The following is an 82,219-nucleotide window of genomic DNA, read 5'->3' on the forward strand; positions in this document are numbered from 1 at the left end:
AATCAAAGAAATTTAATAAAAAACACTTCGATTAATTCTAATGTTTTTTATTATGAATTTTATGTGTTTAATACTAATTTTAATAAAATGTATTATACCGAAAATATTATTAAGGATAGTGTTGTAGAAAATGACTACTCTTTTGCAGAGGATTACCTAAAATTTAAAGTTTATAAAAATAAAGAGTTGTTTAGCGATGGTATTTTGTATTACAAAAACTTTGAAAACTCTGGAGTAAAAAAATTTATTTACTATGATCCGAACAAAGCAAAGTTTGAACTTACACAATTAGAGCCTGATACAATTGCGACCCTAGAATTTATGACATTTGAAGAGTTGTTAGAAACAGATAAGCTATTAAATAAAGATATTTTAAAATTAAAAAATATATCTATGAATGAAAAGAAAAAGTTAATTGAGGCACATAATATGAAGAAATTTGAAAGTTGAACTTATAACAGTATTTAAATCAATACAATATAGCTCTTTTATAAATAAAAAATGATCATGAGGAGTGAATTATATTGGTATTGAAATTTTCTTCTCCCTCTGGGAGAAGGCTAAGATGAGGGAAATTTTATGTTGATCTATAGTTTTAAAAGGACTGATGAAAGAAGTCTATTGTAATGATTTTAAATCGCAACGAGAAATAGAGATTATAAATTAAGGGTTTAATAATGATTTTAAAATTTTCTATAGTTTTTATAGGATTAATGGCAATGACTTCATGCTTAAATATATCTTCGCAGAATTATGAAACAAAAGTAGACATTACCTTTGATAAATCTATAGATAATAAAGGCTTAAAGGTTATGATAAATCCGTATGGCTATCTTTTGGATGGACATGAATTAAAAAAATATATAGGAAAAACTAGCAATTATACTGTTTTATTTAAAGAAGGGAGTATGCAAAGTTATAAAAAAGAAAATATAAACACTTTTAGTGATTATTATATCTATGCAAAATATAATAATCAGTACGCAAAAATGAAATATACCAATGGTCTAGTTATGGGTGATAATAAAACTGATATAAAAATATTTATAAATATGTCTGAAAATATTGCATATTTATCTTCGAGTGAAAATTCTTCTAGCGTTGAAACTATCCATCAAAATGCTTTTAAAGATAAAGAAAAATTTAGTCAGGATGATATGAATATGTTAAAAAATCTAGATGATTTAAATTAACATAACAACGAAAAGTTTTAAGTTGAATAGTTAAGAAAACAGCAGTTTTGCACCAATTAGTGAATGAGAAATTTCATAGATAATAATTTATTTAATGACTTTGCTTCTTCAATTAAAGAAGCTGGGTCAATCGAACGTAAAGAGCTTTAAGCAAGTCTAATTACTTATCTTGCAGACGAGAGGTTTGTTATTTCAATGGATGATGACGTTGCCCATGACGAATAGCTTTGCTCCAGTTAGTAATTTCAGGAATATCAGAAAGATCTATGTGTTTGTCAGAGATTTTACCTCTCACTACTAAACATTGGATTTCTGCTTCAAGTTTGTCTTTGAACTTTTCATTAAATTCTTCTTTTGTATATCTAACCACGCTCATATTTTCTTCTCACCGTTTTAGTGGCATCTTTGGCTCTGAGTAAACGAATGATTTCGGTGTGATCTTCTAATTTAATACTCTAGCAACTAACAAACCATAAATCATATTTATGGTTTGCCAAATCTCTTTTCCACTAACAAACCCTTATAAAACATTTTTTAATTAAGACTTATCAGAAAATTAAAGGTATTACCCTTTAATTTTCTGATATTAACCAAGATTGAGTTATAAGGCGTGATCAATCTTTATAGATGACGCAAACTATAACGCAATGTTGTTTATAGGATCAAAGTAGGTTGACTTGTTGTAGGATCCTTACTATAACTTATTTATAATAATTTTAGCGATACTACAATAATGGAAAATAAATCAATCACATATAAAACTTTATGGGTCTTTGCACTCATTCTAAGTTTAGGATTCATTATTTCGGCAAGTGTCATGGGCTATGCACTTAAGCAGTTTAATGGTGAAAAAAATTCAATAGTGGTCAAAGGGTTGGCTGAAAAACCTATACAAGCGGATCTAGCGCGCTGGGAGATTCATCTGCAAACTAGTCGTGCTTCAGACAGTGTTTCAGCCGCCTATCAATTGTTAGATCAAGAAATAAAAGCACTACAAGATTTCTTTATTGAGCATGGATTTAAAGCAACAGAAATGAAACTGGGTAATAAAAGCTCTCAACCCTATTATGAAGAAGTGAATCAAGGCGAGGGAAAATTTACCCGCGAGTTTAGAGGCTATACTGCGATGCAATCACTAGTGATAAATAGTCGTGATATTCAAAAGATTGAGAAAGCCGCAAAAGATGCGTATTTATTAGATGAAAAAGGCATCTCCATCGAGCAAAAACCGCAGTATTTGGTGTCGAATCTAGAAGAAATAAAAATGTCATTGATCGCCAATGCAACTAAAAATGCGCATAGCCGTGCCAATGAGTTTGCAAAAGTGGGTGGGGTAAAAGTCGGTGCGATGCGTTCTGCAAGCCAGGGTGCGTTTTATATTTTACCTGAAAGTGGTTCTGATGATGACAGTGATTATGGCGGTGCTTATGACAAAGCCACCATTAATAAAATTGCGCGGGTTGTCGTGACCATCAATTATGCGATTGATTGATACAGCATTTAAATTGATAAAAGTGCAGTGCTAAAAAATGGGAGCTAGACTCCCATTTTTTTATATTCTTAAATCGCAAAATCAATCACAGCACGAATCACACCTAAACTTAGACCAATAAATGCACCGACCACAACACCATTAACACGGATCATATGTAAATCACCGCCTACCTCATTTTCAATCTTGGCGATCATTTCGGTAGAGTCCCATTCATGGATACGTTGACTGATAAACTTAATCACTTTCTCACTATATTGGTCACTTAAATTGATGGCAATTCCGCTGATTCGATCATTCAGCAATTCACGTACAGACTGATTTTGCATCAAGTTTTCACCGAGCTGCTGAATGGCGATACGTAAATTCATGGCAATACCCGAGTCTGCTTTAAGCAAGTCAGATTTAACCGCATCACATAAAATCACCACAGCACCAGTAATAAAGTTGAGTACTGGTTCGCTGTCTAACAGGGCATTCTTGGTTTCATTTAAGCTTATGCTGGCATGACTATTGTTATCCGCCAATTGCAACATAAGCTCATGTGCAGCTTCTTCAATTTTTTGACGAATAGGATGCTCCTGATCAGCAAGCATGGATTCCACTTTTTCAATCACTGAATCAATGGTCCGTTGCTCAACATCAATCCCAATCCAGCTGGCACCTTTGGCAAGGCGTGAAACACCAAGCTCTTTAAACATAGTTTGGGTAATTTCACGGGTTTTTTCAGGATGGGTCATCATCCATTCATGGGCAATATCCAGTCCACGTTGTAATACATCTTGATGGAAATCATTTTCTAAAACTGCACGCAGCATTTCACTTGCCAATTGGTTCATTCGAGTATTTCGAACCCATTGCACACTGTTGTTTTGAATAAAGCGTCCAATTTGGTCTTGCCCGACAAATTCGAAAATTTTTGGAACCGTTTGCTGAATCACATCCACCACTTGACCGTTATTTTTAGGATTGGCCAGCCATTGACCGACAGCAAAACTAAGATCAATACTTTTTAAACTACGTTCAACAATTTGTGGAGATAGAAAATTTTCTTGGACAAATTTACCCATTGATTCCGCAATACGTGCTTTATTACGTGGAATGATTTCGGTGTGATCTTTTAGAAATTTAGGAATGGGGATTTTCCCAAAGGGATTACGAAACAACACGGTAATCGCATACCAATCGGCTAAGCCACCGACCACGCCAGCTTCAGCACCCAGCATGAGAATATGAATAAACCAAGCATACTCAGGCATCAGTTTGGCGGAAATGATCAAAGCAAACCATGCGACAACAGCCACCACCAATGCGATGGTCGCAAAGCGTTTGCTTCGATCTAAGTTTGGAATTTCATTGAGAACTTCACTTTGTTCAATTCCGCTCATTCATTTTCCTAAATAGATTTCTGCATTTTTATTTCGTTGATGTTACCGCATCAGGCTGTGGTTGCAGTACTTGTCCTGTCGGACTAACACCATATTTTTGTCCTAAAGATTGCAAAATCAGACGAGCGTCAAATGCATCATTTGGCGATGACTTTTTATCTTTATAACATTCTATCGTATAGGAAATTTGCACAGGGTCAATGGTCACCACTTGTGGCATATCATAAAATGGGTCATTCCAGAACACAGGATGGCGACGATAGCCCCAACCATATGGATAGTAGTTTGATGATGGGTAAACTACCGCTTTACGAGGTGGTTGCTGAGTGCGATTACTTGGGTCATCTAAAACCTTGAAGTAAGTAAACCCATTTAAAAGCGTTGTTTGTGCGGCTTTAACAAGGTTAATTTCTTCAGCTGTTCCAAAACTCATATTGCTATTGCCTTGGAAGCTGATGCGATAGCTATGATCGTTAAGTGGAACCGTAGTGTATTGCCCAAGTTGGTCAAAGGTACGTGGTTTGCTTGGTGTTGTCGCACAACCTGTGATGGTGAGCGCCGCTGCAATAGTTAGACCAATGAGTACTTTGTTCATGTGTCTCTCCTTTCCATTCTTCTGGATGGAATTTAATGAATTTATAATCCTCAGTATATTGTTCTAAATTGATGGACTGACAATGAATTTCAAGAAGAATTTTGTTAATTCAAAATGATACTCAACAAGATAAATGACTGTTCACGTAAAATTTAAACAATAAGCCCTATATTATGCGTATTTGATCCATGATAAAAAAATAAAGACTGTTGAGAGTGAAGGCTGTTGAGAGAGGGTTAAATGAGTATTCAAATTAAAGGTTATATTGCAACAAGTGCAGATGGCTATATCGCAACACCAGATGGTTCTGTAGCCTTTTTAGCGCCATTTCAAAGTATTGACTGTGGATATGATGATTTTATCCAAGATATCGATATCGTGATTATGGGGCGTAAAACCTATGAAGTGATTTGTTCTTTTGCTGAGGCGTGGCCCTATCCAAACCAGAAAGGATTTATCGTCACTTCTAATCCTGATTTAGCTTTAACTCATGCCTCGCTTTCGCGGTGGAACTTAGCTGTGGATGAACTTGTTGAGCACCTCAAACAGAATTATAACGGCAATGTCTGGATTGTCGGTGGAACGCAATTGCAGAATACTTTTATTGAACAGAAGCTGCTCAATACCTTAGAGGTTTTTATCATGCCTGTTCTTCTTGGAAAGGGCATACCACTCTTTCCAAGTTTTGACTCGCATGAACAGCAGTTAAAGTCCATACATGCTGAAATGATTGAAAATACCATTATTAAACACAGCTATGTTTTCTAACGCTTGCTGCTGCTGATGAATCAGCATGCTTTGATGCGCGGGTCAAACAGCTTATGCAAAATGTTTCTGCATAAGCTGTTTAGATAAAAATAAATAGGATTAAAAATGACTATTTGGTTGTTTTAAAAATTCAATTTCTTCTGCCGTTGAGCTTCGCCCTAAAATTTGATTACGGTGAGGATAACGCCCAAAACGATCAATAATCACTTTATGCTTTTTCTCAAAATCTAAATTGAGAGGATTGCCCAACTCTTCAAAAAGCTGTAAAGCTTGGATATGGATAATTTTTGATTCACTATGCATAAATGGCATATACAGGAATGAACGCTGTTCGGGGCTTAATTGTTGATCTAAATTTAGCTGAATTGCTTCTTGTGCTAGCGCAAGTGCCAAGGCATCTTGTGCAAAAGATTCAGCATGATCTCGATACAAATTACGCGAGAATTGATCTAAAACAATAATTTCAGCCAAGCGACCTTCTGCTGTGGCACGCCAAGTCCATAGCTCACAATGTTTGGCTTGATCCAAGGTATGTGCAAATCTTTGGTGCAAAGTTTGATCGAATGCGTCACTTTTTGCGAACCAAAATGGTTGAGTTTCTTCACTAAACCAAAAATCGATAATTTCTTGATAATTCATAGTAGTTACAATTCTTTAGTGGTAATTTTTCTATAAAATCACAAATTTTAGATGTCTTGTAGAGGTAGTTTGTGTTAAAAACTTTTCCGAAATAAAGTGAATAATTCATTTAAAACAACGATGCTTATACGTGTATATCGATAAATAACGTTATACTGCGCGCATCAAAACATTTTATTTTAAAAAATTCTTTAAGATAAGCGAGTAAGTATGAGTCAACCCGAAACGATTTCCCAATCTTTAGTACCAAATTGGGTGGATTCTACCTTATTCAGAGGCATGTTACGTGGCATCGAACGTGAAAGCCTGCGTATGCAAAGTAATGGCTTTTTATCACAGGCTGATCATCCTCAGTCTTTAGGCTCAGCCCTAACACATCCGCATATCACCACAGATTATTCAGAAGCTTTGATGGAGTTTATTACACCTCCCAAAGAAAGCATTCCTGAAGCATTAAGCTTTTTAACCGATGTACATGCTGTTGTGCATCGTCATTTAGAAAATGATGAAAAGCTATGGACTTTGTCCATGCCATGTATGCTGGATGACAAAGAAGAAAATATCCGTTTGGCGCAATATGGCACATCCAATATTGGTCAATTCAAAACCTTATATCGTCATGGTCTCGGCATTCGTTATGGGCGCCGTATGCAGACGATTTCGGGTGTGCATTATAATGTGTCTTTCCCAGATGCGTTATTTGAACAATTACAACAACACGAAAGCAATGAAGCGCTTAAAGCATTAAGCCTGCAAGATTATCGCAGTCATCGTTATCTTGGATTAATCCGTAACTTTATTCGTTTAACTCCTCTCGTGATGTATTTGGTAGGTGCCAGCCCTTCAGTCTGTAAATGCTTTATGACAGGGCGTGAGCATCAATTGTTGCCTTTAATCAAAGGCACATTATTTCTACCTTATGCCACAGCATTGCGTATGGGGCGTTTTGGTTATCAAAATTCTGCACAAAAACAATTGGGTATTCATTACAATAATTTAGAAAGTTATGTGGCTGAATTACAAAAAGCAGTCAATTCACCTTATGCACAGTTTAGTCATTTAGGTTTAAACGATGCCAATGGTCAGCCGATTCAAATTAATGATCACGTCTTACAAATTGAAAATGAATACTACAGCTTAGTCCGTCCAAAACAAGTGCCACAAGCAGGGGAAACGCCTTCTCAGGCCTTGTCAAATCGTGGGATTGGCTATGTTGAGTTACGCGCGGTAGATGTAAATCCATACAGTGCGATTGGCATCGATGAGGATACAGCAGGCTTCTTGGAAGTGGTTGCGTTGTATTGCTTGCTTAAAGAAAGCCCAGATTTATGGGATGAAGAACAAGATATTATTGAGCAAAATCAGGCTGAAGTGGTCAATCGTGGTCGTGCGCCAAATGCGAAAATCATTGAAGCGGGTGTTGAATATCCATTACTTGAGTGGATTCAACAGCATGTCACCGCCATGCAACCACTTGCAGATCTACTCAACCAATCCTATGCAACAGATTTATATCGTCAAGCATTGACGGTGATGCAAACACGTATTGATGATGTGGATGAAACACTATCAGCGCATGTGATTGCCGATACTGTAGAGCAAGGTGGTACATGGAATTTTGGTGGCTATATGGCCAATCAACATATCCAAAGTTACGAACAACATGTATTAAGTCCGGAAACTTTAGCGTATTTTGAGGGGCTTACTCGAACATCTCTCGCAGAACAACAGCAACTTGAACAAAATACAAGTATAAGTTTCGAGGATTATCTGAGTAAATTTAGATAAAGCATTAATTAGATAATGAGGAAGTTCCATGCAATGGCGTAGTTATCGCTTCGTAAGTGGTCTTTTATTTTTGGCAAGTGTGATTGGTATGTCGTTTGCGCTCTATTTAGAGCATGTACAAGGGCTTGAGCCATGTCCACTGTGCGTATTTCAACGTATTGGATTGATTGGTCTAGGGCTAATTTCATTGATTGCCTTTTTGCATAACCCAAAAACAAATGTATTTAAGCGCATTTATAGCGTTTTGGGTTTAGCTGCGATTTCTTGGTCAGTTGGTGTTGCTGCTCGTCATGTGTGGCTACAGAACCTACCCAAAGATCAGGTCCCAAGTTGTGGACCCGGTCTGGACTATTGGGTCAACACTTTGCCTTTAAAGGCTGTGTTTGAAAATGTGCTTAAGGGTTCTGGCGAATGTGCCATGGTTGATTGGACTTTCTTAGGACAGTCTTTACCTGTTTGGTCATTACTGTTTTTCAGTGTATTGGCATTGATCAGTCTGTGGCAGTTGTTTAGAAAGTACTAATTTAAAAACATTAAGAGCCAGTCTAAACTGGCTCTTTTTTCATATAAACTTCAATTATTTATAAATCAAGCAAAATCATGAATCATAAAATAAATTTAGCCGGGATCGGCATACTGGTCTGCTTGGCTACAACACAAGTCTCTGCAAAACCAGCCAACAATGTGGTCAGTAAAGATGTGTCTTGTCAGTTTAAATCTAAGTTTGATGACACTATTCCAGCCGATGTTTCCTATATCAAATTGGGCGCTCAGCCATTTAAAAAATTTATTGTCGATCCAGATTATTTTTCAAGTCGAATTGAAGACTGTCAGTTACATGGCGGCAGATACTACGTATTGTCTGTGTCGCAGAGCCATCCTGCTAGAACGCTTGCCCAGTCGCTGATTGAGGTGACGCAATTTGATTTAACAGGCAAAAAGCTCAGCCAAAAATTTTATAATAAAGCTTGGACTTGTGAATTAAAACAAGGCTTTATTGTAAAAAATCAACGCTTATTGATCGATACCCAATGTGCAGAAAAATCAAACTTTGATGAATATGGTGAGATGATTGATCCTCAGCAGAACAAGTCTTATCAAATTGAAGTGAAATAGCAGAAAAAAGTGGATTGAAGATCAGCTTTTTTGCAATTAAGTTTCAACAATCCCTTGCATACTTTCTAATTTAATCAAATATTTGCGAATTTGTTCTTCTGCCAATTCATCATGGTGCGGATAAAACCATTTGGCAATCTGTTCCGAAACCAAAGGATGATATTGAATCTCAAGATGGTTTAAGCCATAAAACACAGCTTTATGCGATTCAGGTAATTTCAACTGGAAACGTGGGTTCGGGTGTTCACCCAAGGCACTTTTAACACTGACCAGATAGTCGCCAATCACTTTTAAGGTGCGGTTTTTGCGGTTTTCAAACTCCAAGGTACCTGCAATTAAAAAGGTATTGATATGCGACGGTAGCGGAGCTGGTTTACGGTTGTCATCCATCAAACCAATACGGGCATTGTTATGCTCCCAATCATCATCTCGAACACTTCCATAACGCAAGTCTAAGATGCCATTACTGCGGATATTGACGATATGGCTGATCATTTTAACAATCGGGAAATTACCCACTTTCTCTTGCATGGCAAATCCGAAACGTTCTAATAGCGCACCATGATGCGGAGAACCAATACAAACCAGATTCTCAACCATGTGGAACCACTGATGCATGTTTTGTTTACCATAGAACAGCGCACTGCGAGAAACCAAGCCACCCATACTGTGCCCAATTAAATCAATGCTGGTAATGCGAGGGTTACGTTTGATTAAATCTTCTAAAAGATTTGCCAATGAACGTCCATTGGCTGAAATTCTGCGTCCCGTATTGTAGTGAAAATACAACATGGTGTTGTGGTCACGTTGCGCCAAGAGTTTCTCACCAATACCGCCATTGTTACGATTGGTCCAGTCTTGATAATTCATACATAAACCGTGAGAGAAAATCACCACACGGCCAGCCAAATCACCTTGCTGTAATGAACCATAATGATCATAGAGCACAGGTGACAGTGCGAGCGGATTATGGGTTGCCAATAAATAATCACCCAACACCCCATTTAAAACACTGACCAAAAAAGTCATATGAGAGGTCAATGGCTTATCATGTAAATTTGGAAAACGTTCAATGGTTTTACGTAAAATTGGGGCAATCAGGTGGCTACCATAATTTTGCAATGCGTGATAACCAAATTGATAGAATTTATCGACAATTGGACGGGATTGGAATCGTTTGGCTTTTTGTTTACTTAAGCCAAAAATACTCAGCAACATTTCACGTTGAATCGACTGGATAAAGTCTTGAACCATGCCACTGAGTGGTGTACTCACTAACTGCGCTAAACCTTCTAATACATCGGCCTGACTTGGAGGCGAACGATCCCACTTACAATAGGTTTCGTGTAAAGGGGTTAAGCTTGGCATTGTTATTTCCTCATCCATATTGATCTGGAACAAAGACTTTATTTTTGCTGTAGATCAATGTATAAATCCCTAGGCAATCATCTTATCTTGTTCATCCTGAACGCTATTTAAAATACCGATAATTGCGATTAAGTTTTAGTTTTTTGTCGGACAATATCCCGACATATACAAATTAAAACAATAATGTGATTTGAATCACATTAAAAATTAAAACATTGGTGGTAAAAAAGCAAACTATTTTCAATGAATATTATTTATTTACATGGTTTTAAAAGTAGTCCTTTATCAATAAAAGGGCAACAATTAGATGATTATTGTCGATGCTATTCATCGTATAGTGTGCATTTGCCTGATTTAAACCAGCATCCGCAACTGGTTTTAGATCAAATTTCAGCGCTCATTGAAAAATTGCCTGATGTTGCACTGGTGGGGAGTAGCTTTGGTGGCTTTTATGCGACACAATTGGTCGCAAAATATGGTGTGCCTGCTGTTTTAATTAATCCAGCTATGCGACCATGGCAATTGTTCAGTAACTTATTTGGAATTGAACAGATTCCCTATAAGATCAATGAACAATGGACTTTAGATCGTTTACAACTTGACTACTTGGAAGCGATTGCCGTGCCATTTGTACAAGATGCAGACAAAATACTGGTCTTATTGCAACAAGGTGATGAAGTTTTAGATTATCGTGACGCTGAACGGTATTATAGTGCAGCTCCACACACATCATTGATCATGACAGAAATGCACGGTAATCATGCGATGGAAGATTTTGCAGATAAAATACCCATGATTCTGGAATTTTTATCATACTCCGTAAAATAAAAGGAAAAAACTCAACGTGTCTCAATATACGGCCCAATCACTTGAAGTATTATCTGGTCTAGATCCTGTACGTCGTCGTCCAGGTATGTATACCGATACCACTCGTCCAAACCATTTGGCGCAAGAAGTAATTGATAATGCTGTCGATGAGGCACTTGCAGGACATGCCAATAAAATTACTGTCACAGTATATAAAGATGGTTCGTTGTCGGTCGAAGACAATGGGCGTGGTATGCCAGTCGATATTCATCCTGAATACGGACAAAGCGGGATTGAAATTATCCTAACGAAACTACATGCAGGCGGTAAATTTAGCACCGATAACTATCAGTTTTCGGGTGGTTTGCATGGTGTTGGGATTTCCGTGGTCAATGCCTTGTCCGATCGTGTTGAAGTTGAAGTTCAACGCCACGGCAATCTTTATAAAATGGCGTTTGAACATGGTGAACCTGTTGCGCCTTTAGAGGTTTTGGAAGGCAAAGCGCCAAAACGTGCTACGGGGACAACAGTACATTTTTGGCCAGAAGCGAAATATTTTGACTCTCCTAAATTTGCTTTAAAAGCGTTAAAACATAATCTCAAAGCCAAAGCTGTATTGGCTGCTGGTCTACAAATTAATTATATTGACCAGATTAATGACGAAAAAATTGAATGGCAGTTTGAAAATGGTCTCGTTGACTATTTGATGGATGAATTACAAGATCGCGAAATCATTCCAGACCCTGCCTTTGTTGCAACGGGTGAAGCTGAACGTGCCAGTGCTGAGTTTGCAATTTGCTGGAATGCTGAGGGTGGCGAACAAATTCAGGAAAGTTATGTGAATTTGATCCCGACAGCACAAGGGGGAACCCATGTAAACGGGTTACGCTCAGGTGTTACCGATGCTATGCGTGAGTTTTGTGAGTTACGTAACTTGTTGCCACGTAATCTCAAATTGTCTGCTGAAGATGTTTGGGACGGGGTCAATTATATTCTGTCGCTTAAATTCCAAGAACCACAATTCTCAGGACAAACCAAAGAACGTCTTTCAAGCCGAGAAGCGTCTAACATTGTTTTAAATATTGCCAAAGATGCTTTTGCACTCTGGCTAAATCAAAACTCTGAAGTGGCCATGCAATTGGCTGAGATTGTGATTGCGAAAGCGGGTCGCCGTTTAAAAGCAGCCAAAAAAGTTGAACGTAAAAAGATTGTTGCCGGCCCTACCTTGCCCGGAAAACTATCAGATTGTGTGGGTCATACCCTTGAAGAATCAGAACTGTTTATTGTCGAAGGTGACTCTGCGGGTGGTTCAGCAAAACAAGCCCGTGATAAAAACTTCCAAGCGATCATGCCGATTCGTGGGAAAATTTTAAATACTTGGGAAGTTTCTTCTGACGAGGTGTTGGCCTCTCAAGAAGTGCATAATATTGCGATTGCAATCGGTGTAGATCCGGGCAGTGATGATCTTTCCGAATTACGTTATGGCAAAATTTGTATTCTTGCCGATGCCGATTCAGATGGTTTACATATCGCGACCTTGCTTTGTGCACTCTTCGTCAAGCATTTCCCTGCAATGGTCGATGCTGGGCACCTATATGTTGCAATGCCACCATTGTTCCGTATCGATGATGCCAAAGATGTTTATTACGCGCTTGATAACGAAGAGTTAGAAGCTATCTTAAAGAGAGTTAAATCTAAAAACCCGCAAATTACGCGATTTAAAGGTTTGGGTGAAATGAACGCCAGTCAATTGCGTGAAACCACCTTAGATCCAAATACGCGCCGTTTGGTGCAGTTGGATTTGGACGACACGCATCACACAACAGGCTTACTGGACAAATTACTTGCTAAAAAAAGGTCAGGTGATCGTAAAGACTGGTTAGAGCAAAAAGGTAATTTAGCTGATTTGAGTGTTTGATTGCTGAACTCATTAATATTTAAAAAATGATGCCTCAGAGCATCATTTTTTTTGATACCTCTGAAACATCGCATTGATGCAAACAGAATTACATTCTTCGTAGTACAAATAATTTCTGCATTATCTTTCTATTTTTTCTCCTATTCTTTTGCCTCTACGCCATACATCTCAGGGATTGGATTATCCCGTCAAAAATCGTTTGGTGCTGTAAAGCAAAATTTATCCCGAAAGCCCTAAAAATTTAATTTTGGGTAAATTTTTTGCACTCTCATCGCTCATTTTAAACAAAAAAAATTGCACTTAATTTGACCAGTGTGGCTTTTAATCTCGCATTTTTACTTGCTAAGTGCTGGCTATATCCAGTGATGGAAAGGCATTTAATGCCTATCAATGTATCTTCAACTTATATAAAAATAATAGCAGCTAATATTTTGATTTTATTATTTTTTATTAGGAAAAATATTCAACGATAAAATCACAAATTCTCCACTTGGCATAAAAATTGAATTAAGCCTGTCAGGTAAAAGCAAAATCGCGCATTCAAAAATGCACCAAAAGGTTTGGAGAGAAAAAGATGATGTTCCAACAAAAAATGTTTTCAAAAACACTTCTCGCTGTGGCAATGATGGGGAGCATTGCGCTGACGGCTTGCTCAAAACCCGCAGATAAAACAGAAGCGAAACCCGCAGCAGAAAATAAATCGGCAACTGCTACAGGCGGTGACACAATTAAAGTGGGCATCTTGCATTCATTGTCTGGAACCATGGCAATCTCTGAAACGTCGCTTAAAGATACGGCACTGATGGCAATCAATGAAATTAATGCCAAAGGTGGGGTGATGGGGAAAAAGCTTGAGCCCGTTGTCGTCGATCCTGCATCAGACTGGCCATTATTTGCTGAAAAAGCCCGCCAGTTAATAACTCAGGATAAAGTCGCTGTCATTTTTGGCTGCTGGACTTCAGTTTCTCGTAAATCAGTGTTACCAGTTGTAGAGGAGCTCAATGGTCTGTTGTTCTATCCAGTGCAATACGAAGGCCAAGAACAGTCTAAAAATATTTTCTATACAGGTGCAGCACCTAACCAACAAGCGATTCCTGCTGTTGAATATTTAATGGGTGAAGAGGGAGGTAAGGCGCAACGTTTTGTCCTATTAGGTACCGACTATGTTTACCCGCGAACCACCAACAAAATTTTACGTGCATTCTTAAAGTCTAAAGGTGTTGCCGATGCAGACATCATGGAAGAATACACACCATTTGGACACAGTAATTATCAAACCATCGTCGGCAATATTAAGAAATTCGCTGCGGGTAAAAAGACCGCGGTTATTTCCACCATCAATGGCGATTCTAACGTACCGTTCTATCGTGAATTGGGTAACCAAGGCATAAAAGCTTCGGATATTCCTGTGATGGCCTTTTCAGTCGGTGAAGAAGAATTACGCGGGATCGACACCAAACCACTGGTCGGGCATTTGGCATCTTGGAACTACTTCATGTCTGTGAAGAATCCAGTGAATACCGAATTCGTCAATAAGATGAAGCAATACGCAGTGGAATATAAGCTACCCAATGCCAGTAAATTGGTGACCAATGACCCAATGGAAGCCACCTACGTTGGCATCAATATGTGGAAACAAGCCGTTGAAAAAGCGGGAACAACGGATGTAGATAAAGTCCGTGAAGCGATGGCGGGTCAAAGCTTTAAAGCACCGTCTGGCTATACCTTAAGTATGGATGCTACTAATCATCACTTGCATAAGCCTGTGATGATTGGACAAATTCGTGGTGATGGGCAATTTGATGTGGTTTACAAGAGCCCTCAACCGATCAAAGCGGAACCATGGAGCCCGTACATTCCTAAATAAAGACTTTACGACCCCAAAAGCCCGCTATATGCATAGTGGGCTTAACTGATGACTCAACTTTAAAGGTCATTGTATTTAAACAAAAATAGGGGGAGTTGCACATGTCACTTAGACTGAAACTCGCAGCACTTTTTTTTACGATCTCTCAATTATTTCTTATTCAACAGATTTTTGCTGAATCTGTGCATAGTGCGCAATCGTCATCCGCTCAGCCAGCGGCAAGTCATGATGACGCCATTCAAAAATTTGTACGTGCAGATTTTGCAAAGCGTCGAGCGATGCTGAATCAATGGCCAGCAAGTATAGACGAGCTTGATAAGCTGGTGGCCTATGTCGAAAACGACGAGCTTTATACCGACAGTTCGGGAAATACCTACATCATGAAAGCTGGCGATAAACTGTTCAGTTATCCAGATGAACAGGCAATTACTGATTGGCCAGGTGATTTAAATCAAGTGACGCTGGTCAACACTTTACATAAAGCTTTGAGCTTTGGTCAGGCGAAGATCAAGTTACAGTCCCCAGATGCATCACAGCGATTGGCTGCGATTGATATTTTGGAAAATAATTTAGATGAACTGGATATTAAGGTCATCAACCAACTTTATCTCAATGAAAAAAATAATAAAGTGAAGGCACGTTTAGCCCAGTTAAAAGCACGAATTGATTTTAATAGTCCAGATACGCTCACCAAAATTCAAGCGGTTAAAACCCTAAAAGATTCTAGTCGTCCTGATGTTTTGGCGATCATCGAACAAGCGCTAACACAGCCAAACTTAAATCCAGAATTAAAGGCTGCATTGGTCAGTGCGCAAAGTAGTATTAAAACCCGCATTCAAGCCAGTGAATGGACAGGGCATGTTTTTTCAGGCCTCAGTACCGCAAGTATTTTATTGCTCGCAGCATTAGGGCTGGCGATTACTTATGGCTTACTCGGTGTGATCAATATGGCACATGGCGAGTTGATCATGATCGGTGCTTATACCACTTATGTGGTGCAAAGTTTCTTTAAAACCCATTTGGGTGCTTATGTCGATTGGTACCTGATTGCAGCAATTCCAGCAGCGTTTTTAGTCAGTGCTTTGATTGGCATGTTGATAGAACGAACCGTGATTCGCCCGTTGTATGGCCGTCAGTTAGAAACCTTGTTGGCGACCTTTGGTGTCAGCCTTATTTTGATGCAATTGGTCCGGATGATTTTTGGTGCGCAGAATGTGGAAGTATCAAATATTTCATGGCTTTCAGGCGGGATTTCGCTTACACCTAGTTTGATGCTGCCCTATAACCGTATCGCGATCATCGTCTTCACCATCGCTGTATTACTTTTACTGGTTTACTTGCTCAATAAAACCCGATTTGGTCTATTCGTCCGTGCAGTCACGCAAAACCGTCAGATGGCACGTGCTGTCGGTATCCGTTCTGCCCGAATCGATATGATGGCCTTTGGTCTGGGTTCAGGACTTGCAGGCTTAGCAGGCTGTGCCTTGGCACAAGTTGGCAATGTCGGGCCTGACCTAGGGCAAAACTATATTATTGATGCTTTCCTTGTGGTTGTAGTCGGTGGTGTTGGTCAGGTTTGGGGTGCTGTGCTTGCCGCATTAGGTTTAGGCGTGAGTGGAACAATTCTCGAAATTGGTATGGGCGCAGTGCTCGCCAAAATTATTCTCTTGGTTCTTGTGATTCTGTTTATTCAAAAACGCCCACAAGGTTTATTCGCTATCAAAGGTCGTTTTGTGGAGTAAGCCTATGAAAATCACATCATTACTTTCAGATAAACCCTATAGTGCAATCGCCATTGCTGTATGTTTCGCTGTGATGCTGATTCTGCCGTGGTTTCATGTGTTACCACAAGATTCAGCCTTACACCTCTCAGCATACTGGGTGACTTTGATTGGTAAAATCATGTGTCTCGCCTTGGTTGCATTGGCTTTGGATCTGGTCTGGGGTTATGCCGGCATTCTAAGTCTGGGGCATGGGTTATATTTTGCTTTGGGTGGTTATGCTTTTGGTATGTACCTGATGCGAGAGTCAGCAGGCGAGCAATTACCTGACTTTATGCGCTTTCTGAGTTGGACTGAGCTGCCTTGGTATTGGGTCGGAACCCAGCATTTCTTATGGGCTTTGGCTTTGGTGATTTTGGTACCAGGCGTGATTGCCTTTATCTTTGGATTCTTTGCCTTCCGTTCCAAAATTAAAGGTGTGTACTTTTCGATTATCACCCAAGCCATGACTTTTGCTGCAGCACTGTTGTTCTTCCGCAATGAAACAGGTTTTGGCGGGAACAATGGCTTTACTGGATTTAAAACTATTCTTGGGATGGATATTACCTCTGCTTCTATGCGAGCAACATTATGTTTCCTTACTGCCTTAGTGTTGTTACTGAGCTTTATCGGCTTACGTAGTTTAATGAATAAGCCTTATGGTCGAGTGTTGGGGGCAATCCGTGATAGTGAAAACCGGTTGCAATATTTAGGCTATCGTACCCTGTGGTACAAACTGTCGGCATGGGTCCTTTCAGCGGTGATTGCCGGAATTGCAGGTGCATTGTATGTCCCACAAGCAGGCATCATTAATCCAAGCGAAATGAATCCTGTGAATTCGATTGAAATGGCGGTTTGGGTTGCAGCAGGTGGTCGTGGCACATTGATTGGCCCAATTCTAGGTGCAGGTCTGATCAATGGAGTTAAAACCTATTTTACCGTTGCATATCCTGAAATATGGTTATTGATCCTTGGTGCATTATTTATCGTTGTAACCATCTTCCTCCCTAAAGGGGTGATTGGATTGCTTGAGCGCTTTAAAAAGGAGGATCACTAATGTCAGAGCTATTGTCAGATTTGGGCTTAAATTCGCAACATGGTGGTCAAATCGGTGAGGGCTATGGTCGTCCTAAAGCTGAAGGTGCCGATTTCAGCCATGGTATTGCACTTTACTTAGAAAAAGTCAGTGTATGGTTTGATTCTTTCCGGGCTTTAAATGATTTGTCTCTTTACATTGAAGAAGGGGAGTTGCGCTGCATTATTGGACCAAATGGTGCGGGAAAAACCACATTGATGGATGTCATCACCGGTAAAACACGCCCTACCGAAGGTTCTGCCTTTTTTGGTCAAAACTATGATCTTGCCAAAATGAGTACTGAACAAATTGCAGAAGCGGGTATCGGTCGTAAGTTTCAAAAACCGACTGTATTTGAAAATTTTACCGTGATGGAAAATCTGCTCCTTGCTGCGCCAAAAAACAAAACCGTGAAAAAAAGTTTTTTTAGCAAGTTAAGTCCCGATGCACAGTTGGCTTTGGATGAATCTTTGCAACAGATTCGTTTACAAGAGTTTATTCAAAAGCCTGCGGGATTGTTATCACATGGACAAAAGCAGTGGCTTGAAATTGGCATGCTGTTGATGCAACGACCTAAACTGATCTTGTTGGATGAGCCTGTAGCGGGAATGACCGATGCTGAAACTGAACGGACAGCAGAGTTATGTTTGGAATTAAAAAAGAATCATACCTTGGTTGTGGTTGAGCACGATATGAGCTTTATCGACACCATTAGTGAGAAAGTTACGGTTCTGGCACAAGGTGCCATTCTAGCCGAAGGAACCTTGGCGGAAGTACAAGCCAATGAAGATGTGATTGAAAAGTATTTAGGACGTTAAGGGGAGCAATATGCTAGAAATAAAAGACGTCAATCAATTTTATGGGGGCAGTCACATTCTCCGTGATGTGACTTTAACTGCGCCGATTGGTGAGTGTTCTGTGGTTTTAGGACGGAATGGTGTGGGTAAAACCACCTTATTAAAATGTTTGATGGGAATTTTACCGATTAAGTCTGGGCAAATCTTATTGGATGGTAAAGACATTGCTAAAATGAGCCCTGAACAGCGTGTACGCGCGGGTTTGGCCTATGTTCCGCAAGGGCGAGATATTTTCTCAACCCTGACTGTAGAGGAAAATATTTTGATCGGCATGGCGAAGTTTTCAGGCGCAAAAACCCGTAAAGTTCCTGAGCATTTATATGAAATTTTTCCTGTCTTAGACGAAATGAAACATCGCCGTGGAGGAGATTTGTCTGGTGGGCAGCAACAGCAATTAGCCATTGCACGTGCTTTAGCATCGGAGCCGAAAGTTTTGATTTTAGATGAGCCGACCGAAGGAATTCAGCCTTCGATTATTAAAGATATTGGTCGAGTGATTCGAAAATTGGCAGATGGTGGCGAAATGGCGATTGTACTTGTAGAGCAATTCTATGATTTTGCCGAGGAGCTGGCCGATAACTATACCGTGATGGCACGTGGTCAAGTGGTTGCACAAGGCATCGGTGAAGAAATGCCTGAAAAGGGGATTCGAGATTTAGTGGCGATTTGATGGTTAATGAGGAATGAAGCTCTCAACTTATAAAATGAATAGTGAGAACTTCATTCTTTTCAACCCTTGTATTCGATTAAGGCTAAACAAATACACATGAAAATAGTCTAGATTTCTGTATTTTCATTCCACAGAAAATAACCACCATATTGGCTTGATCTGAATTCTCCACCCACAGTTTTACCTTGTTCAGTCAAATAATGTTTACCGCCATCGTTTAAAGTTAAAAAACCTTTTGCTACAAGTTTATCTAATAATTCAGGCGTTTTAAGCTTATGTTTAGCAGCAAGTTTTGAGGAAGTTAATTTACTCGAATTCTCTAATAGCTCTTTTGAATTATCTTCCACTTCTTCTGTTTTTACTTCATCAAGAGAAATTCGAACCTCATCGCTAATACGAATGATACGTTGAGCTTCTTCATAGGCATCTTTATAGACGTCAGTATCATCTTCTTTATTGATTAAGATCCCCATTTCATTATTATTTACTTGGCTAAATTCATATAAATTTAAGCTGGAAATAATGCAACTTGTTTCATTTAAATAACATTTAGCATGAAGATTTTTGCAGAAACTTACTCGAACATAATCTAATTTTTGCATCCATTTAATTTCATCAGGATGTAAATCGCTTTTCCCATAAATGATCCGAATATCAATTTTTAAACGATTTTTATCCTCTAATAATTCTTTGATACGGTCATTAAGCCGAAGATAAGGGCTAATTAAAATCAGTCTTTCTTTTGCATTTTTTATCAATTCTTCTAAGAAAAAATTTGTACCGCTCGTATTTAGAAATTTTGCCATTTTTCACCCAATTATTATGTATTAAGTAAAGGATATTAAAGCATATAATGCAACAAACTAAACTATTTTGAATTCCGAATCAAAATTTTATTGAGGCTCAACTTTCTGATAATAGCCTGTTGATGAAACATTCATACCAAAGCCACAATCGGCTTGTTCATTTAATTCTTTCACTTTAATAAAATTGCCTAAAGAGGCGTTATAAGTGAAATTGATGTCAATTTGACAATTTTCAAAACGATAGCTTGCTTTCTTGGCATGAAGTGGCATTTCTGTTTCAAATTCACCAATATTTGGACCATAAATTAGGCTTCGAGCACCCATCCATAGACCAGTGAATTGAATAAGATATTTCTGATCACGTTTTTTAATGGTGATATTGTTCCATTCGCCAAAACCTGCATAACTGGCATATTCTCCTGTTAAGTCATTGTTTGGTTTTGGTGTTACTAACTTTTTTAAATTAAATTGACTGGTTTTTGTGGGTTTAATTTGAAACCACGCTCTTGCCCATAAGGGTTGATTGAGTTTGCTATACGTTAAACCCACATTATTATTGGCAATGTCGATGTCATTATCTGAAACCCGAATATCAGCTTCTTCTTCACCCACAGACTGACAAAAAGCACTCCAAGATGCTTGTCTTTGAAACTGATCAAGCGCTTTTTTATAGTTTTTCTGGTCGTAAAATTTTTGTCCCAATTTACGATATTGACTGAGTTTGGCACAACCCTGTTTTATATTTTGTTCATCGTAGTCAGCAGCATGGCTTGCTGTATTAAGTATCAATGCAAATGGTGCCAATAGACTAATTATCATTTTATTCATCGATATTCGCTCTGAAGTTCAGCAATATTGTTTATGGTTATACAACAGATTTTGAAAAAACGACAAAAAAATTTACGACGGATGCTGTATAAATACTGCTCTATTTTAATCAAAATTTAATTGCATCAACACCAAATCACGCCACTGCCCAAATTTTTGTCCGACTTGTGGCATATAACCTGTTTGTTTAAATCCGAGTTGTTGGTGTAGATAAATCGAACCAGTATTTTCGTGGTCAATTGCAGCAACCATAACGTGGATATTGTGCTGTTGAGCATGTTCAATCAATTTCAGCATTAAGCGTTTGCCGAGCCCTTGTCGAGTAAATTCTGGGTCGATATAAACAGAGTGCTCAACTGTATATAGATAACCGTTGATTGCTCTAAAGCTTGCATAATCGGCATAGCCTGCAATGGCATGAGTCGTTGTTTCTTCAGCAACAAAAAGCGGAAATTGCTGTTGTTGTAATTCTATAAACCACTGTTGGTAATCTGCGAAAGTCTTTAATTGGCTGTTCCATGTTGCTAAACCTGTTGCAATTTCATGATTATAAATACGCATAATCTCAGTTAGGTCAGAAGCTTGAGCAGGGCGGATCTGAAAATTCATGGATACAGGTCAATGGAAAATTGATAGGGGTATTCTAAAAAGAATTATTTTTAAGGGCAATAAAAAAAGCAAAACCAAAGTTTTGCTTTTTGATTAATAGGTTTAGCTCAGTCTTAGAAATGGTACTTGATTAAAGCGCTGACATTATTTTCGTCTTTGCCTGGAACACCGTATTTGTTGTGCCATACAGAGTGTTCAACACCAAGATATAGACGCGTATCTGGAGAAATGTGTTTACCTGCATTCCATTTCCATTGTGTCGTCCAGTTCAACTCGCTTGAGTGAGCAACTTGATCTTTTTCTGCAGTTGACCAATCTAGGAAACCATCTACAAGGAATTCTTCAGATGCAATTTTAAATGGAATTCCGTAAGTAAACGTCAATTGATAGTCATCTTCTTGGATTTCATTATTGGCACGGTAGAAATTTAATTGCGCATATTGAAAATAAGGAATGGCTAAATCAACACCAACACCATATAGGTAGTTGTTCATATCTTTACCACCTTCCCAAGTGGTCGCAATTAATACGTCTTTAATTGGGCCTAATTCAAGTTTTTTCCCAGAAACAGCACCTAGGCTAAGACGTGGAGAAACCTCAAAATAAGTATCCGACTGACCATCACTGTTGGTACGGTCAGCAAAGGCAAAGAAATCACCGTATTTAAGTTTGGCAGCATACTCAAAAGTAATGGTAGATTGTTTCTCATCTGGTGTTAGTTCATAGTTTTCACCATAAAGACCAGTAATACTAAAATCTTGCCAAACAGGCGCAGCTTGAGCCAAAGTTGCAGTTGAAGCGATTGCGCAGATAGCCGCAATTTGTGTAAGTTTCATGAATTCTTCCTTTCCCCCAAGAAAAGCGCTTCAAGAATACAGATTCTTAAATAAAAATAAAGCGAAAATTAGATGGAACGTAAATAAATATGTAAACATCAAGAGGTGAAATGTTTTAAAACGTGAGTCGCATATTTAAAGCAAAGATTTAAAATTTATATCCATTAAAAGCTTAAGAATTAAACATAGCTGATGTTTTTAGTCAGGATTAGTCATTAAAAAATCAATTAAATCATTTAATTATAAAGTAACGTAACAAGATGTCATTTTTCATATTCTTTTCATAAAAAAGTTAAAAATCTACTTGCATATTTTCCAATATGGCCTGATATTGAATGTATAAGAACACCTATCTGCAGATCGTTAAAAGTGTTCATCTTTGCAATAGAGGAGTTACGGTTCCAATTTATTGTAGGTGAAAAGCTGTCTTATACAGCAGGCGCAAAGTGTGCCGAAAATATAAGTTTTGCACTCGTTTTTTGATTAGAAAGAGGATGTTTTTTATGAATATAGAAATCCGTACAGATAAAAATATTAGAAATAGTGATCGTTTAATTACTTACGTACGCGATGAGCTAAATCAAGAATTCCAACGTCATAGCGAACGTATTACCCAGTTTTCAGTTCATATCAGTGATGAGAACGGTGACAAAGGTGGGGCGGATGATATCCAGTGTATGATTGAGGTCAAAGCAGCGGGTTTGAAGCCAGTCGTGGTAAAACATCGAGCGAAAAACATTGATCTTTCATTACACGGTGCGATAGATCGCGTAAAGCGTAGCCTAGAGCACGTATTAGAAAAAATTGAAAATCCACGAGGTGGAAAACTAGAACTTGCTGATGCAGATGAAGCATGATCTGATAAAAAGCCCTTCGGGGCTTTTTTATGGTCTTCAATTTTATGGTTTTAAAACAGTCCTTGATTGTCTTCTTTGTCATAAATGAACAATAAATGCCATTTATAAAATAAAAGCGACACGATTAAAATTTTTCAAAGCTATTTTAAAAATATTCGTCATAATGTTGTATAGGAATAGAATAGTGAGATCAAAATGTTATCAGCACAACAACAAGTCTTTATACAGGCTTTAGAAGATTTAGACCTTGCTCAAGTCAAACGTTTGCTTGCAGATGGATTTGATCCTAACTTTATGGAACCTGAAAAAGGACCAGCTGTTTCAATTTGGTCAGATGGATTGTTTAAATGGTGGGAAAAAATTTGTGATGCCTATGAAGCAGGTCATCCTTTAACGGCAGAACAAAAAGCACAAGATTTACAACCGCATTTAGATATTTTGGATGCTTTAATTAGTGCCAAAGCAAACTTTTATTTGTGGGACACTGAAGAGTGCTATGGTCCACTGTGGGATGCAGCAAGCGCAGCCTGTGTACCTGCAATTCATAAGCTTTTAGATCATAAGGTTGACCCGAACACCAAAGATGAAGAAGGTAAGACCATTTTATCTTCAATCAGTGATTTGTTCTTTGATTGTGAATTTGATCAAATAGATTGGTCTCAGGCTTTACCTGAAGAGAAAGAATCTTTAGAGTTACTACGTAGTCGCGGTGCGAAAATGTCCAAAGAATTATCGTAAATTTTGAGTCTTCATATGGCAATTTTAAATAGAATCACATTAGCCCTTGCTTCGAGTCTAAGTATAAGCGCAATGGCAGCAGAATTTTCTTTTGATCGTCCTGGAACTGGTTTTGGAACAGGAATCACGCCAGTGGGTAAATTGGCTTGGGAGCAAGGTCTACCAAGTGCGACCTATACAGAAACTAAAGTAGATGGCGCAAAAGCAAAAACTGTAACCCTCAATGGCGATATGCTGCTCCGTACCGGTTTAACCTCTAGTATGGAGTTACAGTTAGGCTGGCAGGGTCCAGCTTGGACACAAACCAAGTACAAAGGCATTAAAGAGGATGACTCTGGCTTAGGTGATGTTTCTATTGGGATTAAAAAAGCCATCGACTTAAATGATGATAAATTATCCATGGCGATTTTGGCTCAAGCCTTGATTGCAACGGGCAATGATGGTTTTAGTGAAGAAGATGATATTTATAGCATCGGCACATCATTAGATTATCAGTATAACGATTTGGTCAATACTGGAATCACCATGAACTATGCTGTGCAAGATGGTCATTGGTCAGTGACCGCTGTACCTACTGTCGGTTATAAAATTGCAGGTAATCTTTCAGGGTTCTCTGAGTTTGTCTATTCAAAAACAGAAAGCCAAAACTATAAGTATGGTCTAGGCTCTGGTTTGATCTATGCGGTTAATGAGCGTACCCAACTTGATGGAAGTGTGGGTGTCGATTTGGAAGGGCGAGACCGTAGTTATAAAGCTGGTTTAGGTGTGGCATTCTTATTCTAATCAATTCAGTCTGATACATCGTCAAGGAGTAGTTGATCTACTCCTTGATTTGTTTTTAAAGCGAGCAATTTTCGAAATGCTTTTAGAATAGTCTTATCTTGTGTATGCTGAGTTCAAAATAAGCAATAAACACAGGAGTATTAAAATGTTAGAACTGTTTATTGGTGATAAAAATTACTCGACTTGGTCGATGCGTCCTTGGTTAGTAATTCAGCATTTTAATATTTCATTTACAGAGCACCTAATCCCTTTTGATCACTTTGACCTCGACAGCCAATTTAAACAAAGTATTTTAAAGATAAGCCCAACTGGCAAAGTCCCAGCTTTAGTAGACGATGGCTTTTTAGTTTGGGATTCTTTGGCGATTTGTGAATATCTGGCAGAAAAGTTTCCTGAAAAACAATTGTGGCCTCAAGATGTAAAACAACGTGCACGCGCAAGATCGATGTCCGCTGAAATGCACAGTAGTTTTATGGCTTTGCGTAGTTGTTGTGATATGAATTTAGATGCTGATTTAAAGCATATTGGTGCACAGCTTTGGCAGGAAAATTTAAAACTACAGCAAGATGTAAAACGGATTGAACAATTATGGTCGGAGCGACCACACCCTGACAGTTTTTTATGTGGTGATGAGTTTACTATTGTCGATGCTTTTTATGCGCCAGTTGTGATGCGGTTTATGGGTTATGGCATTGCAGTATCAGCAAACAGTCAACGTTATATCGATAAGATATTAGCCGTCCCTGCTGTACAGCAATGGATAGCAGAAGCGCAAGCAGAATTTCGATTTGTAGCATGTGAAGAGCAATATCGCAGTCAGGTTTAATCTATTGAATACTGCTAAGCTATTTCATTGATTTGAGCGCGGTAGAGCTGTACTTGATTGCGCCCAGACTGTTTGGCCCGATATAGCGCTTTGTCTGCCAGATGAATAATTTTACTAATATTGTCATCGTCACTGGAGGTGGCAATACCAAAACTGGCGGTCAGCTGAACATAATGATGATCAAGGGATTCAAGCACTTGGTTTTGAATCGCCAATCGACAGCGTTCAGCAAGTGCTTGAGCAATGTTTAAAGAGGTTTCAGGTAAGGCAATAATAAATTCTTCACCGCCATAACGAGCCACAATATCCGACTGACGAATGTGAGATGATAATAATTTGGCAACTTGACACAATGCTTCATCACCAAAATGATGTCCATATAAGTCATTGATTTCTTTGAAATGATCAATATCAATCAAGATAATGGCATATTCGGTTTGCTTATTTTGGATATCATCAAGCTTTTCATTAAAAAAACGACGATTATATAAATTGGTCAGTGGGTCAATTTCACTGAGTTTTTTGATTAATGACTCTCTATGTCGCCACTGAGACAGTAAAATCTCACATAAAATCAAACATACAATTAAAATAGGAATAATAAAATATAGCATTGTTCCTACCCAGAACGGGTTATCATGCCGATTATTTTCTAATATATGTGTATTAAAAATTGGGGCATACGGAATGATGCGCCAATAAGTACAAAGCATCATTGAAATATAGAACAGTAGTGCAGTGCTAATTTGCAGATAAATAATTTTTCTATTGAATAAGATTAAACCCACACCAGAAATACAAACAAATGCAAAAACAGTAGCTGGACTATAGATACCAACGAGGAAACCATCAGCAAGCATTAAAAGAATAAAAATACTGATGACAATATGGGGGAGGATAGTGTTCGCCCATTTTTTATTTTGAAAGAAATAACAAAATGCAATCAGAAAAAAAAGCAGTAGGGTTGAGCCAGCATTGACCACAAGTTGTGAACGAATCAAGGAGATATTGACCCATTGCCAAGTTTCTGGATTTAACAGGATAAAAATTTTCCATACGATCCATGATAAATGAAGGGCAACAGTCAGGAACAGAATCAAGATACATTTATGTAAACTGCTCCAATTCATAATGATATTTGAATCTAATTGTTGTTTCAGCTTTTGCCAGTAATGATTAAGTCTTATATTCGATACCTTCATTCATAATTATTCCAGGGTTTTTCAAGCTGTAATTCATTAAGTACTGATTAATAATTTTTTAAATTATAGTGATTAAAATTTATTAAAACAAAGAATTGTTATCATTTATTTGTTAATAAATAGGTATTTTATTATTAATATAAAGTAAATAGTGGTGTAATTAATTTTTAAATATACAGATGTTTTAAGACAAAACACCTGTGCCCGAATAACAAGGTTTACGATTGGTTTTCGCAATATATAATGCTTGATCTGCTTGTTGTAACACTGCATTACTCATGCTGTCATGTTTAGAAACAGATGCACCACAACTTGTTTGAAGTGGGATGACTTTGTTGTTGATCTTTAAATCATAATGATTAATTAAACGTGATAGACGATCTGCGATATGACGTGCTTGATCCTGAGTAACATCACTGAGAATTAAAATAAATTCAGATTCGCTATAGCGGCCAACAAGGTCAGTTTCACGGATATTTTGTAATAACTCTTGGGCTATAGCCGCTAAAGCTTTATGGGCAATTTTTAGATTGTATTTGTTCTTGATTTCACACAAGTTATCAACACTAAGCAAAATGATACCAAAGTTAGAATCAGTCTGAGGATGTAATTCTTTTAAATAGGTATTAATTGCAAACTGATTATAAATACCTGTATGTGGGTCGATTTCCAAACTGTTACTCAGTTGGTTTTTATATATTAATTTGGCAATAAATGAGTGTTTCAATACTTGATTGAATAATGAATGAATTTTACGTCGTTTTTCGGAATAAATTTTATTACGCATAATCTAATCCATCCACACTTGGATTTTTATTGTTGATGCCTAGAATGTAGCAATTTATTGACTTAAACTCAAACTAAAGTTTAAGTAAATACTTGAAGGATATATACATAATTTAAAAAAATGTGATTAATTTTGTAGTATAGGTTAAGAGTCTGTTGAAATTTGAAAAAGCACTAAACATAAATCTGACAAGCAATATAGTTTCAATGAATTGTATGGTTATTATTCTAGTGAATGCTCATTTTTTAAATTGATTATTTTATTTTTAAAGATGAACAACAGTTTGGTTTTTAAAATCATCTGTTGTTCATTATTTGGCCAATATTGGGATCAATCTTTGTCAATTTTATGAGCAAATTCAGCAATATCTGCTAAAGATTGTTTTGCTTCATCAAACCATGGGCTAAACATTTGGAAATTATGCCACATTCCCGTATATAGCTTGTAATTGACTTGGACACCAGCAGCTTTGGCTTTTTCTTCGAAACGTTGCGCATCTGACAAAAGAATTTCTTTAGAACCAATTTGAACCAAGGTTGGAGGCAACCCTGCAAAATCTCCGAAAATAGGCGAAAGTGGGGGTAAAGAACGATCCATGTTTTTCGGTACGTAAAAATCAATACCAGATTCAAGTGCTTCGATTGACAGTAAAGCATCATGCTTCTGATTATAGCGTAAAGACTCGCCTGTTAAGGTCAGGTCTAAGAAGGGTGACATTAGGATTAAAGCGCTAGGGAGTTGTTGCTTATTTTCTTCTTTGATTCGTAATGCGAGTGCCAAAGCCAGATTCGCTCCACAAGAATCACCTGACACAATAATGTCTTTCGCTAGCACGCCTTGATCTAAAAGTTGCTGATAAATATCATAAATCGCATCACTTGCTTCAGGGAATGTACTTTCAGGTGCGAGCGGGTAATCGACATGTAAAACTTGCATTTGTGTACGTGCAGCAACTTCAGATAAAAAAGCCCGATGGGTTTTGATAGAACCGACAAAAAACGCTCCACCATGAATATGAAAAATCATTTGAGTCGCATGCGCTTGCGGTTTAATTTCTTCTGCCCGAATCCCCGCAATGCGCAAAGAACGGATCTGTACATCTTTACGTTGTGGAAAAACACGTGCAAGTTGTTCTATTCCAAAACGTGCAGTTGCCGGGGGAAGATTGAAACGACTTGGAAATTTGAAGCTAGATTTAAGAATAGATTCTGTAAGATATTGTTTCAGAGCTGGGTTAATCTTCATGTTCCTTCCATATTGTTAAACTTTTGACTTTATTTTTGTTGATTTATCAACATTTGTTACAAGGGTACACTATATAGTCACATTCAAGAATTGCTAAATCGACGTAAATTTTTGATACTATAAAGTGTCAATTAGACTAGGGAAAACAAAACAATGAAAAAAATTGTACTTGCATTAGGCTTATTATCAGCAACAGTTCTTGCAAATGCTGCGGATCCACTCAATGGAACAGTTTGGAAAACAATTGATGACACAACGAAACAGCCAAAAGCAATTGTGAAATTCACTGAACAAAAAAATGGAACATTGACGGCAACAATTCAAAGTATTTTAACACCAGGTGAGGAAAATACTTGTACCAAATGTGAAGGCCCTTACCACAATAAATCATTGAAAGGCGTGACGATTGTCAATGGTTTAAAAAATGTCGGTGGTAAAAACTATGACAATGGTACGATTCTAGATCCTAAAAATGGCAAGACCTATAAACTCAAAGGTGAACTTGCTGGTAATCAGTTAAAGTTACGTGGTTATATGGGTATTTCTGCTTTAGGTCGCAACCAAACTTGGGTGCGTGCAAACTAAGCAGATTGATTCACTGCAACAAAAAGCCTGATCTATTGATCAGGCTTTTTGTTGCTCGATTATTTTTATGTTGTAAGTTTTAAAGCTTTAATTTTATCTTCATCAAAACCAATTACATATTGGCCATTTTGATCAATCACAGGGCGTTTGATTAAACTGGTGTGTGTGGTAAGCGCTTGAATCAGTGCTTGTTCACTCGACAAAGCCAGTTGCTGTTCTTGTTCACTGAGTTTTTTCCACGTTGTGCCTTTTTTATTGAGCACAAGATCTTGCCCAATATGATCGAGCCATTGTTTAACCGTCTCTGCATCTATGCCTTGTTTTTTATAATCATGAAATTCATAACTCAAGCCAAGTTCAGTCAGTAAATCAAAAGCTTTTTTCATGGAGTTACAATTTTTGATTCCATAAATTTTCAACATGTCTTAACCTAATATTCAATTGTTTGATTTGACAGAAAGAGTAGCAAAATTGCCAATATGTACAGTATAAGAATAGATAAAATATTTTAAAAGGCATGATTGCTGTCATCAGAATTTAACAATTTGCGCTTAATATTTTATTGAAGCGAGCAGCAGACTGGCTGACTAAATGATTTAAAAATAAAAAATGAAACTAAAAAAAATTGAAATTAAAAAAAGAGAAAACCCGCATCTAATCATCCTGATTATGCGGGTCTCATTACAACGTCCAATGTCACATCCTTGAAAAATAAATATTCAAAATACTTATTTCCTTTTCTTCCTACGGCGTCCTATCCTTTTGCTGTCATCCTGACAATGTCCCTGTGCCGTGCGTGTATAATGCGCTTGTTGATATGAAGAAAATATAAGATAACACGACAAAATTTGTAAGTTATTGCCTTGTAATCAGTGAACACTTGTTCACAAAAATGCTCAATTTTTATTTAAAAATTGAGCATAGGGCTGTTTAAATTTGATAATCAATAATCACAGGGGCATGGTCGCTATACCATTCATCTTTATAGACCCAAGCATTGACTGTGCGATCTTTCCAGTCTGGTGAGCATGCTTGATAATCAATACGCCAACCAACATTTTTCGCACGTGCTTGTCCACGATTCGACCACCAAGAATACAGTTCTGCTTCTTTACGGACTTCACGAAATGTATCGACATAGCCCAGTTCGTCATAAATATGATCTAACCAAGCACGTTCATGTGGTAAGCAACCTGATGATTTTTGGTTACCTGACCAGTTTTTAATATCGATTCGTTTATGCACGATGTTGTAATCGCCACATACAATGATTGACTTATCTTCATCACGCCATTGTTTTAAAATTTTTCGATATTCTTCTAAGAAGTGATCTTTACGAGCTTGTGCTTCATCACCTGATGAACCTGAAGGTAAATACAGCGAGCAGATGTGCACAGGTTTGGCTAAACCGACATCAAATTCCGCGCTAATAAAACGACCTTGGCTATCGGCAAGTTCAAAACCCAAACCATTCTGGATCGATTTAAACGGCAAGCGACTGTAAATTGCTGTACCTGCATAGCCTGATTTTTCCGCAGGAAACAGATGGGTAAACCAACCTTCGGGTTTAAATTTATCGGTCCATTGTTCATGCGTAATACGGCTTTCTTGGATACAGATCACGTCTGCATCTGACTTTTCCATCCATTCAAGTAGGCCTTTAGTGACGGATGAACGTAAGCCATTTACGTTAATTGAGACAACTCTTAAAATTTTTTGATCACTTGGATAGCTACTCTTTGGTATCATGCGCAGTCATAACCTCAATGTATGAATTTTGGAGCACCTCATGTCAACGCCAGCTCAGTTTAACCCGCAAGCTTTTATCGAACTCGCATTATCACGTGGTGTGCTTAAATTTGGTGAGTTTACTTTAAAATCAGGCCGTGTGAGCCCTTATTTTTTTAATGCAGGTTTACTCAACGATGGTGAAGCATTATCGCTTTTAGCTCAAGGTTATGCAGATAAATTAACACAATGTAACAACGTTGAAGTGATCTTTGGACCTGCATATAAAGGAATTCCTTTTGTTGCAGCAACAGCTGTGGCTTTGTCACAAGTACATGGTGTAAGTGTGCCTTGGGGCTTTAACCGTAAAGAAGCCAAAGACCATGGTGAAGGCGGTGTATTGGTTGGTGCTTCAGTAGAAGGTAAAAAAGTCTGGATTATTGATGACGTGATTACAGCGGGTACCGCAATTCGTGAAGTTGTCACAATTCTTAAAAATGCAGGTGCGACAATTGCAGGCGTATTGGTTGCACTAGATCGTCAAGAAAAAGGGCAAGGTCAATTGTCTGCCATCCAAGAAGTTCAACAAGAACTTGAGATTCCAGTACATGCTTTAATTAGCATGAAAGACTTAATGGATTATCTAGATGCTAAAGGCGAGCAAGATGCTTTAGCAAAAATGGAAGCTTACCGTGTGAAATATGGTATATAAGTTAAAAAAAAGGATAAGATAAGGAGCATAAGCTCCTTATTTTTATGGACTATAAAGGATTAGGTGCCATTTTTAATGTTCATTCTATTGATAATCGTCGTAGTTGCTGTACTTGGCATTATGTTGGTCAAACATATCGACCAACGACGTTGGCAACGTTACCAATTTGAGCGGGATATGTTTTTTCGGCAATATCCATTTCAATGGAAAGGTTTAGAACAGTTTGAGCTGGTTTTAAATATCAACGTGCACGCCCAGAAAAAATTAATCAATGAATTGATGTTAAGAGCATCTGAGAACAGTTATATCAAGAAATCACGTATTCAACGTGAACCTGAATGTTCGAGACAACAATACTCAATTAAAGTCATGATTCAAGATTTAACCATTGGGCACTTAGAAAAGAAATATGCAGACTTATTGGGAGAAAGTCTAGATCAAACCGATTTTGAAATTGGTCGCCCGATCGAGCTAGATGCTGAAATCATTGTGTTTGAAAAAGATGATATCGAGTTGGGTTGTCGTGTCAAACTGGCTTTACCGCGTGATCCACGGACTGCACATCAATACCTGATAGAAAATAGCCAACAACAATTTCAAGAAAAATAAGCTTAATCAGCATGCGAATTGAGCAAGTAGATACTTTGCTCAATCTGTTCTTGGTCTTGCAAGGTGCGGACAATTCGATGGGTTTTAGAATCTTCAACAATAAATTTGAGTGTATATTCCTTTAAATGCTGCTGAGCGACCAAGGTGGCGACCAGTTGGTCATGTTGTCTGAAAATTTGAATTTGTAGTGCCTGATCTAAACAATTTTGAAACTGTAAGTCCTTATAGCCATACACCACAGTTGCATCACTGCCTAAAGGGGTAAAGCGCTCATGTTCCTGATAAATATCAATCGAATGTGAATGTCGTTCTGTGATGGTTAAACCCGCTTTTAACGCATTGATATAGAGCAAGCAAGAAATTTGACAAATCCCACCACCCAGATCTTCTGAAATTTTTCCATTGACCAGATTACGCCCTGTTTTAAAGCCATTGTTTAACGTCGGGGCTGTTACCAAATGCCAAAATGAAAAGATTTGATTTGGCTCAATGACCAAACCGTTTATGCTCTGAATCGCAAGATCAATGTTATGGGTTTTATTTTCAAAATAATGATTTATCTTGATGCTTTGTTGGGTTGAAATTTGCTGGTCTGATTGCCACAGTGTTTGATGTTTTAAGGCAAACTGTAGCTTCGAGAAAAGGTGTTCACGACAATACCTGCGTAATAACTGATAAAGCAGTTTCCATGATTTGGGTAAATATTGCCGCATATTCCACCTGCTTATTCTAATTGTTTACTGACGGTTGTTTTTCTAAAACGACAACCAAGTATGATGCATATTCTTTTAAAAATGAACGGCACATCAAGCTGTCTAGGCTTCTAAACAGTGGGCGTAAAATCGTTGGAATACGATGGATAGGGAAAAATAAAAAGCCCTGACTTTCAACCAGCTTCCATTGAGGGCCAAGCAGCTTTTCAATCTCTGCCAATGTCATTTGATGAGCAGCATGCCAGCTTTGTTGTTGATGCTTTACAGCTTGTCGACGTTTGGCAGAGGGGAAATCAAAAATAAGCTTGCCATTGGTTTTTAATTTTTGCTGCGCCTCATTCAGAAACTGTTCTGTGGTTGTATGGTCTTGATGCATGATCACATGAAAGCTATAAATGACATCGAGCTGATGGTTTTCGATTGGAATTTCAGTCAGAGAGCCTTCAAGCAAGATTTTATGCGGATATTTTTCTCTAGCGACTTTCAGCATTTCAGGGCTGAAATCTACACCGTAATCGGCATAATCGAGTAAACGACCTGTACCACAACCGATATCCATACAATGTGTAGGTGCTGTTTTACTGAGAATACGCTTGAGAAAAGCACGCTCTTGTTGGTCTAAATATTGCCCATAACTGTTGTTAAAACGGTTGTTATCGTAGTCGTGCGCAAGTTTGTTATAGTAATTTTTAATCTCTGAGTCAGGTTGATTCGACATTGAATAACTCTTTTTATTGACGAATAGAAACTAATTCAACTTATAAACTATTTTGTTGAAGATCACACGTTTTACACGCTAAAAACATGCCTATTTTTTCCTGCCGTCCTTGTTCTGTCAACACCCACGGACGATTCTGCCAAGGCGGAAGATGACGTACATGTTGTTGATGCCCACACGCAAGTTCAGCAACATAATGTTGCTCCTCATCCAAATGAAATCCCACAATGGCTTGTTGCATTTCGATCATCATATTCACAATAATTGCTAAGAGTTTAGCGAAATTTCGAAAAAGTACACCAGATTCTCCGCTATACTGCATTCAATCCAAAATTTTATAAGAGCATCAATATGCGCGTACTTGTTGTGATGGATCCCATCGAAAGTGTAAACCTGAAAAAAGACTCAACAATGGCAATGTTATGGGCGGCTGCACGTCGAGGGCATGAGTTAGGCTATGCATTACAACAAGATTTATATATTGACCAAGGCAAAGCATTTGGTTTGATTTCACCGCTTCAGGTTTTTGAAGATTATGATCACTACTATGAGTTAGGTGAAAAAGCCAAAGAGTCACTTGCGGCCTATGATGTAGTGTTGATGCGTAAAGATCCGCCTTTTGACATGAACTTTGTTTATACCACTTATATTTTGGAACAGGCAGAGCGTGAAGGGGTGTGGATTATTAACAAACCACAAAGTTTGCGTGACTGTAATGAAAAACTATTTGCGACCCAATTTCCAGATCTACAAGTACCCACTTTGGTGACTTCACAGCAAAGTTTGATTCGTGAATTCTTAAAAGAACATGGTGACGTTATTGTTAAGCCACTGGATGGTATGGGTGGAATGGGGATCTTCCGTTTATATCAAGATGGCGTCAATATTGGTTCAACCATTGAAATTTTAACTGAAAATGGCACACAACCGATTATGGCACAACGTTATATCCCTGAAATTGTGGATGGTGATAAACGTATTTTGCTGATTAATGGTGAGCCTGTACCTTATTGCTTGGCTCGTATTCCTCAAAATGGTGAGGTGCGTGGGAATTTGGCAGCAGGCGGTTTGGGTGAAGCTCGTCCATTGACTGAAAATGACAAAGCCATCGCAGCCAAAGTTGGACCATTCTTAAAAGCCAAAGGCTTGGTTTTTGTCGGATTAGATGTGATTGGAAATTATGTCACTGAAATCAATGTCACCAGTCCAACCTGTATTCGTGAAATTGATGATCAATTTGGTACTTCAATTGCAGATGATTTGTTTAATGTACTAGAAGCAGGTCAGTCAGTTTAATTTAAGCTGGGATACTACATTCTAAATCTCAACTAAAAAATAGAGTCGTTCGCGGCTCTATTTTTTTGCTGTCGATTGGCTATAAAAATGATAAATCATCGAGAAATATAAAAAAATAACGTTTAATTCCACTTTTTTTAACGGATTAATGATAAAAGTAGTTTAAACTTTCAAATCAGTAGAAAAAAACAATGAAAGGCTTGGTGAAAAAAAGTAAATAAACTTTTCCCCATAGCGGATTGTGATTACAATTGGTTGTTTAAGATATTCGTTAAATATTTATTTTTGCATTGAAGAATTAGACCGTGACCGAACCCCAGCAAAGCACACCGAAACACATCATGATGATGGCGGCAGGTACAGGTGGACATGTATTCCCTGCACTGGCAGTTGCAAAAGAATTGCAACAACAAGGCAGCCAAGTGTCTTGGTTGGCGACTCCGACAGGTATGGAAAATCGACTTTTAAAACAACATGATATTCCAATCTATCAAATTGATATTCAAGGTGTACGTGGCAATGGTATTGTACGTAAATTAGCTGCACCCTTTAAAATTTTAAAAGCAACCTTGAGCGCAATGCGCTATATGAAACAGCTCAATGTCGATGCAGTGGCTGGTTTTGGGGGGTATGTTGCGGGGCCGGGTGGTTTGGCTGCACGTTTGTTGGGTATTCCTGTGATTATTCATGAACAAAATGCAGTGGCAGGCTTTACCAATACTCAGCTTTCAAGAATTGCTAAAAAAGTCTGCGAAGCATTTCCAGATACTTTTCCGAAAAGTGAAAAAATTGTGACGACAGGTAATCCTGTACGGGCAGAAATTACCGCAATTTATAATCCTTCTTTTCGTTATAAAGAACGCGAAAATGCGGCTGAACCTTTACATATTTTAATTGTCGGTGGTTCTTTGGGTGCGCAAGCCTTGAATGAATGTGTACCTCAAGCCTTAAAACAATTTGATGTTCCATTAAAAGTATTTCATCAGTGTGGGCAAAATAAACAAGAGACCACACAGGCTTTATATGCGGATGCACCTGCAAATATACAGGTTGAGGTTCAGCAATTTATTGAAGATATGGCACTGGCCTATAGCAACGCAGATTTAATTATTTGTCGTGCTGGCGCACTAACAGTCACTGAAGTGGCGACGGCTGGTGTGGCGGCAGTATTTGTGCCATTACCAAGTGCGGTGGATGATCACCAAACTGCCAATGCAAGATTTTTGGAGAAAACAGGTGCTGCGAAAATCTGTCCGCAGCAGAGCATGACTCCAGATTCGTTAAAGGATTTACTAACACCGTTGATGAACCGCCAATTACTGATGGAAATGGCGGTAAAAGCTCGTCAACAAGCTCAACCAGATGCAACACAACGTGTGGTTGGTTTAATTCAAGATTTGTAAGTTAGAGTTGATTATGTCTCCAACAAGCCCTGCTGATAAAGCAAAAAACCTAATTAAAATTCCAGAGATGCGCCGTATTAAACATATCCATTTTGTGGGTATCGGTGGCGCTGGGATGTGCGGTATTGCAGAAGTATTGAAAAACCAAGGCTATAAGGTTTCTGGTTCTGACATTAAGGCATCAAAAACAACGGTTCAACTTGAAGAAAACGGCATTAAAGTTTTTATTGGACATACGGCAGACAATATCAAAGGTGCAAATGTACTGGTTGTTTCTACTGCAATTGACCCTGAAAATTTAGAAGTAAAAGCAGCAATTGAAAATCGTATACCAGTAGTTCGTCGTGCAGAAATGTTGGGTGAATTGATGCGTTATCGTCATGGTATCGCGGTTGCAGGAACCCATGGTAAAACCACCACAACCAGTTTAGTGACCTGCATGTTGGCAGAAGAGAACATGGATCCAACTTATGTGATCGGTGGTCTGTTAAACCGTACCGGTGTTAATGCAGCGTTGGGTGCTAGTCGTTTTATTGTCGCAGAAGCAGACGAATCAGATGCATCATTTTTACATCTAGAGCCTATGGCGGCCATTGTTACCAATATTGATGCAGATCATATGGATACCTATGGCGGTAGTTTTGATGTACTTAAAGACACCTTTATCAAATTCTTACAGAAAATGCCGTTCTATGGCTTGGCTGTAGTTTGTGGTGATGATGCCAATATTCGTGAAATCATGCCACGTATTGGTCGCCCAGTGCTGACCTATGGTTTTAATGAAGACAATGATATTCGAGCAATTGATGTTGAACAAGTTGGTATGCAGTCAAGCTTTACGGTATTGCGTAAAGGTCGTGAACCATTACGTTTAACCATTAATCTTCCGGGTTTGCATAATATTCTAAATGCACTGGCTGCGATTGGTATTGCAACAGATGAAGGTGTTTCTGATGCTGCGATCGCACGTGCCTTAGAAAGCTTTAGTGGTGTAGGTCGCCGTTTCCAAGTTCAAGGTGAGTTTGAGTTGGATGAAGGCACTGTAAAACTTGTAGATGATTATGGGCATCATCCGAAAGAAGTTGAAGCGACCATTAAAGCTGCACGTGCCAGCCATCCAGATCGTCGTTTGGTGATGATGTTCCAGCCACATCGTTATAGTCGTACTCGTGACTGTTTTGATGATTTTGTAGATGTGTTGTCACAAGTCGATCAATTGTTGTTGTTAGAAGTATATTCTGCAGGTGAGAAACCGATTGTTGGTGCAGATAGTCGTTCTTTGGCGCGGAGTATTCGTCTGCGTGGCGAAGTTGAACCGATCTTGATTGACCCAGTGGAAGGCAATTTGCAGAACGCGATACAAAAAGTGTTACAAGCGAATGACTTGTTATTAACACAAGGTGCGGGTAACGTGGGAGCAATTTCTGTAGAATTGGCTCAAAACCAACTGTATTTAAAATAATTGATTTGGCTTTGTTTAAATTTGGATTTGAATAAAGCCTAGAAATTAAATTGACTAACTTATAAGTTTAAGGATTTAAACGTGTCAAATGCTTCTAAATTCGGCAAAGTAGCGGTATTGCTTGGTGGGAAATCTGCTGAGCGTGAGGTGTCATTAGATAGTGGTAAAGCTGTTTTAGAAGCATTATTACGTTCGGGGGTGAATGCTGAAGGCTTCGATCCACAAGAGCGTAGTGTGACGGAACTTGTGGGCTATGATCGCGCATTTATTGTATTGCATGGTCGTGGTGGTGAAGATGGTCAAATCCAAGGCGCGTTAGAATGGATGAATGTACCGTATACAGGTACAGGGGTTCAGGGTTCAGCGATTGGGATGGACAAAGTTAAGACCAAACAAATCTGGCAAGGTTCAGATTTACCGACTGCACCGTATCGTATTATTTCCAAAGATTCTGATTTAACTGAAGTGATTGAAAGCCTTGGCTTACCATTAATCATTAAGCCTGTACATGAAGGTTCTAGTGTTGGTATGAGCAAGGTTGAAAAAGCTGAAGAGCTTGCTGCTGCAATTGAAAAAGCTACAGTACATGATGCTGTGGTGATGGCTGAAAAATGGATCACGGGGCGTGAATACACTATTTCTTTCCTCAATGGTTTGCCATTACCTGTGATTCGTTTGCAACCGCCTGCTGATGTTGCATTCTATGACTATGAGGCAAAATATAACCGTAATGACGTGGAGTATGGTATTCCATGTGGTTTAAGCGAGTCAGAAGAAAAGAACTTACAAGAATTGTGTTTACGTGCTTTCCAAGCAGTCGGTGCCAGTGGTTGGGGACGGATTGATGCGATGTTAGATGAACAAGGTCATTTTTGGTTGTTAGAAGTGAATACAGTGCCTGGCATGACCAGTCACTCACTTGTGCCTAAAGCTGCAAAAGCTGTGGGTTATAGCTTTGATGAATTGTGTGTTGCGATTTTAGCGCAAACGCTCACGGAACAAGCACACTAAGTTTATGGCTCAACTTCCTGCTTCGATGCGTCGCAAACGTGCGGCAATTACATCAATACACGATAAGCCGCCAACACGTCAGGAAAAGCTTCTCAACGTGGGAAGCTGGTTGCTTATGGTCATTGCTATTGCTGTGCTATTTGCAGGAATCTATGGTCTGTATAAGGTGATTACCGATGCTCGGGTGGCCACACTTCAAGTGGTAGGTACCACCTCATCGGTAGAGTCACAAGCGATTACACAACATTTGGCGCCTGTTGTTAAAAATAATTATTTCACCTCGGATTTAGAACAGATTCGAGATAAAGCACTAGAAGTATCATGGGTGGATCGTGTTGTGGTTTCACGGGCATGGCCAAATGGTATTCGCGTGCGGATTATGCCACGTCATGCAATCGCTCGTTGGGGAACTGGGCGATTACTGAGTGATGCTGGAGATGTCTATACAGAAGCGGTGGCGAAGAATTATTCAAACCTGCCATTGCTTCATGGGCCGCTCAGCCAATCCAAAGTGATGATGCGTCGCTATAATGAAATTAATCAATTATTTCACCCAGTCAACTTACGTTTAAAAGAGCTTTATCTCACTGAACGTATGACTTGGTTTATGCAGTTTGATTCGGGACTACGGGTGATCGTAGATCAAGATCAAACCATGAGTAAGCTACAACGTTTAAGTCACTTGGCACAAACTGATTTGAAACCTACTTGGTCGAATATTTCCGCCATTGATTTGCGCTACCGAAATGGTTTGGCAATTCAATGGAGAAATTCTATTTCACCAAAAATTGTGAATGGTCAGTTTGTTGTAACCAGTAATGACATAAGCGTTGCAGGTGGGATGGTTGCACAGCCATAATACGTGGCTTGAAAAAGAGGCATATAGCCAAACATAAACAATGAAGATAATGGTAGCAAAGTGATGAATGAAGCTGTTCCCTCAGTTGTTGCAATTGACATTGGGACACATAAAGTTTCAGTACTGATTGGTAAAGTACATGCCCCTGATAATATTCAGGTTATTGGCATGGCAAGCGCACGCAATAAAGGAATGAATAAAGGCAAAATTGTGAGCCTTGATAAAGTCACAAATGCAATTAAACAAGCCGTTCAAGAAGCTGAAGATATGGCTGAGTGTCGTATTCATTCAGCTTGGGTTTCTATTCCAAGCACCGAATTACAAAGCCATTATGCGATTGGTCGTACGCCGATTTCAAATTCAGAACATACCATTACGACAACTGAAGTGGTGCGTGCATTAGAGCTTGCTAAAGCTAGTCATATGACAGCCGATCATTACTTGGCAAGTGCAGTGCCTTTAGGTTTTGAGCTGGATGATTCAAGTGAGTGGGTACAGAACCCAATCAATTTATCTGCCAATAGTATGACAGCCCATTATCAATTGATGATGATGCCAATCAGTACTATGCAGAACTTGGATCGTGCAATGAAAGGCGCCAATATTTCAGTTGAAAAAATGGTGGTATCTTGTTTAGCAACTGCAGAAGGCAGTTTGCTGAAAGATGAAAAGGAATATGGCGTTTGTTTGCTCGATATTGGTGCTGGAACGACCAATATTGCAGTCTATATTGAAGGGCATTTGGCATTAGCCCATACCATTCAATGTGGTGGTGAAAATGTCACACGTGATATTGCAACAGTGTTGCAAACCACAACCGAAGAAGCTGAACGGATTAAGCTACTGCATGGTTGTGTTGATATTCACCAAGTTAAACCGGATCATATGATTCAGTTTGAGGCAATTGATGGCCCACAAACCATTAGTCGTATTGAGTTGACTGAAATTATTATCGCACGTTATGAAGATATCTTGGGTAAAGTACGATACGAATTAGAACAACGTAGTGCACTACAAAGTTTGTATCATGGTGTCGTACTGACAGGTGATGTTTGCCAGATTGAAGGCATGGTGACATTGGCTCGTCGTATGTTGGGTATCTCTGCACACTTAGGCAATCCACCGTTACAAGTGGTGACCGATGATCAGAATTTACCATCTTTACGTCGTTCAATGTATGCTACAGCAGCAGGGTTACTTTTGTTTAGTCAAAGTGACATGCAAGAGGCGATTGAAGAACCTGAAGTTCAAGGTGGAAGACCATTCTTTGATCGGATTGTGAATGGTTGGAATGCCTTAAATAACAAATTAAAAGGTATTTTTTAGGTGTGGTTTTTTGGGGAATATTGTTAGGAAGTTGTAAGTGTTCTGTCCAATACTTGACAAGCTCTGCAATGAACAGCATCCTAAAAACAATTTTTATTATTGAAGATCAAGGCAGTATACGGGCTTAAGTGACTGCCAAATTATATTAGGAAATCTAAAGGTCATGGCCTCATTTGAATTTTTAGACGATGGACAAACCGATAACAACGGTCAAGCCCGTTTTACTGTGTTTGGTGTTGGTGGCGGCGGTGGTAATGCTGTACAACACATGGTGCAATCTGACATTAAAGGTGTGAAATTTGTTTGTGCAAATACAGACAAGCAAGCCCTTGATCGCATGAATGCCCCTTTTAAAATGCAACTTGGTGAGCAAAGCACACGCGGTTTGGGTGCTGGTGCTAATCCAGATGTAGGTCAAATTGCTGCTGAAGAAAGCCGTGAGCAAATCCGTCAACACCTTGAAGGTGCGGATATGGTATTTGTGACTGCTGGAATGGGCGGTGGTACAGGTACAGGTGCTGCACCAGTTGTTGCTGAGATTGCTCAAGAAATGGGTATTCTTACTGTAGGTGTGGTGACAACGCCATTTAACTTTGAAGGTCGTCGTCGTCAACGTTCGGCTGAAAAAGGGATTGAAGCATTAGAACAACATGTTGATTCTTTAATTATTATACCGAACCAACGTTTACTCAGCGTTTATGGTGACATCTCTATGCAAGATGCTTACCGTAAAGCAGATGACGTGTTGCTGAATGCGGTACGTAGTATTTTTGATCTGGTTGTTCGTCCTGGTCATATTAACCTTGACTTTGCTGACTTGAAAACTGCGATGAGTACACGTGGTTATGCGATGATGGGTGAAGGTAAGAGTAGTGGTCCAGACCGTGCTGAAGAAGCTGCACGTTTGGCGATCCGTAGTCCTTTATTGGATAATGTAAATATCATGAATGCCAAAGGGGTGTTAATTAACATCACTGGCGGTGCTGATGTGACTTTACGTGAAACTGAAGTGATTACAGATGTTGTGAACCAGATTGTTGACCTTGAAGAAGGTGAAGTGTTCTTTGGTACTGTATTTGATCCAGACGCACGTGATGAAATTCGTGTCACTGTGATTGCTACAGGTTTAACACGTAATGCCAGTGATGCAACTGAAGCAAAACGCAGAACCCATATCAGCAATGTTGCGCAATCATATAGCCAGCAAGCTAGCCACAACACTGTGGTTGATGAAGATGACGTTCCAGCGATCAATAAACGTCAAGAAGATGGTGCACCTGCTGCAGCACCAAGTTCAAGCGGTCGTTCTACGCCAATGAGTATTCAAGATTATTTGAAAAATCAACAGCGTAAATGATTGATAATTATTAAAAATAATTAATATCAACGAAAAAGGTAGTGAGATTCATTACCTTTTTTGTTTTTTATCAATGGCTAAATGTGCTAACGTATAGCGGATTTGAGAATGAAGACCGAATTAGCATGTTGAAACAACGTACCCTGAAGCGAGTCGTTAAAGCGAGTGGCATCGGACTACATAGCGGACAAAAAGTCATGATTAACTTTTTACCGCATGTGGCGGACGGGGGTATTGTATTTCGCCGTATTGATTTAAATCCACCTGTCGATCTGCCAGCAGATGCTATGCTGATTCAAGAAGCATTCATGTGTTCCAATTTGGTCAGTCATGAAACCAAGGTTGGAACCATTGAACATGTCACCAGTGCAATCGCTGGCTTGGGTATAGATAACCTGATTATAGAAGTGTCTGCTTCTGAAATACCAATTATGGATGGTAGTGCAGGTCCATTTATATATTTACTCATGCAGGGCGAATTAGTAGAACAAGACGCACCGAAAAAATTTATTCGAATTCTTAAACCTGTTGAAGCACTCATAGAAGATAAGCGTGCAATTTTTACCCCTCACGATGGTTTTCAAATCAATTTTACTATCGACTTTGATCATCCTGCCTTTGCAAAAGAATATCAATCGGCGACCATTGATTTTTCAACAGAAACGTTTGTCTATGAAGTCAGTGGTGCACGTACTTTTGGTTTTATGAAAGACCTCGATTATTTAAAAGCCAATAATCTGGCGTTGGGCGCAAGCTTAGATAATGCTGTCGGTTTAGATGATACTGGCGTGGTCAATGAAGAAGGTCTACGTTTTGCTGATGAGTTTGTTCGGCATAAAATTTTGGATGCAGTCGGTGATTTGTACCTACTTGGGCATCAAATTATTGCCAAATTTGACGGCTATAAATCGGGTCATGCACTGAATAATCAACTTTTACGCAATGTTAAAAGCGATCCAAGCAGCTATGAAATTGTAACATTTGATGACGAGAAGCTGTGCCCAATTCATTTTGTCAACGTGACATAAGTCTTTGTCTTTTAGGCATTGTGTTATAATGTAACAATAAAAAGTGTGATATCTGTCATATTTTAACCAGTTTTAATCTTAATTTAATCTAATTAGGTTACTTTTTATTGCTTGCCAAACGTAGTAAAGCTTGGCTAAGCTTAGGGTCGCTCACAAAACTAGCGGCATTTTGTAACATTTCAGATGTTGCAGGTTGTATGCTTCTTACAGTTTTATGGAGTTGTGGGGGTGTTTCAGTATTGCTGTTTTGAATACGTAAACGAACTTGCAGTTTTTGTAAATCACGAAGTTCGTTGATTTGTGACAATTGAGAAATATACTGTTTTTGAAGATAACCGAGTTGACTAATCATGGCTTGATTTTCACCGGTGATGGTCAAAATACCGTATTGATAACAGACAACTCGCCAATTCTCAGGTTGAGGAAGTAGCGGTTGAATTAATTTAGTAAGTTTTTGCCATTCGGCAACTTGCTTTGTAAGAAACGATAAGTTTCCTGTTTTTAAGTGTTGTCTTGTTGGTTGAAAGACGTTTTTGGGTTCAGACATACATGGTTCCTACATATTTATGTCTTATCTTAAGCGCTCATTTCGATAGATATCAAGGATGAGATCACTCAAGAAACTTGACTAAGAACAGTTAAAGAGGTTTTTATGCACACGCGACGTATTTTATTGGCTTTTACTTTAGCAGCTTCCGCTGCAACCGCTGCATTTGCAGACTTGGTTCAATCACCAGATCGTTTAGAACAATTATCCAAGACTTTATCTCAAGGCTCTTATAATCCAGATGATTTAGATCTTCCTGCTTCAGCAAAGATGAATATTACTTTACGTAGCCAGGATGCACCAATCGAGTTAAACAATGCAAGTATCGCTAAAAAATACGGTTCTAGCGCAAACTCTGCTTCTCGTTACACTGCAAACTCTCCATATTCTTGGTTAGTCACTCATCCGCTTCCAGATATGAAGCGCGTAAGCTCTGATTTTGGTGGCCGTACAATGGGTGGTCGTGCAGAACATCATTCTGGTTTAGACCTTTCAGCACCAAGTGGTACACCAATTTATGCAACAGGTCCTGGTATTGTGACCAAGTCTGGTTGGGGCACTGGTTATGGTCAATATGTAGAAATTAACCATGGTAATGGCTATATCACACGTTATGCGCATGCTTCACGTCTAATTGCCCGTGTAGGTGATCAGGTGAAGGCTGGTGAACATATTGCCAACGTAGGTTGTACAGGTCGTTGCACAGGTCCACATTTGCATTATGAAGTAGTGAAAGATGGTCAACGTAAAAATCCATCTTCTTACTTAGCCATGTTGCCTTAACGCTAAACATTTGATTGTTGAGCTTATGACTGATGCTCTGTATGCATGGTTGAATTCGTAGTCGCGATGAATTAAATAGTGTATTCAGACTATCATCAAATAAAAAATTATTTTGTATAAAAAACCGCCTTTATTGGCGGTTTTTTGTTATTTTAAGTGTTAATTAGTCAACAACTATTTAGTTGCTAAATAATCCTTACAATCTGCATTTGGCTGTAACGATAACTTAACAGGCCCAAAACATGATACATATAATATATAGAAAACTATTCAAGGAGTAAGTGGGAAATGGCGTATTATGGTGATAGCGACGCTCAGGAAACACAAGAATGGCAAGATGCCTTTGATTCAGTGCTCCAGCATATGGGTACGGATCGTGCTGCGTTTTTATTAGAAAAATTATATCAACAAGCAATTTCGAAGCATGTACCTATTCAGCGTCTAAATACCCCTTATTTAAATACCATTCCAGTTGAAGAATCTCCAGCGATGCCAGGCGACCAAGATATGGAGCGTCGTATTCGAGCATTAATTCGTTGGAATGCTTTGGCAATGGTTCTACGTGCCAATAAAACAGGTGATGACTTAGGTGGTCACTTGGCAAGTTTCGCGTCTTCAGCAACCCTATATGATGTCGGTTTTAACCATTTCTTCCGTGCCAATAGCGATAGCTTTGGTGGCGACATGATCTATTACCAAGGTCATTGTGCACCAGGGATTTACGCACGTTCATTTTTAGAAGGTCGTTTGACTGAAGATCAATTGAGTAATTTCCGTCGTGAAGTGGGTGGTCAGGGGCTTTCAAGTTATCCTCATCCTTATTTAATGCCAGATTACTGGCAGTTCCCAACCGTTTCGATGGGCCTTGGTCCAATCATGTCAATTTATCAAGCGCATATTCAAAAGTACTTGATGAATCGTGGTTTGATCAAAGAAGAAAATCGTAAGGTTTGGGCGTATCTTGGCGATGGTGAAATGGATGAGCCAGAAAGCTTAGGTGCAATCTCGCTTGCGGGTCGCGAAAAATTAGACAACTTAATCTGGGTGGTTAACTGTAACTTACAGCGTCTAGATGGTCCTGTACGTGGTAACGGTAAAATCATTCAAGAGCTAGAGTCACTGTTCCGTGGTGCAGGCTGGCGTGTAATTAAAGTGGTTTGGGGTCGTCATTGGGATCCTTTGATCGATAAAGACACTTCAGGTGCTTTAAAAGCCCGTATGGATGAAACGCTAGATGGTGAATACCAACGCTACCAAGTAAAAGGCGGCGCTTATACCCGTGAAAAATTCTTTGGTAAATACCCAGAAGCTGCGGAGTTGGTGAAAGGCTTAAGTGATGAGGATATTGATAATCTGAATCGCGGTGGTCATGACCCATACAAAGTATATGCCGCGTATGCAGCAGCAATGACCAGCAATGGTCAACCGACTGTAATCTTGGCAAAAACAGTGAAAGGTTATGGTTTGTCTGACGAAATTGAAGCCGTCAACAAAACCCACCAAATCAAGAAAATGCAACACGATTCATTGAAATATGTACGTGACCGTTTTAATTTGCCATTCTCTGATGAGCAACTTGAAGAGCTTCCATTCTATCGTCCAGGTGAAAACTCACCTGAATTGAAATATATGAAAGCACGTCGTGAAGCTTTAGGTGGTTATTTACCTGCACGTCGTAAAGACAGTGAAGTATTGGCGATTCCTGAGATTTCAGTATTTGATGGTGTGCTTAAAGGCAGTGGTGGTAAAGAACAATCAACCACGATGGTTATGGTGCGTTTGATTGCTGCATTGTTAAAAGAAAAAGCCATTAAAGACCGTGTTGTACCTATCGTACCTGATGAAGCGCGTACTTTCGGTTTAGAAGGCATGTTCCGTCAGTTGGGTATCTATGCTGCGCATGGACAAAACTATACCCCAGAAGACCAAGAACAGCTCATGAACTATCGTGAAGCAAAAGATGGTCACATGTTGCAAGAAGGGATCAATGAAGCAGGTGCAATGAGCGCTTGGTCAGCATTGGGTACCAGTTATTCAACCAATAACTTACCAATGATTCCGATGTATATGTATTACTCAATGTTTGGTTTCCAACGTATTGGGGATATTGCATGGGCAGCGGGTGATTCTCAGGCACAAGGCTTCTTGTGTGGTGCAACAGCTGGTCGTACAACATTAAATGGTGAAGGTTTACAACACCAAGATGGTCATTCTCATATCTTGGCAGGTACGATTCCAAACTGTGTAGCTTATGATCCTTGCTTTGGTTATGAGTTAGCCGTGATTGTGCATGATGGTTTACAACGTATGTATGTGAATCAGGAACGTGTGTTCTATTACTTGACCCTCATGAATGAAAACTATGACCAACCTGCATTGCCTGAAGGTGCTGAAGAAGGCATCAAACGTGGTATGTACTTGTTCAATAAAGATGAAAAAGCCACAGTTCAGTTATTGGGTTCAGGTGTGATTCTGCGTGAAGTGATTAAAGCTGGGCAAATTTTACGTGATGAATACCAAATCCATTCCAATGTATGGAGCGTAACAAGCTTCAATGAATTGGCACGTGATGGTATGGCTGTTGAAGAATACAATCGCCTACATCCACTTGAAGATGGTAAAGAGTCTTGGGTTTCTCAGCAATTACGTGACACGGATGGTATTGTTGTTTCAGCAACAGATCATATGCGTGCCTATAGCGAACAGATCCGTGCTTACCTTCCAGATAGCCGTCCATATGTAACATTGGGTACAGATGGTTATGGTCGTTCGGATACACGCAGTAATTTGCGTAGTTACTTTGGTGTAGATGCGGCACACATTGTGGTTGCAACATTGAAAAAACTTGCAGATGAAGGTGAAGTTGATCCACGTTTAGTGAAAGATGCAATCTCTTCATTTGAACTTGATGTTGATCGTCCAGTTGCATGGTTACCGCAAGCGCACCCATCTGTACAAGAAGTTGCTGCTTATACTGAAGTGACAGAGGAGAAATAATGATGCAAGTTAAAACTCCTGATATTGGCGTTGATAAGGCCACTGTTGCAGAAATCTTGGTGAAAGTCGGGGATACCATCGCTGTTGATGACAGTATCGTTCTACTTGAGTCAGACAAAGCCTCTGTTGAAGTGCCAAGCACTTCAGCGGGTGTGGTTAAAAGTATTGCTGTTACGGAAGGTGATGAGGTTTCAGAAGGTGCTGTGTTGATCGAAGTTGAATCTGCGGATGCAACAGAGACAGAAGCTTCAGCACAGCCTGCTCAAGAAGCTGCAAAAACTGAACCTGCTGTAGAAACTAAAGCTGAACCTGTGGCCCCTGCTGCACCTTCAGCATCCGCGCCAGCTTCATCTCAAACAGTTGAAGTTCAAGTGCCAGATATTGGTGTTGAAAAAGCTTTGGTCGGTGAAGTTCTGGTTAAAGTGGGAGATGAAATAGCGGTAGATGACAGCATCGTCGTAGTGGAATCGGATAAAGCAACGGTTGAAGTTCCAAGTACAGTTGCTGGCACGGTTGAAAGTGTTGTGGTCAAAGAAGGTGATAATGTTAAAGAAGGTGTGGTACTGATTACAGTGAAAACTGTAGGCGCTGCAACGACTTCGGCGGCAGAACCTACTGAAGCGCCTCAACAAGCGTTAGCAACACCAACTCAAGCTGCGGCACCAGAAGCATCAGCGCCAGCCCAATCGGGTAAAGTTGAAGTTGCTGTTCCTGATCTTGGTGTAGATAAAGCAACAATTTCTGAAATCTTGGTGAGCGTAGGCGATCAAGTTGAAAAAGACCAAAGCCTTTGCGTCGCTGAGTCGGATAAAGCCTCTGTAGAAGTGCCAAGTACGGTTGCAGGTACGGTGACGGCGATCCATGTGGAATTGAATCAGTCTGTGAGTCAGGGCACTGCTTTGGTGACGATTGAAGCACAGGGTCAGACTGCACCAGCACCACAAGAAAAGCCAGCTGCTCAAGCATCACAAGCTGCATCAGCACCAGCCGCGAAAACGACAGCATCAGCGCCAAAAGCTGAAGTGGCCGTTGCTCAAGCGGGTACTGAAAAGTTATCTAAAGCACAACAAGCTGAAAATGCCAAAGTTTATGCTGGTCCAGCCGTGCGTAAGCTTGCGCGTGAACTGGGTGTGGTTTTATCACAAGTCAAGGCCTCTGGTCCTCATGCACGTGTGATGAAAGATGATGTTTTTGCTTTTGTTAAAGCCAAATTGACTGCACCACAAGAAGTAGCTCAAACTGCCGCTGCGCCAGCCGCTTCAGGATTGCCTGCATTACCAGATTTCAGTGCATTTGGTGGTAGTGAAATTGCACCAATGACGCGTTTACAGCAAGTGTCTGTACCGCAATTGTCATTAAATAATTTCATTCCACAAGTGACACAATTTGATTTAGCAGATATTACTGAATTAGAAGCTTGGCGCGGTGAGTTGAAAGGGAAATTTAAGCAAGATGGTATTAGCTTAACGATCCTTGCCTTTATTGCAAAAGCGGTGGCGTTCTTACTTAAAGAAGAGCCTTATTTTGCGGGTCACTTGGCAGATGATCAAAAGTCTGTGCTGTTGCGTAAAGAAATTCATATGGGAATCGCTGTGGCGACACCAGATGGTTTAACTGTTCCAGTATTGCGTAATCCTGATCAAAAATCGATTAAGCAAATTGCCATTGAATTAGGTGAGTTAAGTAAAAAAGCACGTGATAAGAAACTTTCTCCGAAAAACTTACAAGGTGCAAATTTTACCATTACCAGCCTAGGTTCAATTGGTGGTACTGCATTTACGCCATTGGTGAACTGGCCGCAAGTTGCGATCTTGGGTATCTCACCTGCAACGATGCAACCGGTATGGAATGGCTCAGGCTTTGATCCAAAAATGATGTTGCCATTGTCATTGTCTTATGACCATCGTGTGATTAATGGTGCGGATGCTGCGCGATTTACCAATAAATTGACCAAGTTGTTATCAGATATTCGTAACATCTTGCTTTAAGTTCTAAATCATAGAAGACCTCGCTTTAGGCGAGGTTTTTTATATGGATCTAATTTTGTTTTATCAATAATTTTCAAATCTGCTTTAAAGTTATCATTCAATATAGTCAATCTGTCAAAAAACTCAGGCACAAGAATATAATTTCTCTTAATTAATATTTTTTATTAAATCAATTATATGAAAAACAAATTATTTGATTATAAAAAAGCTTGCAATGCCACACCTTACATTCAAAGTTTAAATACCATTGCGTAGGCGATGCTTCACTTTTCGTAGGGGATGCCAAACCTTGCGCTGCAAACAAAGCCGTACTTTGTTTTTGCTCATGGGCGAGGGGTACGTCCTGTACCCCCGCCCAACGGCGACATTCATGTCGCCCCACGATAGGATAACCATCTAGGGTTGAAAATTAGTGAAGAAACGAAATTGAATTCATCCTCTGCGGGCATTAAAAATGCTTCGGCACGATATTTTTTGAAGTTTATCTGAGCTTTAAATTTTTTAATTTTTAAAAATTGAAAATGATTGATAAAGCGTTGTAGAATAGCTGTACTTCATTGGGGAGTAGCCGCTGTTTATCATCTGCGAGATGATAAATGGGTGATGATCAACATAATTACTCAACAGAGTATGGTCATCATAGCAAAGAACCAATTTAGCTGAAGGTGTTTACTCAGCTATCTTTTGTTGGCAAGACCTTTGATTTATCACTCCGCGTTGAATAGGCGACTATTCATATTGGCTAGCAGGAGGGGTAAGTCATCGGTAAATATTGCTAGCCAGAGACTTTGAAATGTTAAATGCCTTCCTCATCTCTTTAGTGGTTGTCGCTTTATCCGAAATGGGCGATAAAACACAACTGCTCGCATTACTTCTTGCTGCACGTTTTCGTAAACCTATTCCTATTTTAATTGCAATTTTATTAGCAACCATCGTCAATCATGGTGTATCGGCAGTGCTTGGTCAGTGGATTACCACGGTCCTTAGCCCGACAGTGTTACTTTGGATTGTGTCACTTGGCTTTATTGGTATGGCCGGGTGGATGTTGATTCCAGATGAATTGGGTGATGAATCTGAAAGTATTAATAAATGGCAAAAATATGGGGTCTTTGGTGCAACCTTTGTATTATTCTTCCTTGCAGAAATTGGGGATAAAACCCAAATCGCCACAGTGGCACTTGCTGCACGCTTTGACAGTATCGGTTGGGTAACCATAGGTACGACATTGGGGATTATGCTGGTCAATGCACCTGCTGTATTTATTGGGAATAAATTGGCAGATAAATTACCTATTGCGTTGATTCATAAAATTGGAGCTGCAATCTTCTTTATTATTGGTGTCGCAGCTTTAGTTCAGCATTACTTTTTTTAAGCGCAATTCTCCAAGCTTATTTAACATCAATAAAGTCATCTATTTTTAAAGCTGAAAACCCAACTTAATGTTGGGTTTTTTATTATTCTGAGAATGATGACACAAATAATCTTTAAACTTAGGTTGTAGATTTATTGTAACTTTGAAGAAAACCTTATATGTTGTATGGGATAACTAAAGATTTATTTTAAAAAAGGTTTTGGGGTTTCTGGTATGGCTTTAGATCGCACCACGTCGCAAGTTTTGTTTGATAATGGCACTCATAAATGTATAAGTTTTACCAGTTTGGTGAAAGGTGAAGGTGTACAAGCCAATCAGTTTCTTATTTTAAATAATGAACGTGCAGCAGTATTAGATCCAGGTGGTGATTTGACCTATGTGCCCCTGACCATGGAGCTTAATAAATACACCCGATTACAAAATTTAGACTATGTCATGGCATCTCACCAAGACCCTGACATCATTACCTCAATGCCACGTTGGTTGGTCTATACCGATGCCAAAGTGGTCGCATCTAAATTATGGGCACGCTTTTTACCTCATTTAAACTCTGCATTTATGAGTGATCGTATGAAAGGGGGCTGGTTAGAACGTCTGATCGAATTGCCAGACCAAGGTGGCTCTATTCCATTGGGAGAAACGCGCATCATCGTGGTTCCTGCGCATTTCTTACATTCCGTTGGAAATTTTCAGTTTTACGATCCAATTTCAAAAATTTTATTCTCAGGTGATATGGGTGCATCGATTGTTGATGATGCCTCGAAACCAATTGAAGATTTTGCAATGCACATTCCAACCATGCATGGTTTTCATCAGCGCTATATGTGTACCAATCGGGTGATCCGTTTATGGGTGAAAATGGTGCGTCAAATGGATATTGAAATGATTGTGCCGCAACATGGTAAGCCGTTTATTGGTAAAGAAATGATTCATCAGTTTTTAGACTGGATCGAAAATTTACAATGTGGTGTCGATTTGATGGATGAGTCTGTGTTTACCTGCCCGCAATAAAAAATTCAAAAAAGATATTGAGTTTGAGTGCGACTTTTTTTAGGATTTTCTTGCCAAAATTTTAAATTGATAACGAGAATCTTAAAAAAATGTTGTCACAAATCTCAGCACAGGATGCGTGCTTAAGTTGCGGGGCGTGTTGCGCCTTTTTCCGAGTCTCATTTTATTGGGCTGAAGGAGAGGCCATGCCGCCAGATTATGTCGAACCTTTGACAGCCGTGTATTCTTGTATGCAGGGCACCAATCAAAAGCAACCGCGTTGTGTGGCATTAAAGGGTGAGATTGGACAGCAAGTCAGCTGTAGTATGTATGAGCAACGGAGTTCTTCATGCAAACAGGTACATGCTGGGGATTCACAATGTGCAAAAGCAAGACAAGGCTATGGTTTAATTCCCCTGATCGAAATAGAAGTCGCTACATCCAGCAATGATGAAGACTTTGATCAGGTGTGTTAACGCTAAAGTGGGAAAATTTAGGATATCAGGCAGAGACTGTAAGTCGACAGTCTACTGTGGTGTTAAATCCACGATAATTTTATATTCAAAGCCCATTTTTATTTCAATAAGATACTGAAAAATAAAGTGTGATTGAGAATAAGATAAATCCGCACAATAAAAAATGAAAATTGAACGGAAATTTGTATATAATAGCTCACGGAAATTACCAGCGAGACTGTTATGTTGACCATCGTTCAAGAAGCGCTAACCTTCGATGATGTCTTATTACTCCCTGCCTATTCTACTATCCTCCCAAAAGATGTCTCTCTAAAGACACGCCTCACACGCGGCATTCAACTGAACATCCCTATGGTTTCAGCAGCAATGGATACTGTGACTGAGTCACGTATGGCGATTGCAATGGCGCAAAACGGTGGTATTGGTATTTTACATAAAAACATGGATATTTCTGCACAAGCTGCAGAAGTTCGCCGTGTAAAAAAATTCGAAGCGGGAATGGTGAAAGATCCAATTACCGTGACACCTGAAACCACGATTCGTGATTTGATGGCAATTACACAAGCCAACAACATCAGTGGTGTACCTGTCGTTAAAGATGGCAAAGTGGTTGGGATTGTAACTGGCCGAGATACTCGTTTTGTAACGAACTTGGAACAACCAGTAAGCAATATCATGACAGGGCAAGATCGTCTTGTGACTGTTCGTGAAAATGAATCGAAAGAAAATATTCAAGCATTATTGCAAAAACACCGTATTGAAAAAGTATTGGTGGTTGATGAAAGCAATGCACTAAAAGGCTTAATTACAGTTACAGATTTCCGTAAAGCGGAATCTTATCCAAATAGCTGTAAAGATGAATTAGGTCGTTTACGTGTTGGTGCTGCAGTGGGTACTGGCGCAGAAACCCCAAGTCGTGTTGAAGCTTTGGTTGAAGCCGGCGTTGATGCGATTGTAGTGGATACGGCGCATGGTCATTCTGCGGGTGTGATCGAGCGTGTACGTTGGGTGAAAGCAAACTTCCCTCAAGTCCAAGTGATTGGCGGTAATATCGCAACGGGTGATGCTGCTTTGGCATTACTTGATGCGGGTGCAGATGCAGTGAAAGTAGGTATTGGTCCTGGTTCAATCTGTACGACACGTATCGTTGCTGGTATTGGTATGCCACAAATCTCTGCAATTGACAGTGTTGCCAATGCATTGAAAGACCAAATTCCATTGATTGCTGATGGTGGTATCCGTTTCTCTGGGGATATGGCCAAAGCAATTGGTGCTGGTGCAAGCACGATTATGGTGGGTTCACTTATGGCGGGTACTGAAGAAGCGCCTGGTGAAGTTGAATTCTTCCAAGGTCGTTATTACAAAGCATACCGTGGTATGGGTTCTTTAGGTGCAATGGCTGGTGCAACGGGTTCTGCCGATCGTTATTTCCAAGACTCGAAAGCAGGCGCTGAAAAATTAGTCCCAGAAGGGATAGAAGGCCGCGTACCGTACAAAGGTCCAATGGGCAATATCGTACATCAAATGATGGGTGGTTTACGTTCATCTATGGGCTATACCGGTTCTGCAACCATTGAAGATTTACGTCAAAATGCAAAATTTGTGAAAATTACCGCTGCAGGTATGCAAGAGTCACATGTGCATGATGTAACGATTACCAAAGAAGCACCGAACTATCGTGTAGGTTAATCTTTTGTAATATTTTGATTGGAAAAAGCCGTCAGTTTATGACGGCTTTTTTATTTTGGTGTAAAGTAGTAAAAGTTAAAAATTGATTGTTATACAACACATAATAAGTGGGTAAAAGATGAGTTATTTTGGAACAGACGGGATTCGTGGAAAATTTGGTGAACTCCCAATTACCCCAGAATTTGCACTTAAACTCGGATTTGCGGCAGGGAAAGTATTAAAGCAAATTAGCCCCAAATCAAAACCAATTGTGGTTTTAGGTAAAGATACCCGTTTATCAGGTTATATTCTTGAAGCAGCTTTACAGGCGGGTCTTAATGCTGCAGGTGTTTATGTACATTTACTTGGACCGCTGCCGACCCCTGCAATTGCCCATTTAACCCGTGCATTGCATGCCAACTTAGGGATCGTGATTTCTGCTTCACATAACCCTTATTTTGATAATGGGATTAAATTCTTCTCAGATGAAGGGAAGAAGCTTCCAGATACGATTCAAGATGCGATTAACCGAGAGCTTGAGAACGATATCATCATTGAAGACACCGCAAACTTAGGTAAGAGTGTGCGTGTTAAAGATGCCAATGGTCGTTATATCGAATTTTGCAAATCGACATTCCCGTATCATTTCAATTTACGCCATTTAAAAATTGTGGTGGATTGTGCCAATGGTGCAGCGTATAGCGTAGGCCCAGCAGTATTTCGTGAATTAGGCGCAAAAGTTATTGCGCTTTATAACGAACCAGATGGTTTAAATATCAATAAGGATTGTGGTTCGACGCATCCTGAAAATTTACAAAAAGCAGTGATTGAGCATCAAGCAGATTTAGGTATTGCTTTTGATGGCGATGCAGATCGTGTGGTTTTGGTTGACCGTTTTGGTAAATTGATTGATGGCGACCATATTCTTTATATTTTAGCAACTCAAGCATCCCAAAAACCGGCGGGTATCGTGGGTACAGTGATGAGTAACATGGCATTAGAGTTAGCACTTGAAAAAGCCAAAGTTCCTTTTGTACGTGCTAAAGTGGGTGATCGCTATGTATTGCAAAATTTAGAAGAAAACAACTGGGTGATTGGTGGCGAACCATCTGGTCATATTTTGACTTTAGACAAGAGCACAACAGGCGATGCAATCATTGCAGCCCTACAAGTGTTAACAGTATTGGTCGAACAGAATAAAGCTTTAGATGAATTGGTTGCAGATTTTAAAACTTTACCCAATGTTTTGGTCAATGTTCGCCTTGAACAAATGTTTGACCCATTCGCAGTGCCAGCATTGGTTGCCGAGTTTGATAAAGTAGAAGCAGCACTTAAAGGACGTGGGCGAATTTTAATTCGTAAGTCAGGGACGGAACCGATCATCCGTGTTATGGTAGAAGGCGATAATCTGCAAGAAGTAACTGATTTGGCAAATCATTTAGCAGATGCTGTTCGTCAAAATGCGGCTTAAAATATTGTATCGTCTGTAGAAGGTTTTGCTTCATGCGTGATGTAATTAAAGACTTAAGTGAGCTTCGTCTTACTTATCAAAAAGGTGAACTACATGAGGAGCAAGTGGATGCTCATCCTCATGCGCAGTTTCTCAATTGGTTTAATTTGGCTTTAGAAGCAAAACTGCATGAACCCTATGCAATGTCGTTGGCAACCGCAAATGCACAAGGGCGTCCACATGTGCGTACTGTGTTATTGCGTGGTGCTACCGAGGCTGGTTATGATTTTTATACCAATTATGACAGTCAAAAAGGCTTAGACTTAGCTGAAAATCCTTATGCAGAATTGCTATTCTATTGGCCTGAGTTAGAACGTCAGGTTCGTGTGGGTGGTCAAGTTCAGAGAATATCTGAACAAGAATCTACTGATTATTATCATAAACGTCCGCGTGATAGCCAAATTGCAGCACATATCAGCACCCCACAAAGTGGCGTGATTGAAAGTCGTGAACATTTACAACAGCGTTTTCAAGCATTGTATGATCAAGTGGCTGAAAAAAATGAATTGGCTAAACCCGAATTTTGGGGAGGCTATCGTTTAGAGCCGACGTATTATGAATTCTGGCAAGGCCGCCCAAATCGCTTACATGATCGCCTAACTTATGAAAAAGTAGGTGGATCTTGGACAATACAACGTTTGATGCCATAAATGCAAAAATTACAAATTAAACAACGACCATTGATCACACGCCCTGAAAACTTTCAGGGCGTGTTACCCTTTATTGCTGAAATTTTAGCCCGTCGTGGTGTGCAATCTGAACAAGAATTAGATTTAAAACTTAAATATTTACTTGCACCAGAAATGAAAGGTTTAGAGCAAGCCATTCAAATTATTGATCAAGCTTTAGATCAAAATAAAAAAATTGTGATTGTCGGTGATTATGATGCAGATGGTGCCACCAGTACCGCACTGATGATGCTGGCTTTACGAGAAATGGGCGCCAATGTTGAATACCTCGTTCCAGATCGCTTTAAATATGGTTATGGCTTAACCCCTAAAATTGCCGATTTGGCTTTTGAAAAATATCAGCCGGATCTATTAATTACGGTCGATAATGGAATTTCCAGTCATGCCGGGGTAGCACAAGCGCAGTCATATGGAATGCAGGTGATTATCACCGATCACCATTTAACGACCAAGGAAACGCCTCAGGCTGAAGCGGTTGTTAACCCAAATCAGTTAGGTTGCCAATTTCCAAGTAAGGCTTTGGCTGGCGTTGGCGTGGCATTTTACCTATTGGCAAAGTTAAGTAGCCATCGGGCAAAACAGGGAAAATCGGCTGCAAAAATGCCGCAATATTTGGATTTGGTTGCTTTGGGTACTTATGCCGATGTTGCTAGCCTCGACCATAACAATCGTATCTTAGTGGATGCAGGGGTTAAACGGATTCAACAGAATCAATGTCGTGCAGGAATTAGTGCCTTATTAGACATTGCAGCGCGTGATCCTGCTGAGTTAAAAGCCTCTGATTTAGGTTTTGTGTTAGGCCCTCGTCTTAATGCTGCAGGGCGTATGGAAACCATGGACATCGGTATTGAATGTCTTTTGGCAACGGATATGCAAACAGCCCACACTTTGGCACGCCAGCTCAATGATTTAAACTTAGAACGCCGTCAAGTTGAGTCGGAGATCAAACAAGAAGCTTTGGCAGCGCTGGAAAATCTACAGCTTGATCAAGATCATTTACCCGCAGCGCTGGTCATGTTTGAAGAGCATTGGCATCAAGGGGTGATTGGTATTGTGGCAGGGCGTTTAAAAGAACAATTTCATCGCCCCAGTATTGTATTTGCGGCGGATAAAGATGGGATTCATATCAAAGGTTCCGCACGTTCGATTGATGGTATTCATATTCGAGACAGTATTGAAAAAGTTGCTGAGCAATATCCTGATTTGATTAGTCATTTTGGTGGGCATGCAGCAGCAGCGGGTTTGACCATTCAAAAGCAACATTTTGAAGAATTTAAACAACGGTTTACTGAGTTGGTTGCTCAATCAGATGATGCACTATTCCAAGCGGTGTTGTGGACGGATGGTGAATTACCTGCTCAGGCATTTCAACTGCAAACTGTAGATACTTTGGCGCAATTGGGACCGTGGGGGCAAAAGTTTCCTGCACCGGTATTTGAAGGGCGTTTTAAAGTCATCGATTATCGTTGGTTAAAAGAAGTGCATCTGAAATTGCGTTTAGCTTTGGAAAATGGCCAACCGATTGATGCGATTGCCTTTAATGTACGCGATAAATTCAATTTTGATCCTATGCAAGATATGGTACGTATTGTTTATGAATTGGATAAAAATCAATTTAATGGCAATGTGAGTTTGCAGTTAAGAATGCTGCATTTAGAACAGTAAATTTAGGCGAAAGAAGCGCTTATATAAGCGCTTTATCTATTTGATACCCACTATAATAGTTAATACATCTCATTTTAGAGCGCATATAGCCTTATCTTACATTCAAAATTTAAATACATTTGTGTAGTTAAGGCCTTTCTCTGTACTGTAAAAAGTAGTGCTTCTAACTAGATTTGCGGATTAAACATCAAAGAAACTTATTTCCCTTCTTTAAGTCATAGATTAATATAGGTTTAACGCTTTTTTATGCCTAAAAGAATCTAGAAAAATGAAAATATGGATTGCAGTGCTTTTTATTCTGATTTCAAATACAGCCTTTGCAAATGTAATTAAATGGAACGAAGATAATATTAATTGGCTGTCTTATGAAAAAGGCTTAAAGATTGCTGAACAAGAGAAGAAACCCATTTTATTGGTGTTTTATGCTAACTGGTGTGGCGCTTCTAAGCGATATGGAAAAGTATTTTATGATGATGAGGTTGTAAATCTTTCGAAAAAATTCATCATGATTAAGGTCGATGTGAATGAGGATGAGGATTTAAGTTTAGAGTATGGTGTGCGCTATATTCCGATGACATTATTTTTGGATAGTAAATCAAATATTCAAACTGATATACGTAGTAGTACTTCAGAGCATCCGTTTAATTTAAATGAAGAAAATCCTAATGAATTACTAAGGTTGATGAAAAAAGTACAATATAAGTTAAATGAAGTCCCGATCAAACCTAAAGTTATTTTAATGAATCATTAATTGCTGATTTATTTAATTAGTGATAAAAAAAAACCGCTTATACAAGAGCGGTTTTTTAAAGTTTACCAATAATTAGAAGCGGTAAGCAGCGCGAAGACCATAGATATTATCGTCATCTTCAAAATCAACAGAACCTTCTAAGCTGATTTGTTGAGTAAAGAATTTTTTTGCACGAATTGTAAAGCTGTCTTCATCAGTACCATCAGTGCGGCTACCTGAATAAGCCAATCCGACACTGAAAGTTTTATCTAGGTATAAATCCGTACCTACGCTGTAAGCATCGGTATCACCAAAGCTTGCACCACCTTCAAAATTCATGTCATAGCGACCCACTTGAGTGACATATTTAGCACGGATAGTTGGATCTATATCATCATTAAAATCATTGTCATAGCCCGCTAAACCAACCGCAATCAAAAGACCTGGGATTGGCAAGTAACCTACTTCAGCAGAGTAAGTTGTTGTGTCTAAATCATCGACATGATCGGCCTTAGCTGTAGAGCGTCCAATAGCAGCACTTGCATAAAAATCGGTATTTGGAACGAAATATTCAATACCAACACCATAAGCTGTTACATCGTAGGCATCATAATCGATATAGCTAATTCCAGCATTTACGTTGCTTGCGCGATCTAGAAAGGCAGCTTCGTTTAATGGGTTATTTTTAACTTGAACAGGGTTAAAATAATATGTTCCATCAATAGCAAAACCAGTAGATGTATCCCCTTTATCTGGATCAACAATACCGAGTGAACCACCGATTTCAGCCTGGTATGCATGTGCAGACCCAAAAGAACTAGCAAGTAATGCAGCAAATAAAGTTTTCTTAAACATTGTGTGACCCTTTTGTTATAAAAATATTAATTTTTTGTTACAAATGGCATTGTATGTAAATTAATCTCTATGTCAAGACTAAAGATCTGAAAATTAAAAGTTTGCTGTCCCAAGATATAAAAACGATGCTTAAAAAATGGGTAACTAAGTCAAGCTTTAAGCAATCCATAACAACAATAAAAATAGCCAATAGATTCGGTTTAAAGGCTTTTAATCGGTCTTTTTTATATCTTAAATTTTTAAGATAGATCGATTTAAAATTATTTAATTGATTATTTATCAAAATATTATAATTGATTTTGTTCTATCGTCTTGCCTTAAGACTTATTAAGATATATCTTAATATGCATAAATTAATCGATTTGAGAAGAATAAAGATGAAATCAGAGCGACATGATCATTCACAAAATGATTTTGAGCATCGTGAACAGCATACCGAACGGGGCTATGGTGGACGACGAGGTCGGTTGTTTGAATCGGGTAAGATGAAGCTTTTGGTTCTACATCTGATACAACAACAGCCAAAGCATGGTTATGAAATCATCAAAGCCATCAGTGATCTGGTCGGTGGAGGCTATACCCCAAGTTCAGGCACAATCTATCCAACCCTGACCTATCTTGAAGAAATTGGTTTTGTGCATGCTGAAAATACAGAAGGTGATCGTAAGCAATATCAGATTACTGATGCTGGAAAATTACATTTAAAAGAGCAGCATGCGCATATCCAACACTTATTAGAGCGTTTGGAAACTCGACGCGAAATTCATGAAAACGACCAATATTTGGATATTCATCGTGCGATGGAAAACTTAAAAACATCATTACGCTTAAAGCTCAAGGGTAAAGATTTTGATGCTGAGCAAGTTAGACAAGTCGCTGAAAAAATTGATCAAGCCGCCGTAGAAATTGGGCGTTTATAACAATGCAATAATAGGGCAATAGAAGGTTTAGGTGAGACATGAGTATTGAGGTACAACAAAAGCTGCGTCATGCAAATTTAAAAGTGACCCAAGCAAGAGTGATTGTATTCAAAGCGCTGTTGGACCAAAAAACACAACTGAGCGCAAAGCAGATTTATCAGCAATTATATGTACAAAATAAGCAGATCAGCTTATCGACCATATATCGAGTGGTGAGCGATTTAGAAAAAGTCGGTCTGATTACTCAAAATTTGCATGGCAGAGATGAAGCCAAATATGCTTTGCCTTATTTATCCGAAGTGGAGTCACTCAATATTCAATGTGCTGACCTAACCCAGATCAATAAAGCGTCTTTAATCGCTTCACTGGAACAGGTTTTTCAAGCGTTTGATATTGATGTTTTGGATATTAAATTTAGTACGACCCTACATTAAACCCAGCCGAATATTTAACAAGTTAGAGAAATCTTATGAAACAACATCAATATTATGTAACTGTTCAACATCTTGCAGATGCACAAGGTCATCCGTCAACCTACAATGAAAATATCGAATTTAACGTGGGCAATCACGATGATATTTTCCAAATCGTAGAGCGCTTAAAAGCTGCTGAGTTTTTTGATGAAGAAACCACTAAAGCGTTTGCGGTAGGATTAAAACTCTTTTTAGAAGTCATGATTACCCACCGTGATCATGTGCTATTTCAAGACTTTGAACCCGCAGTTAAACAATTTATGAAAAACCTAAAGCAGAACGTCAAGAAAAATGCGTGATTTAAAACCAGAGATCAAGATCGAAAATAGACCCGATCAACATAAACCTGCCATGATTTTTGCTGGAATTCCGAAATTACCAGCAAAATATGCGGGCTGGATTATGCCGTTCATACTCTCAGCTTTGATGAGTGCGACCATTTCCATGATTAACTTATGGAAAAATGTGGGGTGGTTCGATGGATTTTTTGCAAAATGGTTTAGCGTCTGGCTATTTTCATGGATGATTGCCTTTCCCACAGTATTAATTTTTTTACCTCTGGTTCGCCGTTTCACAGGCTTATTTGTAGATCTTACGCCACCACCTTCTGCTTAATTCGATCAAGACTTTGAACATGCTATAGGGTGATGACGGGCCTATAAACATTTCAGAGAATATTCAACTTGGTAAAGTATTGCTCCCAGATCTTGTAATCAGAAACTGCATAACAAAAACCAAACTATTATTGTCCTATTCATGGTATTCAGCGTATTAAGATAGCTATAGGTCGATGTATATAAAACCGATAAGCTAAATAAAATGAAATTGTAGATGTTGCAATAACGTCCTGAGCTGATGGACAAATTTAGGATAACAAAATGACCAATACCAACTATACAGAGATTTCTAACTCTGACGATTGTGAAAAATATGTGAATCAGTTTATTCAAGATTTTCCAATCCGTTCAGCAGAAATAGGCAAAGGCACCGTCATTAAGCGTGCATTACCCAGTCGTCAAAAGCGCATGATTGGCGCATGGTGCTTTTTAGATCACGCTGGCCCAGTCGTATTTCCTCAGGGAGATGGATTGGATGTTGGACCGCACCCACATATTGGATTACAAACCTTCACTTGGATGATCGAAGGGACGATGATGCATACAGACAGCATCGGCTCTAAACAATTGATTCGTCCTAAACAAGTGAATCTAATGACTGCTGGTTATGGAATTTCCCATACAGAAGTTGCTCCCGATACTGAAACGAGAATGCATGCTGCACAGCTTTGGATTGCATTGCCTGATGATAAGATCAATATGGCACCCCAGTTTGATCATTATCCAGAATTACCCATCGTAGAGCAGGACCATATTGAATTTACAGTTTTAGTCGGCGAATTCATGAATACCAAATCTCCTGTCAAAGTGCATACGGAATTAGTGGGGATCGATTTTTTTGCAAAAGAATCAACCAAGACACGTATTCCACTGAATCCTCATTTTGAATATGGATTTATGGCATTAGAAGGTGAAGCAACAGTAAATGGTCATGATTTAAATAGTGACAATATGGTGGTGATTGAACCTGGAATTTCACAGATTGAGGTTGAATTACCAAAAGGCTCGCGTTTACTGTTGATTGGTGGTGAACCTTTTGAGTCGCCTATTTTACTGTGGTGGAATCTTGTGGGCAGAACACAGGAAGAACTAAAAGCGGCTACAGAACAATGGGCGAATCAGGATGCACGTTTCGGAACAATTCCTGATTATGATGGTCCACGTTTAGAAGCACCAGCATTCCCAGACAAAATGCGAGCATCGAAGTGATGTGCTGCATTGCGCATTGTCGATCTTTAGACAGGGATTCAAACTAAATAATTTGCGTTAAAGGCGTGCTTGATCATCCTTTAGCGCAAGTGTTGCGTTTACAAAGTTTTATTTAAACTGACATTCACTAAAAATTTAAAGATTAAAGGAAAATAAAATGGCAATTATTGCAAATGCAAAGGTAAAAACCTATCCAGAACCATGGTCAGGTGAGGTGGTGAGTGGAAAACATCAACTGATTACCGACAAACCAGAATCATTCGGTGGGCAAGACAAGGGCTTAGCGCCTTATGATTTTATTTGTTCAGGTTTGATCTCATGTACCATGATTACTTTGCGTATGTATGCTCAACACAAAGGTCTTGATTTGGGTGAGTTTACAGTTGAAGCTGATTTTAATGCCAATAAAGAGGGGAAAGAATGGGTCGAGCGTCGCTTGTCTTTTGCCACTCCGTTGTCTGAAGAGTTGCATCAAAAAGTGTTAGACATTTGCCAAAAAACCCCAGTGACCAAGACTTTATTGCGTAGTGTGGAAATCAATACCACGATTATTTAAAAAACGGCTATGTAAAAACCGCCATGTAAATATGGTCGTTGTCGCTGATCCGTAAAAAAGATATTTTGTATAAAAACAAAATATCTTTTTTTCTGCCAGTAAGATTATTCAAAAATTATTTTATTTTTTATTTACAGGTGTTTGCATAAACTTTGTTATAGAACTTATCTTGATTCAAGGCTTTAAACTCTAAGTCGTCAAAGGAATAAAAAGCTGCTCCCGTTTCACCATCATGGCTCAAGGTAATGTCATCAAATTTTTTCACTAATTTACTGTTTGATGTTTTTCCTGCAAAGTAATCAGCGCCCCGAATGGCGATGGTTTTTCCTGTGCAATCTACAATAAGCTGTTTAATAACTGATTGATATGTTGCACCTTGCTCATCTTTAATAGGGTTGGCATATTTTTCATAGATGACAGCTTGCTTAAACGAATCACGAATTTTTTGATGTGCATTTACATCAATAAAGGACTCACCCTTATTCTCAAGAGATCCCAGTAACATAAGCTTGGGTTGATATGCATATAGATTTGAACAAATAAAGAAGAAAATTAACGGGATAAGTGACTTCATTTTTATTCTCAGAAAACCAATATTGAATCTAGAGTATAAACAAAGTTGATAAAAAAATGATTTAAATACAGTAATAGAATTGTTGAAAAGTTGAGATCAATTTATAGTCGAAGGATAAAAACTGAGGCAATACAATGATTACATTACATCACCTAGATCAATCTCGTTCACTCCGTATTATCTGGGCTTTAGAAGAGCTGGGACTTGAATATCAGATTAAGCACTATAAGCGCTTGCCTACTTTCGCTGCGCCCCCTGAGTTAAAAGCAGTTCATCCGCTTGGAAAGTCACCTGTATTGACCGATGGTGACCTGACTATTGCAGAATCTGCTGTGATTTTAGATTATCTTCAAGCAACCTATGATACAAAAAATCAGTTTAAGCCTCAGAATCCTAAAGACTTAATGCAATATAACTACTGGATGCATTATGCCGAGGGTTCTTTAATGCCTTATTTGTTGATGACCTTGGTCATGACCAATATGCCCAAACATGTTCCTTTTTTAATTCGCCCCATCGCAAAGAAAATTTCAGAAGGTGTCCGTGGCGGCTTTAGTAATCCTCGTTTAAAAGAACATGCAGCCTTTTTGGAAGCTTATTTTAGTCAACATGACTATGCCGCAGGTGAGTTTTCTTTTGCCGACATTCAAATGAGTTTTCCCGTGATTGCCATGCAACAACGTACCAAAAATAAAACCCCTCGACTGGCTGCATATGCTGAACGAATTCAGCAGCGTCCTGCTTTTCAACGCGCTAAACTAAAGAGTGATGATTAAATTTTGTATATCAAGGTGATGGGAGAATGCATTTAATTTTTTTACCAGGCGCATCGGGAAGCACAGCGTTTTGGCAACCTGTTATGCAGCAGCTTTCAGCCGGTCATCAAAAAACAGTGATGGCCTATCCAAGTTTTGCTGGGTATCCAGAGCATCCGCATATTGATAGTTTTGACGATTTGCAGGATTATATTCTCGACCAAATTCAACAGCCCTGCATTGTGATTGCTCAATCTATGGGAGGGGTTTTTGCAGTTCAAGCAGCACTACAAAAACCTGAATTGATCAAAGCTTTGGTTTTGGTTGCAAGCTCTGGTGGAATTGATTTAAGCCCCTTTCAGGTTGCCGATTGGCGAGGCAATTACCAGCAAATATTTGCAGTACCCAATTGGTTTGTCGATCATCAATCCCATTTAGATAATTTATTATACAAAATAGCGTGTCCAGTCCTGTTGCTCTGGGGCGATGCAGATCCCATTAGTCCTGTGGGCGTGGGTAAATATTTGCATGAAAAAATCCAGCATTCCAGATTGCATATCATTGAACAAGGGGAACATGATTTGGCCAATGTACACGCCAATCAAGTGGCTAGATTAATTCACGATTTTATTTCTGATATAAAGTAAAAGATTTAAGCTGAAGTCGCACATGTCTTTTTCATTTATGTTTACCATAATGACAATTGTGCTTCATCTTGCTGATCGGTCAGTTGATACAAACCCACTCCGATTAAACGGAATTGGAAATGCTCAGGAATTTGCATTTCGCTTAATAATATTTGAATGACCTGAACCATTTCTTGTTGCGATTGAAGTGCGGTTTTAAAACTTTTACTGTGCTGTAAAACTTGAAAATTCTTGAGTTTTAACTTAACGGTGACACCACGGGCCTGCATGTGTTTTTTTTCTAAACTAAGCCAAACGCGTTCAATTAAATTGTCCCAATAGATTGAGCATTGTTCAAGGCTGAGATCATCATCAAATGTGGTTTCCTTGGAAATTTGCTGACGTTGTCGTTCGGCTTGTACTGGGCGATCATCAATACCTTGGGCATATAAAAACAACTGTCTACCATATTTGCCAAAATGATGGATCAGTATATTTTCTTCAATTTTTTGCAAATCCCCCAAAGTCTCTAAGTTTAAGCTTTTCAGTTTTTCCTGAGTGACTTTACCGACACCGGGAATTTTTTTCAGGGGTAAATCATGGATAAAATGTTGAACTTGGGTCGGTTTAATGATGCAAATGCCATTGGGTTTATTCCAATCCGAGGCAATTTTGGCAAGAAATTTATTCGGTGCCACACCTGCTGAAGCCGTAAGCCCTGTTTGTTGAAAAATATCAGCTCGAATTCGTTCCGCCACTTCAGTGGCACTGGGAATATTTTGTAAATTTTCAGTGACATCTAAATAAGCTTCATCTAAAGATAAAGGTTCGATAAGTGCAGTGTATTTCTGAAAAATCTCATGAATCTTTACAGAAACGTCACGATACTTTTCAAAATTCGGTTCAATCACATAGACTTGAGGGCAGAGTTTTTTTGCCTGAGACATCGACATGGCAGAGCGTAATCCAAACTGACGCGCTGGGTAGGATGCAGCAGCAATCACAGCCCGAGGATGATGTGAGGAAATCACCACAGGCAGATGCTTTAATTCAGGACGGTCGAGTAGCTCTACAGATGCATAGAATGCATCCATGTCAATATGGATGATTTTTCTCATGAATTACACAGTGTTGAAACGCTGTGTGATTATTCTAACCGATCTTGATTTGTTTCTATTGATGAATTTAAATTTTGTAAAGAATATGCGACAGCTTATGTCATGAATGATCTTGATTGCGCTTAATTCAACTTATTTTTCTGTAAAAACTGCTGCCATTGTTCTGCATCACCATAAAATACATTTAAATCGACATTTTTTTCGATGCCTTGAATTTTGCCTTGGTTGCTCTGTTGCCAAAATGTCCATGCACGTTGGTCTTTTAAATCAGGCTTATCTTTATATTCACGAATCCAAATCGGTGTATCTTTAAACTCACCTGTTAAAACCATGTTGTAAAAGATTTTAGAGGTATAAAAAATCGGTTGTTTACCGTAATGCTTTTGCAATTGATCATGCATACTTTTGATGTGTTTGATTAATTTTTCTTTGGTATAGGTGTTTATACAACTGCTGTCATATTCCAAGTCCATCACAGGGGGCAAGGCATTGCTTTTATTTGGCACTGTTTTGATAAAATTTTGTGCTTGAATATCACCATCACGACATAAACGAAAGAAGTGATAAGCCCCCACACGTAGACCACGTTCACGTGCTTCTAACCAATACTGCTGAAATTTATCATCTTGATAATCGCCACCTTCAGTGGCTTTGAGATAGACAAACTGATAGTGCTGCGGAGAGATTTTTTTCCAATCAATATCACCTTGATGATGTGATACATCGAAACCACGAATGGTATAATCTTGAGCACCCGCATTTTGTGGATAGAACACAGCCAAGTAACTGGCGATACCCACTAAACTCATACACCCTATACTGGTGATGATGGAACAATATTTAGGCGTATGTTTCACAAAAATAATCCTATCGCCAATGTTATGCGATGTCTAAGTTAATATTTGCATTGCAGTATTGATCATGTGTCGATTGTACGCGTTTTGCTTTGGGGTGCATTATTTGACTACCCAATTGTTCTATAAATTTACACGATGCATATTTTTTGGCACGTGCTTGATATTCGGTAATCCAGATTTCTCGGTCAAGCACACGATTTTCTTTAACAGGCCAAACACCAGAACGTAATGCTTCGACACCTATTCTCCACGGTTTGGGGCTGACTCTTGCTCGAAAGCAATTTTGGTTCTTACACATTCGTACATAGTTGGGATCTGCTTGTAGTGCGTTAAAAAGCAATTGAGCCTCTTCACCTCTTGGATCAAATACTTGATGCATCACTAAAACACGATAGCCTTTTGGCGTTCGATAGATACGTAAATGCCATGTAGGATGATGTTGAGAGAAATTACGAATAGACTTTAAGACTTGTTGTTCAGGTTCCCCTATAAACCTATGTTGAATATCTAATAGCATTTCAGCAGTTTGTTTACTGGTTATGATCGAAAGAAGTATTCCTATAGCCAGTACAATCCATGATTGAAATAATAAAGCACTCACAATGCTGATTAGAAAGAGTAAAAATAATCCTGAAAAATACAATCGACTACTCGGGGTGTAATTAAAATCAATATCAGCAAATAGTACATCAGGTGTATTTAGACAGAGTGCACCATAAGAATTACGAGTGATAATCACATCATCTTGTTGATCAATAATTTCTTCACGTATTGGAAGCCCTTCACTCCCATTGTAAGGAATTTTATGGTCAAATTTTCGGATGTTTTGACCTGATCTGAGTTTTTCAAGCGCTTCTGTTGTACGTGTTTTAGCATGCACTTGGGCTTCTTCCATACTCAGATCTGACCATCCAAAGCGTTTAATGGTCATTTGGCGTTTTTCAAGCTGTGTTTTTATTTTAGCCTCAGCCCAATATTTAGGAATGATCATATAAAATTTCCTTATTATTGATGAATTTAAGTTTTTGTAAGTTTAGTCTATGATTTCTTTGGGAATTTGAAAGAATATCAACGCCGTAATGATGTTAATCGCACCTAAGCAAATCAGGGTATAGTGAAATGCTTGTGTAATATGCGCTTCACTAAAATAGCCTGTAAATGCATTGAGTAAAGTACCTGCCAAAGCAATCCCAATACTCATTGATAACATCATAATCATCGATAAAAAGCTATTCCCACTACTGGCATCCTGTTGAGGGAGATCTTTAAGTGTAAGGGTATTCATGGTCACAAATTGTAATGAGTTGAGTACACCAAAAATAAAGAAATGCACCACACCTAACCATGTCGGGGTATCTGCTGTATGTAAGGCAAAACTGGCAATACATGCACCGATCAATAAGGTATTGACCAGTAGAAATGGACGATAACCGGTACGTTGTAAAATCGGGCGAATGATGGGTTTAGAAAATAATGAACCGAGTACAATTGGGGTCATCATTACCCCAGTCATAAAAGGTTCCATTTTAAATGCAACTTGGAGCATCAGCGGCAAAATAAAGGGAACCGCATTTCCACCAAAGCGCGCAAAGAAATTACCGAGTACACCAATGGTATAGATTTTATTTTTAAACAGTCGACTACGAAACAATGCATTTTTATGGGTATGGGCATGATAGGCATAGACCAAGGCTGAGATTATCCCTGCGAAAAGTAAGCCTAAGCTCAGGCTTCGGGATATTTCATTGCTGGCAATATTTTCAATCCCTAATGCCATGCCCACCATTGCAATCGCCAATAGAATAAAGCCACTGAAATCAAAGGATTTTACCGATGCTTCAGCCACATTGGGCATGGCTTTAAAGGTGACAAAAGTGCCTAAAATACCGATGGGTAAATTAATCAAAAAAATCCAGTGCCAAGACGCATATTCGACCAACCAACCGCCTAAGATCGGGCCCATTAATGGACCGAGTAAGCCTGCTAAGCTCATCAAACTCATTGCAGAAAGAAACTGCTCACGAGGGATGATTTTTAACATGGCGAGTCGCCCGACTGGAACCAGTAACGCGCCACCGATACCTTGAATAACTCGAAATACAATAAGTAGATTGAAGTCATTGGACAGTGCACAGCCCAATGAGGCAGCGGTAAAAATTACGATCGCTGCAAAAAAGATATTTCGTACCCCAAAGCGATCTGCCAGCCAACCGCTTAAAGGAATACACGCAGCAACCGCCAAGACATAGCCAATCACGATGCCATGCATTTTTAATGGATTTTCTTGCAGGCTTTCTGCCATAGCAGGCAAAGCGGTATTGATAATCGTGGTATCTAAGCCTTGCATGAAAAAGCCGATCGAAACTAAAAAAACCAATAAATAGAATTTAGGTTGGAGTTTACTGTGCGATGGCGTAGTCGTCATAGAACTTAAATAATCTCATTTTGTGAATATTTTAAAACAATCATCTGACTAAATCTGTATGAAATCGTTGCTTTATATTGAATCAGCTGCGATACCCAATTGAATGTTCAAGAAATTGCCATGAAACTGTAATCTGCTTGTCATGGAACTTACACTCGTGATGAATACATTAAGCCAAATTAAACAAAAAATGGACTGTTTATGAACATAAAAGTTTCAGCATTGTGTTTAGCAATGCTTTCTGTTGGCTTAGTGGCATGTAATGATGATAATAAAACAACAGCGCCAACGGTTGAAGAAGCCACACCTGAAAGCATTAATTTAAGCTTATTGGGGCGTTATGAAACGGGTATTTTTGCTGAAAGTGCAGCAGAAATTCCTGCATATGATGCAACAACAAAACGGGTATTTGTGGTCAATGCCAAAAAGGGTTTAGTTGATGTATTAGATGTGTCTAAACCCGAAACACCTGTGCATATTGGTGAGCTTTCGGCCCGTGAAGCTTTAGCTGATTCAGAAGTAAATTCAGTTGCGATTAAAAATGGCATTGTGGCACTAGCCGTTCAAGCCAAACAAAAAACAGATAAGGGTATTGTGGCTTTTTTTAATGCCAAAGATTTGAAATTAATCAGTAAAGTCGAAGTTGGTGCTTTACCTGATATGCTGACATTTAGCCCAGATGGTAAAACTGTTTTGGTGGCAAATGAGGCTGAACCCAATGATGACTATAGTATCGATCCTGAAGGTTCAATCAGTATTATTGATATCAGCAATATTCAACGACCAACCGCCAACCTTGCCGATTTTAAAGCGTTTAATGATAAAAAAGCCGATTTGATTAAAGCGGGTGTACGCATTTTTGGTCCTAAAGCGACAGTGGCTCAGGATCTAGAGCCTGAGTACATCACCATCAGCAATGATGGGAAAACCGCTTGGGCGACTTTACAAGAAAATAATGCCATTGCCAAAATTGATATCATTGCCAAAAAAGTGACTGATATTTTTCCATTAGGTTATAAAGATCATGGGCTTGCCAATAATGCGCTAGATGTCAGTGATAAAGATGGAAAAATTAATATTCAGGCTTGGCCGGGTTTGGTGGGGATGTATCAACCTGATTCAATTGCCCATTATCAAGCCAATGGGGCAAGTTATTTAGTCACAGCCAATGAAGGTGATTCACGTGAATGGCTAAAAGACTCAAAAGCGTACTATGCTGGAGATCAAAGCCAAGGTTTTGTTGAAGCGATTCGGATGAAGGATTTATTCAGTGTTAAAGGTTTTAGCAATAATATAAAAGATTATCCTGCTCATTTGACCAATATTGCCGCAGGTGTAAAAGGTGCCAAACTAGATGCAACGGTTTTTGCCTATTGTGGTGCAACAGCGACTGATCCGGGCTTGTGCCGTGATGATAAATCATTAGGACGTTTAAACATTGCTTGGAATATGGGTTATCAAACCAACGCAGATGGCTCACCAAAAGTGGATGCCAATGGATTATTGACCTATAGCAAACTTTATAGCTATGGCGCGCGTTCATTCAGTATATGGGATGCACAAGGCAAGTTAATTTGGGATTCAGGCAGTGAGTTTGAGCGTAAAGTTGCTGAGCTATTTCCAAATTATTTTAATAGTGATCATGAAGCGGTGGCTTTTGATGACCGAAGTGGCAAGAAAGGACCTGAGCCTGAAGGTTTAGCGCTGGGTACAATTGGTAAAAAAACCTTTGCCTTTATCGGCTTAGAGCGCCAAAGTGGGATAATGGTATACGACATTAGCAATCCACAAAAGCCTGTGTTTATACAGTATTTTAATAATCGTACCTTTAAACAGGATCAGGTTTATAAAGATGCCCAAGGTCAGCCAATCTTAAACAAGGATGGCAAGCAGATTCTGATTGAGAAAAGTGATTTAGGTCCTGAAGGACTGACGTTTGTCTCTGCCAAAGATTCACCAAATGCAAAGCCTATGTTGATTGTGGGCAATGAAGTCAGTGGCAGTACAGCAATTTATCAGATTAATTTAAAATAGCGGTTTAATGTATTCTGTTGCGAGTGAAAGAGTGCTTTGGCACTCTTTTTTATTGAGACTATCCCTCATTTTTATGAGGGATAGTTGTAGATGTGATACATGAAGTAGATTAATTATTCACCTTTATCTACATCGGAAATTTTCAATAAAATTATATTACTGATCTAAGCCTAACCATTGTCTTTGATGATAAGCGCTATCCCAGAACAGCCATTCTAATTCAGCGCCTTTGGTATAGGCTTTATGCATTTTCTCAAGGGTATCTGCATCGCAATGTTCTGCAATACGGTCAATCGTCGCTAAAACATTTTTAACTGCTTCGTTAAACTCTTCACCTGAATAGGTATCGATCCATGCTTGATATGGATTATTGGCAATAGATTTACTCACAATATCTTTTCCAACTTCTGCATAAATCCAAAAGCAAGGCAGTAACGAAGCCAAAACCACAGGATAGCTTTCAGACCAAGCCGTCGCAGTTAAAAAAGCAGTGTAGTGATGGCAGGCAAGGGTAAGCGGGGTATTCTCAAAGTCAGCTTTGCTAATCCCAAAATCTTTCATAAATCCATCGTGTAGGCTACGTTCAACCACAATTGCTTCTTTCGCACCTTGGGTAAATTGGATGATATCGTCAGCATCAAATGCTTTTGCACCACAGACAGCCAATGCCCGACCATAAGCCACCAGATAATGCGCATCCTGAATCACATAATGACAAAAAGCTTCTTTGTTTAATGAGCCTGTTGCAAGTTCTTGGTTAAATGGAAGCGCTAAAGTTTTGTTATATAAAGCAAGATTACGTTGCCATACGTCTTGAGAAAAAGACATGTCATTTTCCTATGCAATGATTCAAGTTATAAAATGATTTCAGTTTGCAAGACTATAACAACTCTAAATTGCTTTAGGTATTTGAATGCAGAAAATTCGACTGTATTTGCATAAAAATATGACAAAGAACTTTGGATAAATGTGAAAAAGTCGTCATAATGTGCGCATTAAAAACGCGATTTTTATTTCAGTTTTCTGATTCAAAAACTATTCTCCGTAGGTCGAATTCCCATGATGAAACATTTTGGTTTCTCAATATTTTTTACGATCGTGTGTTTGGCAATCTCTGCATATTGGGGCTTTACCCATGGTCCAAATGCAGGCGTGCAAGCCATGCTCTCTGCACTGACCATTACGGCAATTCTTGCTGTTATGGAAGTGTCTCTGTCTTTTGACAATGCTGTTGTAAATGCATCTGTGCTGCGTAATTGGGATCATTTCTGGAAAATGATCTTTTTAACCGTTGGTATTTTGATTGCTGTATTTGGTATGCGACTGGTATTTCCTGTTGTGATTGTTGCAGTCACAGCGGATATGGGCATGTTTGATGTTGTGAAAATGGCATTAAATGATCCAATTCAATACTCAGAAAAATTATTGGCACATCATGCTGAAATCGCCGCTTTTGGTGGTTCATTCTTGTTATTGGTATTTTTAAACTTTTTCTTGGATGAAGGCAAAGATACCCATTGGTTTAAATGGATTGAAAAGCGTTTAGCCAACTTGGCCAATGTACCAGCAATGTCGGTATTCCTTGCTTTAGTGGCATTGCTGATTATGGCTGCAAATGTAGATGAAGCGAAACGCCTTGTGGTCACAATGGCAGGTATCTGGGGCATCGTGATTTATATCGGTGTACAAGTACTCAGTCATTTACTGGGTGGCGAGCCAGAAGTGGATGAAGACGGCAATGCTGTGGGTCATGATGCCAATGGTGCACCTACAGGTGTGATCAAAGCTGGTATTGGTGGCTTTATTTACCTAGAAGTCTTAGATGCATCGTTTAGTTTTGACGGCGTGATCGGTGCGTTTGCGATTACTTCTGATGTTGTCATTATTATGCTCGGTTTGGCCATTGGTGCGATGTTTGTTCGTTCAATGACAATCTACTTGGTCGATAAAGGTACACTTGATGCCTATATCTACCTTGAGCATGGTGCGCATTATGCCATTGGTGCTTTGGCATTTATCATGATTGCAAGTGGTACAGGTTTACATGTACCTGAAGTGGTAACGGGTTTGATTGGTGTTGCCTTTATTGTTTGGGCAGTCATTGCATCGATTCAATATAACAAGCGAATTGAACAACAGAGTTAATCCTTTTTTAAGAAAAGAGATTACAATACAAGAGCACTTTAACAGTGCTCTTTTTTATGCTCAATGTTTCCACAAAGTTGCCACAATATGCGATGATGTGTTTGATAATTAGCTCGCCAGTTTTGATAAGCCAGTAGATATGATGAATCCTTTAGAACGCCGCTCGACCTTTGCATTAAGTAGTATTTTTGCTTTACGCATGTTGGGGTTGTTCATGATTATCCCTGTGTTTGCGGTGGTTGGTCAGTCTTATCAGTATGCCACACCTGCTTTGATCGGTTTAGCGGTCGGTGTCTATGGCCTCAGCCAAGCACTTCTGCAAATTCCTTTTAGCTTATGGGCAGATCGTTTTAGCCGTAAACCTTTGATTGTTTTTGGCTTACTGCTGTTTGCTTTGGGTGGTGCTGTTGCAGCAATGTCTGAAACCATTTATGGGGTCATTATTGGCCGTGCGATTGCTGGCGCTGGCGCTGTATCTGCGGTTGTTATGGCTTTGTTGGCGGATGTCACCCGTGAAGAGAATCGGACCAAAGCCATGGCTGTGATGGGCATGAGTATCGGATTGTCCTTTGTTGTGGCTTTTAGTTTAGGGCCTTGGCTCACCAGTTTGGTGGGGATTTCAGGGCTATTCTGGGTAACAACAATCATGGGATTATTGGCAATTCTCATGTTGTTTATGGTGCCTAAAACCACCCGTCATCATAAAAACTTTAAACAAGGTTATCTGCATCAGCTCAAACAAGTCTTAAAAATGGGCGATCTGAATCGTTTACATGTTTCAGTTTTTGCGCTGCACTTATTGCTTACCGCAATGTTTGTTTATGTGCCTTCTCAATTGATCAATTTTGCCGGAATCCCTTTGGCGCAACATGGCATTGTTTATTTGCCTTTGTTGGTCATCAGTCTGTTCTTTGCATTTCCGAGCATTATTCTGGCTGAAAAATACCGTAAAATGCGCAGCATTTTTCTAACGGCAATTGCAGGAATTATAGCGGGATTAGTTGTTCTGATTTTTGGTTATGAATCCAAATATATCTTGTTGTTAGGCCTTGGATTGTTCTTTATTGCCTTTAATGTCATGGAAGCTTTACTCCCTTCATGGTTGTCTAAAGCAGCACCGATTCAATCCAAAGCAACAGCGATGGGTGTTAATGCAAGTGCTCAATTTTTAGGGGCTTTTTTTGGTGGGACACTTGGTGGGCAATTAATTTTGCTCAATAATACAACAATGGGTTGGAGTGTCTTATCAGCTATTGCTATACTTTGGTTGCTCATTAGTTTTGGGCTAGCTCAACCACGATATTTAACATCAATCGTATTACGATTGCCTGAGGATAAACAAACCGATAATTGGACTTCTCAGTTGTTGTCAATTCGTGGTATTGAGGAAGTTGTGGTTATGTCTGACCAGCAAGTTGCGTATATAAAGGTTGATAAACAGCAAATTGATGATGCTGCGCGACAACATTTAACGCAGTTGTTTGGGAAAGAGGTAGCCATTTAAACATAACTCTTATAAAGTAAAACATAGAATCGAATAGGAAGATAACATCTAATGCGTGGTGTAAATAAAGTTATTTTAGTTGGTACTTTAGGTCGTGATCCTGAGACTAAAACTTTCCCAAATGGGGGTTCTCTCACTCAATTTTCAATTGCGACAAGTGAATCTTGGACAGACAAAAATTCCGGTGAAAGAAAAGAACAAACGGAATGGCATCGTATTGTATTGCACAACCGTTTAGGTGAGATTGCACAGCAGTATTTACGTAAAGGTTCAAAAGTTTATATTGAAGGTTCTTTACGTACCCGTCAGTGGACGGATCAAAATGGTCAAGAGCGCTATACCACTGAAATTCGTGGCGAACAAATGCAGATGCTTGATAACAACCGTCAACAAGGTGAAGGCGCTGCTGCTGACAATGGTGGTTATAACCAACCACGTTTCAATAACAACCAGCAAGGTGGTTTTAACAACAACCAAGGCGGTGGTGGTTATGCGAATCAAGGTAATCAAGGCGGTGGTTACGGCAATGCCAATCCACAAGGTGGCTATGGCAATGGCGGAAACAATGTAAACCAAGGTTTTCAATCGCCTAAACCTGCAGCTGCACCATCAGCACCTACTGCTGCCCCTGCGGATTTGGATGATGACTTACCCTTTTAATTGATAAAAACGGTCAAGCTTTATCAAAACCCTTTGTGAAAACAAAGGGTTTTTTTATGAACCTCATGATTTGGTTTTAGACTATTACTTTTTCGCCGAAACCCACATGGTAATCACAGCTTTAAATACCAGATCATTGTGCGTGTCTTTAACCTCCACATTGACCAAATAATCACTGCCTTGATTCCACTGAAAATTGCTTTCAACAGGCGTGGCGATCGCAATTAAATCAGTTTCAGCCTTCTTTAAATATTCAACTGTCATCCCTTTGGGAATCCAACGATGCGTGGAAGGCACAGTTACATCGGTCATGGTCCCACCAGCAAGCTCAGCCATATTACACATGGCAATAGCATGGACTGTACCAATATGATTGAGTACAGCACGGTGCTTTTTGATTTTAATTTCAGCATAATTCGTTTCAAGTCGTTCAAAAACAGGAGAAATACTGCTGAAATAAGGCGCTTTTAAGCATAATAATTTTGAAAATGTCCATTTGCCAGCAGGCTTATTTTTAAATCTATTCCACAGCTTTAGGGTTTGGCTCATTGTTGTATTCCTTATTTAGTTTACAGAATATTATTTATTTTGCAGAATATTATTCTAATACAGAATTAAATTCTGTTATTGGCTCGACAGACGATTTGAATCGCGTAAAATGTCATATAGAAAATGCTTAAATAAAATCAAAGGCTGTACATGAATAATCAAAGTTTGTTGGAACGTCGTTATAGTGGGCGTCGTGCAGAATTAAAACGTGTGATCTTAACGGAAGCATTAGCCTGTTTTTTAGAATATGGGATTGAAACAACAACAATAGAAATGATCCGTGAACGTGCGCAAACCAGTGTGGGAGCGATTTATCACCATTTTAAAAATAAAGAAGGTTTAGTGGCAGCCCTGTATATTTTAGCCATAGAAGACCAAGCAGAACGCCGTGATCAAGCATTATTGTCTGCACAAAGTCTACAGCAGGGTATTCAAGTGATGACAGCAAGCTATATAGACTGGGTCATGGATTATCCTGATTTCGCCAGATTTTTATATACTGCCAATTTTAGTATTTCTAAAAGTACTCAGCGGGATCAGCTAAAACAGCAGAATCATTTACGTAATCAGCACTTATTGGCTTGGATGAAACAGCAACCCGATTATGGGGTGATCAAGAACATTCCCCATGAATTATTATTGTCATTTATGGTTGGATCGACAGAAAGTTATTGTCGGGCATGGTTGTCAGGTAAAGTGAAAGCCACGCCAAAAGTCTACCAAGCAGCATTGGCACATGCGGCTTGGTGCAGTTTAGAAAGCGTATATCAGCAACAACAAGGCTGAATAATCAAGCTTGTTGAATTACGGTGCTGTGATTAAAAAATTCGTGAGCTTTGCATATAGTGCGTTGTGACTTGATCTAAGTGATTAAGAATTGTTGCACGATCTTGAGTTTGAATTGCTGTGTCCAGTTGCTGCATATAGGCTAACAATTGGTTTTTTGCTTTTGCTGCAAATTCAGCAGTAATGGCTTGATCTTCATAAAGTAAGACATAGTTTTTGGCAAAACCATAAATTATAAAAATCGCCGTTTTCTCAAAATCAGCATCAGAATGAGCAATTTGAGATTCACAGTTTATTTTCAGTTGTTTAAAAGCGTCTGTACCAAAAGGAAGGTTTTGGAATTGCTCCAAAAGAATTGAGAACGTCATTTTTTAAAGTCCACTCAAAAAGAAAATCTATAGAGTAAACGGTGAAAGGTCAAGCAAAGTTTGAAATAATATTTTCGATCAAATCAAGGCAACAGATTGGAAAAATAAATCTATAAAACCGATTATTTTTATTAAAAACTCCAGTTTTACCGATTTAATAATTTTTCGTATAGTGATTTCACAGATAAGCAATCCCTGAAACCTATTGAAGGAAGACCAAATGAGTTTGATTAATACTGAAGTTAAAGCATTTAACGCAACTGCATATAAAAATGGTGAATTTATCGAAGTGTCTGAAAAAGACTTCTTGGGTAAATGGTCTGTGGTATTTTTCTATCCTGCTGATTTTACTTTTGTCTGCCCAACAGAGTTAGGCGATCTAGCAGATAACTATGCTGAATTCCAAAAAATGGGCGTAGAAATTTACTCAGTTTCTACCGATACACACTTTACCCATAAAGCATGGCATGACAACTCAGATGAAATCAAAAAGATCCAATATCCAATGGTGGGTGATCCAACTTGGGCTTTGGCAAAAAACTTTGAAGTGTTGATTGAAGCTGAAGGCCTTGCAGATCGTGGGACTTTCGTAATTGATCCTGAAGGTAAAATTCAAATTATTGAAATCAATGCTGGTGGCATTGGACGTGATGCACAAGAATTACTGCGTAAAGTGAAAGCAGCACAATATGTACACGCACACCCAGGCGAAGTATGTCCAGCAAAATGGAAAGAAGGCGATGCAACACTTGCACCTTCAATTGATTTGATCGGTAAAATCTAATCATTGCCTAGGGTTAGAATTGAAAAACCAGAAGTTAAACTTCTGGTTTTTTTTGTTCGATTGTTGGCTTTATAAAATATAACCATCGTGTTTAGGTGCATAGGCACGGATACCTTCAACTAAATCTTCAATCAATTTTTCCATGACTAAGCGTTGACCTTTGCGTGATGCATAGACCAACTGTACAACACCGATATTGGAACACCACTCTGGTAACAGATGGATTAAACGCCCTGAAGCAATGTCTCGTTCTACCGTTAAATAGGGAAGATCAGCAATACCTAAGCCATCGAGTACCGCATAATACGCGCCCATTAAGTCATTGCTTTTGACCCGAGGCTGTAACGGAATATCGATTTCTTCACGTTGCTGAATATGATGTAAATGCCAATGATAGTGCTGTTTATCTGTACCTAATACAATGGTTGGAAATTCACAAAGTTCTGTGACATGTTGAATTTCACGATCGCCTAAAAGTTCAGGACTAATCACTAAACAGTGCGTGGTTTTAATCACATCTCTAACGATAATGCTGGAGTCTTCATTGCTTGAAAAGTTAGTACGAATGGCCAAATCAATATCATCATGCAGCACATCGATACGTCGACTGGTGAGAGCCAATTCAACCCGAACTTTGGGATATTTTTTTAAAAACTGATTTAGAATCGGTCGAATTTGATGTTCCATCATGACGGGTGGGCAACTAATTTTAATCAGACCCTGTAATTCAATTTCTTGTTTTAATAAGACATTCTGAGCATTATCCGCCTGTTCAATAATCTTTGCACATTCCTCAAAGAATTCTTGTCCTAGTGGTGTGACTTTAAAATGCCGTGTCGAGCGTTGAATCAAAGTGACATTAAATTTGGCTTCTAAATCCAAAATACGTCGGCTCAGCTTAGACTTGGTGATATTACTGGCTTCACTCGCAGCACTAAATCCACCATGTTTTACCACCAGATAGAAATAATAGTAGTCATCAAAAGAGTGCACAGCTTCATCTCAGGTGTGTTGATGATAAAATAGTATCATTAATAGGAAAATATTTTAAAATTTGTACACATAAAATGCAGAAACAAAAGCGAGGAATGCAAAGGCTTACATTCCTAGCGACAACGATTGTCTTATTTTTGAGAAGTGTTTTGTGTGTAGCTGTTGATCAGATTACGATAGTCAGGGATATGGTTACCAAATAGCGTACCTAAACCTTCAATATCATTACGCCAATCGCGATGTAGCTCACAAGAGGCACCAAACCAAGTCATTAATTGTGCACCTGCATTGCTCATACGGTCCCAAGCTGAGTCACGTGTCAGCGGGTTAAATGTTCCAGAAGCATCGGTGATCACAAAGACCTCAAAATCTTCTTCAAGGGCAGAAAGAGCCGGAAAGGCAACACAAACCTCGGTGACAACACCCGCAATAATCAGTTGTTTTTTACCTGTTGCTTTTACCGCTTTGACAAAGTCTTCATTGTCCCAAGCGTTGATTTGACCAGGGCGAGCGATATATGGCGCATCTGGAAAAAGCGCTTTTAACTCAGGTACCAGTGGACCATTGGGGCCATCTTCAAAACTGGTGGTCAGAATAGTGGGAAGGTTAAAATATTGCGCCGCCGCAGCCAGTGCCAAAACATTGTTTTTAAACTTATCTGGGTCAATGTCGCGAACTAAAGAAAGTAATCCAGTTTGATGATCGACTAACAATACCGCAGCATCATCTTTGTTTAAACGAACGTAAGGTTTTCCCATTTTTTATATCCTTGAAGTCACTAAAATTTAAATTGTGCTTAAATACAAAACAAATTATTTTGCATGGATTTCATGTTACGTGGCTTAATCATGATAATTAAGCCTATAAACTGAGATTAATAATCTCATAAATAAGATGATTGATTAAAAACTACGCTGTGCCATCGCTATTGAATATCCTATATTTGGGATTCAGCGTATTGGTAGATTGCTGTATTGATCACTTTAAAAAACCTAAAATGGATTCATATTAAAGCCTAGAGATAGGAGTATTGAGATGAAAAGAATTATTGGTGTATACCGCAATCAAAATATGCATTGGGTCGGTGATGGCTTTCCTGTAAAAAACTTGTTTTCTTATGATCGTTTAGGTCAAGCGATTAGTCCTTTTTTATTATTGGATTATGCAGCGCCTTATACCTTTGCACCTAGCCATGAACAGCACGGTGTAGGTTCACATCCACATCGTGGCTTTGAAACAGTGACACTCGCCTATCAAGGTGAAGTTACCCATAAAGACTCTCATGGTGGCGGTGGAACCATTAAAACAGGTGATGTGCAATGGATGACTGCGGGCGCAGGCTTGGTTCATGAAGAATTCCATTCACATGAATTCACTGAAAAAGGTGGAATCTTTGAAATGGTTCAGCTTTGGGTGAATTTACCTGCAGCAGATAAAATGACCCAACCTAAGTATCAAGCAATTTCTGCGCAAGATATTCCTGTGATTCATTTTGATGATGATGCAGGTCACTTACGTGTGGTTGCTGGGAAATATGCTGAACAACAAGGTGCTGCTTCAACTTTTAGCCCGGTCAATGTCTGGGATGGTCAGCTTAAAGCGGGTCATGAGCAAATTATTCATGTGCCAGTTGACCACAATACTTTGGTGGTTGTACTCGAAGGTGAAATGTTGCTCAATGGTACACAAAAGGTGCTTGATAGCTCGATTGTCATGTTTGAAAAAGATGGCGATGCAGCAATTCAACTTGAAGCAGTGCAAGATGCTAAGTTTTTGGTCCTTACAGGTAAACCACTGAATGAGCCAATCCAAGGCTATGGTCCATTTGTAATGAATAGCAAAGAAGAAATCGTGCAAGCGTTTAACGATTTCAACAATGGCAAATTTGGTGAAATTGTAGCGGAAGCTTAGTTGATGCTGATAAAAGGTAGTTGTGTATAACGGATACCTTGCATGCCTTTAGCCTACACACTTAGGCATGTGAAATATTGAGAGAAGTCAAAAAGCGGATTGTAAAATCCGCTTTTTTTATATTTAAAATGTTTAGCACCAAAAGGTCAGAAATTTAAAAAAAGAAAAGAGCTTTGCTCTTATCGAACAGAAGCTCTCTTACGCTGTAGTTTTTTCTTTAGATGATTATGTCTTGTTTTGATTGGGTTATTTTGTTATTCGCGCATCATAATTAATTAAAAATGTGAAGTAAAGCACAATATATTTCATTTGGTTAATTTATATCCGTTGTTTCAGTATTTTTTGTATGCCGTCATTTTACAAGTGGCGCAATTGATCTGCTTAAAAAGCAAATTCAAAGTAAAAAAAAGGATCTCTATTCCACACTATAGAGATCCTTTTTATGCTGTAGTTTCTTTTA

84 protein-coding genes, 1 pseudogene and 1 riboswitch are annotated in these 82,219 nt (G+C 39.1%); of the genes and pseudogenes, 56 read left to right on the top strand and 29 right to left on the bottom strand.

What is annotated here, in order from left to right; genetic code table 11:
* The 3 genes and pseudogenes from GJV03_RS09055 to GJV03_RS21930 form a co-directional block, all read left to right on the top strand.
* Positions 1–450, top strand: a 450-nt coding sequence (locus tag GJV03_RS09055; protein WP_154129928.1) for a hypothetical protein, incomplete at its 5' end; no start/stop codon positions are given.
* A gap of 227 nt (positions 451–677) precedes the next feature.
* Positions 678–1,193, top strand: a complete 516-nt coding sequence (locus GJV03_RS09060) for a hypothetical protein (RefSeq protein WP_154129929.1) — start codon at positions 678–680, stop codon at positions 1,191–1,193.
* A gap of 75 nt (positions 1,194–1,268) precedes the next feature.
* Positions 1,269–1,340: pseudogene (locus GJV03_RS21930) on the top strand (transcriptional regulator); the annotation flags it as partial.
* A 40-nt stretch (positions 1,341–1,380) separates the two neighbouring features.
* Here the strand turns inward: GJV03_RS21930 and GJV03_RS09065 are convergent.
* Positions 1,381–1,569, bottom strand: coding sequence for a hypothetical protein (locus GJV03_RS09065; protein ID WP_154129930.1), 189 nt, complete (start codon positions 1,567–1,569; stop codon positions 1,381–1,383).
* 357 nt (positions 1,570–1,926) lie between these two features.
* Between GJV03_RS09065 and GJV03_RS09070 the strand changes: the two genes are divergently transcribed.
* Positions 1,927–2,685: an SIMPL domain-containing protein gene (locus GJV03_RS09070; protein ID WP_034611176.1), complete on the top strand. Its 759-nt coding sequence runs from the start codon at positions 1,927–1,929 to the stop codon at positions 2,683–2,685.
* Positions 2,686–2,753: 68 nt separating this feature from the next.
* On the opposite strand, the gene GJV03_RS09075 is transcribed toward GJV03_RS09070, so the two are convergent.
* Positions 2,754–4,073: a DUF445 domain-containing protein gene (locus GJV03_RS09075; RefSeq protein WP_004718689.1), complete on the bottom strand. Its 1,320-nt coding sequence runs from the start codon at positions 4,071–4,073 to the stop codon at positions 2,754–2,756.
* A 28-nt stretch (positions 4,074–4,101) separates the two neighbouring features.
* Entirely contained in the window at positions 4,102–4,668 is a 567-nt protein-coding gene (locus GJV03_RS09080; protein WP_004718687.1) for a hypothetical protein, read from the bottom strand.
* A gap of 240 nt (positions 4,669–4,908) precedes the next feature.
* On the opposite strand from GJV03_RS09080, the gene GJV03_RS09085 reads away from it, so the two are divergent.
* Positions 4,909–5,436 carry a dihydrofolate reductase family protein gene (locus tag GJV03_RS09085; protein ID WP_004718685.1) on the top strand — a complete coding sequence of 176 codons (528 nt, stop codon included), beginning with the start codon at positions 4,909–4,911 and terminating at the stop codon, positions 5,434–5,436.
* 99 nt (positions 5,437–5,535) lie between these two features.
* Here the strand turns inward: GJV03_RS09085 and GJV03_RS09090 are convergent, their stop codons facing one another.
* The gene (locus tag GJV03_RS09090) at positions 5,536–6,075 is read right to left on the bottom strand and encodes a DUF924 family protein (protein ID WP_004718682.1); all 540 of its coding nucleotides are present in this window, start codon (positions 6,073–6,075) and stop codon (positions 5,536–5,538) included.
* A 210-nt stretch (positions 6,076–6,285) separates the two neighbouring features.
* On the opposite strand from GJV03_RS09090, the gene gshA reads away from it, so the two are divergent.
* The 3 genes from gshA to GJV03_RS09105 all read left to right on the top strand — a co-directional run bounded on the left by gshA (position 6,286) and on the right by GJV03_RS09105 (position 8,979).
* Positions 6,286–7,863: a glutamate--cysteine ligase gene (gshA, locus tag GJV03_RS09095; RefSeq protein WP_004718681.1), complete on the top strand. Its 1,578-nt coding sequence runs from the start codon at positions 6,286–6,288 to the stop codon at positions 7,861–7,863.
* Between the two features lie 28 nt (positions 7,864–7,891).
* Positions 7,892–8,386 carry a disulfide bond formation protein B gene (locus GJV03_RS09100; protein WP_004818338.1) on the top strand — a complete coding sequence of 165 codons (495 nt, stop codon included), beginning with the start codon at positions 7,892–7,894 and terminating at the stop codon, positions 8,384–8,386.
* A 77-nt stretch (positions 8,387–8,463) separates the two neighbouring features.
* Positions 8,464–8,979 (top strand): hypothetical protein, encoded by a 516-nt coding sequence (locus tag GJV03_RS09105; protein ID WP_154129931.1) that lies wholly within the window; start codon positions 8,464–8,466, stop codon positions 8,977–8,979.
* 36 nt (positions 8,980–9,015) lie between these two features.
* On the opposite strand, the gene GJV03_RS09110 is transcribed toward GJV03_RS09105, so the two are convergent.
* On the bottom strand, positions 9,016–10,347 hold the full coding sequence (locus GJV03_RS09110) for an alpha/beta hydrolase (protein WP_004818342.1): 1,332 nt from the start codon (positions 10,345–10,347) through the stop codon (positions 9,016–9,018).
* 243 nt (positions 10,348–10,590) lie between these two features.
* Here GJV03_RS09110 and GJV03_RS09115 point away from each other — a divergent pair, with 243 nt between their 5' ends.
* From GJV03_RS09115 to urtE, 7 genes are all read left to right on the top strand, one after another.
* The gene (locus GJV03_RS09115) at positions 10,591–11,175 is read left to right on the top strand and encodes a YqiA/YcfP family alpha/beta fold hydrolase (RefSeq protein ID WP_154129932.1); all 585 of its coding nucleotides are present in this window, start codon (positions 10,591–10,593) and stop codon (positions 11,173–11,175) included.
* A 16-nt stretch (positions 11,176–11,191) separates the two neighbouring features.
* Positions 11,192–13,072: a DNA topoisomerase IV subunit B gene (parE, locus tag GJV03_RS09120; RefSeq protein WP_004718669.1), complete on the top strand. Its 1,881-nt coding sequence runs from the start codon at positions 11,192–11,194 to the stop codon at positions 13,070–13,072.
* 577 nt (positions 13,073–13,649) lie between these two features.
* Complete coding sequence (gene urtA, locus GJV03_RS09125) at positions 13,650–14,939, top strand: urea ABC transporter substrate-binding protein (protein WP_034611328.1); 1,290 nt, start codon at positions 13,650–13,652, stop codon at positions 14,937–14,939.
* Positions 14,940–15,040: 101 nt separating this feature from the next.
* On the top strand, positions 15,041–16,681 hold the full coding sequence (gene urtB, locus GJV03_RS09130; protein WP_004718665.1) for an urea ABC transporter permease subunit UrtB: 1,641 nt from the start codon (positions 15,041–15,043) through the stop codon (positions 16,679–16,681).
* A 4-nt stretch (positions 16,682–16,685) separates the two neighbouring features.
* A complete protein-coding gene (urtC, locus tag GJV03_RS09135) occupies positions 16,686–17,756 on the top strand; it encodes an urea ABC transporter permease subunit UrtC (RefSeq protein WP_004718664.1) in 1,071 nt (356 codons plus the stop codon).
* Positions 17,757–17,767: 11 nt separating this feature from the next.
* Positions 17,768–18,592 (top strand): urea ABC transporter ATP-binding protein UrtD, encoded by an 825-nt coding sequence (urtD, locus tag GJV03_RS09140; protein ID WP_171501848.1) that lies wholly within the window; start codon positions 17,768–17,770, stop codon positions 18,590–18,592.
* Between the two features lie 10 nt (positions 18,593–18,602).
* A complete protein-coding gene (gene urtE / locus GJV03_RS09145; protein ID WP_056517139.1) occupies positions 18,603–19,301 on the top strand; it encodes an urea ABC transporter ATP-binding subunit UrtE in 699 nt (232 codons plus the stop codon).
* A 107-nt stretch (positions 19,302–19,408) separates the two neighbouring features.
* Here the strand turns inward: urtE and GJV03_RS09150 are convergent, their stop codons facing one another.
* From GJV03_RS09150 to GJV03_RS09165, 4 genes are all read right to left on the bottom strand, one after another.
* Positions 19,409–20,107 carry a phospholipase D family protein gene (locus GJV03_RS09150; RefSeq protein WP_154129934.1) on the bottom strand — a complete coding sequence of 233 codons (699 nt, stop codon included), beginning with the start codon at positions 20,105–20,107 and terminating at the stop codon, positions 19,409–19,411.
* An 87-nt stretch (positions 20,108–20,194) separates the two neighbouring features.
* Positions 20,195–20,935, bottom strand: a complete 741-nt coding sequence (locus tag GJV03_RS09155; RefSeq protein ID WP_154129935.1) for a hypothetical protein — start codon at positions 20,933–20,935, stop codon at positions 20,195–20,197.
* Between the two features lie 105 nt (positions 20,936–21,040).
* The gene (locus GJV03_RS09160; protein ID WP_105713905.1) at positions 21,041–21,544 is read right to left on the bottom strand and encodes a GNAT family N-acetyltransferase; all 504 of its coding nucleotides are present in this window, start codon (positions 21,542–21,544) and stop codon (positions 21,041–21,043) included.
* Positions 21,545–21,657: 113 nt separating this feature from the next.
* Positions 21,658–22,380 (bottom strand): outer membrane protein OmpK, encoded by a 723-nt coding sequence (locus GJV03_RS09165; protein WP_004718652.1) that lies wholly within the window; start codon positions 22,378–22,380, stop codon positions 21,658–21,660.
* 503 nt (positions 22,381–22,883) lie between these two features.
* Here GJV03_RS09165 and GJV03_RS09170 point away from each other — a divergent pair.
* The 4 genes from GJV03_RS09170 to GJV03_RS09185 all read left to right on the top strand — a co-directional run bounded on the left by GJV03_RS09170 (position 22,884) and on the right by GJV03_RS09185 (position 25,584).
* Entirely contained in the window at positions 22,884–23,237 is a 354-nt protein-coding gene (locus GJV03_RS09170; RefSeq protein ID WP_004718651.1) for an HPF/RaiA family ribosome-associated protein, read from the top strand.
* Positions 23,238–23,432: 195 nt separating this feature from the next.
* Positions 23,433–23,975 carry an ankyrin repeat domain-containing protein gene (locus GJV03_RS09175; protein WP_105713903.1) on the top strand — a complete coding sequence of 181 codons (543 nt, stop codon included), beginning with the start codon at positions 23,433–23,435 and terminating at the stop codon, positions 23,973–23,975.
* A gap of 15 nt (positions 23,976–23,990) precedes the next feature.
* Entirely contained in the window at positions 23,991–24,758 is a 768-nt protein-coding gene (locus GJV03_RS09180) for a transporter (protein ID WP_154129936.1), read from the top strand.
* A gap of 145 nt (positions 24,759–24,903) precedes the next feature.
* Positions 24,904–25,584, top strand: a complete 681-nt coding sequence (locus GJV03_RS09185) for a glutathione S-transferase family protein (protein WP_154129937.1) — start codon at positions 24,904–24,906, stop codon at positions 25,582–25,584.
* A gap of 14 nt (positions 25,585–25,598) precedes the next feature.
* On the opposite strand, the gene GJV03_RS09190 is transcribed toward GJV03_RS09185, so the two are convergent.
* The 3 genes from GJV03_RS09190 to GJV03_RS09200 form a co-directional block, all read right to left on the bottom strand.
* Complete coding sequence (locus tag GJV03_RS09190; RefSeq protein ID WP_224964554.1) at positions 25,599–26,714, bottom strand: GGDEF domain-containing protein; 1,116 nt, start codon at positions 26,712–26,714, stop codon at positions 25,599–25,601.
* 256 nt (positions 26,715–26,970) lie between these two features.
* Entirely contained in the window at positions 26,971–27,573 is a 603-nt protein-coding gene (locus tag GJV03_RS09195; RefSeq protein WP_004718646.1) for a GGDEF domain-containing protein, read from the bottom strand.
* A gap of 330 nt (positions 27,574–27,903) precedes the next feature.
* Positions 27,904–28,818, bottom strand: coding sequence for an alpha/beta hydrolase (locus tag GJV03_RS09200; RefSeq protein ID WP_154129938.1), 915 nt, complete (start codon positions 28,816–28,818; stop codon positions 27,904–27,906).
* A gap of 153 nt (positions 28,819–28,971) precedes the next feature.
* On the opposite strand from GJV03_RS09200, the gene GJV03_RS09205 reads away from it, so the two are divergent.
* A complete protein-coding gene (locus tag GJV03_RS09205; RefSeq protein ID WP_004718644.1) occupies positions 28,972–29,403 on the top strand; it encodes a DUF2147 domain-containing protein in 432 nt (143 codons plus the stop codon).
* 65 nt (positions 29,404–29,468) lie between these two features.
* Here GJV03_RS09205 and GJV03_RS09210 read toward each other — a convergent pair whose 3' ends face one another.
* Together GJV03_RS09210 and GJV03_RS09215 are read right to left on the bottom strand one after the other, a co-directional pair.
* A complete protein-coding gene (locus GJV03_RS09210; RefSeq protein ID WP_004718643.1) occupies positions 29,469–29,825 on the bottom strand; it encodes a Spx/MgsR family RNA polymerase-binding regulatory protein in 357 nt (118 codons plus the stop codon).
* A 508-nt stretch (positions 29,826–30,333) separates the two neighbouring features.
* The gene (locus GJV03_RS09215) at positions 30,334–31,152 is read right to left on the bottom strand and encodes an exodeoxyribonuclease III (RefSeq protein ID WP_004818376.1); all 819 of its coding nucleotides are present in this window, start codon (positions 31,150–31,152) and stop codon (positions 30,334–30,336) included.
* 40 nt (positions 31,153–31,192) lie between these two features.
* Here GJV03_RS09215 and pyrE point away from each other — a divergent pair, with 40 nt between their 5' ends.
* Both pyrE and GJV03_RS09225 read left to right on the top strand, forming a co-directional pair.
* Positions 31,193–31,843 (top strand): orotate phosphoribosyltransferase, encoded by a 651-nt coding sequence (pyrE, locus tag GJV03_RS09220; protein WP_004718641.1) that lies wholly within the window; start codon positions 31,193–31,195, stop codon positions 31,841–31,843.
* 75 nt (positions 31,844–31,918) lie between these two features.
* Positions 31,919–32,452 (top strand): hypothetical protein, encoded by a 534-nt coding sequence (locus GJV03_RS09225; RefSeq protein ID WP_004718640.1) that lies wholly within the window; start codon positions 31,919–31,921, stop codon positions 32,450–32,452.
* Positions 32,453–32,454: 2 nt separating this feature from the next.
* On the opposite strand, the gene GJV03_RS09230 is transcribed toward GJV03_RS09225, so the two are convergent.
* The 3 genes from GJV03_RS09230 to GJV03_RS09240 are packed head-to-tail and all read right to left on the bottom strand — an operon-like array spanning position 32,455 to position 34,124.
* On the bottom strand, positions 32,455–33,165 hold the full coding sequence (locus GJV03_RS09230) for a VanW family protein (RefSeq protein WP_056517150.1): 711 nt from the start codon (positions 33,163–33,165) through the stop codon (positions 32,455–32,457).
* 16 nt (positions 33,166–33,181) lie between these two features.
* Positions 33,182–33,883: a class I SAM-dependent methyltransferase gene (locus GJV03_RS09235; RefSeq protein WP_105713900.1), complete on the bottom strand. Its 702-nt coding sequence runs from the start codon at positions 33,881–33,883 to the stop codon at positions 33,182–33,184.
* 40 nt (positions 33,884–33,923) lie between these two features.
* On the bottom strand, positions 33,924–34,124 hold the full coding sequence (locus tag GJV03_RS09240) for a DUF3565 domain-containing protein (protein ID WP_035371612.1): 201 nt from the start codon (positions 34,122–34,124) through the stop codon (positions 33,924–33,926).
* 110 nt (positions 34,125–34,234) lie between these two features.
* Here GJV03_RS09240 and gshB point away from each other — a divergent pair, with 110 nt between their 5' ends.
* The 8 genes from gshB to lpxC all read left to right on the top strand — a co-directional run bounded on the left by gshB (position 34,235) and on the right by lpxC (position 43,625).
* The gene (gene gshB, locus GJV03_RS09245; RefSeq protein WP_151956709.1) at positions 34,235–35,179 is read left to right on the top strand and encodes a glutathione synthase; all 945 of its coding nucleotides are present in this window, start codon (positions 34,235–34,237) and stop codon (positions 35,177–35,179) included.
* A 305-nt stretch (positions 35,180–35,484) separates the two neighbouring features.
* Complete coding sequence (gene murG / locus GJV03_RS09250) at positions 35,485–36,582, top strand: undecaprenyldiphospho-muramoylpentapeptide beta-N-acetylglucosaminyltransferase (protein WP_016539102.1); 1,098 nt, start codon at positions 35,485–35,487, stop codon at positions 36,580–36,582.
* A gap of 13 nt (positions 36,583–36,595) precedes the next feature.
* Positions 36,596–38,044 (top strand): UDP-N-acetylmuramate--L-alanine ligase, encoded by a 1,449-nt coding sequence (gene murC, locus GJV03_RS09255; protein ID WP_056517161.1) that lies wholly within the window; start codon positions 36,596–36,598, stop codon positions 38,042–38,044.
* An 81-nt stretch (positions 38,045–38,125) separates the two neighbouring features.
* Positions 38,126–39,055 carry a D-alanine--D-alanine ligase gene (locus GJV03_RS09260; protein ID WP_056517162.1) on the top strand — a complete coding sequence of 310 codons (930 nt, stop codon included), beginning with the start codon at positions 38,126–38,128 and terminating at the stop codon, positions 39,053–39,055.
* A 4-nt stretch (positions 39,056–39,059) separates the two neighbouring features.
* The gene (locus GJV03_RS09265; RefSeq protein WP_004718624.1) at positions 39,060–39,914 is read left to right on the top strand and encodes a cell division protein FtsQ/DivIB; all 855 of its coding nucleotides are present in this window, start codon (positions 39,060–39,062) and stop codon (positions 39,912–39,914) included.
* A gap of 63 nt (positions 39,915–39,977) precedes the next feature.
* Positions 39,978–41,240 (top strand): cell division protein FtsA, encoded by a 1,263-nt coding sequence (gene ftsA, locus GJV03_RS09270; protein ID WP_004718623.1) that lies wholly within the window; start codon positions 39,978–39,980, stop codon positions 41,238–41,240.
* Between the two features lie 163 nt (positions 41,241–41,403).
* Positions 41,404–42,597, top strand: coding sequence for a cell division protein FtsZ (ftsZ, locus tag GJV03_RS09275; protein WP_154129939.1), 1,194 nt, complete (start codon positions 41,404–41,406; stop codon positions 42,595–42,597).
* 125 nt (positions 42,598–42,722) lie between these two features.
* Positions 42,723–43,625 carry a UDP-3-O-acyl-N-acetylglucosamine deacetylase gene (gene lpxC / locus GJV03_RS09280; RefSeq protein WP_016539103.1) on the top strand — a complete coding sequence of 301 codons (903 nt, stop codon included), beginning with the start codon at positions 42,723–42,725 and terminating at the stop codon, positions 43,623–43,625.
* A 97-nt stretch (positions 43,626–43,722) separates the two neighbouring features.
* Here the strand turns inward: lpxC and GJV03_RS09285 are convergent, their stop codons facing one another.
* Positions 43,723–44,172: a hypothetical protein gene (locus GJV03_RS09285; protein ID WP_004718616.1), complete on the bottom strand. Its 450-nt coding sequence runs from the start codon at positions 44,170–44,172 to the stop codon at positions 43,723–43,725.
* A gap of 105 nt (positions 44,173–44,277) precedes the next feature.
* Between GJV03_RS09285 and GJV03_RS09290 the strand changes: the two genes are divergently transcribed.
* The 11 genes from GJV03_RS09290 to GJV03_RS09340 all read left to right on the top strand — a co-directional run bounded on the left by GJV03_RS09290 (position 44,278) and on the right by GJV03_RS09340 (position 59,061).
* The gene (locus tag GJV03_RS09290; protein WP_004718614.1) at positions 44,278–44,955 is read left to right on the top strand and encodes a M23 family metallopeptidase; all 678 of its coding nucleotides are present in this window, start codon (positions 44,278–44,280) and stop codon (positions 44,953–44,955) included.
* A gap of 288 nt (positions 44,956–45,243) precedes the next feature.
* Positions 45,244–47,952, top strand: a complete 2,709-nt coding sequence (gene aceE / locus GJV03_RS09295) for a pyruvate dehydrogenase (acetyl-transferring), homodimeric type (RefSeq protein ID WP_004718613.1) — start codon at positions 45,244–45,246, stop codon at positions 47,950–47,952.
* Between the two features lie 2 nt (positions 47,953–47,954).
* Positions 47,955–49,940, top strand: a complete 1,986-nt coding sequence (locus GJV03_RS09300; protein ID WP_171501849.1) for a 2-oxo acid dehydrogenase subunit E2 — start codon at positions 47,955–47,957, stop codon at positions 49,938–49,940.
* A gap of 547 nt (positions 49,941–50,487) precedes the next feature.
* A riboswitch (yybP-ykoY riboswitch) is annotated at positions 50,488–50,644 on the top strand.
* An 89-nt stretch (positions 50,645–50,733) separates the two neighbouring features.
* Positions 50,734–51,312 carry a TMEM165/GDT1 family protein gene (locus GJV03_RS09305; protein ID WP_004718610.1) on the top strand — a complete coding sequence of 193 codons (579 nt, stop codon included), beginning with the start codon at positions 50,734–50,736 and terminating at the stop codon, positions 51,310–51,312.
* A 213-nt stretch (positions 51,313–51,525) separates the two neighbouring features.
* Entirely contained in the window at positions 51,526–52,323 is a 798-nt protein-coding gene (locus tag GJV03_RS09310) for an MBL fold metallo-hydrolase (protein WP_004718609.1), read from the top strand.
* An 89-nt stretch (positions 52,324–52,412) separates the two neighbouring features.
* Positions 52,413–52,778, top strand: coding sequence for a YkgJ family cysteine cluster protein (locus tag GJV03_RS09315; protein ID WP_081401065.1), 366 nt, complete (start codon positions 52,413–52,415; stop codon positions 52,776–52,778).
* A gap of 222 nt (positions 52,779–53,000) precedes the next feature.
* A complete protein-coding gene (gene guaB, locus GJV03_RS09320) occupies positions 53,001–54,467 on the top strand; it encodes an IMP dehydrogenase (protein WP_004718605.1) in 1,467 nt (488 codons plus the stop codon).
* 118 nt (positions 54,468–54,585) lie between these two features.
* On the top strand, positions 54,586–55,917 hold the full coding sequence (gene glmM / locus GJV03_RS09325) for a phosphoglucosamine mutase (protein WP_004718603.1): 1,332 nt from the start codon (positions 54,586–54,588) through the stop codon (positions 55,915–55,917).
* A gap of 32 nt (positions 55,918–55,949) precedes the next feature.
* Positions 55,950–56,606, top strand: a complete 657-nt coding sequence (gene pdxH, locus GJV03_RS09330; RefSeq protein WP_105713893.1) for a pyridoxamine 5'-phosphate oxidase — start codon at positions 55,950–55,952, stop codon at positions 56,604–56,606.
* Positions 56,607–58,310 carry a single-stranded-DNA-specific exonuclease RecJ gene (gene recJ, locus GJV03_RS09335; RefSeq protein WP_154129941.1) on the top strand — a complete coding sequence of 568 codons (1,704 nt, stop codon included), beginning with the start codon at positions 56,607–56,609 and terminating at the stop codon, positions 58,308–58,310. It abuts the gene before it with no gap.
* Positions 58,311–58,578: 268 nt separating this feature from the next.
* Complete coding sequence (locus tag GJV03_RS09340) at positions 58,579–59,061, top strand: thioredoxin family protein (RefSeq protein WP_154129942.1); 483 nt, start codon at positions 58,579–58,581, stop codon at positions 59,059–59,061.
* A 72-nt stretch (positions 59,062–59,133) separates the two neighbouring features.
* On the opposite strand, the gene GJV03_RS09345 is transcribed toward GJV03_RS09340, so the two are convergent.
* The gene (locus tag GJV03_RS09345) at positions 59,134–59,895 is read right to left on the bottom strand and encodes a putative porin (protein WP_004718597.1); all 762 of its coding nucleotides are present in this window, start codon (positions 59,893–59,895) and stop codon (positions 59,134–59,136) included.
* 377 nt (positions 59,896–60,272) lie between these two features.
* On the opposite strand from GJV03_RS09345, the gene GJV03_RS09350 reads away from it, so the two are divergent.
* The 6 genes from GJV03_RS09350 to GJV03_RS09375 all read left to right on the top strand — a co-directional run bounded on the left by GJV03_RS09350 (position 60,273) and on the right by GJV03_RS09375 (position 63,670).
* The gene (locus GJV03_RS09350) at positions 60,273–60,815 is read left to right on the top strand and encodes a PadR family transcriptional regulator (RefSeq protein ID WP_096732618.1); all 543 of its coding nucleotides are present in this window, start codon (positions 60,273–60,275) and stop codon (positions 60,813–60,815) included.
* A gap of 38 nt (positions 60,816–60,853) precedes the next feature.
* Positions 60,854–61,249, top strand: a complete 396-nt coding sequence (locus tag GJV03_RS09355; protein ID WP_154129943.1) for a transcriptional repressor — start codon at positions 60,854–60,856, stop codon at positions 61,247–61,249.
* A gap of 35 nt (positions 61,250–61,284) precedes the next feature.
* A complete protein-coding gene (locus GJV03_RS09360; RefSeq protein ID WP_004718593.1) occupies positions 61,285–61,587 on the top strand; it encodes a DUF3861 domain-containing protein in 303 nt (100 codons plus the stop codon).
* A 52-nt stretch (positions 61,588–61,639) separates the two neighbouring features.
* Positions 61,640–61,903, top strand: a complete 264-nt coding sequence (locus GJV03_RS09365; protein WP_035371081.1) for a DUF2798 domain-containing protein — start codon at positions 61,640–61,642, stop codon at positions 61,901–61,903.
* A 263-nt stretch (positions 61,904–62,166) separates the two neighbouring features.
* Positions 62,167–63,114 (top strand): pirin family protein, encoded by a 948-nt coding sequence (locus GJV03_RS09370; protein WP_154129944.1) that lies wholly within the window; start codon positions 62,167–62,169, stop codon positions 63,112–63,114.
* 157 nt (positions 63,115–63,271) lie between these two features.
* Entirely contained in the window at positions 63,272–63,670 is a 399-nt protein-coding gene (locus GJV03_RS09375) for an OsmC family protein (RefSeq protein ID WP_004718587.1), read from the top strand.
* Between the two features lie 127 nt (positions 63,671–63,797).
* Here GJV03_RS09375 and GJV03_RS09380 read toward each other — a convergent pair whose 3' ends face one another.
* On the bottom strand, positions 63,798–64,244 hold the full coding sequence (locus GJV03_RS09380) for a surface-adhesin E family protein (protein WP_154129945.1): 447 nt from the start codon (positions 64,242–64,244) through the stop codon (positions 63,798–63,800).
* Between the two features lie 134 nt (positions 64,245–64,378).
* Between GJV03_RS09380 and GJV03_RS09385 the strand changes: the two genes are divergently transcribed.
* Together GJV03_RS09385 and GJV03_RS09390 are read left to right on the top strand one after the other, a co-directional pair.
* On the top strand, positions 64,379–65,020 hold the full coding sequence (locus tag GJV03_RS09385) for a glutathione S-transferase (RefSeq protein ID WP_004718584.1): 642 nt from the start codon (positions 64,379–64,381) through the stop codon (positions 65,018–65,020).
* A 26-nt stretch (positions 65,021–65,046) separates the two neighbouring features.
* Positions 65,047–65,646, top strand: a complete 600-nt coding sequence (locus tag GJV03_RS09390) for an alpha/beta hydrolase (RefSeq protein ID WP_154129946.1) — start codon at positions 65,047–65,049, stop codon at positions 65,644–65,646.
* 41 nt (positions 65,647–65,687) lie between these two features.
* Here the strand turns inward: GJV03_RS09390 and dinB are convergent, their stop codons facing one another.
* The 4 genes from dinB to mdtD form a co-directional block, all read right to left on the bottom strand.
* Positions 65,688–66,743 (bottom strand): DNA polymerase IV, encoded by a 1,056-nt coding sequence (gene dinB / locus GJV03_RS09395; RefSeq protein ID WP_034611297.1) that lies wholly within the window; start codon positions 66,741–66,743, stop codon positions 65,688–65,690.
* A gap of 122 nt (positions 66,744–66,865) precedes the next feature.
* Positions 66,866–67,552 (bottom strand): GH25 family lysozyme, encoded by a 687-nt coding sequence (locus GJV03_RS09400; protein WP_154129952.1) that lies wholly within the window; start codon positions 67,550–67,552, stop codon positions 66,866–66,868.
* 70 nt (positions 67,553–67,622) lie between these two features.
* Positions 67,623–68,591, bottom strand: a complete 969-nt coding sequence (locus GJV03_RS09405; protein ID WP_154129947.1) for a hypothetical protein — start codon at positions 68,589–68,591, stop codon at positions 67,623–67,625.
* A gap of 42 nt (positions 68,592–68,633) precedes the next feature.
* The gene (gene mdtD / locus GJV03_RS09410; protein ID WP_154129948.1) at positions 68,634–70,025 is read right to left on the bottom strand and encodes a multidrug transporter subunit MdtD; all 1,392 of its coding nucleotides are present in this window, start codon (positions 70,023–70,025) and stop codon (positions 68,634–68,636) included.
* Between the two features lie 201 nt (positions 70,026–70,226).
* Here mdtD and GJV03_RS09415 point away from each other — a divergent pair, with 201 nt between their 5' ends.
* On the top strand, positions 70,227–72,059 hold the full coding sequence (locus tag GJV03_RS09415; RefSeq protein ID WP_154129949.1) for a choice-of-anchor I family protein: 1,833 nt from the start codon (positions 70,227–70,229) through the stop codon (positions 72,057–72,059).
* A 156-nt stretch (positions 72,060–72,215) separates the two neighbouring features.
* Here GJV03_RS09415 and tenA read toward each other — a convergent pair whose 3' ends face one another.
* On the bottom strand, positions 72,216–72,887 hold the full coding sequence (tenA, locus tag GJV03_RS09420) for a thiaminase II (RefSeq protein ID WP_004818427.1): 672 nt from the start codon (positions 72,885–72,887) through the stop codon (positions 72,216–72,218).
* Positions 72,888–73,121: 234 nt separating this feature from the next.
* On the opposite strand from tenA, the gene GJV03_RS09425 reads away from it, so the two are divergent.
* The 3 genes from GJV03_RS09425 (at position 73,122) to ssb (ending at position 76,368) form a co-directional block, all read left to right on the top strand.
* Entirely contained in the window at positions 73,122–74,204 is a 1,083-nt protein-coding gene (locus tag GJV03_RS09425) for a DUF475 domain-containing protein (RefSeq protein WP_171066888.1), read from the top strand.
* Between the two features lie 139 nt (positions 74,205–74,343).
* Positions 74,344–75,708: an MFS transporter gene (locus GJV03_RS09430; RefSeq protein WP_016539108.1), complete on the top strand. Its 1,365-nt coding sequence runs from the start codon at positions 74,344–74,346 to the stop codon at positions 75,706–75,708.
* Between the two features lie 51 nt (positions 75,709–75,759).
* Positions 75,760–76,368, top strand: coding sequence for a single-stranded DNA-binding protein (gene ssb / locus GJV03_RS09435; protein ID WP_004718569.1), 609 nt, complete (start codon positions 75,760–75,762; stop codon positions 76,366–76,368).
* A gap of 84 nt (positions 76,369–76,452) precedes the next feature.
* On the opposite strand, the gene GJV03_RS09440 is transcribed toward ssb, so the two are convergent.
* The gene (locus GJV03_RS09440; protein WP_056517210.1) at positions 76,453–76,917 is read right to left on the bottom strand and encodes a hotdog fold domain-containing protein; all 465 of its coding nucleotides are present in this window, start codon (positions 76,915–76,917) and stop codon (positions 76,453–76,455) included.
* 150 nt (positions 76,918–77,067) lie between these two features.
* Here GJV03_RS09440 and GJV03_RS09445 point away from each other — a divergent pair, with 150 nt between their 5' ends.
* Positions 77,068–77,703: a TetR/AcrR family transcriptional regulator gene (locus tag GJV03_RS09445; protein WP_034611308.1), complete on the top strand. Its 636-nt coding sequence runs from the start codon at positions 77,068–77,070 to the stop codon at positions 77,701–77,703.
* A 32-nt stretch (positions 77,704–77,735) separates the two neighbouring features.
* Here GJV03_RS09445 and GJV03_RS09450 read toward each other — a convergent pair whose 3' ends face one another.
* Positions 77,736–78,071: a hypothetical protein gene (locus GJV03_RS09450; protein WP_154129950.1), complete on the bottom strand. Its 336-nt coding sequence runs from the start codon at positions 78,069–78,071 to the stop codon at positions 77,736–77,738.
* A gap of 220 nt (positions 78,072–78,291) precedes the next feature.
* Between GJV03_RS09450 and ahpC the strand changes: the two genes are divergently transcribed.
* Positions 78,292–78,855: an alkyl hydroperoxide reductase subunit C gene (ahpC, locus tag GJV03_RS09455; protein WP_004718560.1), complete on the top strand. Its 564-nt coding sequence runs from the start codon at positions 78,292–78,294 to the stop codon at positions 78,853–78,855.
* A gap of 69 nt (positions 78,856–78,924) precedes the next feature.
* On the opposite strand, the gene GJV03_RS09460 is transcribed toward ahpC, so the two are convergent.
* Positions 78,925–79,848, bottom strand: a complete 924-nt coding sequence (locus GJV03_RS09460) for a LysR substrate-binding domain-containing protein (protein ID WP_034611312.1) — start codon at positions 79,846–79,848, stop codon at positions 78,925–78,927.
* Between the two features lie 131 nt (positions 79,849–79,979).
* The gene (gene ycaC / locus GJV03_RS09465; RefSeq protein ID WP_004818434.1) at positions 79,980–80,606 is read right to left on the bottom strand and encodes an isochorismate family cysteine hydrolase YcaC; all 627 of its coding nucleotides are present in this window, start codon (positions 80,604–80,606) and stop codon (positions 79,980–79,982) included.
* Positions 80,607–80,883: 277 nt separating this feature from the next.
* Between ycaC and GJV03_RS09470 the strand changes: the two genes are divergently transcribed.
* Entirely contained in the window at positions 80,884–81,759 is an 876-nt protein-coding gene (locus GJV03_RS09470; RefSeq protein WP_004718553.1) for a pirin family protein, read from the top strand.
* Positions 81,760–82,219: the final 460 nt, after the last annotated feature.

This window comes from Acinetobacter sp. RIT698, assembly GCF_009668065.1.
In the GTDB taxonomy this organism is placed as follows: domain Bacteria; phylum Pseudomonadota; class Gammaproteobacteria; order Pseudomonadales; family Moraxellaceae; genus Acinetobacter; species Acinetobacter guillouiae.

Bases quoted from the DNA above. Each gene is read 5' to 3' on its own strand.
- urtA (WP_034611328.1), top strand. From the start codon at position 13,650: ATGTTCCAACAAAAAATGTTTTCAAAAACACTTCTCGCTGTGGCAATG.
- GJV03_RS09265 (WP_004718624.1), top strand. From the start codon at position 39,060: ATGGCTCAACTTCCTGCTTCGATGCGTCGCAAACGTGCGGCAATTACA.
- GJV03_RS09105 (WP_154129931.1), top strand. From the start codon at position 8,464: ATGAATCATAAAATAAATTTAGCCGGGATCGGCATACTGGTCTGCTTG.
- ftsZ (WP_154129939.1), top strand. From the start codon at position 41,404: ATGGCCTCATTTGAATTTTTAGACGATGGACAAACCGATAACAACGGT.
- GJV03_RS09470 (WP_004718553.1), top strand. From the start codon at position 80,884: ATGAAAAGAATTATTGGTGTATACCGCAATCAAAATATGCATTGGGTC.
- ssb (WP_004718569.1), top strand. From the start codon at position 75,760: ATGCGTGGTGTAAATAAAGTTATTTTAGTTGGTACTTTAGGTCGTGAT.
- GJV03_RS09110 (WP_004818342.1), bottom strand. From the start codon at position 10,347: ATGCCAAGCTTAACCCCTTTACACGAAACCTATTGTAAGTGGGATCGT.
- murC (WP_056517161.1), top strand. From the start codon at position 36,596: ATGTCTCCAACAAGCCCTGCTGATAAAGCAAAAAACCTAATTAAAATT.
- GJV03_RS09215 (WP_004818376.1), bottom strand. From the start codon at position 31,152: ATGATACCAAAGAGTAGCTATCCAAGTGATCAAAAAATTTTAAGAGTT.
- gshB (WP_151956709.1), top strand. From the start codon at position 34,235: ATGCGCGTACTTGTTGTGATGGATCCCATCGAAAGTGTAAACCTGAAA.
- pyrE (WP_004718641.1), top strand. From the start codon at position 31,193: ATGTCAACGCCAGCTCAGTTTAACCCGCAAGCTTTTATCGAACTCGCA.
- GJV03_RS09205 (WP_004718644.1), top strand. From the start codon at position 28,972: ATGAAAAAAATTGTACTTGCATTAGGCTTATTATCAGCAACAGTTCTT.
- GJV03_RS09175 (WP_105713903.1), top strand. From the start codon at position 23,433: ATGTTATCAGCACAACAACAAGTCTTTATACAGGCTTTAGAAGATTTA.
- GJV03_RS09405 (WP_154129947.1), bottom strand. From the start codon at position 68,591: ATGATCATTCCTAAATATTGGGCTGAGGCTAAAATAAAAACACAGCTT.
- ahpC (WP_004718560.1), top strand. From the start codon at position 78,292: ATGAGTTTGATTAATACTGAAGTTAAAGCATTTAACGCAACTGCATAT.
- recJ (WP_154129941.1), top strand. From the start codon at position 56,607: ATGCAAAAATTACAAATTAAACAACGACCATTGATCACACGCCCTGAA.
- pdxH (WP_105713893.1), top strand. From the start codon at position 55,950: ATGCGTGATGTAATTAAAGACTTAAGTGAGCTTCGTCTTACTTATCAA.
- GJV03_RS09310 (WP_004718609.1), top strand. From the start codon at position 51,526: ATGGCTTTAGATCGCACCACGTCGCAAGTTTTGTTTGATAATGGCACT.
- GJV03_RS09365 (WP_035371081.1), top strand. From the start codon at position 61,640: ATGATTTTTGCTGGAATTCCGAAATTACCAGCAAAATATGCGGGCTGG.
- GJV03_RS09235 (WP_105713900.1), bottom strand. From the start codon at position 33,883: ATGTCGAATCAACCTGACTCAGAGATTAAAAATTACTATAACAAACTT.
- GJV03_RS09345 (WP_004718597.1), bottom strand. From the start codon at position 59,895: ATGTTTAAGAAAACTTTATTTGCTGCATTACTTGCTAGTTCTTTTGGG.
- GJV03_RS09380 (WP_154129945.1), bottom strand. From the start codon at position 64,244: ATGAAGTCACTTATCCCGTTAATTTTCTTCTTTATTTGTTCAAATCTA.
- GJV03_RS09065 (WP_154129930.1), bottom strand. From the start codon at position 1,569: ATGAGCGTGGTTAGATATACAAAAGAAGAATTTAATGAAAAGTTCAAA.
- GJV03_RS09375 (WP_004718587.1), top strand. From the start codon at position 63,272: ATGGCAATTATTGCAAATGCAAAGGTAAAAACCTATCCAGAACCATGG.
- GJV03_RS09360 (WP_004718593.1), top strand. From the start codon at position 61,285: ATGAAACAACATCAATATTATGTAACTGTTCAACATCTTGCAGATGCA.
- guaB (WP_004718605.1), top strand. From the start codon at position 53,001: ATGTTGACCATCGTTCAAGAAGCGCTAACCTTCGATGATGTCTTATTA.
- GJV03_RS09165 (WP_004718652.1), bottom strand. From the start codon at position 22,380: ATGAAACTTACACAAATTGCGGCTATCTGCGCAATCGCTTCAACTGCA.
- GJV03_RS09160 (WP_105713905.1), bottom strand. From the start codon at position 21,544: ATGAATTTTCAGATCCGCCCTGCTCAAGCTTCTGACCTAACTGAGATT.
- GJV03_RS09230 (WP_056517150.1), bottom strand. From the start codon at position 33,165: ATGCGGCAATATTTACCCAAATCATGGAAACTGCTTTATCAGTTATTA.
- mdtD (WP_154129948.1), bottom strand. From the start codon at position 70,025: ATGACGACTACGCCATCGCACAGTAAACTCCAACCTAAATTCTATTTA.
- GJV03_RS09385 (WP_004718584.1), top strand. From the start codon at position 64,379: ATGATTACATTACATCACCTAGATCAATCTCGTTCACTCCGTATTATC.
- GJV03_RS09425 (WP_171066888.1), top strand. From the start codon at position 73,122: ATGAAACATTTTGGTTTCTCAATATTTTTTACGATCGTGTGTTTGGCA.
- GJV03_RS09285 (WP_004718616.1), bottom strand. From the start codon at position 44,172: ATGTCTGAACCCAAAAACGTCTTTCAACCAACAAGACAACACTTAAAA.
- GJV03_RS09240 (WP_035371612.1), bottom strand. From the start codon at position 34,124: ATGCAACAAGCCATTGTGGGATTTCATTTGGATGAGGAGCAACATTAT.
- GJV03_RS09430 (WP_016539108.1), top strand. From the start codon at position 74,344: ATGATGAATCCTTTAGAACGCCGCTCGACCTTTGCATTAAGTAGTATT.
- GJV03_RS09150 (WP_154129934.1), bottom strand. From the start codon at position 20,107: ATGGCAAAATTTCTAAATACGAGCGGTACAAATTTTTTCTTAGAAGAA.
- GJV03_RS09225 (WP_004718640.1), top strand. From the start codon at position 31,919: ATGTTCATTCTATTGATAATCGTCGTAGTTGCTGTACTTGGCATTATG.
- urtB (WP_004718665.1), top strand. From the start codon at position 15,041: ATGTCACTTAGACTGAAACTCGCAGCACTTTTTTTTACGATCTCTCAA.
- GJV03_RS09155 (WP_154129935.1), bottom strand. From the start codon at position 20,935: ATGAATAAAATGATAATTAGTCTATTGGCACCATTTGCATTGATACTT.
- GJV03_RS09350 (WP_096732618.1), top strand. From the start codon at position 60,273: ATGAAATCAGAGCGACATGATCATTCACAAAATGATTTTGAGCATCGT.
- GJV03_RS09200 (WP_154129938.1), bottom strand. From the start codon at position 28,818: ATGAAGATTAACCCAGCTCTGAAACAATATCTTACAGAATCTATTCTT.
- GJV03_RS09290 (WP_004718614.1), top strand. From the start codon at position 44,278: ATGCACACGCGACGTATTTTATTGGCTTTTACTTTAGCAGCTTCCGCT.
- GJV03_RS09070 (WP_034611176.1), top strand. From the start codon at position 1,927: ATGGAAAATAAATCAATCACATATAAAACTTTATGGGTCTTTGCACTC.
- GJV03_RS09415 (WP_154129949.1), top strand. From the start codon at position 70,227: ATGAACATAAAAGTTTCAGCATTGTGTTTAGCAATGCTTTCTGTTGGC.
- GJV03_RS09090 (WP_004718682.1), bottom strand. From the start codon at position 6,075: ATGAATTATCAAGAAATTATCGATTTTTGGTTTAGTGAAGAAACTCAA.
- GJV03_RS09315 (WP_081401065.1), top strand. From the start codon at position 52,413: ATGTTGTCACAAATCTCAGCACAGGATGCGTGCTTAAGTTGCGGGGCG.
- aceE (WP_004718613.1), top strand. From the start codon at position 45,244: ATGGCGTATTATGGTGATAGCGACGCTCAGGAAACACAAGAATGGCAA.
- GJV03_RS09185 (WP_154129937.1), top strand. From the start codon at position 24,904: ATGTTAGAACTGTTTATTGGTGATAAAAATTACTCGACTTGGTCGATG.
- lpxC (WP_016539103.1), top strand. From the start codon at position 42,723: ATGTTGAAACAACGTACCCTGAAGCGAGTCGTTAAAGCGAGTGGCATC.
- glmM (WP_004718603.1), top strand. From the start codon at position 54,586: ATGAGTTATTTTGGAACAGACGGGATTCGTGGAAAATTTGGTGAACTC.
- GJV03_RS09400 (WP_154129952.1), bottom strand. From the start codon at position 67,552: ATGAGTTTAGTGGGTATCGCCAGTTACTTGGCTGTGTTCTATCCACAA.
- urtC (WP_004718664.1), top strand. From the start codon at position 16,686: ATGAAAATCACATCATTACTTTCAGATAAACCCTATAGTGCAATCGCC.
- GJV03_RS09440 (WP_056517210.1), bottom strand. From the start codon at position 76,917: ATGAGCCAAACCCTAAAGCTGTGGAATAGATTTAAAAATAAGCCTGCT.
- GJV03_RS09060 (WP_154129929.1), top strand. From the start codon at position 678: ATGATTTTAAAATTTTCTATAGTTTTTATAGGATTAATGGCAATGACT.
- GJV03_RS09180 (WP_154129936.1), top strand. From the start codon at position 23,991: ATGGCAATTTTAAATAGAATCACATTAGCCCTTGCTTCGAGTCTAAGT.
- GJV03_RS09390 (WP_154129946.1), top strand. From the start codon at position 65,047: ATGCATTTAATTTTTTTACCAGGCGCATCGGGAAGCACAGCGTTTTGG.
- GJV03_RS09190 (WP_224964554.1), bottom strand. From the start codon at position 26,714: ATGAATTGGAGCAGTTTACATAAATGTATCTTGATTCTGTTCCTGACT.
- GJV03_RS09305 (WP_004718610.1), top strand. From the start codon at position 50,734: ATGTTAAATGCCTTCCTCATCTCTTTAGTGGTTGTCGCTTTATCCGAA.
- ycaC (WP_004818434.1), bottom strand. From the start codon at position 80,606: ATGGGAAAACCTTACGTTCGTTTAAACAAAGATGATGCTGCGGTATTG.
- gshA (WP_004718681.1), top strand. From the start codon at position 6,286: ATGAGTCAACCCGAAACGATTTCCCAATCTTTAGTACCAAATTGGGTG.
- dinB (WP_034611297.1), bottom strand. From the start codon at position 66,743: ATGAGAAAAATCATCCATATTGACATGGATGCATTCTATGCATCTGTA.
- GJV03_RS09355 (WP_154129943.1), top strand. From the start codon at position 60,854: ATGAGTATTGAGGTACAACAAAAGCTGCGTCATGCAAATTTAAAAGTG.
- GJV03_RS09340 (WP_154129942.1), top strand. From the start codon at position 58,579: ATGAAAATATGGATTGCAGTGCTTTTTATTCTGATTTCAAATACAGCC.
- GJV03_RS09195 (WP_004718646.1), bottom strand. From the start codon at position 27,573: ATGCGTAATAAAATTTATTCCGAAAAACGACGTAAAATTCATTCATTA.
- GJV03_RS09115 (WP_154129932.1), top strand. From the start codon at position 10,591: ATGAATATTATTTATTTACATGGTTTTAAAAGTAGTCCTTTATCAATA.
- ftsA (WP_004718623.1), top strand. From the start codon at position 39,978: ATGAATGAAGCTGTTCCCTCAGTTGTTGCAATTGACATTGGGACACAT.
- GJV03_RS09085 (WP_004718685.1), top strand. From the start codon at position 4,909: ATGAGTATTCAAATTAAAGGTTATATTGCAACAAGTGCAGATGGCTAT.
- GJV03_RS09445 (WP_034611308.1), top strand. From the start codon at position 77,068: ATGAATAATCAAAGTTTGTTGGAACGTCGTTATAGTGGGCGTCGTGCA.
- GJV03_RS09170 (WP_004718651.1), top strand. From the start codon at position 22,884: ATGAATATAGAAATCCGTACAGATAAAAATATTAGAAATAGTGATCGT.
- urtE (WP_056517139.1), top strand. From the start codon at position 18,603: ATGCTAGAAATAAAAGACGTCAATCAATTTTATGGGGGCAGTCACATT.
- tenA (WP_004818427.1), bottom strand. From the start codon at position 72,887: ATGTCTTTTTCTCAAGACGTATGGCAACGTAATCTTGCTTTATATAAC.
- GJV03_RS09075 (WP_004718689.1), bottom strand. From the start codon at position 4,073: ATGAGCGGAATTGAACAAAGTGAAGTTCTCAATGAAATTCCAAACTTA.
- GJV03_RS09210 (WP_004718643.1), bottom strand. From the start codon at position 29,825: ATGTTGAAAATTTATGGAATCAAAAATTGTAACTCCATGAAAAAAGCT.
- GJV03_RS09370 (WP_154129944.1), top strand. From the start codon at position 62,167: ATGACCAATACCAACTATACAGAGATTTCTAACTCTGACGATTGTGAA.
- GJV03_RS09080 (WP_004718687.1), bottom strand. From the start codon at position 4,668: ATGAACAAAGTACTCATTGGTCTAACTATTGCAGCGGCGCTCACCATC.
- GJV03_RS09100 (WP_004818338.1), top strand. From the start codon at position 7,892: ATGCAATGGCGTAGTTATCGCTTCGTAAGTGGTCTTTTATTTTTGGCA.
- GJV03_RS09300 (WP_171501849.1), top strand. From the start codon at position 47,955: ATGCAAGTTAAAACTCCTGATATTGGCGTTGATAAGGCCACTGTTGCA.
- GJV03_RS09450 (WP_154129950.1), bottom strand. From the start codon at position 78,071: ATGACGTTCTCAATTCTTTTGGAGCAATTCCAAAACCTTCCTTTTGGT.